At 69.3% G+C, this 84,386-nt stretch carries 73 protein-coding genes and 12 pseudogenes; 45 read left to right on the top strand and 40 right to left on the bottom strand.

The genetic code is table 11. The features are described 5' to 3' along the window. Positions 1–186: 186 nt before the first annotated feature. Positions 187–2,172, bottom strand: a complete 1,986-nt coding sequence (locus ACIQ6Y_RS37535) for an APC family permease (RefSeq protein WP_404046848.1) — start codon at positions 2,170–2,172, stop codon at positions 187–189. Positions 2,173–2,766: 594 nt separating this feature from the next. Between ACIQ6Y_RS37535 and ACIQ6Y_RS37530 the strand changes: the two are divergent. Then, positions 2,767–3,339: pseudogene (locus tag ACIQ6Y_RS37530) on the top strand (IS110 family transposase); the annotation flags it as partial. Between the two features lie 498 nt (positions 3,340–3,837). Continuing rightward, positions 3,838–4,098 (top strand): hypothetical protein, encoded by a 261-nt coding sequence (locus ACIQ6Y_RS37525; protein ID WP_404046846.1) that lies wholly within the window; start codon positions 3,838–3,840, stop codon positions 4,096–4,098. Between the two features lie 629 nt (positions 4,099–4,727). Here ACIQ6Y_RS37525 and ACIQ6Y_RS37520 read toward each other — a convergent pair. The 3 genes from ACIQ6Y_RS37520 to ACIQ6Y_RS37510 all read right to left on the bottom strand — a co-directional run bounded on the left by ACIQ6Y_RS37520 (position 4,728) and on the right by ACIQ6Y_RS37510 (position 6,343). Beyond that, positions 4,728–4,979: an acyl carrier protein gene (locus ACIQ6Y_RS37520; protein WP_404046843.1), complete on the bottom strand. Its 252-nt coding sequence runs from the start codon at positions 4,977–4,979 to the stop codon at positions 4,728–4,730. 229 nt (positions 4,980–5,208) lie between these two features. Further along, positions 5,209–5,481: a hypothetical protein gene (locus tag ACIQ6Y_RS37515; protein ID WP_404046841.1), complete on the bottom strand. Its 273-nt coding sequence runs from the start codon at positions 5,479–5,481 to the stop codon at positions 5,209–5,211. Next, positions 5,438–6,343, bottom strand: coding sequence for a LysR family transcriptional regulator (locus ACIQ6Y_RS37510; protein ID WP_404047010.1), 906 nt, complete (start codon positions 6,341–6,343; stop codon positions 5,438–5,440). The genes ACIQ6Y_RS37515 and ACIQ6Y_RS37510 overlap by 44 nt, the downstream gene beginning before the upstream one ends. 139 nt (positions 6,344–6,482) lie before the next feature. Here ACIQ6Y_RS37510 and ACIQ6Y_RS37505 point away from each other — a divergent pair, with 139 nt between their 5' ends. Together ACIQ6Y_RS37505 and ACIQ6Y_RS37500 are read left to right on the top strand one after the other, a co-directional pair. Beyond that, positions 6,483–7,301 carry an inositol monophosphatase family protein gene (locus ACIQ6Y_RS37505; protein WP_404046839.1) on the top strand — a complete coding sequence of 273 codons (819 nt, stop codon included), beginning with the start codon at positions 6,483–6,485 and terminating at the stop codon, positions 7,299–7,301. 41 nt (positions 7,302–7,342) lie between these two features. Next, positions 7,343–7,939, top strand: coding sequence for an NADPH-dependent F420 reductase (locus ACIQ6Y_RS37500; protein WP_404046837.1), 597 nt, complete (start codon positions 7,343–7,345; stop codon positions 7,937–7,939). Here the strand turns inward: ACIQ6Y_RS37500 and ACIQ6Y_RS37495 are convergent. Next, positions 7,908–8,354, bottom strand: coding sequence for a hypothetical protein (locus tag ACIQ6Y_RS37495; protein WP_404046835.1), 447 nt, complete (start codon positions 8,352–8,354; stop codon positions 7,908–7,910). The two genes, ACIQ6Y_RS37500 and ACIQ6Y_RS37495, sit on opposite strands and share 32 nt — an antisense overlap. Before the next feature lie 199 nt (positions 8,355–8,553). Here ACIQ6Y_RS37495 and ACIQ6Y_RS37490 point away from each other — a divergent pair, with 199 nt between their 5' ends. Next, entirely contained in the window at positions 8,554–9,501 is a 948-nt protein-coding gene (locus tag ACIQ6Y_RS37490; RefSeq protein ID WP_404046833.1) for a class I SAM-dependent methyltransferase, read from the top strand. A gap of 742 nt (positions 9,502–10,243) precedes the next feature. On the opposite strand, the gene ACIQ6Y_RS37485 is transcribed toward ACIQ6Y_RS37490, so the two are convergent. From ACIQ6Y_RS37485 to ACIQ6Y_RS37475, 3 genes are all read right to left on the bottom strand, one after another. Further along, a complete protein-coding gene (locus ACIQ6Y_RS37485) occupies positions 10,244–10,414 on the bottom strand; it encodes a lipopolysaccharide assembly protein LapA domain-containing protein (protein WP_404046830.1) in 171 nt (56 codons plus the stop codon). Positions 10,415–10,517: 103 nt separating this feature from the next. Then, positions 10,518–11,507 carry a YhjD/YihY/BrkB family envelope integrity protein gene (locus ACIQ6Y_RS37480; RefSeq protein ID WP_404046827.1) on the bottom strand — a complete coding sequence of 330 codons (990 nt, stop codon included), beginning with the start codon at positions 11,505–11,507 and terminating at the stop codon, positions 10,518–10,520. Continuing rightward, entirely contained in the window at positions 11,504–12,829 is a 1,326-nt protein-coding gene (locus tag ACIQ6Y_RS37475) for a DUF2254 family protein (protein WP_404046824.1), read from the bottom strand. Before ACIQ6Y_RS37475 ends, ACIQ6Y_RS37480 begins: the two co-directional genes overlap by 4 nt. 289 nt (positions 12,830–13,118) lie before the next feature. Here ACIQ6Y_RS37475 and ACIQ6Y_RS37470 point away from each other — a divergent pair, with 289 nt between their 5' ends. Next, positions 13,119–15,020, top strand: coding sequence for an alkyl/aryl-sulfatase (locus tag ACIQ6Y_RS37470; RefSeq protein ID WP_404046822.1), 1,902 nt, complete (start codon positions 13,119–13,121; stop codon positions 15,018–15,020). Between the two features lie 201 nt (positions 15,021–15,221). On the opposite strand, the gene ACIQ6Y_RS37465 is transcribed toward ACIQ6Y_RS37470, so the two are convergent. After that, positions 15,222–15,707 carry a DUF1269 domain-containing protein gene (locus ACIQ6Y_RS37465; RefSeq protein WP_404046819.1) on the bottom strand — a complete coding sequence of 162 codons (486 nt, stop codon included), beginning with the start codon at positions 15,705–15,707 and terminating at the stop codon, positions 15,222–15,224. Positions 15,708–16,038: 331 nt separating this feature from the next. On the opposite strand from ACIQ6Y_RS37465, the gene ACIQ6Y_RS37460 reads away from it, so the two are divergent. The 3 genes from ACIQ6Y_RS37460 (at position 16,039) to ACIQ6Y_RS37450 (ending at position 19,526) form a co-directional block, all read left to right on the top strand. Beyond that, a complete protein-coding gene (locus ACIQ6Y_RS37460; protein WP_404046816.1) occupies positions 16,039–17,025 on the top strand; it encodes a DUF389 domain-containing protein in 987 nt (328 codons plus the stop codon). 234 nt (positions 17,026–17,259) lie between these two features. Beyond that, on the top strand, positions 17,260–17,703 hold the full coding sequence (locus ACIQ6Y_RS37455) for a hypothetical protein (RefSeq protein ID WP_404046813.1): 444 nt from the start codon (positions 17,260–17,262) through the stop codon (positions 17,701–17,703). Beyond that, complete coding sequence (locus ACIQ6Y_RS37450; protein WP_404046811.1) at positions 17,703–19,526, top strand: glycoside hydrolase family 15 protein; 1,824 nt, start codon at positions 17,703–17,705, stop codon at positions 19,524–19,526. The genes ACIQ6Y_RS37455 and ACIQ6Y_RS37450 overlap by 1 nt, the downstream gene beginning before the upstream one ends. A 423-nt stretch (positions 19,527–19,949) precedes the next feature. On the opposite strand, the pseudogene ACIQ6Y_RS37445 reads toward ACIQ6Y_RS37450, so the two are convergent. From ACIQ6Y_RS37445 to ACIQ6Y_RS37435, 3 genes and pseudogenes are all read right to left on the bottom strand, one after another. Then, a pseudogene (locus ACIQ6Y_RS37445) lies at positions 19,950–20,485 on the bottom strand (tetratricopeptide repeat protein); the annotation flags it as partial. A gap of 134 nt (positions 20,486–20,619) precedes the next feature. After that, positions 20,620–21,162, bottom strand: a complete 543-nt coding sequence (locus tag ACIQ6Y_RS37440; RefSeq protein WP_404046808.1) for an NUDIX hydrolase — start codon at positions 21,160–21,162, stop codon at positions 20,620–20,622. 5 nt (positions 21,163–21,167) lie between these two features. After that, complete coding sequence (locus tag ACIQ6Y_RS37435) at positions 21,168–21,524, bottom strand: hypothetical protein (RefSeq protein ID WP_404046805.1); 357 nt, start codon at positions 21,522–21,524, stop codon at positions 21,168–21,170. 216 nt (positions 21,525–21,740) lie between these two features. On the opposite strand from ACIQ6Y_RS37435, the gene ACIQ6Y_RS37430 reads away from it, so the two are divergent. The 3 genes from ACIQ6Y_RS37430 (at position 21,741) to ACIQ6Y_RS37420 (ending at position 24,257) form a co-directional block, all read left to right on the top strand. Further along, positions 21,741–22,841 (top strand): helix-turn-helix domain-containing protein, encoded by a 1,101-nt coding sequence (locus ACIQ6Y_RS37430; protein ID WP_404046802.1) that lies wholly within the window; start codon positions 21,741–21,743, stop codon positions 22,839–22,841. Between the two features lie 83 nt (positions 22,842–22,924). Continuing rightward, a complete protein-coding gene (locus ACIQ6Y_RS37425; protein WP_404046799.1) occupies positions 22,925–23,521 on the top strand; it encodes a YdcF family protein in 597 nt (198 codons plus the stop codon). A 43-nt stretch (positions 23,522–23,564) separates the two neighbouring features. Next, positions 23,565–24,257 carry a WbqC family protein gene (locus ACIQ6Y_RS37420; RefSeq protein ID WP_404046797.1) on the top strand — a complete coding sequence of 231 codons (693 nt, stop codon included), beginning with the start codon at positions 23,565–23,567 and terminating at the stop codon, positions 24,255–24,257. A gap of 66 nt (positions 24,258–24,323) precedes the next feature. On the opposite strand, the gene ACIQ6Y_RS37415 is transcribed toward ACIQ6Y_RS37420, so the two are convergent. Genes ACIQ6Y_RS37415 through ACIQ6Y_RS37405 form a run of 3 tightly spaced genes read right to left on the bottom strand, consistent with a single transcriptional unit; the run spans position 24,324 to position 25,766 of the window. Further along, the gene (locus tag ACIQ6Y_RS37415; RefSeq protein WP_404046794.1) at positions 24,324–24,635 is read right to left on the bottom strand and encodes a cupin; all 312 of its coding nucleotides are present in this window, start codon (positions 24,633–24,635) and stop codon (positions 24,324–24,326) included. 53 nt (positions 24,636–24,688) lie between these two features. Then, positions 24,689–25,048, bottom strand: coding sequence for an ASCH domain-containing protein (locus ACIQ6Y_RS37410; RefSeq protein WP_404046792.1), 360 nt, complete (start codon positions 25,046–25,048; stop codon positions 24,689–24,691). Positions 25,049–25,079: 31 nt separating this feature from the next. Continuing rightward, positions 25,080–25,766: a hypothetical protein gene (locus tag ACIQ6Y_RS37405; RefSeq protein ID WP_404046789.1), complete on the bottom strand. Its 687-nt coding sequence runs from the start codon at positions 25,764–25,766 to the stop codon at positions 25,080–25,082. Between the two features lie 17 nt (positions 25,767–25,783). Here ACIQ6Y_RS37405 and ACIQ6Y_RS37400 point away from each other — a divergent pair. After that, positions 25,784–26,533, top strand: a pseudogene (locus tag ACIQ6Y_RS37400) (transposase family protein). A gap of 848 nt (positions 26,534–27,381) precedes the next feature. Here ACIQ6Y_RS37400 and ACIQ6Y_RS37395 read toward each other — a convergent pair. Both ACIQ6Y_RS37395 and ACIQ6Y_RS37390 read right to left on the bottom strand, forming a co-directional pair. Continuing rightward, on the bottom strand, positions 27,382–31,962 hold the full coding sequence (locus tag ACIQ6Y_RS37395; RefSeq protein ID WP_404046786.1) for a caspase family protein: 4,581 nt from the start codon (positions 31,960–31,962) through the stop codon (positions 27,382–27,384). A 44-nt stretch (positions 31,963–32,006) separates the two neighbouring features. After that, complete coding sequence (locus ACIQ6Y_RS37390) at positions 32,007–32,498, bottom strand: hypothetical protein (protein ID WP_404046784.1); 492 nt, start codon at positions 32,496–32,498, stop codon at positions 32,007–32,009. A gap of 994 nt (positions 32,499–33,492) precedes the next feature. Between ACIQ6Y_RS37390 and ACIQ6Y_RS37385 the strand changes: the two genes are divergently transcribed. Further along, positions 33,493–34,248 carry a class I SAM-dependent methyltransferase gene (locus ACIQ6Y_RS37385; protein WP_404047007.1) on the top strand — a complete coding sequence of 252 codons (756 nt, stop codon included), beginning with the start codon at positions 33,493–33,495 and terminating at the stop codon, positions 34,246–34,248. Positions 34,249–34,255: 7 nt separating this feature from the next. Here the strand turns inward: ACIQ6Y_RS37385 and ACIQ6Y_RS37380 are convergent. Next, a pseudogene (locus tag ACIQ6Y_RS37380) lies at positions 34,256–34,780 on the bottom strand (multiprotein-bridging factor 1 family protein); the annotation flags it as partial. A 349-nt stretch (positions 34,781–35,129) separates the two neighbouring features. Here ACIQ6Y_RS37380 and ACIQ6Y_RS37375 point away from each other — a divergent pair. The 7 genes and pseudogenes from ACIQ6Y_RS37375 (at position 35,130) to ACIQ6Y_RS37345 (ending at position 38,791) form a co-directional block, all read left to right on the top strand. Continuing rightward, a complete protein-coding gene (locus ACIQ6Y_RS37375; protein WP_404046781.1) occupies positions 35,130–35,483 on the top strand; it encodes a hypothetical protein in 354 nt (117 codons plus the stop codon). Positions 35,484–35,532: 49 nt separating this feature from the next. After that, positions 35,533–36,298: pseudogene (locus tag ACIQ6Y_RS37370) on the top strand (transposase). Between the two features lie 434 nt (positions 36,299–36,732). Next, a complete protein-coding gene (locus ACIQ6Y_RS37365) occupies positions 36,733–37,212 on the top strand; it encodes a hypothetical protein (RefSeq protein WP_404046778.1) in 480 nt (159 codons plus the stop codon). Next, positions 37,209–37,802: a hypothetical protein gene (locus ACIQ6Y_RS37360; RefSeq protein ID WP_404046775.1), complete on the top strand. Its 594-nt coding sequence runs from the start codon at positions 37,209–37,211 to the stop codon at positions 37,800–37,802. The genes ACIQ6Y_RS37365 and ACIQ6Y_RS37360 overlap by 4 nt, the downstream gene beginning before the upstream one ends. 112 nt (positions 37,803–37,914) lie before the next feature. After that, complete coding sequence (locus ACIQ6Y_RS37355; protein ID WP_404046772.1) at positions 37,915–38,040, top strand: hypothetical protein; 126 nt, start codon at positions 37,915–37,917, stop codon at positions 38,038–38,040. Continuing rightward, positions 38,040–38,585: a hypothetical protein gene (locus ACIQ6Y_RS37350; RefSeq protein ID WP_404046770.1), complete on the top strand. Its 546-nt coding sequence runs from the start codon at positions 38,040–38,042 to the stop codon at positions 38,583–38,585. The genes ACIQ6Y_RS37355 and ACIQ6Y_RS37350 overlap by 1 nt, the downstream gene beginning before the upstream one ends. Before the next feature lie 32 nt (positions 38,586–38,617). Next, positions 38,618–38,791 carry a hypothetical protein gene (locus ACIQ6Y_RS37345; RefSeq protein ID WP_404046767.1) on the top strand — a complete coding sequence of 58 codons (174 nt, stop codon included), beginning with the start codon at positions 38,618–38,620 and terminating at the stop codon, positions 38,789–38,791. Positions 38,792–39,279: 488 nt separating this feature from the next. On the opposite strand, the gene ACIQ6Y_RS37340 is transcribed toward ACIQ6Y_RS37345, so the two are convergent. The 4 genes from ACIQ6Y_RS37340 to ACIQ6Y_RS37325 form a co-directional block, all read right to left on the bottom strand. Then, on the bottom strand, positions 39,280–39,825 hold the full coding sequence (locus ACIQ6Y_RS37340) for an EF-hand domain-containing protein (protein ID WP_404046765.1): 546 nt from the start codon (positions 39,823–39,825) through the stop codon (positions 39,280–39,282). Between the two features lie 991 nt (positions 39,826–40,816). Then, positions 40,817–41,143, bottom strand: coding sequence for a phospholipase domain-containing protein (locus ACIQ6Y_RS37335; protein WP_404046763.1), 327 nt, complete (start codon positions 41,141–41,143; stop codon positions 40,817–40,819). Positions 41,144–41,153: 10 nt separating this feature from the next. Further along, positions 41,154–41,924, bottom strand: coding sequence for a phospholipase domain-containing protein (locus ACIQ6Y_RS37330; RefSeq protein WP_404046761.1), 771 nt, complete (start codon positions 41,922–41,924; stop codon positions 41,154–41,156). After that, complete coding sequence (locus ACIQ6Y_RS37325; protein WP_404046758.1) at positions 41,813–42,244, bottom strand: alkaline phosphatase family protein; 432 nt, start codon at positions 42,242–42,244, stop codon at positions 41,813–41,815. Before ACIQ6Y_RS37325 ends, ACIQ6Y_RS37330 begins: the two co-directional genes overlap by 112 nt. Before the next feature lie 165 nt (positions 42,245–42,409). On the opposite strand from ACIQ6Y_RS37325, the gene ACIQ6Y_RS37320 reads away from it, so the two are divergent. The 3 genes from ACIQ6Y_RS37320 to ACIQ6Y_RS37310 all read left to right on the top strand — a co-directional run bounded on the left by ACIQ6Y_RS37320 (position 42,410) and on the right by ACIQ6Y_RS37310 (position 45,164). Next, entirely contained in the window at positions 42,410–42,862 is a 453-nt protein-coding gene (locus ACIQ6Y_RS37320; protein ID WP_404046755.1) for an IclR family transcriptional regulator, read from the top strand. Positions 42,863–42,910: 48 nt separating this feature from the next. Then, entirely contained in the window at positions 42,911–43,240 is a 330-nt protein-coding gene (locus ACIQ6Y_RS37315) for a putative quinol monooxygenase (protein WP_404046753.1), read from the top strand. Positions 43,241–44,327: 1,087 nt separating this feature from the next. Then, entirely contained in the window at positions 44,328–45,164 is an 837-nt protein-coding gene (locus ACIQ6Y_RS37310; RefSeq protein WP_404046750.1) for a DUF2182 domain-containing protein, read from the top strand. A gap of 1 nt (position 45,165) precedes the next feature. Here ACIQ6Y_RS37310 and nrtS read toward each other — a convergent pair whose 3' ends face one another. The 3 genes from nrtS to ACIQ6Y_RS37295 all read right to left on the bottom strand — a co-directional run bounded on the left by nrtS (position 45,166) and on the right by ACIQ6Y_RS37295 (position 46,583). After that, positions 45,166–45,429: a nitrate/nitrite transporter NrtS gene (nrtS, locus tag ACIQ6Y_RS37305; protein WP_404046748.1), complete on the bottom strand. Its 264-nt coding sequence runs from the start codon at positions 45,427–45,429 to the stop codon at positions 45,166–45,168. Between the two features lie 12 nt (positions 45,430–45,441). After that, positions 45,442–46,017, bottom strand: coding sequence for a DUF1326 domain-containing protein (locus ACIQ6Y_RS37300; RefSeq protein ID WP_404046746.1), 576 nt, complete (start codon positions 46,015–46,017; stop codon positions 45,442–45,444). Between the two features lie 98 nt (positions 46,018–46,115). Continuing rightward, entirely contained in the window at positions 46,116–46,583 is a 468-nt protein-coding gene (locus ACIQ6Y_RS37295) for a tetratricopeptide repeat protein (RefSeq protein WP_404047004.1), read from the bottom strand. 130 nt (positions 46,584–46,713) lie between these two features. Between ACIQ6Y_RS37295 and ACIQ6Y_RS37290 the strand changes: the two genes are divergently transcribed. Continuing rightward, positions 46,714–46,902: a hypothetical protein gene (locus ACIQ6Y_RS37290; protein ID WP_404046744.1), complete on the top strand. Its 189-nt coding sequence runs from the start codon at positions 46,714–46,716 to the stop codon at positions 46,900–46,902. 9 nt (positions 46,903–46,911) lie between these two features. On the opposite strand, the gene ACIQ6Y_RS37285 is transcribed toward ACIQ6Y_RS37290, so the two are convergent. Both ACIQ6Y_RS37285 and ACIQ6Y_RS37280 read right to left on the bottom strand, forming a co-directional pair. Beyond that, positions 46,912–47,562 carry a transposase gene (locus ACIQ6Y_RS37285; RefSeq protein ID WP_404046741.1) on the bottom strand — a complete coding sequence of 217 codons (651 nt, stop codon included), beginning with the start codon at positions 47,560–47,562 and terminating at the stop codon, positions 46,912–46,914. Between the two features lie 146 nt (positions 47,563–47,708). Then, positions 47,709–48,146: pseudogene (locus tag ACIQ6Y_RS37280) on the bottom strand (alpha/beta hydrolase); the annotation flags it as partial. Positions 48,147–48,718: 572 nt separating this feature from the next. Between ACIQ6Y_RS37280 and ACIQ6Y_RS37275 the strand changes: the two are divergent. Beyond that, complete coding sequence (locus tag ACIQ6Y_RS37275; protein ID WP_404046739.1) at positions 48,719–49,621, top strand: tyrosine-protein phosphatase; 903 nt, start codon at positions 48,719–48,721, stop codon at positions 49,619–49,621. Here the strand turns inward: ACIQ6Y_RS37275 and ACIQ6Y_RS37270 are convergent. Beyond that, a pseudogene (locus tag ACIQ6Y_RS37270) lies at positions 49,584–50,426 on the bottom strand (IS5 family transposase); the annotation flags it as partial. The gene ACIQ6Y_RS37275 and the pseudogene ACIQ6Y_RS37270 sit on opposite strands and share 38 nt — an antisense overlap. On the opposite strand from ACIQ6Y_RS37270, the gene ACIQ6Y_RS37265 reads away from it, so the two are divergent. Further along, positions 50,333–51,103 (top strand): transposase, encoded by a 771-nt coding sequence (locus ACIQ6Y_RS37265; protein WP_404046736.1) that lies wholly within the window; start codon positions 50,333–50,335, stop codon positions 51,101–51,103. The pseudogene ACIQ6Y_RS37270 and the gene ACIQ6Y_RS37265 sit on opposite strands and share 94 nt — an antisense overlap. Positions 51,104–51,127: 24 nt before the next feature. On the opposite strand, the gene ACIQ6Y_RS37260 is transcribed toward ACIQ6Y_RS37265, so the two are convergent. Beyond that, the gene (locus ACIQ6Y_RS37260) at positions 51,128–51,943 is read right to left on the bottom strand and encodes a helix-turn-helix transcriptional regulator (protein WP_404046733.1); all 816 of its coding nucleotides are present in this window, start codon (positions 51,941–51,943) and stop codon (positions 51,128–51,130) included. A 240-nt stretch (positions 51,944–52,183) separates the two neighbouring features. Here ACIQ6Y_RS37260 and ACIQ6Y_RS37255 point away from each other — a divergent pair, with 240 nt between their 5' ends. Together ACIQ6Y_RS37255 and ACIQ6Y_RS37250 are read left to right on the top strand one after the other, a co-directional pair. After that, positions 52,184–52,729: a peptidoglycan-binding protein gene (locus ACIQ6Y_RS37255; protein WP_404046730.1), complete on the top strand. Its 546-nt coding sequence runs from the start codon at positions 52,184–52,186 to the stop codon at positions 52,727–52,729. Positions 52,730–53,111: 382 nt separating this feature from the next. After that, positions 53,112–53,638: pseudogene (locus ACIQ6Y_RS37250) on the top strand (IS5 family transposase); the annotation flags it as partial. A gap of 57 nt (positions 53,639–53,695) precedes the next feature. Here the strand turns inward: ACIQ6Y_RS37250 and ACIQ6Y_RS37245 are convergent. The 3 genes and pseudogenes from ACIQ6Y_RS37245 to ACIQ6Y_RS37235 form a co-directional block, all read right to left on the bottom strand. Next, a pseudogene (locus ACIQ6Y_RS37245) lies at positions 53,696–53,866 on the bottom strand (cellulose-binding protein); the annotation flags it as partial. Positions 53,867–54,035: 169 nt separating this feature from the next. After that, positions 54,036–54,487, bottom strand: a pseudogene (locus ACIQ6Y_RS37240) (DoxX family protein). 93 nt (positions 54,488–54,580) lie between these two features. Further along, positions 54,581–56,911 (bottom strand): family 49 glycosyl hydrolase, encoded by a 2,331-nt coding sequence (locus ACIQ6Y_RS37235; RefSeq protein WP_404046728.1) that lies wholly within the window; start codon positions 56,909–56,911, stop codon positions 54,581–54,583. Between the two features lie 754 nt (positions 56,912–57,665). On the opposite strand from ACIQ6Y_RS37235, the gene ACIQ6Y_RS37230 reads away from it, so the two are divergent. The 7 genes from ACIQ6Y_RS37230 to ACIQ6Y_RS37200 all read left to right on the top strand — a co-directional run bounded on the left by ACIQ6Y_RS37230 (position 57,666) and on the right by ACIQ6Y_RS37200 (position 64,503). After that, positions 57,666–58,619 carry an ROK family protein gene (locus ACIQ6Y_RS37230; protein WP_404046725.1) on the top strand — a complete coding sequence of 318 codons (954 nt, stop codon included), beginning with the start codon at positions 57,666–57,668 and terminating at the stop codon, positions 58,617–58,619. Positions 58,620–58,681: 62 nt separating this feature from the next. Continuing rightward, positions 58,682–58,825: a hypothetical protein gene (locus tag ACIQ6Y_RS37225; RefSeq protein WP_404046722.1), complete on the top strand. Its 144-nt coding sequence runs from the start codon at positions 58,682–58,684 to the stop codon at positions 58,823–58,825. 53 nt (positions 58,826–58,878) lie between these two features. Then, positions 58,879–60,615, top strand: coding sequence for an alpha-glucosidase (locus ACIQ6Y_RS37220; protein WP_404046719.1), 1,737 nt, complete (start codon positions 58,879–58,881; stop codon positions 60,613–60,615). A 42-nt stretch (positions 60,616–60,657) separates the two neighbouring features. Further along, the gene (locus ACIQ6Y_RS37215; protein WP_404046716.1) at positions 60,658–61,971 is read left to right on the top strand and encodes an ABC transporter substrate-binding protein; all 1,314 of its coding nucleotides are present in this window, start codon (positions 60,658–60,660) and stop codon (positions 61,969–61,971) included. 132 nt (positions 61,972–62,103) lie between these two features. Next, positions 62,104–62,997: a carbohydrate ABC transporter permease gene (locus ACIQ6Y_RS37210; protein WP_404046713.1), complete on the top strand. Its 894-nt coding sequence runs from the start codon at positions 62,104–62,106 to the stop codon at positions 62,995–62,997. Next, positions 62,994–63,929 carry a carbohydrate ABC transporter permease gene (locus ACIQ6Y_RS37205; protein ID WP_404046710.1) on the top strand — a complete coding sequence of 312 codons (936 nt, stop codon included), beginning with the start codon at positions 62,994–62,996 and terminating at the stop codon, positions 63,927–63,929. The genes ACIQ6Y_RS37210 and ACIQ6Y_RS37205 overlap by 4 nt, the downstream gene beginning before the upstream one ends. 205 nt (positions 63,930–64,134) lie before the next feature. After that, positions 64,135–64,503, top strand: coding sequence for an ATP-binding protein (locus ACIQ6Y_RS37200; RefSeq protein ID WP_404046707.1), 369 nt, complete (start codon positions 64,135–64,137; stop codon positions 64,501–64,503). Between the two features lie 222 nt (positions 64,504–64,725). On the opposite strand, the gene ACIQ6Y_RS37195 is transcribed toward ACIQ6Y_RS37200, so the two are convergent. Next, positions 64,726–66,366, bottom strand: coding sequence for a carboxylesterase/lipase family protein (locus tag ACIQ6Y_RS37195; protein ID WP_404046704.1), 1,641 nt, complete (start codon positions 66,364–66,366; stop codon positions 64,726–64,728). A gap of 100 nt (positions 66,367–66,466) precedes the next feature. Between ACIQ6Y_RS37195 and ACIQ6Y_RS37190 the strand changes: the two genes are divergently transcribed. Both ACIQ6Y_RS37190 and ACIQ6Y_RS37185 read left to right on the top strand, forming a co-directional pair. After that, positions 66,467–67,018: a PadR family transcriptional regulator gene (locus ACIQ6Y_RS37190; RefSeq protein WP_404046701.1), complete on the top strand. Its 552-nt coding sequence runs from the start codon at positions 66,467–66,469 to the stop codon at positions 67,016–67,018. 19 nt (positions 67,019–67,037) lie between these two features. Beyond that, entirely contained in the window at positions 67,038–67,598 is a 561-nt protein-coding gene (locus ACIQ6Y_RS37185) for a hypothetical protein (protein WP_404047001.1), read from the top strand. 45 nt (positions 67,599–67,643) lie between these two features. On the opposite strand, the gene ACIQ6Y_RS37180 is transcribed toward ACIQ6Y_RS37185, so the two are convergent. Next, positions 67,644–69,914, bottom strand: coding sequence for an MMPL family transporter (locus tag ACIQ6Y_RS37180; RefSeq protein WP_404046698.1), 2,271 nt, complete (start codon positions 69,912–69,914; stop codon positions 67,644–67,646). 175 nt (positions 69,915–70,089) lie between these two features. On the opposite strand from ACIQ6Y_RS37180, the gene ACIQ6Y_RS37175 reads away from it, so the two are divergent. Next, the gene (locus ACIQ6Y_RS37175) at positions 70,090–71,262 is read left to right on the top strand and encodes a sensor histidine kinase (protein ID WP_404046695.1); all 1,173 of its coding nucleotides are present in this window, start codon (positions 70,090–70,092) and stop codon (positions 71,260–71,262) included. Continuing rightward, complete coding sequence (locus ACIQ6Y_RS37170; RefSeq protein ID WP_404046692.1) at positions 71,237–71,899, top strand: response regulator; 663 nt, start codon at positions 71,237–71,239, stop codon at positions 71,897–71,899. Before ACIQ6Y_RS37175 ends, ACIQ6Y_RS37170 begins: the two co-directional genes overlap by 26 nt. Positions 71,900–72,960: 1,061 nt before the next feature. On the opposite strand, the gene ACIQ6Y_RS37165 is transcribed toward ACIQ6Y_RS37170, so the two are convergent. After that, complete coding sequence (locus ACIQ6Y_RS37165; protein WP_404046689.1) at positions 72,961–73,311, bottom strand: hypothetical protein; 351 nt, start codon at positions 73,309–73,311, stop codon at positions 72,961–72,963. A gap of 206 nt (positions 73,312–73,517) precedes the next feature. Here ACIQ6Y_RS37165 and ACIQ6Y_RS37160 point away from each other — a divergent pair, with 206 nt between their 5' ends. Further along, a complete protein-coding gene (locus ACIQ6Y_RS37160; RefSeq protein WP_404046686.1) occupies positions 73,518–74,336 on the top strand; it encodes a serine hydrolase in 819 nt (272 codons plus the stop codon). 159 nt (positions 74,337–74,495) lie between these two features. Here the strand turns inward: ACIQ6Y_RS37160 and ACIQ6Y_RS37155 are convergent, their stop codons facing one another. Continuing rightward, a complete protein-coding gene (locus tag ACIQ6Y_RS37155) occupies positions 74,496–74,639 on the bottom strand; it encodes a hypothetical protein (RefSeq protein WP_404046683.1) in 144 nt (47 codons plus the stop codon). Between the two features lie 233 nt (positions 74,640–74,872). On the opposite strand from ACIQ6Y_RS37155, the gene ACIQ6Y_RS37150 reads away from it, so the two are divergent. Together ACIQ6Y_RS37150 and ACIQ6Y_RS37145 are read left to right on the top strand one after the other, a co-directional pair. After that, positions 74,873–75,871 (top strand): hypothetical protein, encoded by a 999-nt coding sequence (locus tag ACIQ6Y_RS37150; RefSeq protein ID WP_404046680.1) that lies wholly within the window; start codon positions 74,873–74,875, stop codon positions 75,869–75,871. Positions 75,872–75,930: 59 nt separating this feature from the next. After that, positions 75,931–76,657: pseudogene (locus ACIQ6Y_RS37145) on the top strand (transposase). A 243-nt stretch (positions 76,658–76,900) separates the two neighbouring features. On the opposite strand, the gene ACIQ6Y_RS37140 reads toward ACIQ6Y_RS37145, so the two are convergent. After that, positions 76,901–77,557, bottom strand: coding sequence for a type 1 glutamine amidotransferase (locus tag ACIQ6Y_RS37140; RefSeq protein ID WP_404046998.1), 657 nt, complete (start codon positions 77,555–77,557; stop codon positions 76,901–76,903). A gap of 992 nt (positions 77,558–78,549) precedes the next feature. On the opposite strand from ACIQ6Y_RS37140, the gene ACIQ6Y_RS37135 reads away from it, so the two are divergent. Beyond that, entirely contained in the window at positions 78,550–78,966 is a 417-nt protein-coding gene (locus ACIQ6Y_RS37135) for a DUF6207 family protein (protein WP_404046995.1), read from the top strand. Between the two features lie 75 nt (positions 78,967–79,041). Here ACIQ6Y_RS37135 and ACIQ6Y_RS37130 read toward each other — a convergent pair. The 3 genes and pseudogenes from ACIQ6Y_RS37130 to ACIQ6Y_RS37120 all read right to left on the bottom strand — a co-directional run. Continuing rightward, positions 79,042–79,746: pseudogene (locus tag ACIQ6Y_RS37130) on the bottom strand (polyprenyl synthetase family protein); the annotation flags it as partial. Next, entirely contained in the window at positions 79,683–80,231 is a 549-nt protein-coding gene (locus ACIQ6Y_RS37125) for a squalene/phytoene synthase family protein (RefSeq protein WP_404046993.1), read from the bottom strand. The gene ACIQ6Y_RS37125 and the pseudogene ACIQ6Y_RS37130, both read right to left, overlap by 64 nt. Positions 80,232–81,261: 1,030 nt before the next feature. Then, positions 81,262–81,834, bottom strand: coding sequence for a hypothetical protein (locus ACIQ6Y_RS37120; RefSeq protein ID WP_404046677.1), 573 nt, complete (start codon positions 81,832–81,834; stop codon positions 81,262–81,264). Positions 81,835–82,070: 236 nt separating this feature from the next. Between ACIQ6Y_RS37120 and ACIQ6Y_RS37115 the strand changes: the two genes are divergently transcribed. Next, positions 82,071–84,296 (top strand): MMPL family transporter, encoded by a 2,226-nt coding sequence (locus ACIQ6Y_RS37115; RefSeq protein ID WP_404046674.1) that lies wholly within the window; start codon positions 82,071–82,073, stop codon positions 84,294–84,296. The last annotated feature ends 90 nt before the right edge of the window (positions 84,297–84,386 follow it).

The raw sequence follows: 84,386 nt of genomic DNA, 5'->3' as shown, positions 1-84,386 counted from the left end.
CCTGCCCTCTTTCTGGCCCTTCGTTTCGGTGTTGGGGGGGGGCGGGGGGGGGGCGGGGCCCCCCCCCACCCCCCCCCCCCCCCCCCCGCCGCCCCCGCCCCCCCCCCCCCCCCCCCCCCCCCCCCCCCCCGGGGGCGGGGGCCGCCGCCGTCGTACCGCACGCTCAAGCTCCTCATGATCGAAACGCTAGCCGACCTTGGCCGTGTCGCTGCGCGCGTCGTCATGCGACTGCCGTGGATGGACGCGGTCGCTGGAGTCCAGCTGCCAGGGCACGCTGGTGACCATCACCCCACGCTGGAACAGCAGCCGTGCCTTCAGCCGCAGCGCGGACTGGTTGTGCAACAGCTGTTCCCACCAGTGGCCGACCACGTACTCGGGGATGTAGACGGCGATCAGGTCCTGGGGATGCTCTTGGTGCAGGCGGGCGATGTACTCCAGCACCGAGCCGGTGATGTCGCGGTACGGGGAGGCCATCACGGTCAGCGGCACCGGAATCTGGCGCTCTTGCCACTCGGTGCGCAGCGCGTTGGCCTCCTCGTCGCTGATCTTGGCGGTGAGCGCGGTCAGCGTGTCGGGGCGGGTGGCGCGGGCATAGCCCAGGGCCCGCAAGGTGGGCTGGTGCAGTTGGGAGACCAGCACGACCGCGTGGATACGGCTGGGCAGCGTGATGCCGCCCGGCTGCGGGCGCAGCTCGCGGGCCACCCGGTCGTAGTGGCGGCGGATGCCGCGCATCATCGCGTACAGCACCGGCATGGCGATCACCACGAGGTAGGCGCCGTGGCTGAACTTGGTGACCAGGACCACGACCAGCACCAGCGCGGTCAGGCACGCGCCTACCGCATTGATTGCCCGCGAGCGGTGGATTCGCCGGCGCTGTCCCCGGTCCCGCAGGCTGGCCAGTTCACGGTTCCAGTGCCTGACCATGCCCACTTGGGAGAGGGTGAAGGAGGTGAAGACGCCCAGGATGTAGAGCTGGATCAGACGGGTCACCGACCCGTCGTACGCGTAGATCAGGGTTCCGGCGACCACGGCCAGGATGATGATGCCGTTGGAGAATGCCAGCCGGTCACCGCGGGTGTGCAGCTGGCGCGGCAGATAGCGGTGCTCGGCCAGGATTGCCGCCAGCAGCGGAAAGCCGTTGAAGGCGGTGTTGGCCGCGAGGATCAGGATCAGCGCTGTCGCGGCCTGGATGTAGAAGAACATCACCGTGTCCGTGCCCCCGAACACGGCTGCGGCGAGCTGGGCGATCACGGTGCGCTGGGTTCCGGTCGCACAGTTGCCGGGGAAACCGACCAGCTGGCAGGCATCCTCGACATAGCGGACATCCGCGATCATGGCCAGCGCCGTGATCCCGGCGAACATCGTGATCGACAGGCCGCCCATCACCGCCATCGTGGTGGCCGCGTTCCGTGCTTTGGGCGGCCTGAACGCCGGCACCCCATTGGAGATCGCCTCCGCTCCGGTCAGCGCCGTGCAGCCGGAGGAGAACGCGCGCAGCGCCAGCAGCACCAGCGCCATCCCGGTCAGCCCCAGATTTCCGGACGCGGCGTGCACCTGCCACCCAGCGCTCTCGGCCACCGGCGCATGACCGAACGCGGTCTGCAGCAGCCCGATGACGACCATCGCCAGCACACCCGCGATGAACAGATAGGTCGGAACCGCGAAAAGCCGCCCCGACTCGCGCACCCCGCGCAGGTTCATCGCGGTCAGCAGCGCCACAAAGCCCAGGTTCACGACAACCCGGTAGGGGCCCAGGTCCGGTACCGCGGAAATGATGTTGTCCACGCCGGCCGCCACCGACACGGCCACCGTCATCACGTAGTCCACCATCAGCGCCGACGCCACAACCAGCCCCGCCCATGGGCCCAGATTGCGCGAGGCGACCTCATACGAGCCACCGCCGGAGGGATAGGCCTGCACCACCTGCCGGTAGGACAGCACCACCACCGCCAGCAGCACCACCACCGCGGCCGCCACCCACGGCGCCAGATACAGATAAGTCAGCCCGCCCAGCGTCAGCACCAGCAGGATCTCCTGAGTCGCATACGCCACCGACGACAACGGGTCACTGGCAAAGACGGGCAGGGCGATCCGCTTGGGCAGCATCTGCTCACCCAGACGGTCACTACTCAGCGGGCGGCCCACGATCAGCCGCTTGAACGATATCGACACAACCAGCAGCCAACGCGCCCGTCCGGGCAGCACCCGAATCTTCGCGCCTTCTTAACGCCACCATCAGCGATCTTCACGCCGTCTTGGCGTGACCACCTGTCGACAGCACCCAACCGCGCGAGCAAAGAGACAGTCATTCACCGTCGGGCGCATCCTGGTCGCGCAGCGGGAGCAGTCCGCCGGGCAGGTAGAGCTCGGACAGGTCGCGCACGGTCCTGGGCACCGCGCACTGTGGCGCGGCGAATACCCCTACTCCGGGAAGGGGTCGCGCAGCGCGCCGGCGCGGTCAGACGGTGGAGGCGCGTGCGGTCGGCACCCGCGTGACGGCAGGATCGCAGCGTCGTTGGACGGTGTGATCCCCGAGCCGGGCCCCAGGGACGTCATGGCTGGTCCCTAAGAATGGTTGGCGGTCCGGGAGGACCGGGTGTGGCTGATGGCTGACTGCCGTTTATGGCTCCCGGGGAATGGCCGCCCGGTCCTCCGGGACGCTCCGACCACTGATTGAGAACTGCGGTCATCGCTGGTTAGGGGCCTGTCGGCGGAGTGTTCCTCGGACCATGGAGTGCTGGTTACGAGGGACACGGAGCGACGGGCTTGAGCACGTCTGACAAGCGGATATGGGTCGGCATTGATGCTGGCAAGGGGCACCACTGGGCAGTCGCGGTCAACGCCGACGGCGAGACACTGTTCTCGACGAAGGTGATCAACGACGAGGCCCAAATCCTCACCCTTATCGATACGGCCCGCGAACGAGCCGACGAAGTGCGGTGGGCGGTGGACATCTCCGGCCGGCCTCCACCCCTGCTCCTGGCCCTGCTGATCGCCCATGGTCAGCAGGTCGTCTATGTCCCCGGCCGGACGGTCAACCGCATGTCCGGCGCCTACCGCGGCGAGGGCAAGACCGACGCCAAGGACGCCCGGGTCATAGCCGACCAGGCCCGGATGCGCCGGGACTTCACCCCACTGAGCACGCCGCCCGAGCTGGTCTCCACCCTCCAGGTGCTGACCAACTACCGGGCCGACCTGATCGCCGACCGGGTGCGGTTGATCAACCAGCTCCGCGACCTGCTCGTGGGCATCTGCCCCGCCTTGGAGCGGGCCTTCGACTACTCCGCGGCCAAGGGCCCTCTCGTCATGCTGACCGAGTACCAAACCCCGGCCGCTCTCCTCGACTACGCCCGGCCCGGCGACATCGTCCACATCTCCGAGATGTTCCGCCTCGTACGCGGCACCGGGCACATCCTCGACGTGCTCGACGTCCTCCACCGCGACCAGGTCGCGCTGCGCATCCACGACGGCGCGTTCTCCGCGATGGACCTCACCGCCCGCCACCCGCGCACCGGGGAACTGCTCTGCTGTCCACCGTGAAGTTCGTGGTGCAGACCCTCGCCGCCGCCGGCGAACTCCAGCGCGACCTCACTTACGACGGACTGCGCGCTGCCGAGGCCAAGGGCGACAAGGGCGGACGACGCCCCGCTGTCCCGGCCGCCAAGACCGCCGACGTACGCGCCGCGTACCTGGAGGGCCGCTCTATCGCCGCCCTCGCCAGTGACTACAGCGTCAGCCGCGGCGCGATCCGCACGGCCGTCGCCGACCTCATGCCCAGCCACACCACCATCGAGCAGGAGGGAGGTCCTGGCCCCGAAGCTGCCAGTCACCCTCGACATGCCGGGCAAGGTCGCCGACTTCCTCCGCGCTGTCGACCTGGAACCCGCCGAGCGGGCCGCGCTCGACCAGGGCGTCACCGTGCGGCGCGGCCGGGGCTACACCCTGCGCGTCACCGCCGCCCCCGCCATCCACTGCCAGCTCTTTGCCCGCTGCCAGCCCCTCGACGGCACCCCGGACACCCCAGTGATCCCGGCACAGCGAAAGGCGCGCCGCGAGTACGAGAACCGGGTCCGCACTCTCGAACCGATCGGACCATGATCGTTCTCACCGATAACCGCTGTACCGATGTTCCCCGACGCCGGGGAACGCCGCCATGCCGAAGGAGCTCAAGGCGATGCTCGATGCTCGGCGGCGCCCAGAAGGCGGCCGGAGGTGTTCAGGACCCCCTGGGCAAGGCCACCAAGCCCTTCGGCGTGTGGGAAGCGGAGACGCCGGAGGTCATCATGCAGGGCGGCGGCGCCGTGGTCGTCCTCAAGTTTGCCGTTAACGCCATCGCAGGCATCTTCAGTGGCGGTGGCGGTGGAGGCCAGCAGCAGGCCCCGCAGCGAGCGCCAGTGGCCCCGGCTCTGAGCAGTCAGTACCCCACCTGTACTTCCACGTGGTCCCGCGCTCGTCGGACGACGCGTTCTCCACCTGGCCCACCCAGCGGTCCCGTCACCAGATCACCGATGACCCTGTCACGCAGCTCGCCAACACCATGGCTGCCACTCACGCCCGGTGACCTCACCCCAGAAGTTGAGCCAGAACCCGTTCTCGTTTAAACAAAGCCACGCGGCATAGGGTCAAACACCAGGCTCCCCGTACACCGCTCCCTCCCGCGTCAACGCGCTGGAGGGAGCAGCTTCGTCGTGCATGCGGATTTCCGGGCCGAGAGGTCAGGACAAGGCTTAGACCTGGAGGCCCTGGACGAAGCCGATGACGTCCTTGACGGTCTTCAGGTTGCGGAGCTCGTCATCCGGAACCTCGACACCGTACTTGTCCTTGGCGGTCACTGCGATCTCCACCATCGACAGCGAGTCGATGTCGAGATCGTCCACGAAGCGCTTCTCAGGCGTGACCTCGGCGGCAGGGATGCCGACGATCTCCTCAATGATCTCACCGAGTCCATACAAGATCTCTTGTTCGGTCACCGCTGCCATCGTCCACTTCCTCCATCTTTGGGTCGAATCAGTCGGAAGAATCACGACCCTAACTGCGAAGCATGGATCACGTATGTCATGCAAAGCAGCGTTTTGGGCCAGAACTCACCCTTCTCCACCCGGCCAGAGGGCGACCCGCTCGCGTTCACCGCGCAGGAAATCATGAGGTCCGTATCCGGGCGGTAATGCCTCGCGGGGGGATAGGCGTGTTGCGGGCCTGGCGGGCCGCTCAGGAGGCGTGGCGGAAGACGGTGGCCGGCCCGATGACGGCGGGGCCGTACTTGTCGCGGACGCGGTCCATCGCCTGCTGCGCGAGCAGCCTCGCTTCACGGGTGTCGTCGAAGCTGATCTGTCGGGCGGCCCGGCTCGCGTCGATGAGGTCGTCGCCGCGCAGGGTGAGGCCGGTGAGGCGTCCGCGTTGCAGGCCGGCGGCGGGTGAGCCGGCCGGACGGCGCCGACTACGACGCTCCGCACTTGGCCAGCGCGGTTCGCGCCAGCCCACGCAGCCAGGCGTGGGCGTGGTCGGTGTCGTAGCGCTGATGCCATGACAGGTATATCGGTGCCGACGGCAGTTCGAGCGGGAGGGGGAGCACGACCAGGCCGAGGTCGGCGACCGCTGACCTCGTGGTGGCCTCGGGGGCGCTGATCAGGAGATCGGAGCCGCGCGCGAACTCCAGCGCGGCCGCTTCCGTGGGCGCGGTCGCCACCACGCGGCGGGTGAGGCCGAGCCGCGCGAGGGCGTCGTCGATGGCATTGCTGAGGTTTCCACGTCGCGAGACGGTGACGTGCTCAGCGGCGGCGTACCGCTGTGCGGTGACGGTCCTGACGCGGGTGAGGGGGTGCCCCTGCCTTGCGACGATGACGAGGCGGGTCTCGCCCACGTTCTCGGCACGGATGTCCGGTGCGCTCGGGCGGTTGGCGTTCGCCTCCAGGTCGACCTCGCCGCGCCGCAACTCGGGTGTGTCAGTGCTCGATTCCGCGACGAAGCGCAGTCGCACGCCCGGCGCCTGCCCGCGCACGGCCGCGAGCAGCGCGGGGCCGCTCAAGGCGACCAGGGAATCGTGCCAGCGGAGTGTGAATGTGCGCTCCAACGTTGCCAGATCGATTTCACGGCTCGGTGCCAGCACCCCTTGGACCTGGTGCAACAGCTCATGCACCTGTTCCCGGACGGCGATCGCATACGGCGTCGGGGTCATCGTGCGGCCGGTGCGCACCAGGATCTGATCCCCGGTCGTGCGCCTGATCCGGCCCAGACTCCGGCTCATCGCGGGGGCGGTGACATGCAGGCGCGCCGCCGCCCCGGTCACGCTGCCCTCCTCCAGCAGCGCGTCGAGCGCGGTGAGCAGATTCAAATCCAATTGCATGTGAGTAAACCTAGCCGTGCCTGACATGCATTTGAAGTTAATTGCGGGGGTGCATACCGTTGAGGCGAAAGCGCAGGAAACAACGCGCAGTTCGGCCCTCGATCGGCCTCAGCACCCCTCCTCAGACGGGAACACCACCATGTCCGAAACGCTCCAGACCACTGACGTCGCCATCTCGGACGCCGACCTGCTCTCCCAGACCGCTATCGCCGTGCGTGAGGCGGGTTCGGCACTGCGCGAACGCTTCGGCGAGGTGGCCCGCTACCAGACCCGCGAAGAGCTGATGCACGCGCTCGCCGTCAATGACGACACGGCCCTCGACATCCTGCGCCCCCGCCTCACGCGACTGCGCCCGGACGCCGGCTGGGTGGAGGACGAACTGGACGGCGGGGCGCTGCCGCCCGGCGAATGGTGGGTCGTGGATCCGGCCGAGGGCAACGTCAACCACCTGCACGCCCTGCCGGAGTGGGCGGTGACCGCCACCCTCGTGCGTGAGAACCAGCCGGTGCTCACCGTGGTGCACCTGCCGTTGACCGGCGAGACCTACACCGCGCTGACCGGCGCGGGCGCCCTCCTCGACGGCCGGCCGCTGCACGTCTCCCAGACCGCGGACCTCGGCCTGAGCATCGTGGCCACCAGCCAGGCCCGGCCGGACGAGGACGAAAAGGTCGTGCGACGCGTCGGCTCCTCGATCACCGCGATGCTCTTCGACGCGCTCGTCGTCCGCGTCGCCGTGCCCGCGACCCTGCACCTGCTGAACGTGGCCGCCGGCCGCATCGACGCCTTCTGGCAGTTCGCCGGCGCCCGCGCGGACCTGCTTCCCGGAGCGCTGCTCGTCACCGAGGCCGGCGGACGGATCTCCGACGCCGAAGGTCGCCCCTGGACCCCACAGAGCCAGAGCTTCCTGGCTGCCGCGCCCGGCGTCCACGCCGAGGCCGTATCCACGCTCTCGCGCTGACCGCGCACCACAACCTCCACGCACGGAAGGACCAGATCATCATGACCACGATCGCAGTTCTCGGAAACGGCCGCGTCGGCGGCAACCTGGCCGCAGCCCTCGCCCGGGCAGGACACGAAGTGACCGTGGCGGACCGCACGCCGGGCGTCGCCGCCGACGCCGCCCGGACCGCCCGGATCGTCATCAACGCCACTCCGGGTGCCGGCTCGCTGGACCGGCTCGCCGCTCTGCGCGAAGAACTCCGGGACAAGATCCTCGTCGACGTCTCCAACGCCACCACCGACGGACCGGACGGACTGCCCGCCGATCTGATCTACCCCGGCTCGAGCCTCGCCGAACAACTCCAGGAAGCGCTCCCCGAAACGCGTGTCGTCAAGACACTCAACACCATGCTCTTCCCGGTGATGACCTCGCCGGCCACGCTCCCCCAGACTCCGACCGCGTTCCTCTCCGGCGAGGACCTGCAGGCCAAGCAGACCGTCCGCGAACTGCTCACCGACCTCGGCTGGCAAAAGGAATGGATCACCGACCTCGGCGGGGTCCAGACCGCCCGCGCCACAGAGGCCGCGATCCTGTTCGTACCGCACGTCATACGGTCCGCCGGATTCACACCCTTCGCGATCTCAATCGCCCGCTGACTGTCGAGCTGCGCTGGCTGGAGGTAGCCGGAGACGGCGCGTGGCATGGATGGTTTCGCACTGTGATCCAGGCACGCCTGCCCGGCAGATAGGGCTGCTCGCGCCCCTTGAGCACCACACCCTCGATACCGACCGCTCCCCAGGAAGGGTCCAGCCACTCCCGCGCCTGTTCCCGGTCCTCGGTGGCCGGGCACAAGGTGAACGGGGCAGCCAGAACGTCGTCGGCGAAGAGACTCTCCAGGACGGCCCGCCGTTCACGGTAGGGGCGGCGCATATGTTCCTGGCCCTCACTCTCCAGAACGTCGAAGGCGATCAGGTAGGCGGGGTGGTCGGCGGCCGCCTGCACGGCGCTGCGTCCGCGGCGGCGGGCCCGGTGCTGCAGCCGGCCGAAGTCGAGCCCGCCATCCCCCGGCACGACAAGTTGCGAACGGCGGCGACCAGGTCCTCGTGGTTCTCGAGGTCGATGTCCAAGGCGTATCCGACGGGCCCGCACAGCTCGTGGACGATGCGGCGGCGCTCAACTTCTGGCAGTCGGATCTTGTGGTCCGTGCGCGCGGCGAGCCGGTCGGCTTCGTAGCCCCAGCCGCGCCGCAGGCAGGCCGCCGACCATCAGCGTGTTCGTGCGCATCTCGCCGCATCACTTGGTCGTTGCTCTGCATGACGGCCTCGGGCGAGGTGGGCAACTGACTGAAGGGACTGCTGTGATGATGCGCCTGACTGATAGCCATTACCGGCAGCACGTCGTGCCCTACTACAAGGCGTGGGAGTCACGCTTTGGGTATGCGGCGCTGCTTGGCCGCACGCGTCACTTCGGCTGGTATGAGCCAGGCCACAATGCCTGGAAGTTCGCTGCAGCCATGCGGCGCATGGAGCTCGTCGTGGTGCGGAAGCTGGCCCTGCAGGCAGGGGCGTCGGTGCTTGATGCCGGGTGCGGGGCTGGCGACGTGGCACGCACGGTGGCACGAGCAGGCTCAGTGCACGTCACCGGGATCGACGGGATCGGATCGGATATTGCCCGTGCACGGCAGCGGTCGGCGCGGGCCGGTGAGCCGGGTAGGCGCACGCGTTTCCTGGCGGGCGACTATCACGCCCTGCCGTTCGCCGATGCCTCCTTCGACGGCGTCTACACGATGGAGTCCTTCGTCCATTCTCCCGAACCCGCTCAAGGGCTTGCCGAGTTCTTCCGCGTCCTGCGCCCCGGCGGGAGGCTGGTGATGTCGGAGTATTCGAGCACGCCACAGGACCAGTTGACGCCGCGGGCGCGGTCCGCATTGCTGCGGGTCTGTGCGCTGTCCGCCATGCCGGGCATGCTCACGATGACCCACGGACGCCTGGAAGAGCTTCTCCAGCAGGCCGGTTTCGTCGTCGAATCGGTCTATGACGCGACGGAGAAGATCCTGCCGATGTTGCGGTGCTTTTCAAGGCTGGGGCAACTGCCCTATGCGCTCGCGCGCGGGGTGGGCCGCGGCGACTATCTGGTCAACGCGATGGGAGGGGTGGAGATGTACCGGCACCAGGAGGCGTGGCGGTACGGCATGTGCGTGGCCGCCAAGCCCCGATGATGGGACCTGGGAGTCGGCGGTGGGGCGGCCGCTCCACCTGCAGGGCCCTGGCTCTCGGACAGATCGTCGCGGCCTGCCGTCCCCGCTAAGCCGAACCTGTTTGGTCTGCCTGCCCGGACGTCTCGCGGCACGCCGACCTCACGTTCCGGCATGTCGTGTTGCTGTGATGGTTATTGCCAGCACCAGGGCGGGCAGTCGCCGAACGTGCGGCTCTCGGCTGCGCATATTCCAGGCCCGGATCACAGCGAGCTGAGGCGGCGCGGGCGGATCGGTGACCGGTCGCCGCAACTGGATTCCTTCACAGCTCCGGGCAGAGCACGCTTTGACTGACTACCCGCGCAACCCGTGCTGATCACTGACATCGATCTGTGCTGCCGAGCCGGCTCCGTTACTGGTCTTCTGCGGGTGTGAGGGCGAAGACGCGGACGTGGCGGCGGCTGTGTCGGACGTAGTCGTCGAAGACGGGCATGACCTTGAGGATGCGGTGTCGGGCCTCGTCCTGCTGGCGGGGTGTGAGCAGGCGGGCGTGGACGGGGATGGATCTGCCCTTCCAGTCGATAACGGCATGTGGGTTGCGCAGCGATTGGAAGCGGGAGCGCACTGACCTGGGGGTTCGCAGGAAGAATTGTGCTGACCTGGGAAAACTACTCTCCGTAGTTCTCACGGGTCCACGCCGTTTCCCAGGCTCATGTGCCCTGGATGTGCCCTGGAGTCGACTGGGTCCGAGCTGATGGGGGACCGATCACTTGCTCCTGCTGCGCAGCAGAAGCGCTCCGCACAGACCGCCGAGCACGAACATGATGAGGAGCGCCAGATAGAGCGGCATGGTGACGACGGGGATCAGCAGGCGGATCCTGACCTCCCGCGTGTTCTCGGCGATGACGATGATCGCGAGAGCGGCCAGTACCAGCATGGTGATGCGGGACGAGGTCAGTCGTGGGGATCGACCCGTTCTCGTCTGCCTGTCAGTGCGGGTGCGGTCGGACGGGGCCCGGACGTCTTCTCCACTCATGACTTCAGGATGAGTGGGGATCGTGGGGGGTCTCTGTGTGGGCAGGGCCGTTGGAGTGACGCTCGGTCGGCCTCTCGTACTGCTTCCAGTACCGGCGCAGCGGCGGCTCCTCCGCGAGGACGGCGCCGATCGTCACCGCGAAGGTGATGGCAGCGCACACGACGATCAGCCAGGACAGCAGGGTGAGGACCAGACCGAGGGAGCCGTAGTCGCCGAGGGCGCGGTTGAGGGCCGTGGGGACGTAGAGCCGGGCGGTCAGAGCGAGGACACTGGTGGCCGCTGCGGCCAGCAGCGCGCCGGGCAGCAGCGGCAGCCAGGGGACGCGGCCGGCCAGCAGCAGGTGCTGCGTCCACAGCCAGACTCCCGTGCTGACGAGGAAGAGCAGGGGGCCGCCCAGCCACAGCCCGGCGCCGAAGCCCTCTCGCACGGGCCCCTGCAACAGCACGACCATCACCAGGGCGAGCAGCCAGACCACCCAGCGCCATGCCGCGATCCGGGCTCCGGCCTTCGGAAGCCGCCAGGCCCGCTCGCACACCCGGGTCATGGCGCGGCTGAAACTGGTCGCGGAGATGACGGCCACCACCAGCCCGATGGCGCCGGTGGTCTCGCGCAGGCTGTCGTTGGAGGACTTTCCGAGGACCTGGTTCAGTTCCAGGTCGGCCTGTCCGGTCAGGCCGAACATGACACGCAGAGACTCCCGTAGCTGGTCGCGGACGCCGTGCGGGGTGAACGCGGCGACCGCGAACAGCAGCGGGACAGCGGCCAGGAAGGCTTGCGCGGCGAGCCGGGTGCCCGCGTCCAGGAGGTTCGCCGACATCAGCCGGTTCATCAGTTCGCTCAGCACAGGGAAGCGCTCTTCGGTGCGGGCGCGCAGGTCGTTCAGCCGCGCCGCCCAGACAGCCCTGCGGCCGCTCACAGGTGTGCCGTTCGTCGTGCGGCCGTCCGCCGGTGCCCCGTCGTCGGTCGGGCTGTCGTGTCCTCGCAGTCCCGTCACGGCGTCATCCCGCCCAGCCCCTGACCGTCCGGTCGGGAGGCCACCCGGCTCAGCAGGGCGTCGGGCAACCCCGTAGAGGACAAGCGCTCCAAGGCCGCAAGGCGCTCAGCTACAGGTTCTTTGCGGTCCTCGGAGGCGGCCGTCACCAGCCGCTCGAGCAGGGCGCGCAGACGTCGCACGATCTGCGGTTCGCCGTATCCGTACAGGATCGTCTCGTCGAGGGCGAGGGAGACCAGGTCCGGCCAGTGCGGTGCGGGGCACGACACCCGTCGGCGGCCCTTCCGGTCGAGCAGCCAGGTGCTGCCGAGCGGCCGGTCCGCCAACCGGAGCAGGCCGTCCTCGATCTGGTCCAGCGCCTGGACCGCCGTGGTGGGGTCGTTGACCGCGGGGGACAGAGACCGCACCGCGATGTCGGCGAGGAGCCGGAAGCCGTACGCCGTGTCCTGCTCCACGGTGCGGCTCGGGCCGAACCGCACGCAGCGGAACACGCGCCGAGCCAATCCGGGACCGAGGGTGATCTCGGGCGCGCCCGGGATGGAGGCGCCGGATTCGGCGGCCTCGATCCGCGCGACCGTCGTGCCGAAGCCGACGAAGTCGCCGATCGCCACCAGAAGCCGGACGCGGACGCCGTACCGCGCAGCGAGCCGGGTCATACGCGGCTCGTCGACGGCGTAGACGACCGCAGGCCGGCCGTGATGCAGGAGCGGCAGCCCCGCGCCGCCGTCGAGTCCCTCAGGACGGGGCGCGCACGGCCTTGCTGCGGCCGGGTAGCTCTGGTCGATGACGGTGCGCAGCCGGTCGCCGACGGCCCGGGCCAAGCCGCCCCCGGTGACGGCGTGCCGCAGTGAGGCGAGTAGATACAGCACCGTCACGGCGTCGACCAGGACGAGACCGACCGCAACGGTCACGCTCATCCGGGGCACGCTCTCGCCGCGGACGTGGCTCAGCGTCACCAGCGCGTACAGGGCCGTGCCGATGAGCAGGCCGAAGAGCACCAGGTACCGGCTGAAGTGGCCGAGGGCCGCGACCAACCGCGGAGACATCGTCTGCACCGTCTGGACGACCAGCGTGATCGCCGTGACGACGAATCCGGCAAGAGTGATCATGCCGCCGGCGATTGCGGCGAGGGTGGCCTGGGCCGTGGAAGAGTCAAAGCTGAGCCCGGCGGCGGGCACGTGTCGTTCCCACAGCGGCAGCGCCCAGCCCAGCAGCGCGCCTCCTGCCACCAGCAGCAGCGCGACGCCGTGGCTTCGGGTCCGCCGGGCTCGCTGGCTGCCGCGGCTGTGTTGGGGCGACCGAGCCCGCACAGGGGGCGTGGTCATGGGCGGGGGTGGCCGGCCTGGAGGGAGTCCTGTGTACGCATTGCCCTCCTCGGTGCGGAAGAACTCGGGACTAACGAGTCTCCGACGCTCCGGGCGTAACAGCGAGTCGCTGTCCCCTGTCGGGGACGGCGCACGCACTCCCGCGCGCTCCCGACCCTCCCAGCGCTCACACCGCCATCCCTCGTACGGCGTACGTCTGGTCGTGGCGTAGCACCTCCCGGGTGAAGGTGGCACTGGCTGGCAGGCCACCCTGCCACGGGCTACCGCGTCGTCAGCGAGGGAGATCAGCATGCCTCAACCCCCCGAGGGAAGGCCCGCGGAGCACGGTATCGCGGCGGCGAACCAGGCGGTGCGGCAGCGGTTCGCCTTCGACGACGAGCAGGATCTGCGGGACGCGCGGCGCGGTTTCATGGGGACGGCGTCGGAAAGTGTCATCCGGGACGCCGAGGGGCGCTCGGTATGGGACCTGGAGGCGTACGGCTTCCTCGCCCAAGACTGCCCCGACACCGCCAACCCGAGCCTGTGGCGGCAGAGCCGGCTCTGCTCCGACCACGGCCTGTTCGAGGTGACCGACGGCATCTACCAGGTCCGCGGCTTCGACCTGTCGAATATGACCCTCGTCGAGGGCGAGCGCGGAGTCTTCGTGATCGACCCGCTGCTGTGCGCCGAGACCGCCGCCGCGGGCCTCGCCCTGTACCGGGCCCACCGCGGTGACCGTCCGGTGACCGGCGTGCTGTACACCCACAGTCACGCCGACCACTTCGGCGGCGTACGTGGCGTCATCGCCGACGAGGACGTCGAGCGCGGCATCCCGGTCCTCGCCCCGCAGGGTTTCCTTGAGCATGCCGTCAGCGAGAACGTCTACGCGGGTACGGCGATGAGCCGCCGCGCCGCCTACATGTATGGCGCCGCCCTCCCCAAGGGCGAGCGCGGCCAGATCGGCGCGGGGCTCGGGCAGACCGTCTCCACCGGCGCGGTCACCCTGATCCCGCCGACCGCCCACATCACCCGCACCGGGCAGACCGAGACGGTCGACGGTATCCGGATGGTCTTCCAGCTCACCCCCGGCACCGAGGCACCGGCCGAACTCAACCTCCACTTCCCCGACCGCCGGGCCCTGTGCATGGCGGAGAACGCCACCCACAACCTGCACAACCTGCTGACACTGCGGGGCGCCCAGGTCCGCGACCCCCGCGTGTGGGCCCGCTATCTCACTGAGGCAATCGACCTGTTCACGGACTCCACCGAGGTCGCGTTCGCCTCCCACCACTGGCCGGTATGGGGCCGCGACCGGGTCGTCGGTTTCCTGTCCGAACAGCGCGACCTGTACGCCTACCTGCACGACCAGACCCTGCGCATGCTCAACGAGGGCCTGACCGCCCTGGAGATCGCCGAGCGGATCGAGATGCCCCCGGCGCTGGAACGCGCCTGGCACACCCACGGCTACTACGGCTCCGTCAGCCACAACACCAAAGCCGTCTACCAGCGTTACCTCGGCTGGTTCGACGGCAACCCGGCCCACCTGTGGGAGCACCCTCCCGTCGAATCGGCCAAGCGGTACGTCGAGTTCATGGGTGACGCCGAGGAAGTCCTGCGCCGGGCCCGGCAGTCGTATGCCGACGGCGACTTCCGCTGGGTCGCCCAGGTCGTCAACCACGTCGTCTTCGCCGACCCGGACAACGCCGAGGCCCGCGCCCTGCAGGCCGACGCCCTCGAACAACTCGGATACGGCAGCGAGAACGGAACCTGGCGCAACTTCTACCTGATGGGCGCCCTGGAGCTGCGCCAGGGCCCGGTCGGCACGCCGACCCAGACGGTCTCCCCCGACCTGCTCGGCGCGCTGACCCTGGAGCAGCTCTTCGAAGCGCTCGCCATCCGAGTCGACGGGCCGCGCGCCTGGGACGCCGACATCACGGTGCGCTGGAACCTGACCGACGGCGAGCCCGTCACGCTGCGCCTGCGCAACGGTGTGTTGACCCACGTCACCGGCGACGGGCCCGCAGCGCCCGACCCGGACGTGGAGATCACCCTCAGCGAGGCCGACCTGAGGGCCGTGCTGCTCGGCACCACCGCCCCCGCCGACCTCGCGGCCCGGGACGACGTCAAGGTCACCGGCGACGCCGGCCGGCTCGCCGAACTGCTGGGCTACCTCGGCGCACCGGACCCGGACTTCGCCGTCGTCACCCCGTGATCCCGTCGGCGCGGTGCTGAGGAGGGGCCGTGTTCCATCAAGTTGTCCGGTGCGCGGCGCCGGTCGCGATGGACACGGCTCAAACCGGCAACCGGCGCCAGGTCCGTGCCCGAGGGGCGCGGCCCTGGCGCCGGCATGAGGGCGAAGGCGATCAGCGGAACGGGACCTGTGGCGCATCCGACCACCGACGCAGCCCCCGGTCTAATCCGCGAAGACCTCGCGCAGCTTCGACTCCTGCTCGCCATCCAGGTTCGACTGGATGAGCTGCGCGTGACCCCCCGGGAACGCTTCTTTGACGCGGTCGACGACGGCGTCCTGGGACAGCAGGAACAGCGCCGAAGTGCCCGGAGTTACCTTTGTCTTGACCGAGTCGATGAAGTCGTCGTCGATCCCGACGTCTGCCATCTTGCCGCCGAGCGCGCCCGCAGCGGCGCCGACGGCGGCACCGAAGAGCGGCATCAGGAAGATCAGTCCGAAGAGCATGCCCCAGAACATGCCCGACAGCGCGCCCGCGCCCGTCAGGTCGTGCAGCTGCCGGGTCTTCGGCTTCTTCGCGTCCTCCGGCCAGGAAGCGACCGCCGCGTCCAGGACCTTGATCAGCTCCTGCGTCTGAAGCTGGAGCAGGGTGCTTTCGGCGGCCTCCGCTCCCTCGGGCGTGTCGAACTTCCAGACGGTCAGGGTGGCCATGGGCGTCCTCCGATGACGTCGTAGCCGGTATGAGTGCCCTTCAGTAAACGCGCCGAGTGCATTCCGTGCATCTCGGTGACTTCAGCAATGAAAGTGATCGAACTTCGCAAACGGCCTACCCCTGCTCGCGCTCCGGCCTCCCTCGCGGTGCGCTGGGCATGCAGGCGCCGATTCGACGAGGAGGCGGCGGGTGGGTCGCCGACGCGGTCAAGGCCGTTTCTCGCTGCTGGTCTTCCCGGCGGCCAGGGCGGTGAGCAAACCCCGTCCTCGACGTCCGTCCGACGGGAGGAGAACGCAATGGCACGAGTCGACGCCGATGCGGCCCCGGCGGATGGCCGGCACTCTGTTCATCGAGCGGGGCCTGCGCAGCCCGAGCTCGACCCGGTTCTGGGGGCTGCTTGTGCTGGCCGCCGTCATCGCCAGCGCCGGTGTGGTCGGTGACTCCACGGCCACGGTGATCGGCGCGATGATCGTCGCCCCGCTGATGACGCCGATCCTCGGCTCCGCCCTGGCCCTCGTCCTGGCGCGGCGCCGCCAGGTCGTGCGGTGCGTCCTGCTGGTGCTGGGCGGCGCGCTGGCCGTGGTGGCGATCGGCATGCTGCTCGGCTGGATCGTCTCCCCGCCGGACGCCTTCGCCTCCAACAGCCAGGTGTCCTCGCGCATCAGCCCCCGCCTGGTCGATCTGCTCGCCGCACTGGCCACTGGCACCGTCGGAGCCTTCGCCCTGGTCCGGGCCGACATCTCCGACACGCTGCCCGGCGTCGCCATCGCCATCTCCCTGGTGCCACCCCTCGCCGTCACCGGAATGCTCCTCACAGTGCACCGCTACCACGACGCCGGGCAGTCGGCCCTGCTGTTCGCGACCAACGTGGCCGCGATCGTCGCCACCGGCACGATGGTCTTCCTCTGCTACGGCGTCCGGGCGGGCGCGGAGGAGGCCGGCATGAGCGTCGGGCGCTTCCGCGGAAGCACGCTGGCCGCGGTCGTGTGCGTGGTCCTGCTCGTCGCTGCTCCCCTCACCGCGGGCACCATCGGCGTCGCCCACGACCGATCGCTGGCCGCCGACGCCCGACCGGTGGCCGAGGACTGGGCGGCCACCGGCAAGTGGCAGATCGCCTCCGTCGAGGCCCGCAACGGCATCGTCGTGATCGGCGTCCTCGGCCTGCCGCCGCAACCCGCGCCGACGGCGCTGCGCGCCGCTCTGGACGCGCACGGCATGGGCGACGCCGACCTCGAACTCCATCTGGTCGGCGGTCGCACCCACTGGTGTCCCGCGGACACACGCACGTGCACCGTGAAGGAGAGCGGGCGCAGTTGAGGAAGCAGGGCTTTGCGTCGCGTCGATGCCGCCAGGGCCGCCAGGAGCCGTCTGCACGAGGCCATACAGCGTCGGCGACCTGCGGAAAGCAACGGAACCAGCCTGCCCGGACCGGTCCACCGCGTCACCCGATCGGTCTAGCGCCTGTAGCCGGATCGCTCCGCAGAACCGAGGGTCGAAACAGCCGAACGAGCGTCGCGGGCACCGTCCGCAGCACGAGAACGGAGCGCCACCATGACCGCACAGCCGCACTCGGGAGCCCCCTCCGGCAGCTACGGCCCCGCTCCGACCCGGAACAGCCCCTGGGCCACCGGCGGCGCCACCTTCGCGGGAGTGCTGTTGCTGCTGAACGGCATCCTGGCCATCTTCCAGGGCATATCCGCGATCGCCGAGGACGACGTCTACGCTCACATCGACGACTACGTCTACAAGATCAACCTCACCGGCTGGGGCTGGATCCTCCTGATCCTCGGCGTGATCGCCGCCCTCGCCGGCGTGGGCATCCTCTCCGGCGCCACCTGGGCCCGCGCGGTCGGCATCCTGCTCGCTTCCCTCAGCCTGCTGGCCCAGTTCCTCTTCCTGCCGTACGCGCCCGTGTGGTCCGTGATCACGATGGCCATCGACGTGTTCGTCATCTGGTCCCTCGCCACCTACCGGCCGGCGGCGGCGAGCCCCTGATGCGCCGATACCCGCCCATCGCCGACCACGGCATGGTCGGCGACCTCCAGACGGCCGCCCTCGTCTCCTCCGAGGGCGTCGTCGACTGGTTCTGCGCACCGCGCTTCGACTCACCGAGCCTCTTCGCCGCGCTCCTCGACCACGAGCGCGGCGGCCACTTCGCGATCACCGTGGACGGCGCGGACGTGACCACGCGCCAGTTGTACCTCGCCGACACTGCGGTCCTGATCACCCGGTTCCTCACCCCGGACGGGGTCGGCGAGGTGGTCGACTTCATGCCCGTGGACCGCCCGGAGACGGCCACGGACCGCCACCGGCTGGTGAGGGCGATGCGGGCGACGCGCGGCCGTATCCGCTTCTCGCTCACCTGCCGTCCCCGCTTCGACTACGCCCGCGCCGGCCATCGCCTGACCCTCCAGGACGGCACTGCCCGCTTCACCGGCCCGGGCATCGACGTCCACCTCCAGACCGCAGGTGCGGTGGTGCTGGAACGCGACCACGAGGACGTCCGGGCTGCCATCGATCTGGAACAGGGACAACTGGCGGCCGCTGTCCTGACGGTGTGCGCCGCGGGCGGCGAGCCGCCCCCACCGCCCACGCCGGACAGCGTCCGCGCCGAGTTCGAGGAGACCTGCGCCTTCTGGTACGGCTGGACCCGCCGCAGCCGCTACCGGGGCCGCTGGCAGGAGACGGTCAACCGGTCCGCGATCACGCTGAAGCTGCTGACCTACGCCCCGACGGGCGCGCCCGTTGCCGCCGCGACGACGGGACTGCCCGAGCAACTCGGCGGCGAACGCAACTGGGACTACCGCTACACCTGGGTCCGGGACGCCTCCCTCTCCCTGCACGCCCTGTTCGGGCTCGGCTTCGCCGAGGAGGCCCACGCTTTCCGCCGCTGGATCGGTGACCGCCTGCGCGAGCGCCACACGGTCACCGGTGAACCCCTCCAGATCATGTACCGCGTGGACGGCGACCCCCGCCTGACCGAGGAGACCCTCGACCATTTGGAGGGCTACCATGGCTCGGCCCCCATCCGCGTCGGCAACGGAGCCGCCGACCAGCTGCAGCTCGACATCTACGGCGAGGCGGTCCACGCCCTCACCCACACCGACGACCTGTCCCACCACATGGGCTACGACGGCTGGCGCGCCCTGCGCGACGTACTCGACTGGCTGGTGAAGAACTGGGACCGCCCCGACGAGGGCATCTGGGAGACCCGCGGCGGCCGGCAGGACTTCACCTACAGCCGCCTGATGTGCTGGACAGCCTTCGACCGAGGCATCCGCGTCGCCCGCGACCTGGCCCGCCCTGCCGACCTGACCGCCTGGACCCAGGCCCGCGACACCATCCTCGCCCAGGTGATGGAGCGCGGCTGGAGCGAGCGGCGCAAAGCGTTCGTCCAGCACTACGGCAGCGACGTCCTGGACGCCTCGCTGCTGTTGATGCCGGCGGTCGGCTTCGTCACCCCGCGCGATCCCCGCTGGCTGTCCACGCTCGACGCCATGGACACCGAACTGGTCTCCGACAGCCTGGTTTACCGCTACGACCCGGCCGCCTCGCCCGACGGACTGCGCGGCGGCGAGGGCACCTTCTCCCTGTGCAGCTTCCTGTACGTCGACGCCCTCGCCCGCGCCGGCCGCCTCGACCAGGCTCGTTACGCCTTCGACAAGATGCTCACCTACGCCAACCACGTCGGCCTATTTGCGGAGGAGATCGGCCCCACGGGAGAACAGTTGGGCAACTTCCCTCAGGCTTTCACCCACCTTGCTCTGATCACTGCTGCCCTCGCTCTGGACGAGGAGCTGGGCCGGGCAGAACGGTGATCCGGAACGCTGCAGGAGCCAGCTGCACGTGATCAGTGCGGGACCGTAAAACGATATTCAGAGCTTGAGCCGGCTGACCGTGACGCGCTGGCCTTTCAGCAGGGGCAGGTTGCGCACGTGAAACGCGTGCGCTCCTGTGACACTGGCCATCTCGCCCAGGATGTGCGGCATCGCGGAGAGGTAGGCCGCTGTGGAGGTCACGATGTACAGCAACCCCTCCGCGTCCGGTTGACGGTGGCCGATCCAGTGAAGGCCAGTCTCGATGAGCGCATCCCGCTCATTGCGATTCGAGAGCTGGTTACGGTCCTGGGTCATGATCGCGTCGAAGCCACGGTCGCTGACGGCGTGTATCAGCTCCGTGTCCATCAGCCCGGACAGCCCCTCGTCGTGGGCAGTGCGAAATTCGTGGCCAAAGAAAACGGCGCTCCAGGCGGCGACTGCCTCATCGGCGCGGGCCTGGGCGGCGAGGCTGTCGCCGAGGTCGGCGTAGGTGAGGGCGTGGACGCGCTTGTACTTCACGGGGTCCCAGCGGATGAGCGCGTCACGGTGCTGTTGCTCGGTTCCAACGTGATCGGCGAGGTCGGTGAGCGTGCGAGCCGTGTGGCTGGCGACGGTGCCGGCGGCCGGTCCGCTGACGGGGGAGAAGCTGGGCTGGGGGCCGTCGTCGCGGAGCAGAGCGTCTTCGGCTGCCAGCAGGGCGCGGGCCGCGGCGGGTTTCTCATTGACTGCGGCGAAGGCGCGAGCGCGGGTGATGTGGAGCAGGGCCTCGGTCGCCCGTCTACGCGGCCGAGTCCACGGCTGAGGGCACCTTCGACCAGGTCGACGCAGTGGTGGGGCTGTTTGAGGCTGAGGGCCTGGTGTGCGAGGGCGCGCACCATCCAGGCGGCGTGACCGTGCGGATCGGCTTCGCAGGCGAGCTGGTAGCCGACCTGGTAGTAGCGCTGGGCGGCGCTTATCTGTAGCTGTCAAGTCTTTACCCTGGCAGAGCGCCAGAAGGACTTAAGGGATGTTAGGCACGTTCCCGTCCGAGATTGGTGGGCGGCTGCCCCCGCTCATGTTGAGGATCGCAGTTGTGGAGGCAGCCAGTTGTGGCTCAGTGGAGTACTTGGACAACGCGCTGCTTGAGGCGCTCGTCGCTGATGGTGTCGATGTCGCGCCAGGCGGCGTCGGAGACCTCTTCGGTCTGGAGTTCGCCGATGTCGGCGGTGGTGCGGAAGAGGAAGGGGAAGTCGAAGTGCTGGTGGGCGGGCTCGTCCTTGGCGGGGTTGGCGTCGATGGGGTGGATGTCGATGTGGAGCGGGATCTCGCCGTGCGGGGTCACGACGTGGGGCGGGATGCCGGTCTCCTCGGCGAGTTCGCGGCCCGCGGCCTGCAGGAGCGTGTTGTCCGAGGGCTCCAGATGACCACCAGGCAGCAGCCACTTCTGGGTTGCGTTGTGGAGAATGTGCAGGATGCGGCCGTCGGGGCCGACGAGGATCGCGCCGGCGGTGACGTGGCCGGGGAGGGTTTTGCGGCTGGTGAGGTCGTCGCCGTCGTCCAGGAGGCCGAGGACGACGCCGAGCTCGCGCTTGTCCTCGGGGTGCTCGTCGAGGTAGGTGGCGATGGTGGTGCGGATGTGGTCTGCCGTGATGGTCATGGTGATCACCTGTTGACGCGGGTGGTGCCGGGGTGGCGGCGGCGGACGGGGCCGCTGCGGGAGACGGAGTGGTGGGCGGTGCGGGGCTTGCGGACCAGCAGCAGCCGCGAGCCGGCCGCCTCGATCCGTCGCCCGCGTTCAGCGGCTATGGCCTTCGGCCCCAGATGCGACATGGCCGGGGCGATCACGCCATAGACGTCCGGCAGCGCGAGCACGTCCAGCAGTCCGGTGAACGCCGCCGAGGCTGGCCCGGCGGAGACGTCGCGGTCGGTGAAGACGCCGGACAGTTGCAGCTCATGGCTGCGGCAGTACTGGGCGAGCGAGGCAACCAGTGCGTCCTGCCGCGCTTGGGAGACCCGCACCAGCCGCAGGAAGCCGTAAACAACCGGGCCGCTGACCGGGCGATGCTCTGTGAGGGGTCCATGCTCAGGACCGTCCAAAAGGCTAGACAAGTGGTGACGTCTTGAGCGTGGCGTCCGGCCAACTCGCGGCCAATCACGGGCCGTTCTACTTCCGTTCCACTTCCGTCCCGCCGCCTGCACGGATCTGCTTCGATGACCGGTGGAAGGGAGTGACGCGTGGCGACCGTGCACCACTGGACCGGCACGGAGGCCAAGGCCCTGCGGCTCGCGCTGCGATTGAGCGTGCGGGCCTTCGCCCAGCAACTCGGCCTGGCCGTCGCGACCGTGTCCAAGTGGGAGTCCAAGCTCGCCGACACCCAACCCAGACCCGACACCCAGGCCATCCTCGACACCGCCCTCGGCCGTGCGGACGCCGCCGTCCACCTGCGGTTCGAAACGCTCCTGTCCGAGATGACCAGCCCGCTGACCACTGCCCGGCGGCGTGTCACCGCCTCCGGCCCCCGGGCCTGGGAGTACGAATCCTGGGCCGACGACCTCGACCGCGTCGTAGTCGCCCTGTCCCGGCAGAACTTCGCCTTCGCCGACAGCCTCCTCACCCGGTGGCTCGGCCGGTTCAAGACCCCCGAGCTGGACGAGAAGAGCCTGTATCTCTTCGCCCGCTCCACCGCCCTGCTCGGCGACCTGAGGCGCGACCAGGGCGTCGTCCTGGGCCCGCTGTCCGCCCAGCGCTCCTATGCCGGTGCCCGCGCGGTCTTCACCCAGCTCGACATCCCCCGCCGCGTCGCCCAGCTCGACCTGTCCCTGGCCGTGATCACCGAGATGTCCGGGAAGCTGGAGACCGCCGCCCGCAACTACGAAACCCTCGCCGTCGACGACCGGCTCTCCCGCCGCGACCGGGCCAGGGCCCGGTTGTGGGTGGGGACTGCGCTGAGCAAGGACGGCCAGCACGACTATGCGACCCGCGTCATGCAGGCCGCGACCCGCGACTTCGAAGACCTCACCGAACCGGACGACTGGTCGGTGGCCCACCAGAAACTCGCCCTCGCCCGCCGCGGCGCCGGCGACCTCACTCAGGCCCTGCACTTCATCGACATCGCCCGCATCAGTGGGACGACCGAATCACCGATGCAACGCGTGCGCCTGGACACCGCTCATGGCCACATCCTGCTCTCCGACACGGCGACCCGGGATGATGGACACCTCGTCCTCGACCAAGCCGCCCAGGTGGCCGCGCAGTTCGGACTCGTGCACCAACTGCGCAGTATTGAGGGCATCAAGGCCATGAGCGAGGGGCCGACCGGCCCCCGGCAACGGTGACCAGGGAGAACGCGTGAGCAACGACCATCAGGACCACCGAGGACCAGTGGGGCCAGGCCAAGCTGATCTGGGACTACCACCAGATGAGCCACGAGCTGCGGCCCGTCGACGTGGCGATCGGACTGGGCAGCCACGACCTCGGCGTCGCCGCCCATGCCGCCGAGCTGTATCGCTCCGGGCTCTTCCCGACCCTGGTGTTCACCGGCGGCAACAGCCCCACCACCGCCAAGGTCTTCCCCCGGGGTGAGGCCGTCCACTTCCGCGAGCACGCCATCGACCTCGGCGTCCCCGCCGAGGCGATCCTACTGGAGCCGAACGCGGCGAACACCGGGCAGAACATCGCCCTCTCGCGTGAGGTCCTAGCCGCCGTCGGCATCCACCCCAAGACGGTGCTGCTGGTCTCTAAGCCCTATATGGAAAGGCGGTCGTTCGCGACCGCCCGCAAGCTGTGGCCCGAAGTCAAGATCATGTGTGCGTCGGAGCCGCTGGAGTTCGACGACTACCTGAAGTCCATCGGCGACGAGAAGCTCGTCCTGGACATGCTCGTCGGCGACCTCCAGCGGGTCATCGAGTATCCGAAGCTCGGATTCGCCATCGAGCAACAGGTCCCGGAGGACGTGCATGCCGCGTACGAATCCCTCATCCGCGACGGCTTCACCAGCCGCCTCATCGCCTCATGACCTGCCTGCCCCTGGCGGGCTGTGCGCGATCCACCAGCCCAACGTGTTCCCGAGGCTGACGACGCTGGCCAAGCTGTTCGCGGCGGACTACTGGATCGTCCTGGAGGACGTGCAGTTCACCCGCCGCGACTACCAGCACCGAGCCCGCCTCGCCGACCTCGACGACCCGGCCCGTCAGCAGTGGCTCACCCTTCCCACCCACCTCCCCGGCGGGCGGTCCACCCTCATCCGGGACGCCGTGATCGACGACCCCGCCCTGGCCCGCCGCCGGACCGCGGGGATGCTGCGGCAGCACTATGGCGCCAGCCCCCACTGGCCCGCCCTCGCGAAGGCCCTGGACCCCGTGCTGGACGCCTTCACCACCGGACGGACCGCGGCCGTCGCCCAGATGTCCGCCCGCGTCCTGCTGGACCTGATCGGCTGGCGGGGCCAGATCCTCACCAGCAGCCGCCTGACCGCCCGGCCGGGCCGATCCGTCCGGCTCGCCGACCTGGCCGCCGCGACCGGCGCCCGCACCTATCTGTGTGGGACCGGCGGCATGACCTATCTCGATCCGGATCCGTTCGCTGGCCCAGAACGTCACCGTGGCCCCGTTCCGGCCGCCGGCCACTGGCATCTGGTCCTCCGGTCGCCGCCTCAGTGCCCTGTGGGCCGTGGCAGCACTCGGCCCGGACGCCATGGCCGCCCGCCTCCGGACTCTCGCCGCCGACCAATGCCACGGACGAGGCAGGGGTAGGCGCGGATGTGAGCGGCGGCCGGTGTCAGCGTCTTTGTGGATGAGGGCCGGATGTGATGGCCTGGCTTAAGCTTCGCTCCGCTTCTCCAGGCGGCTGCCGCGTGGAAGGGTGACGGACATGATGTCGCTGGGGGCGTCCAGTGCGATGCGGTGCCATCGCCCGCGCGGGACGATGGCCGCCGTTCCAGCCGCCAGCTTGATCTCCTCCTCCTTCTCGCCCGGTTGCTGGGGGCGGAAGTAGAGACGTATCCCGCCGCTGAGGCAGGACACGACTTCGTCCGCGGCGGAGTGGACTTCCCAGTGGTCGGCGTGGACGTCGGCGTCGGTCTCCACATGGAAGGTCATCAGCTGCCAGCCGTCCCGCTCGGGGTCGAACACGGGTTGTGCGGCGCAGCCGACCAACGGGCGCCCACAGGGGCCGAGGACGGGCTTTACGCGCCGAGCAGTTCGATCTCGATCGCGAGCGCGCCGAGTGCTTCCTTCTCGGGCGGGTAGATGTCGCGGATGTTGGCGAGCTGCTGCTCCCGGGTGCTGGTGGGGTTGACGTTCTGCGGGCCTTCGCCGTCGAGCAGCGTCTCGAAGTCGTCGTAGGCGGTGACCCGTTTCACGAGGACGTCGCAGGTCTCTTCGGTGCCCTTGATGCGGAACCGGATCGTGTCTCCCGCTGCCATGTCGGCGAGGTGCGGGTACCTCACCCGGACCTCGATGGTCTTGCGGCCGGCGGCGACGACGTCGAAGTACTGGCGGTACAGGTTGAGCTCGTGCGTGCGGGCGGTGGTCGTGTCTGTCATGGGGCTGGCACGCTCCTCGTCGGTTGGGACATCAGCCGGCCGAGTTCTCCGGCCGTGCACGAGCGGAAGAAGTGCGGAAGAAGTGCCTCAGGGAGGACAGCAGCACGTCGGCCATGGCGAGCAGGCGGTCGGCGTATTCGGACAACGAGCCCGGCCACATCCTGGTATCGAGCATCCACGGTGCCGACCCGTGGGGCAACGATGCCTTGCCGTCCCGGATCAGCAACTTGGACAGCTTGGCGCCGGTGTCGGTGACGACCTGCGGGCAGAACAGCCGGGTCGGCAGCCGCCCGGCGGTGAGGCCGATCGCGGTCAGAGCGTTGTCGACGAGAGTAGAACCGAAGACCCAGTCCCCGCCCTTGACCATGACGGACAGCCGTTCGCGGTCCGTGCCGGCGGCGAGTTCCCTGACGAGGTTCCGGTAGAGCGTTGCGAGGTCGACGTATCCGCCGCTGTGCGGGGAGATGACGACTTCGTAGGGCCCGTGGCGGAGGCAGACGGCGTGCACGACGGCGTGGTCGTCGCCGAGCAGGATGCGGGTGCGCTCGGCGTGCTTCTCGGCCCAGCCGCAGCCCGGGGCCGGGCAGGGTACGCGGACGTGCGGGGTGCCGTGGGCCGGGTCCAGCCACCAGCGGGCGGCGTCGATGCGTGACGGTCCACGAACCTCAACGAGCGAGGCCCCCGGGCTGTTGATCGAGATGTCTGACGTCTCAACCACGCTGCTCAGGGGCCTCGTTGGTCATCTATCCTGCCGCACTCGACCTGCCCCATGCGCTCGTGGAGTGGGTCACCATGCTCGTTGTCACCCGTGAGGGCGACCGCCGCTGCAAGCTCCGCCCGTCCCAGCGCGCGATGGTGGCACTGGTGTACCTGCGCGAACACACCACCCTGGCGAAGATTGCTGCCGGGTTCGGGATCAGCGAGTCCACCGCCCACGCCTACACCAGCGCGGTCGTCGACCTGCTTGCCGAACGTGCGCCGGGTCTGCTGAAGGTCCTGCGCGACGCCGACCCCGATTTCGTCCTGCTGGACGGCACGCTCGCCGAGTGCGACCGGTCGGCGACGGACGGGCAGACTACTCGGCCAAGCACCGCCGGCACGGGGTGAACGTACAGGTGGTCACCGATCCGGGCGGCCGGCTGCTGTGGCTCCCACCCGCACTGCCGGGCCGGGCTCACGACCTGACCGCTGTCCGCACCCACCGGATCATCCGCATCCGCGAGCGCCAGGGCGTTCCCATCCTGGCCAATCTCGCCTACCAGGGCGGCGGCCCCTGGGTGACCACGGGCATCAAACGCAGGCCCCCTGCAGGAACTCACCCCCACCGAGAAGACCCTCAACCGGGCCCTGGCCGCGGCACGGGCACCGGTCGAACGCGGCGTCGCACACCTGAAGTCCTGGCGCATCTTCCGCAGATCCCGATGCAGCCCCAACCGCATGACATCAATCACCAAAGCCGTCCTCACCCTGGAGCGGCTCCGCTGAACAGGCTCACTGATGGCCCCTAATCAGTCCCCGTTCAGGTGTTTTGCGCGGATTGAACGTCCGGACCGGCCTTGTGCTCCCCGCGCATGCGGGGATGGTCCCACGGGCGACAGGACCGTCGACCACAGCCACATGGGTGCTCCCAGCGCGTGCGGGGATGGTCCCCGGGTGCATTGTGGCGACTGGCGCAGGGAGGGGGGTCCCCGCGCGTGCAGGAATGGTCCCACGCCGGCCGTGAAGCGGAGCATCGACCAGGCTAGAGATACACCAGCCGCGTCGGCATTGCCTGATGTTCTCGGAGCGAGAAGCAGGGCACCCGTCACCACGGCCACGGCGCCCAGAGAGATCAACAGACCAGTGCCGCCAGTCACGGTGCTGCCGGGCAGACGCAAGGACAACCACGGTGGCCGCGCCCAGACCGATCACCACAACCACCCAGCCTGCCCAAGTACTGAGCGATGCCTCAGCGGAGAGCGGTTTGAACATGGCATAGAGCGGAAGCATCACTGCCACGCTGGACATCAGGAGAAGACCGAGCGAGCCGACGATCAATCTGTAGGGCTTCCGCCACGCCTCCTGGTGTTCCGACAACTACGTCTTCGGCAACCTCGACGTCCTCACTCACACGACGCAGGACGGAAGCGAGGGCTCGCCGCGCGAGTGCGCACCCACAAAGACGCGGCGATCTGCATGCAGCCCGGCCCACGAAGGATCAGGGGCCGGGCTGCCATTCGCGGTCGAGGATGGCGTGCGCGACGGAGCCCCTCCATGCCCCCGTCTTCAGCACGTGTTCACGGATGACGCCCACCTGGCCTGACGGGGCCACCGGCCAGGGGGCGCGTAGGTGATCACTCTCCTTCGGTGCAGGAGAGGCGGTGCTCCAGGTGCGGGAACAGCGCATTCCAGCGGTCCTTCGGCAGATTGACCGGCTGTGAGCGGCACATGGCCTCGTAGAGGCGGTCGGTGTCGTAGTCGAGGATGTATGTGTGCCTCTCGTTCGACAGGCCCGGCGCGTCCGTCACGGTGGTGACGGCCAGCCAGCTCTCGCCCGCGGGCAGCCGGACGGACTCCGCACCCTGCAGAGTGGCGAACTCGGGGGTGGCCCAGCGGCCGTCGCCGCCCAGGGACCAGATGCGGTAGGGGTTGCCGGTGATGGCGTGGCGGCCGTCGGCGGTGAGGTCGAGGGACGTGATGGCGCGGTCCAGGCGTACCGTCTCGTCCTTCTTCCTCGGCTCGCCCGGATCCGACACGTCCCAGAACTCGATCGTGCCGTCGGCGACCGCGGTCGCGAGCTGGTCCTTCCCGGCGGGGAAGTAGCTCCCGGGAGCGGCGGGGACGCGCGCCCCCTCGACCGCACGCGCCGGCTGGGAGAGGTCGTACAGCCGGATCGTGTCGCCGCTCTCCTCGGTGATCAGCAGCTTCGAGTCGTCGTCGTACATCGCGCCCTCGCCCAGCGCTGCGTCCTCGATCTTGTCGCCCTTGCGGGGGCGGCCTGGGTCGGAGACGTCCCAGAGCCGCAGGTGCCATTCGCCCTCGACGGTCACGACGGTGTGCGGGCCCGCGAACCACAGGGTTCCCGTATCGAGGAGCCCGCCCTTCGCCTGCGTGGGAATGTCGGCCCGGCGCACGGGCTTGGCGGGGTCGCCGATGTCCCACAGGGCGATGGCCCGCTCCTCCCGCGAGCCCACGGCCAGCAGCCGGCCGTCGGGGCTGACGGTGATGTGCGAGACGTCGGCGGTGTACCGGATGCTCGTGCTTCTGCGCGGCGGGCCCTGGGTGCCGAACCGCCAGAGCTGGAGGGTGTGGTCGAGCCCTCCCGCCCAGTGGTGGGCCAGCAGGACCGGGTCGCCGGCCCGGCCGGTCAGGAACCAGTTGGCCTCCCAGTCCTTTGGGAGGGTGTAGCGCGGCTTCGGCGAGCCGTGCTCGCCGATGGTCCAGATCCGGGTGGTCTGGGAGTAGTCCGCCTCCTCCGTCTTGGTGATGAGCAGCCTGCCGTCGGCGCTGACGGGGCCCGTGCCCGCCACCTCCTGCAGGGGCAGATAGCCGGGGAGTGCGGGCGCCCAGGCGTGCTCGGTCCACAACCGGATCTCGCCGCCCACCTCGCCGGCTGCCAGATAGCGGCTGTCGGGGCTGTAGGCGACCGTCTGGACCGGCTGCCCCGCGGACAGCACACCGAGATCCGGCTCGGCCTGCGCCAGTTCGGCCGGCTCAGCCGTCGCCCTGAGCCGCCGCACACCGTCGTCGCGGTCGGCCCCGGCGAGGAATCTGCCGTCCGGACTGAAGGCGAGCTGCGGCATGCCGTCGTAGCTGCCCCAGCCGCCCAGGCCGTCCTCGGCGGACACCCGCTGCAGTTGCCTCCCGTCCACCACACGCCACCAGGCCGTCTCCCCGCCGCCGCCGTTCGAGACGACCAGGTCGCGGCGCGGGTGGGCGGCGACGGACATGACCGAGGCAGCCCGCTCGGTGTCGCGCAGGACGGGCCGGCCCGGGTCGGACAGGTCCCACAGCCGCACCTGGGCGGGGTGACCGCCCTCGCCCGGCCCGTTGCCGTTGCCGTTGCCGGTGATCAGGTGGTGTCCGTCCCGGGTGAACGCCAGCGAGATCAGCTCCGCGTCGGCCAGCGTGCGCCGCGCGCGCAGGGCGGGGCGCGCCGGGTCGGAGACGTCCCACAGCCGCAGCCGCCCCTTGTCGCCGCCGGACGCCAGGGTCCGGCCGTCCGCGCTGAACGCCACGCTGAACGTCGCCTCGCTCCCCTCGACCGGGAGGCGCGCCAGCCGCTCGGGATGGTCGGGGTCGGCGGTGTTCCACAGGGTCAGTTCTTTACCCGTCTGCGCGGCCAGCAGCGGCTTGGCGGGGTGGTGGGCGAGGGCGGGCCGGCCCTTGAGACGGAAACGGCCCGCCTCGGCCGGCCGCTCGGGGTCGGTCAGGTCCCACAGTTGCACCCGGCCGTCCCGGTGGCTCGCGGCCAGCGCTTTGCCGTCCGCGCGGTAGGCGAGGTTCAGGACGGGCTCGCGGTGCGGCTTTTCGGGGGTGAGGTGGACCGGGGTCAGGGTGATCGCCGACGCGTACAGGCTGGAGCGGGTCTCCGGGGTCTCGGCCGTGCGGTACGCGGCCAGGCTGAGGCGCAGCGCCGTGCCCGGGTCGCGGTCGCGGATGCGGTCGGCGCGACCGGCCAGCTCTCGGGCGATCAGGGCCCGCTCCCGGCTCGCCGCCCGCCCGTTCTCGTGGAAGGCCCAGCCCGCCAGGGAGGCCGCCACCAGGGTCAGCGCCGACAGCACGGAGACCCACGTCCGGACGGCCCGGCGCCGGCGCCGCTCGGAGCGCTCGCTCGCGGTGACGAAGTCGCGCGCCACCTGCCGTACGGGCGCCGCCCCGGCCGTCCGGCCGGCGGTCAGCTCGCGTGCCTCGCTCAGGTCGAAGCCCCGCCACAGACCGCTGGGCCCTCGTCCGCCCTCGTCCCAGCCCTCCGCCGCGGCCGTCAGCCGCCGCAGCCGCAGCAGATCACCGCGGGCCTCCTCGATCCAGCCGGTCAGCCGCTGCCAGGCATACAGCAGCGAGTCGTGGCCGAGCTGCGCCCCGCCGTCCTCGTCCACCACGACCAGATGGGCGTCGGCCAGGAGCCGCAGCAGGTCCCGAGCGCCGGTCAGTTCCTGGCGCGGCACCCGGCGGCGCACCAGCCGGCCCTCGCCGTCGGCCACCTGCACCATGGCGAGCATCAGGGTGCGCAGCCGCCCGCGGCCGTCGTCGTCGAGGCCGTCGTGGATCCGGTCGGCGGCGCGCGCCACCGCGTCGCGGATGCCGCCCGCCTCCTGGTACGCGGCGTAGGTGAGCGTCGTCCCGCGCCGCCGCAGCCAGATCTCCTGGAGGACGTACGCCAGATACGGCAGGGCCGCCGCGTCGCCGGTGCGTCCGCCGCGTCGTTCCTCGTTCACCTCGCGCATCAGGATGCGCGGGACGCCCGCCTCCCACCGCAGGCCCGCGTAGCGGGCGGGCTCGACGACGGCCGCCTCGATCTCGGCGTCGTTCAGGGCGGGCACGACGAAGTGGTCGCGTTCGGCGAACGGGGCGAGGTGCGGGTCGCCGAGGACGTCGCCGTGGTAGTCGGCGCGCAGCGCCAGCACGACGCGCGGCCCGTCGGCCGCGGTGAGCGCGGCGGCGAACCGGGCGCGCTCCGCCTCGTCGGCGCCGTGCGTGAAGTACTGCTCCAACTGGTCGACGACCAGCACGCCGGGCACCGGTCCGCGCCGCACCCCGGGCTCGGCCGGTGTGAAACGTCCCTGCTCCAAATCGCCTACGACGTCGGCGACCGGGCGGTCCACGGCCCGCGCCCACGCCTCGGCGAGCCGCCGGAACGGTCGCGCGCCCGGTGCGGGCACCAGGCACACCGGCCCCAGTCCGGCGCGCTGGGCCGCGACGCTCAGCCCGGCCCGCAGCAGCGACGACTTGCCCACGCCGGAGTTGCCGAGGAGGACCAGCGGTTCCCCCGGCCGGGTCGCGGCGACCCGAGCCAGCAGCCGCTCGGTCAGCTCCTCGCGGCCGAAGAAGAGGTGGTGCTGTTCGGGCAGGAACGGGCGCAGGCCCGGGTACGGGCACACGGCGTCCGCGTCGTCATCCGGCGCCGACGGGCCATCCGGTGCGGGCTGCGCGGGATAGCGGCGGTTGACGGTGAGGACCAGCTCGGCCATGCGGGCGGTGCCGCCGCCGTAGGGGCGGGCCCCCTCGCCCTGGAGCCGCTGGTCGAGCAGGCGGTAGACCCCGCCCAGCGTCATCAGGCGAGCGGCGCCCGCGTCGCCGTCCCGCAGCAACTTCAGCAGATGCCCCGTGAACAAGGTGTACTCGGCGCCCTCGGGGGCGTAGGCGAGGGTGTTGCGCTGGGCGGAGCCGAGCAGATAGCTGCCCTGGGGGCGGGACGCGCCGAACGGGTCCGGGGCGGGGGCGCGGTCGGGTTCCCGGGCGTTCCCGGCGAAGCAGCAGTCGAGGATCAGCACCGGGTCGGCGGCGGCGTCGCTGAGATAGCGCTCGATCTCCGCGTAGGGCACCGAGTGGGCGGTGTCCGTGAGGGACTTCGTCGCCGCCGTCGCCAGATACAGCCGCCCGCCGGGCCCGCGCAGACCGTGGCCGACGAAGCAGAAGACGACGATGCCGCTCTCGGGCCGCTCCTCGGTGGGCGCCGCCCGGTCGGCGGCCTCCGCCAGCGCCTCCAGCACGTCGCTCGGCGACGCGGGGTTCGTCAGCACGCGGACCCGGTCGCTCATGCCGCAGTGGGTGCGCAACGTCTCGGCCAGCGCCTCGGCGGACGGCACGGCCGCGGAAAGGTCACGCAGCCGGTCTCCCGGGTAGCGGCCCGTGCCGACCACGACCGCGTGACAGCCGGGCCCCGTCAGGTCCGGCCCTCCTGCGGACGGCGGTGTCCCTGCCCCTGACGGCATGGGCCCTTCCCCTGACGGCGTTGTCCCTCGCCCTAACGGCATGGTCAGCGTGCCCCCTCGGCCCGGCGGGAGCCGTCTTCGTCGGCCGGGTACTCTCCGGCCGGATCCTCTCCGGTCGGGTGGTCTTCGGTCGGTGCCCGCTCGTCCGTCTCCCGGGCCGAGGGCTCCCTCAGGGCCTCCGCCACCCGCTGGGCCAGCTCGCTGGTGCCCTCCGCGGTCAGCGGCCGGACCTTCTCGGAGGCGACCACCATCTGGGTGCCGTCCGGCCGGTTGATGGTGACGGTCACATTGCTCCGCCGGTTCTGCAGCCAGACGACCAGAGCGGCGCCCGCCGCCGCGGTGGGCCCGCCGGGGGCGAGCAGCAGGGTCAGCAGCTCGCTCCACACGCCGCCCATCGCTCCCGCGGGCGCGCTGTCCGCGAGGTCGCGCCGCACCACGCCGCGCAGTTCGGGATCCTGGCGCAGCCAGTCGTACAACTCGTCCGTGGCCCCGGCGTGGTCGCCGCTCGCCGCCTGTACATCGAGTGTGAAACGCACCCCCCGCTCCTCCCCCGGCAGCCGCGGCCGTACCGCTCGCACCGCTCCCGCCGCTCATGCGTCCCTAGGTCGCAGTATCCCCAACGCCCCTTACCCACTGGGCAGTTCTCCGCACATCACAGTCACAGCACGGAGATACCGAGAGGGCGTCCTCCGGCAGACAGACGGCAGGAGCGCTGGCTGCCGGGGTCGACGGGGCCGGTGCCGACGGCGCGGAGGGCGGCGCCAGCCGGCGGCCCTGCCCGGCCCTTGGCTCTCCCCCACCCGGCCCGCCTCGGCCGACCGCCGCTTCGGATCGCCGCCGCCTCGGACGACCGTCACACGCCCGGGCCCCTCCTCCCCCACCAGTACACCTTTCGACCAGTCGAGGCCCGGCTGCTGCCGGCCTCACCCTGAGACCGCGCTCATCTACGAGCTGGGTGCCCAGCTCCGCGGCCTGCCCATGCCCATCGTGGACTGGGAGGACTGATTGTGTCGGTTGGAAGCGGCAGCGCGTGATGTGAGTTCGGGGAACGCTTGAGGCTGTTCGGCTGCAGAAATGTCGGCGAGTTTCAGCAACACCAGGGCTCATCAGGGGGACCCGCTCGCGATATTCGAGTGAACGCGCGAGATAGGTGTACATCGAATTGCTGCGAAACCAGCGAAACGCGCTGGAGCGGGCTCCGGGCACGAGCGCCAAGATGAGAGAGGAGGAGATCCGGAATCTTCTTCTCATCGGACTGAACAGCCACTTCGAGGGCCAAGCTGCCGGCGAGGTCTTCAACAACACCGGCAAGACGGACATCCTCATCCGCGTACTGGACACGCTGGTATCAAGTTCGGACGTATTGATAATTCCGAAGGGCCGAACACGGCGAATGACCAAGCGGATCAGCTCGCGCTATCCGCGGCATGGGCGGGCGGGTTGTCCTTGCGAAAACCATTGGTGCCCGGCTTGCTCCTCTGATGGACTGACGTCCCGCCGCGAGTCTGCTGTGTGACGGAGGTAGTGGTTGTGACGGAATATGACGTGCTTGCCGAGGTGTACGAATGGCTCATCTCGGATGCAAAGTTGCCTCCCGCCGAGTTCGCTGCGTCGTTCGATGACGTCCTCAGTCTCCTGCCGTCGAACGCTCACGTCCTCGACTGTTCGTGCGGAACCGGACAGTTGGCGGTTGGCCTCGCCGGTCGTGACATGCAGGTTGTCGCAACTGACGCCAGCGAGGCGATGGTTCGCCGGACTGCAGAGCTGTCTGAGGAGTTCGGGGCCTGCGTCCGGGCCGTACGGGCGAACTGGGAAGAGTTGCCCGATCATTTCGAGGACGACACGTTCGACATGGTGTTCTGCGTTGGCAACTCGCTTCACCATGCTGCGGGCGCGACAGGCAGGGGTGCTGCTCTCGAGTCGATGTCACGGCTTCTTCGCCCCGGCGGGCGCTTGGTGCTCACATCCCGCACCTGGGAACTCGTGAGGGCCAGAGGTTCCCGGCTGGAGATCAGGGACCGACTCGTCCGCCGGAACGGTCGCGATGCCGTCGTGGTCTACCGCTGGGAGATTGCGCCGCATTGGGAGGATGAGCACCACATCGAGATTGCGATCGCCCAAGTTGATGCGACTGGGCTGGTTCTTGTCCGCTCGGAACTGCTGTCCTGCTGGCCCTACCGGTACGAGGAACTCGAAGTCGAGCTGCACCGGGTCGGACTCCGGACGGAACTGAGCACGTTCGATCTTGAGGCCGAGAACTACATGGTGGTCGCGAGCAAGGTATAGACACCGGGTCGAAGAACTGGATGCGCCCGGCTAGGAGATACGTCTCCGCGAGGGCCGCGGCGACGCGCTGCCGTGTCTGTCCCGCCGTCTCGGACAGCAGTGCACAGCCGAGGGTTGCATGGGACAGAGCAGCGGGGTGCAGGGTGGCCGGCGCGACGGACCAGTACAGCCGCCGATGTGACCGGGTGACCGCCTCGTAGTCGGCAGCGACCGATGCCGGCTGCGTGGTGACAGCTTTCGTGGGGACGGCGGCCAGGCCGACGGCCGCTGCGGTCGCGGCGAGCACGGTTCGCCGCCTGTGGTCGGGCGCACTCCCATGTGGCGGGGCGAAGCCGAGGCTTTCCAACTCCTGGCCGAGGAGACGCGTGAGAGCCTGCGCCACCTCGGGATGCGGCCAGGGGGGCGTTTCCGACTCCCAGCGGCGGACCTGCCGAACGCCCACATTGAGCGCCTCGGCAAGAGCCTGTTGCGAGTGGTAACCAGCCGCCATGCGGGCGGCCTTGAGACGAGCGTTGCCTGTCGGCCGTGCCATCGCTGCACCTCCGCGTCGAGCACTGCGGAAAGTGTCGCGCAAAGCCCTCATCCTGACTAAAGGGTGTTGCAGAACCGGATCAGCGCTCGTTTCCCGCCATGATCTAGTCCGTCACACGAGTCGTTCTGTCCAGTTTCATGGCGACTGGCGACGCTCGTTGATCTCCCGTGCCAGGCATTGCGCGATCTTCACAGCCTGTTCTGCAACACCCTTTAAGGCTTGTCCCGCAACCGCTGGTCAGCGGCAGGCTGCGCTCCGAAACTCTGTGGCCGGTGCGCTCGTGGTGCCGGTATCGTCCGGTGTCCCATGAGCCGCACCGGTGGCCAACCAAGTGCAGAGAGCGATCCCGATGACCAGCCAGCGATTGACGACGACCCTGTGGCGACCCACCGGTCCCCAGGAGCTGGACCTGGTCCGGGAGCTGGACTGGCGCGCCTGGCCGCCCCGCTTGCCCGAGCAGCCGATCTTCTATCCGGTCCTCAACGAGGACTACGCGGTCAGGATCGCGAAGGACTGGAACGTCAAGCACAGTGGCGTCGGGTTCGTGACTCGCTTCGAGGTCGAGTCGGAGTTCCTGAGCCGGTACCCCGTCCAACAGGTGGGGGGACAGACGATCCTTGAGTTGTGGGTGCCCGCCGAGGAGCTGGACGAGTTCAACTCCCACATCGTTGGCAAGATCCAGGTGGTACACGAGTTCCGTTAGCCTCTGGGCGTCGACGTGAGGCAGAGCTGCCCGGTGCAATGATCTCGACGTGGCTGGAGTGATCACGGCGTCGGAGCCGTCCTGGATAGCCCCGTTCACCGGGCTGAGCCCGCGCGACTTCCGCAAGCTGATCGCCATGCTTCGCCGCGAAGGCGCAGACGCTGTGCGCCCGGGCCGGCCGTGGAGCCTCCCGCTGGAGGACCGGGTGCTGCTCGTCGCGGCCTACTGGCGGACAAACCTGACGCTGCGACAGCTCGCACTGCTCTTGGGGTGTCCAAGTCAGCGGCCGACCGGATCATCGACCACGTCGGCCCGCTGCTGGCCCTCAAGCCTCGACGACGGTTCGGCAAGGGCACCGTGTTGATCGTCGACGGCACCCTAGTCCCACCCGCGACCATACCGTCGCCGAGCAGTCGAAGAACTATCGGTACTCGACCAACCACCAAGTCGTGATCGACGCGCACACCCGCCTGATCGTGGCAGTCGGTCGACCCGTGCCGGGCAACCGGAACGACTGCAAGGCCTGGGAGGAGTCCGGCGCGAAGGCCGCCGTCGGCAAGACGACCACGATTGCCGACGGCGGCTACCCGGGCACGGGCCTGGTCATCGCGCACCGCCGGCCGCCTGGCGGCGAGCTCACCGAGTGGCAGGCTGAACACAACCGTGGGCACAAGCAGGTCCGCGCCCGTGTCGAGCATGTCTTCGCCCGGATGAAGACCTGGAAGATCCTGCATGACTGCCGCCTCAAGGGCGACGGTGTTCACCACGCCATGCTCGGTATCGCCCGTCTGCATAACCTTCTCCAAGCCGCATAGGGAACTCGCCACAGGCGGAAGGCCGCCCTGCATCGGCTTCCTCGGAGATCAATTGCGGGACAGGCCTTAGGCATCACTCTGGAAGGCCAATGAAAGTCCGCTTTAGGGCCACCAAGAGTCCTGTCAAAGCCCTCGGAACGATGCACAGACAGGGCCAATCTGTGAGCACCTGATCACACCTGGTTTGCGAGGAGACCCGCATGCTGGCCACCACGCCGGTACCGCCTGCCGCGGCCCCTGCGCGATGCAGGCCGGGAGGGAGCCAACCACATCACCGCTCAACCATGCGGTAGGAGCTGTCCCCGATCGCCCACTTCGCCGGCAACACATGACTGAACGCAGGAAACCAGGGAGTCCCCCGTGAACCCGCCAACGCAGCAGTGCACCGCCCAGGCGCCCCCGCGGACGCCCGCCACGAACGTCAGCAACACCCTGTGAGCGCCACAGTCGTTCTTTTAGCTCTTCAGGACGAGCCGGAGGAGATGCCGCGGTACCAGTGGGGCACCAAGCTGCTGGCGAACGCGGCCGCCGGGCCCGACGCCCGCCTCCGTGTACGCCCCCGCCTCACGATGGCCCGCTGGGCGGGTGACGTGGATGCCGCCGGACAGGTCAGCGACAAGCTCGTGCACAACGCAGCCCATCACGGCAAATCGTTCAGCGACGGCTGCATCGACCTCCGGCTGACGGTGCATACGGAGACGGAAGTGCTCCGCATCGAGGCCGACGACGCCGACCCTGCCTTCGCCGACTTCGACATGGCCACCTCCACGCCCCCGCATGGCAGCGGCCTGTGGTGGGTTCAGCACTACGGCGCCCACCTGTCGTGGGACGTGAAGCGGGACGAGGACGGGCGCGTGGTGGGCAAGACGGTCACCGCGATCCTGCACCCGACAGGCGAAGGCGACCAGGCGTGAGCCTCACCGAGCAGTTACACCGCTGCCACGTCACCCCCGACCGGCTGCTGCCGGCCCCGGCCCCGGTCGGCTTCACACTCACCACCGCCAGCGTCGACCCACAGCACGTCGCCCCCGACATGGCCGACCTCGCCGCCCGCGTCCGCAGCCTCATGGCGCTCCAGCAGCAGGACGTGCTCCAGCTCCCCCTCGGCGGGCACCTGTTCGACGTCGTCGTCACCGCAAGCGGCTCGCAAGCCCACGCCGCCGTCGCGGTCATGGACGGCATCCAGCACACCGGCGGCGAGCAGCCCGACACATGCGGACCCGTGATCGAGCCCCCGCATCGCTCGGGGCTCATCTGGCTCGTGCCGCCCGGCACCAGCGAGCAGTGGGCACCGCACCGCCACGCCCTGTGTCTGGGCCGTCCGAACCACATGGCGCTGCCTGCGGTGACGACGACCGAGCCGCCCGGCCCGTACTGGCTGCGCCCCTTCCGCGGTGACCGGCTCGTCCCGCCCACCGCGCTGCGCCAGCTCCTCGACCAGTTCCAGCCTGGCCCCGCACGGCACGAGACGCTCCTTGCATCTGTGCTCGGCACGATCGCCTGAACTCCGCGTGCGCTGCCGCCCCACCACTCCCCGGGCATGGCGCCGTAGGCGGTCACGACATTTCGCCGCCTGGCTTCTCTCGCCGGCCGGCCTGATCTCCCAGGGAATCAACGTGTTCACAGCTCTCAGACCCATGCACCACGCCCGCCGTCCGCTGCGCGCCGCCTCGTATGTGCTCGCGCTGCCCGGCACCGGAGGAAGAGCAGGCCTCGAGACGATCGCCGAGGGGGCGGCGTGATGCGCGTCGACGCCATGCTGTTCGGCGCGGACCGCGGGAAGCGGGCGGCTGCGGAGAGCTGGCTGCTGGATGCGGCGCCGTATCAGCCGACGACCGAGGCGGAGTGGGCGAGCGCGCACGGTGTGGCGCTGCTGACCGCCGGGGTCCGGTGCGATGCGGTACGCGTGCCGTACAACGTCCTCCACCCTGGCTTCGACGGTGGTACGACCCCCGACGCCCTGCGCCACCTGCTGGCCGGGCTCGGGATCGTCGGCCCCGTGTTCTGCGATCCGTACCGCCCGTTCGCGTACTTCCTGGTGCCGCCTGGTACAGATCGGGTCTGGGGGCGGGACTTGGCTGCTGCGGGCATGGAATGCCTGGGGGGAACACAGCCGTACGTCCGTCACGTGGGTGTGCCCCACCTGGGCAGGGTCTCGCCGCCCGGCGCCTACTGGCTGCATCCCCTAGACGGGGGCAGCCTCTGGTACGTCGACGCAGGCCGCCTGCATGCGGTGCTCCAAGCGCGTGTGAAGGACGCGGAGAAGCAGGGCGAGGCACCCGAGTGAGGCTCCCCCGCTTAGATCCGACGGGCTCGGCCGTGACCCGCTTGCTCGCAGCCGGCCACATCGCCGCCTGGACGCTCGTCGGCGTGACCGTCCACCACGACGTCACAGACTCCGGGACGTCCGCGGCCGCGCCCGACACCCCGCTACACCAACCTGACCCGCCCTGGCAGGCGAAGGCAGAAGGCACCGTGTTCCTCGACGGGTGACAACCGCGGGACGCCGACGAGCACGGCACAAGCCCTCGGCCGGGGTGGTGCCGGCTCCGCCCGCAGGACGCTGTCCGCGCCCTAGGCGCGGGAAGCCCGCTCGGCTGCAGCCCGTACCCCTCTCCCCCTTCTTCGTATCCAGACGCCCAAGGACCATCGCATGCAGAACGCGCCGCGAACCACGCAACGGACACCGGGCTGGCCGCCCCCGCGCGTACGGGTGCTGGGAGAGGCGAGAGTGCGACTGGCGAAGAAGCTGAAGGTCAAATACGACGCGGGTACGAGCCGCCGCAGGTACGGCAGGAGGCGGCGTAGACAGCGCTGGCGGGCCCGGCGCGCGCACGCACCCGCGCCACGGGAGCGCTGTCCGCGCCGGGCGGCGGGGAGAGCGGGGGGTCCGGGGGCCGGCGAAGGCTCCCGGCAGCCACGGTGCGGCGCTTCCCTTCACGCGGAGCATGGTCCCGGCGCGCATGGTGGGCCCGTGGGGCTCAGCTCCAGAGCATGTGCACGGAGAGCTCGCCCGCGTAGTAGGAACGGACTGTGTTAACCACATCGTCGGCGGTGAGCACACCGTCGCCGTCGGTGTCGAACTGGCCGAAGAGATCCTTCGCGTCGTTCTTGTCGAAGTCGATGGCTGGCCAGTAGGAGAACTCCATGAAGGTCAGCTGGCTTCCGTTGCCCGCCCAGTCCACGGCGTGGGTGACGACCTCAAGAATTGACTTGGCGGCCTTGTCGAAGCCCTTGTCGTCGCCGTTGAGGATGTAGTCATCGACGACGCGGTAAAAAGCGTCAAAGCTCAGCTGGCCGGTGTGGTCGTCGATCCCGGCCTTGCCAGCGAGGAAGCTCCAGATTCCTAGGTAAGCGGTGGTGAGGTCGCGCTCGTACGACGAACCGGGCTCCGCGGCGAACGTCTGCACGAGACGCTTGGACCTGGCCTCCCAGTCGTCTCGGGTGACACGGCCGTCGCCGTCCATGTCCCAGAGCTCGAAGTCGTTTGCGATCCGGTGCGCATGCGGCTGCCTGTGCTCGGTCATTGCGGAGATCTCCGTTCGTCCGGCTGACGGGGCCGCCGCCGGTTTCTAACGGGTGGTGCCACCTGCCGCCGGCGTCCGGGCGACGTCGACTCCCACCTCCACCACCAGCTCCGGCTCCGGCTCCGGCTCCGGCTCCGGCTGGAGGAGCCTGACGTGCAGCTTCTCCCCTGAGCCCCAGCCGGCGGAACAAAGGAGGTCGATGTTTCGGTGCCCCTCGGTACAGCCTGTCGGCTGCCAGCTGAGGCGGCCGGATACGTCTCAAGGTACGGGTGCGGTGTCAACGTGGCGTCATCCCGCCGGCATCGAGAGGTGTGGGGGCGCAGCACGACCGTACGGACATTGGTCGGCACTGCCCTCGCAGCATCACGTCGATGGTGAAACCGCCCGTGAGCGACCGGAGCGCCCACGGCCCCCGGTGTTACGCATCAACGGTGAGAGCGCAGGCACCTGCTCGCCGACTCCAGCGCCAGCCGCCGGCCTTCTGCGCGGCGGCCTGTTCCTCTGCCTCCCGGCGCAGGCGCCCCTGCTCCTGGCGCTCGCGTTCGTCGGCTTCGGCCTGCGCCTCGGCTGCGACGGCCCGGTCCTGGCAGTCCTCGCACAGGTGCGGGTGCGACTGGCGCTTGCTCCAGTCCCGGGTGGAGCCGATCGCCTCCCACCTGGCGTCGGTGAACTTCTGCCCGCAGTCCGCGCAGGCCGGCCGCCGCGCCTCCCGCTGAGCGGCTTCGGGGCGGCCGGTGCCGTGGTTGGGCCCATGGTCGGATCTGTGGTCAGGGTGTCGCCGGAGTAGTAGGAGCGGCAGCTGACGCCGGGCCCCGGCGGCCGCGGCCCACTGCAGCGCAGCACGGCGGTGTGGACCTTGTCGTACGGAGCTGTGTGCAGAGGAACAGGGTGCGGGCGCGACCCGAGCGCGGGGTCAGCGGCGGGCTGTCAGGCAGACATCCGTTTGGCAGCCTCGTCCCGGCAGGGCGCTGACGGTGGCGCAGCGATGCGGTCAGCGGACCGCTTGGTCATCTGTCCGGGCGGGCCCGGGGACGTGAGGTGTGGCCATGTCAGCGTGTCCGGGGGCGGCGGCGCTGCCGAAGGCGGGGTCGCTGGTGCTGTGTCGGCCGGTCTCGACATGGCCGCACAAGCGGTGGCGGAAGCCCGGCATGTCCTGGCTGGTGAGGGTGAGGTCGTACCAGTGGTGCTGGTCGGCGCAAGGCGCGGGGAGGGTGAGGGACCGGCCGGCGGGTACCCGCCGATGGATCGTGCGGTCCTGGTAGGCATCGGTGACGGCGACGTGCACGGTGTCGTTGCCGTGGTTGAAGAACTCGAGCACAAGGCCGTGTTCACCATTGCGGGCTGTGATCTGCAAGGCGGGCTGCTGTGCCGGTACGGTGAACTGGCGGCCAGAAGCCGTTGGGACCGTGGACGGTCATGTCGTTGCCGTCGTCCGTCCGCCAGCTGTCGGTGAGCTGGGTATGTTCGGCCAGGGTGTAGGTCCAAGGCCCGTAGGTGCCGCTGTGGGAGGCGACGTGGAACACCGCTCCGGTGTCGCCGTCGTTGAGGAAGTCGATGTGGAACCGGCCGTCTTCCACTCGGGCGTCGGCGGCCAGGTCGTAGGGCAGCGGACGCGCCCGGCGCAGTCCCTTTTCCTGCTGCGGCAGCTGTTGGCCGTCGGGCAGCGGGTACTCGACCGACTCTTCCTCGCAGCGAGGGGGCCGGTAGCCGTGAGTGCTGGGCAGGGGCGGCATGTCGTTGTTGCGCTGGGCGAAGTCGAAGGCTGAGGTCAAGTCGCCGCACACCGTGCGCCGCCAAGCGGTGATCTGCTCCTCCCGCACGCCGAAGCGTCGCTCGATGAAACGGATCAGCGAAGTGTGGTCGAAGATCTCAGAGCATACCCAGCCGCCACGGCTCCACGGTGGGACGACGAAGGTGGGCACGCGCGGTCCGAGCCCATAGGGGCCAGGCTCGCCCTTGGGCCCGTGGTAGTGCTCCTCGGCGACACTTACCGTGGACTTGCCCTGCCGGGCGTTCTCCGGGGGGGTAGGGCGGTGGGGACGTGGTCGAAGAACCCGCCGTTCTCGTCGTAGGTGATGATCAGTGCCGTTTTGCTCCACACCCGGGGATCCGCGGTGAGGGCGTTGATGACGCCGGCGACGTACCAGGCTCCGTAGTTGGCCGGGTAGAAGGGGTGCTCGTTGAAGATCTCCGGAGCGGCGATCCAGGAAACGTGAGGCAGCGTGCCCTGTTTCACGTCCCTGGGCAGGATCGAGAACAGGCCGTCGATGTCGGGCATGCCGTTCTCTTCCCGCGCGACGATCCGCGTGCCGGTGCGCGCCTTGTCATACAGAGGGCTGCCGGGCCTGGCCTGCTGATAGTTCTTGAAGTGAAGCAGCGAGTTGTCGCCGTAGTTGCCGATACAGGCATTGCCCTCCACCCAGCCCCACGCGTGCTGGGGCCGCTCACAGCGCGCGGATATCTGAGCCGGGGGCCGGAAGGGTACGCGCCTGGGCCGCGGGTCCCCTCCCTGCACCGGTCTTTCCAGCGACACCTGGGCGCCGGGACCGCGCTTGCCGCCCTGCTGCCGCCCGTGCGGAGGACCGTGGGCGCCGAGGTGTACTTCTCCGTATACCGAGGCGGGTGCATCACTGTCATCGACACCACCACGCCGCTGACCGACATCCAGCACCCTTTCCCCACCGGCCTCGAGGCGCGGGCCCACGCCACCGCCCACGGCAAGGCCCTGCTCGCCTCGCTCTCTCGGACCGAACGGAGGCGTTATTTTGCCGGCCACGGGATGGCGCGCCTCACAGAGCGGACGATCACCGACGAGGAACGCTTCGAGGCAGAGCTCGCGAGCGTCCGGGACCGGGGTGTCGCGGTCTCGGTCGGCGAGGCGGACCCCGCTTTCACCTGTCTCGCCGTGCCGCTGCCCCGTCGTCCGGACCACGCCTTGTCCGTGTCCCTCCCCCTCACTGACTTCCGGCGCCGCCGGGACGAGATCGGTTCCCTCCTCAAGCAGGCCGCGGCGGCGTTTCCGACAGCGTCGAGATGAGCCCGCCCACGGCTGGCCGCTGGATGCCATACGCCGCATGGTGGAGCCATGATTTTCATCGCCGTACGCTTCACGGTCCGCCCTGAGCACACCGCCGAGTGGCTGTCCCTCGTGGGCCCCTTCACCGAGGCGACCCGTGCCGAACCGGGCAACCTCTTCTTCGACTGGTCTCGCAGTGTCGACGACCCGAACAAGTTCACGCTTCTGGAGGCGTTCGCAGACGACGACGCCGCAGCCGCCCACGTACAGTCCGACCACTTCACTGCCGGGCTGGCCACCATGGCCACCGCCATCGCGGAGACACCCGAGATCATCAATGTCACCATTCCCGACCAGCACGGCTGGGGCCCCATGGCAGAGCTCGCGCCGCAGATGTAGGCGGCTCCTGGCCACGGTGAGGCGCGGCAGCCGAGCTCGCATGTCGGTGGTCCGATGACCCTGGTCGCTGATCAAGCCCTTACTGCCCGGACAGGCACCGAAGCAGGTGAAGGGCCGGCCGCCGGGGCCGGCCGGCAGCCATCCTGCGAGGTTCAGTTCGTCCCGCACAGCGCCTGTCGGCCGGAACGAGGCAGGCGTGCAGGACCAGCTGCACGCCACCCTGATGAGGGAGCTGCGGTCGAGCACCGCCGCCTTCTGCGCCAGCACGGGGCACGGCACGCGATCGCTGAACGAGGACAGCCACACGGCAACGGCCTGGGCGCCTTCCGCCCGGTTGACATCCGCAATGCGTTCCTTGTACTCGCTCGCCGTCTCCCTGATCACCCACCGCCGCGTCCAGTCGCTCTGTCAGTGGCCTTGAGGGCGCGTGTACGACCGCCTCGTCCCGCCCGGCGCCGCGCCAACGCGGGCGTCGCAGCACTCTGGGTCCTGGTCGGCCGCCGCGGGACGGAAACAGGCGTGGACGACGCTGCCGGGACCGGCAGCGTCGTCTCGGTGTAGACGTAGGTCTCCGCGTCCCCGCGGCGGAGCGTGCTTCGCGGGTCGGACCACCCGCTGTGACGTCCGCGCGGTCGCCGATCCCCCACCCCACATCGTCGGTGAGCACGTCCTTGTCAGTGCGGTGCGCTTCGCTGCCCGCCATGGAGCTCACGCAAGCAACCGCCAGCGGCCTCCTGGCATAACTGGGCCGGGAGATGGCTAGATGTACCTGCCCAGCGACCTGGAACCGCAGGATCTGACCGACCTGCTCAGCAGCAGGCACGGCGCCCCGCGCACGGCACGCGTACGGCGCGGGACGCCGAGGGGGTCAAGCGGCCGGTGTTGGCGGTCGCTCACAGCGAGCTTGGTCGTTGCTGCGGACGAGGACATCGACTGGATGCAGCGGCTCATATGGATCACAGGCCGGGCGGGCCCATGGGGTGGACGGACAACCGCTCCGTCCATGCGCGAGCCCCGCCGCGCTGTGCAGGGTCGCGCCGCAGTGGAATGCGTGCTGTCCTGGAACCATCCGCAGGAGGACACGCCGATGCGCCACAGCCGGACTTCCGCCTTCGCTTCCGCCGGGTCGCCCACGCCGACCGGAGAGGGCGGAGGCTTGCTGCCGGCTCGGGATCTCGCGGCCGCCTGGCTCCTGGTCGTCCTGATCGCGGTGCCTGCCTGGGCGCTGACGATCGGGCAGGCCCGGGACATGGGGGTCGAGCCCGGCACGATGGGGATGGCGCTGCCCCTGTTCCTGCTGCTGTGGGTGACGATGATGGCAGCCATGATGCTGCCGTCCATGGCGCCGGTGGCCATCACGTGGGTGCGAGGGATCGGCCGGCAGTCCTCCGGCTGGACGCGAACCGCGCGCACCGTCGAGTTCGTGGGCGGGTATCTGCTGGTGTGGACCGCCTTCGGACTGCTCGCCTACGCGGCCCTGGCCCTCACCGGCAACCTGGTGGACGACCATCCGACCGCCGGACGCTGGATCGGCTCGGCGGCGTTCCTGCTCGCAGGCCTGTATCAGCTCGGCCCCCTCAAGTACGTCTGTCTGCGGCACTGCCGCGACCCCATGAGCCACCTGGTGCGCTACGCCGGGTTCCGGCAGCCGGCCCGCGACCTTCGGGTGGGCGTCCATCACGGCGCCTACTGCGTCGGCTGCTGCGCGGGACTGATGGTCGTCCTGATTCCTCTCGGCGTGATGAACGTGGCGGCGATGGCCGGACTGGCCGTGGTGATCTTCGTGGAGAAGCTGTGGTCCCGTGGCCCCTTGCTCGGCCGGATCGTGGGCGTCGCGTTTCTCGTGCTGGCCGTCCTCGCGCCGTTCCAGGACTGGCTGCTGCCCGGGCTGCAGGGGTCGATGCCGTCGATGGGCGGCATGTGACTCACCTGGGCTCCGAGGACCGTGCTGTCCGCCAGGTGGCCCGCCGACAGCCGAAGAAGCCCGCGCTGGACACGCAGAACGGCACCAGGTAGTTGAACAGCACCCGCCACCAGGTCGCGGCCGTGGCGTCGCCGGACGCGATCACCGCGCCCTGGTTGACCAGTGAGAGCAGAGTGCCCACCAGGAGGGCGATCGGTACGCACCTCCACAACGAGGCCGCCGAGAACACCGTCGCCAGGAGTCGTGGTGCCCCGTCGGCGCTCATCCGTGTACTCGCTCAGACGCGCCCGTGGGCGGCCTCTTCGGTCTCCTCGCTGCTGAAGACATAGTCGGCGGTCTCGCCGTACGACGCCTCGTAGCTCAGCCCGAAGGCATTGGAGCGGCCAGTGGTGGTGCCGACTTCGAATTCGGGCGCGAACCCGAACATGGCGTTCTTGATCTTTGTCGAGCTGCCGTCGGGCCCGGTGAGCGGCTGGTAGGAGAGTTCCGTCCTGCCCTCGACCGTGAGGCCGGGACTGTCTCCGCCCGTGAGGGACACGCTCGCCCGCTCCATGCCCAGGTACTCGCCGTAGAACTGGGACAGCTGGCCGAACGGTCCGCCTTCCCGCCCGGACAGGATGCGCTCCAGGGCCGCAGCCTGTTCGTCGCTGGCAGTGCTGTCCACGACGAGCCCGACCTTCCAGTTTCCGGAGGACAGATTGGAGGGGAAGTGGTTGTAGAAGGCGAAGTCCACGTCGGACAGGTCCAGGTCGTCCAGATTCCCGTTCGCCACATGGAAGACGGCGGTGCCGAGGCACTCGGTCCCACCCTTGGCGTCCCGCGGCCGGCCGTCGTACGGACAGCTGCACAACACCGCGCAAGAGCAACCGGCCACATAAGTGCCGGATATCGTCCATGACATGAGGGCTCCCCTTTTCCGATGGTGATGGCGGCGAGCGTCGTCCTGTACTTTCACGCTAGACCTGTCAAATCGGCATGTAAACGGCGTTTCGTGACAGAGGTCCGGGCGCGCCGGATCGAGCCGGGGACCTCCCCACCCCGTCGCCCGAGATACCCCACGGGGGTAAAGCGCCGGGGTCTGCACCCTGTGGCGAAGGGGTAGGAAACTGTGGAGCGATCGGCCACACGTTGTCCATCGCCGGGGGGCGATGACCTGCTCCCCAAGGGCGATCGCTTCCCCCGTACGACCCGCCTTCCAGTGCAACGGACCAGGTTGGCGCGGGTCGTCAAGGTGCCGGGATGGTCCTCGCCCAACAGCGCCTCGCAGTCGGTGACGACTTGCTCTGCAAGGCTGATCGCCTCCCCGGTTCGCCCTGCCTCCAGGTAGCAGTCGGCCAGGTTGCCGCGGGCCGTCAAGGTGTCACGGTGGTCGGGACCCAATATCCGCTCGGCGTCGGTGACGGCCTGCTCCCCAAGGATGATCGCTTCCCCGGTACGACCCGCCTGCGAGTACGCGCGCCCCGCGTACAGAACGGCATCGAGGGCGGCGATGGCCGGGGACCGCTGCGGGTCGCCCTCCTGCCGGAACGTCGGTAGCGAGGACGAGCAGATGGATCAGGACGACGCGGTCAAGGTCATGGAGGGTGTTGCCCACGTGGTCAGCACGCTGCCGGGTGATCAGCGGCGGGAGCTTCTCGAGCTGGTCGGGGAGATGTCGGCCGCCGAGAACAACCCGGCTCGCCGCGAGTTCCTGGAGGAGTTCCCGGAGGGCTTCGGGCTGATCGACGATGCGTCCTGAGCAGCCTTTTCAGGAGTAGAGCAGGACGCGCTTGCGGAGGAGTCCGAAGCCGGCACGGCCGAACATCTGGCGCTTCAGCATCTTGATCCGGTTGACATGCCCCTCGATGACTCCGGAGTTCCACTGCTGTGAGAGTCCGGCGGTGACGGCGTCGAGGTCGCGCTCCAGGTGCCGGGCGAATTGCTGGAGACTGGGCAGGTCGGCGTTGGTCGCGGCCTCGATCCATGCCGGCAGTTGATGGCCTTGTAACTGAGTGAGCATATGGGCGAAGGAGCGCACGTGCCCGGCAAGTGTGTCCAGTTCAGGGCAGTTGGCCAGTACGGCCTTGAGCTGGACCCGGTCGCTCTCGGCCAAGGCGTCGGGGTGGGTGAGGATCCAGCGGGTGACGGCGCGGGCGGATGGCGGCCGGGGGCCGACCGGCTGGGGCTTGCCCCGTAGATTCCGGCTCACGTAGGCGCGAACATTGCCGTAGCCGTCCGGATAACCCTGTGCCTTGATCTCCTCCCACAGTTTCCAGGCGTTGGTGCAGCCCTCCTGCCATCGCTGGTCGAGGAAGAGCTTGAAAGCGTCGAGCTTGGTGGGGCGGCTTTGCCACTGGCCGGTGAACAGCTGCTCCGGCTGGGTGGCGCGGGAAAATCGAAGGACGCTGTTGAGGCCCATGCCGAGCTGCCGGGCGATGGACCGCTTGCTGTGGCCGGCGGCCAGGAGCGCGTGGACGGTGGCGTGCTTGGCGCGAGTCCGCTCGGCGAATCGGTGCCCTGCCGGCCACGGCGACGATGCGGGTGGCTTCGACGCCTGCTGTGGTTCCCTCCCGAGTACCCGACCGGCCCGCCGATTTCCGGCAGCGAGAGAAGGGCGTCCAGGGCGGCCTGCCATTCCGGGACCGCCTTGTCGACCAGGGGGAGGACGAGGGCGTCGATGATCTCGTCGATGACCGGCTCGCCGGCCTCCATAGCCCGGCGTAGGTCCGTGCGGGCCTGCTCGACGGCGGCCCAACGGGGCCGCTCACCGCTGCCGGGGAGCTCGATGGTGGCCGTGGCAAAGCCCTCCGCCGCGGCGTGCTTCGCCCGGGCCGTCAGCCGGGGGTACATCTTGCGCAGCCCGAGGGGAGGGTGGCCGAGCAGGATCAGCGGGACCGGTGCGGACGCGGACTCTGGTGACCACAGGATGCCGGGGATCTCGCCGAGGGTGAATTCGCGCTCGAGAACGCCGCCATCGAGGCGCCGTTCAGAAGTGACGTGCATGGTCGTGCCTTTCGGGAGGGCTCAGAAACGGCGCTCCCGGACGACCTGTCGCCCGACCGTGAACCCGGAGGAGAGCACCCATGTGAATACGCTCACGGGTACCACCTCCTCGTTCTCTCGCACGGCCTCCGGCAAGGTAGCAATGCTCGCCGTGGTCCACCAAAGGTTTTCGCGGAGGCTCCGTGGCCGGATGCCACGGAACCGCTCACCCAAAGGCCAAGGCCGTGCAGTTCGAAACTTGCCGCTACTCCCCCACCTGGCTGGCCGGCGAAGGGCCGACGATCCAAAACCGGCGCGGCGACCCATCAACTGAAGTTCACCGCCCGGAAATCAGCGCGGTCGTCCTCGCTCGTCCCCTCGCCCGGCAGCGGGCTGCTTGGGGGCACTCTTTCCCTTGCACGGGTGGACGCGGCAGGCCGAGGAGAGACCTCCCCGCCGTTCCTGAGGCAGCCTCCGGGCGGAAGCCCCGGCCCGCGCCACCACGCAGGTGGCAGCACGACGCTTCTCATCTCACGCCCCCCGCCCTACCGTTCGCGTCCCGCGCTCAATTCCACCCTCGCAGGGAGGTCCCGATGCTCAGCCGACGCGGATTCCTCACCGCCTCTGCCGCCACGCTCACCACACCTCTTCTCACCGGCCACGCTTTCGCCGTCGCCACCGGCTCCCGCCTGCTCGACATACCAGGCCTGGTCAACGCCCGCGACATCGGGGGCTACTACGGCCCGGCCGGAACCATCCGCTACGGAACCGTGTACCGCACCGACGGCCTCCACGCCCTCCAGCAGCCCGGCGTCGACGCTCTCGCCGGTCTCGGCCTGGCCGCCGTCATCGATCTGCGCACCGGCACGGAACGCACCCAGGACGGCCTGGACAGGCTGCCTCCGGGGCCGGTCACGCACCACTGCCCGATCAGCGAGGGCAGTTGGTACGCGGAAGTCAGGCAGGCGATCTTCACACGCGACTACGCCAGGCAAGAGGCGCTGCTGGGCAACGGCCGCGCCATCCAGCTGATGACCGACATGTACCGGGGATACGTCACCAGCAGCGGCAACCGTGCCTCCCTCGCCCAGGCGTTCACCGTCTTCGGCAAAACCTCCGGCCCGGTGCTCGCGCACTGCACCGCGGGCAAGGACCGCACCGGCGTCACCATGGCCGCCATCCTGCGCCTCTGCGGCGTGTCCACCGCCACGGTCATGAACGACTACCTGCTGTCCAACGACCTGCGCGCCACCGCCGACACCCACACCCGCGAGTACCTCAAGACCCAGGGCTACATGATCGATTCCGACCTGCTGATCCCGATCCAGCGGGTCGAGACCGACTACCTGGACGCGTTCTGGCAGCAGGCCACCGCCTCGTACGGCTCGTTCGGCAAGTTCCTCACCACGGGCCTGGCCCTTCCTCCCAGCACATTGGCCGCCATCGTCGACCGTCTCATTAGCTGTGGCGCCAGTTGGGGGTGGCTTCGTGGGTGAGGCGGCGGGTCATGAGGTTGATGGCGGCGAGTTGGATCATGGCGGCTGATCGGTGGGGGTGGGTTTCGTAGTCGCGGGCCAGGCGGCGGTGGTGCATGAGCCAGCCGAGGGTGCGTTCGACGACCCAGCGGCGGGGCTGGACGTGGAAGCCGCGGGTTGTGGGGTCGCGTTGGACGATCTCGAGGTCGATGCCGAGGTGGGCGGCGTGTTCGACGGCTTTGGTCTTGTAGCCGTTGTCGGCCCAGGCTTTGGTGATGGTGGGGTGGCGTTCGCGGACCTTCGTCAGGAGGTGGGTGCCGGCGGCGGAGTCGTGGACGCTGGCGGCGGTGACGGCGACGGCCAGAAGGAGGCCGAGGGCGTCGGTGACGATGTGTCGCTTGCGCCCGATGATCTTCTTGGCTGGGTCGGTGCCTTGGCTGGTCAGGTGGACGGTGGCGGAGGTTTTGATGCTCTGGCTGTCGATCAGGCAGGCACTGGGCTCGCTCGGACGGCCTTCGGCCTGGCGGACTTTGCCGCGTAAGAGGCCGGTGAGCTGGTCGAAGACGCCGTCGGCTTCCCAGTGGGCGTAGTAGCCGTAGACCGTCTGGTGTGGTGGGAAGTCGTGGGGCAGGTAGCGCCAGGGGATGCCGGTGCGGTCGACGTAGAGGATGGCGTTCATCAGAGCGCGCAGGTCGTGGGGGGCGGATGCCGTTGCGGGTGCGTTGACTGGGCATGGGTGGGGTGATCTCAACGGATGATCCGAAGTGGATCGAGCCGTTCTCCGGGTTGTCCGAGGTGCAGTTCGCCAGGCTGGTGGCGCCGGTTCGGCGGCGTGGCGGTGATGTCCAGCGGGGCCGTCCCTGGCGGCTGTCGCTGGAGGACCGGGTGCTGCTGGTGGCGACGTACTGGCGCACGAACCTCACGTTGCGGCAGGTGGCGCCGTTGTTCGGGGTCTCGAAGTCTGCGCCGACCGCATTCTCGATCACCTTGCACCCCTGCTTGCCATCTCGCCGGCCCGCCGGCCGCGCAAGGACACTGTCTACATCGTCGACGGCACCCTGGTGCCCCCCCCCCCACGACCGCACCATCGCCGCCTCCAGCAAGAACCACCGGTACTCGACGAACCTACACGTCGTCATCGACGCCAACAGCCGTCTGGTCGTGGCGATCGGCCTGCCGCTGCCCGGCAGCCGCAACGACTGCCGGGCGTTCACCGAGTCCGGCATCGACCGGGCCTGCAGCGGCGCACCCACCATCGCCGACGGCGGCTACCAAGGCACCGGCTTGCTCATCACGCACCGCAAACGACGCGGTCAGACGCACCTCAGCACACAGCAGGAGGCGGAGAACGCAGTCCATCGCAAGGCCCGGGCCCGAGTGGAACACGCGCTGTCCCGGCTCAAGAACTGGAAAATCCTGCGGGACTGCCGACTCAAGGGCGACGGCGTTCATCAGGCCATGCTCGGCATCACCCGACTGCACAACATGGCTCTCACCGGATAACTCAGACCCCATACGGGACAACCTCTAGGGGCGGTGCGGAGAGAGTTCGGCGCGCAGGGTGGAGGGGGGATGGCCCGTGTGGCGTTTGATGGTGCGGGTGAGGTGGGCGTGGTCGGCGAAGCCGAGGTCGGCTGCCAGCCGGCCGAGGTCGTCGGCGCCGCGGGCGAGGAGGTCAAGGGCCCGGCGGACGCGGAGTTCGTTGCGGTGGGCGCTGACGGGCCGCCCGGTGACGTTGCGGAAGACCCGGCTGAGGTGGGCGGGTGACGTCGCCAGCGCGCGGGCGAGTTCCTCCAGGCTCGTCGCGGGCCGTGCGGCAAGGAGTTCTAGGGCGTCGGCCGCCAGGGCCCGGTGCCGGACCCAGGTCCGCGGGGGCGGCAGGTGCGGCGGGAGGAAGTGCCTGGGCAGGGCGTCGAGGAGCATGAGCAGGCCTTCGGCCGCCTCGGACGAATCGATGCCGCCTCTGGCGAGGGCGAGCAGTCTGCGGTGCCGGTACTCGAGCGCGGCGTCAGGGCGCAGCACCCAATCCCGGGCGGACGCCAGGCGGCCGAGGTGCTCGTCGTATGCCCCCGGTGTCAGAGTGATCCACGAGTTCTCGACGTCCGCACTGCCGGCGAACCGCTCCTCGGTGCCCTGGCGACTGACGTACCCGGCCGTCGCGTCCAGGTACTCCTCGACGCCGTCCGCGCTACGGCGCCGCCAACCGCTGCGGTAGAGGCACAGGGCGTCGGTTTCTTCGAGGAAGCTGGGCGACCACTGGCCGACCTGCCAGGCCCATGGCTGGTGCACGTCCTTCATGGTGACGCCGTCGATCTGCGCGACCAGTGTGCTGCGTAACGGCATGCCCGCCTCCCGGCGCGTCGGTGACGGCCTATTTGTACCGTCCCGCGGCCGCTCGGGGCAGAGGGCAGGGCGAAGCGAGCAAGGATGTTCAAGCGGCCGCGCCAGGGGCGTGGCGATGATGGCCGTGGCCGGGGGTCACCAGGCCCCCAGCCGCAGTCAGAGGAGTGCTCCGCCGGGCCGGTCAACCGCCCGGACGGACCCGCTTCCGTCCACCATCCGTTCGTGAAAGGGGACCAATCCATGGCAATGAAGTCATGGGCAGGGGCGCTCGCCGCTGTCATGTGCGCGCTCGGCGCGGCCCTAGTGACCGCTTCGCCCGCGACGGCGTCGACCGTGCACTGCACGGGCTACTCCACACGCACCCTCCAGTCAGGCGAACTCAGCCCCAACTCCGCTCCCTACGTGCCCACCACCGTGACCGGAGGAAGCACCGCCTGCCGCCTCGACTACGGCGACGGCATCACGGAGTACGTCAGCGGCAGCGGCAACAACTGGGGCGTGGTCGGCCTGCAGCGCAACCTCAACCGCTGCTACCAGGAGCACTTCGCCGACTTCCGGTACCTGCAGGACAAGTACGGCTTCGCGCCGCTGCTGGAGGACGGGAAGTTCGGGCCGAACACCAAGAACGCCATGATGAAGGTGCAGGCCTACCTCCACGACTACGTCGGGGTCACCTCCGTGCCAGTCAACGGCGTGTACGACGACCCGACGCGGGTCAACCTGCTGTTCTGGAACGGCGGCACCGTGAACGGGGAGCACTGGCTGTCCTGCGACTTCCTCGCCTGACCGGGCGGACCGCCGCCGGGGGTGCCCGGCGGCGGTCTCTGGCCGGACTTGCCGTAGGTCATCCGTGATGTGGTCGCCGACGGCCGACTGCGGCTTCAGAACTTCATGTCGGCCAGTGTGCCGGAAGGTATGAACTGCCACAGCAGGATCAGCCCCCACGGCGTTCAGCGGGGTGCCGACCACCAGCAGAGCGCTGATGTCGCGCATGCCAGGTCGCCCCGCCTGGCATGCAGTCGGGTGGTCCAGCCCCGATAGGCGGCGACCTTTTGATGGCTCTGACAAAAGCGGGTTGATCATGTGACTGTTGGCTTGATCGCTCATTGATGTGGTCATGGGGAAGCGTCAGTCGCGGCCGTGGATCGTGTCCGACGACCTGTGATCGCTGATCGAGCCGTTGCTGTCCCAGCCACCGCCGAAGCTGGTGGAAGGGCGGCCTCGTGTGCCGGACCGGCAGGCCTTGTGCGGGATCTTGTTCGTCCTGCACACCGGCATCCAGTGGGAGTACTTGCCCCAGGAGCTCGGCTTCGGCTCGGGCATGACCTGCTGGCGCCGCCTGGCGGCCTGGAACGAGGCCGGCGTCTGGGACCAGCGCCACCAGCTGCTGCTGAACAAGCTGCGATTGAAGAATCAGCTGGACTGGTCGCGGGCGCTGTTCGACTCCTCCCACGTCCGGGCCGCACGCCGGGGCCCAAAAGCGGCCCCAGCCCGGTCGACCGCGCACGGCCGGGCAGCAAACACCACGTCCTCACCGACGGCCAGGGCATCCCGCCCGCGGTGTCACTGACCGGCGGAAACCGAAACGACATCACCCAACTCCTGCCCCTGCTGGACAAGATCCCGGCAGTGGCGGGAGTCGTCGGCCGACCCCGCAGACGGCCCGACATGCTCTTCGCCGTCCGCGGCTACGACCACGCTGCAGATCTGGCCGTCGGGGATGACCTGCTGGTAGTTGTCCCCGGTGTTGTTGGCGTAGACGGCCTTCCACGCGACGATCGCGTTGGGGTTCTCGTGGTAGGTGCGGTAGCACATGGGGTCCAGCGCCTCGTTCGGCTCGCTGTAGCCCCACCGCTGCAGGCAGCCGTAGTTGCGGGTCTGGGGGGCGATCACGGTGCCGTGCGCGGATGCGGTCGGCGCCATCGGGAGCAGGCACAGCAGGCTGGTGGCCAGGATGCCGACGCCGAGCGCGGTGCGGCGTGTCGGTGTTGCCGTTGTGCGGTTCATGGTGCTGTTCCTCCGGTTGTTCGGGGGATCGCGAGCCCGGAGGCTTCCCCGGGCCCAGGATTACGTGCACATGACAGCTTTCGGCTCAGGTGTCGCGGGTGCTGACGGCCTCCTTCCTCGGGGCGCTTCGTCCGCTCGCCCGGTGGGCGAGCGGCGTCGTCGCGGCCCAGCGGCCGGGGCCGAGGGCGGCGATGAGCAGGAAGGCCCAGCAGAACAGGGCTGCCTTCTCGCCGCCGTTCTCCAACGGCCACAGGCGCCGTCGCTCTGGTGGTGGACGAAGTAGGCGTAGGCCATGGACCCCGAGCACAGCAGGGCGGCCGGCCGGGTGAACGCTCCGAGGAGCACCAGCGTGCCGCCGCCAAGCTGGATCACCGCCGCCCACCATCCGGGCCACTGGCCGACGCTGGGGACAGAGCCGCCTTGGGGACCGCCGAGGACGTCGAACAGGGTCGCTGCTCCGTGGCAGGCGAACAGCAGCCCGGTCACGATGCGGAACAGACCCAGGACCGCAGCTTCATGACGTGCGGAGATCTCCACGGTAGTGCTCCCTTCGAGGGGGCTGGAAAGTGGGATGTCCTGCGGTAGGTGGCCGTCGGCGGTGCGGGTGTGCCGACGGCCACCGGTCCAAAGTCAGCTGGTCAGGGTCCACTTCTGGCTGGCCCAGCCGCCGCAGTCCCACAGGTGCAGGCGGGCGCCGTCGGCGGTGCTTTGCCCCTCGATGTCCAGGCAGCGGCCGGACTTGAGGTTCTTCAGGGTGCCGTCGGCCTGGGAGGCCCACTTCTGGCTGTCCCAGGTGCCGCAGTCCCACAGATGGGCCTTGGTGCCGTTGGCCGTGGCGCCGCCCTCGACGTCGAGGCACTTGCCGCCGGACTTCAGCTGCTGCCCCTCCAGCGCCCAGGTCATCGAGGGCACATCTGCACAGGTCCACTGCTGGACCGCTGTTCCGTTGGCGGTGCCGGCTGCCGCACGGTCGACGCACTTGGAGGTCGCCCCGTTGACGATCTTCCCGCCTGTGACGGGGCCGGGTCCGGGGTCGGTGCTGCCGCCCGGGCCCCAGGCGTTCCAGTTGTCCCAGTTCTCGGCGTCGAAGCCGAGCCGGCCGAGCTTGTCGGCGGCCCAGTTCGTGCCGGACTTGCTGATGACGGTGCCGCCGACGGTGTAGTTCTCCAGCTTCAGCCCGCGGCCGTCACGCGTCTCGTTGCCGAGAGTCACCTTCTGCCCGGCGGAGTTGGTGTACCGCTTGAGCAGACTGATCTGGGAGGAGGGGTCGAGCTGGCTCCAGGAGTCGATCTTGAGGTTCTTGACGTGGATGTTCTCGGTGCTGGAGAGAGCGAAGACGCGGATCGCGCAGTTCGTCATGCCCTCGACCGTGATGTTCTCGAAGGTCATGTTCCTCACCCACGCGCCCGGGTCGGCCTTCGTGGTCGAGCCCATGTCCTCCCAGTGCGATGAGGAGTTGAGGATGCAGGTGTTGTACTTGACGTCCTTCCAGTACATCCGGTTGTGGATGACGTGGGTGTTGTTCACGCGAACGTTGTCGATGTGGCGCGGGGTCCAGCCCCACTGGATGACGGGCCCGTTCTCGTTCTTCCAGATCACGGTGTTCTCGATGTTCACGTCGCTGTGGTACAGCTTCAGCACGTCGTCGTTGGCGTGGAAGAACGTGTTCTTCATGGTGCTGCCGCGGTACAGCTCGATGCCGTCGGTCTGCCAGTACCACGAGCCGGTCTGCTTGTAGTTGTCGACGCGCATGCTGAACGTGTCCTCGTCGCCGTAGACCACGAACGAGTGGTACGGCGGCTCGTTGACGGTGACACCCTGCAGGTCGAGGTGCTGCTGCCGGCCCTGCGCGGAGGCGAATTGCAGCATCTTCACGCAGGAGGAGTGGCAGTTCGACGCGCCCGAGAGGTGGTCGTAGTTGTTGTTGGTGTCGGCCTCGTAGACGTACTGCTCACCGGAGAGGACTCCGTAGCCGGTGACCTTGTACAGGCCCTGGCTGTCGTCGGGGAAGCGGATCGCGCCCTTCACGTACGCGCCGGGGGCGAGATAGACCCACTTGACCTGCTTGGGCAGCAGCGCGTGGTACTTCGAGGTCATGTAGTAGGTGCCGGGGCGGAAATACACGATCTCCTCGCTGATCGTGTTCAGGTTGGTGACCTGGCCCTGCGGCGGGTAGTAGATGCTGCCCGAGGACGCGGTCGGGACCAGCCGGTCCGCCTCCGCGCCGGACAGCACCGGCTCCGCGAAGATCATCATGGAGTTGCGGGGCTCGGTGTGGACGGCCCGGTTGCCGCCCCCGCCCTGCGTGGTGAGCTTGCCCGCGTCCGTGGCGGGGCCGGACATGTCGTTGTACGCCGTGTACAGCTGCGGGTCGAACTCCACCGAGAACCGGTGACCGGCCGGGCTGTAGGGCACCTTGACGCGGACGGTGTCGCCGTCGACGAGTTCCTTGGCGAAGTTCAGGCTGCTGGGCTTGATCTTCACCTGGTCGGCCGAGGAGATCGTCTGCCCCGTCTTCAGTGAGACGTCCACCCACACATCGGCGGCGTACTGGAACGACGACCAGCTCATCGTCAGTCCGGCAGACGAAGAGAACTCGGCGCCGTCCTCCTTGGTGTAGCCGATCTTGCCCTTACCGCTGCGCGGGATGCTCATGTACGCGAACGAGTCGAACCGCGCCGCCGGGGCCGCGGCCGTGGCGACCTGCACGTCGTAGAACGACGAACGGCGCACCTTGTCGTTCGCCACCGGGCTCGTGGTGTTGTACTCGTAGTTGTCGTGCCACCACGTCTTGAGCTGCGCACTGTCGGCGGTGGTGACGGCCGCGGCCTCGGCTGCAGATGCCGCCTGCGGCGGGAGCGGCCGCGCGCCCGCCGTACTGGCGGGCATCACGGCGCCGGCCAGGGCGAGCGCCAGGCCGGCGGCGAGCGCCGCCAGCCTGCTCAGTCTTGCTGCGGGCATGACGAAGTACCTCTTCTCTTAGCTGGGAAAACAGCGCTCTCGTTGCGCTGGCCTGCCGTGCCGCCGCTGCCCGCGACGGGGCAGGCGCAGCGGTGCAAGGAGCAGGGTGCCTTCCGGCGCCTGCAGTGCTGGTGGCGCCGCGGTGAGGCCGCTCGCCGGTTGAGCGGGCTGCGCGGCCGACGGGTGATCGAACTCCCTTCAGGCCGGTCCGGGGGTGCGTCAGGGGCGTTCGGGGTCGTCCGGGGCCGGGACGGGGATGTGTCTTCCGGCGTCACCCGGGCCGGGCCTGGGACGCCCTCGGGATGCGGGGCAGGAAGGCCGAGCGAGCCGCTGCGCAGCCGGAGCCGTACGGATCCGGCAGTCGTTCTGCGGTCGCGAGACAACGTCGCGCCATTTCTTCGCGGTGTCAATGAAATGAACGCGATTACCTCCCGCGATCAGTTCGCAGGGCCTCCAGGTACAGGGCAAACGGCATTAAATGCCTCATCAGCGGTCGCAGGGCAGCGTGCGTCACGGTTGCGTAACGCGGGTTTTTCTTTCTTGACGCATAAAAACGTGGGGTTCAGACTCCTGTCATACGCAGTCGGCTCGCCCCCGGACGGCCGGCACACGACGCGGGAGGCCACTGTGACACTCGCGGTACTCGCTCTACCGGCTTCGGTCCGCTCTGGCCGCTTCTGGGGCGGCCTGGTCCCGGACGCCGGGCCCTGCTGACGACTTCTGCCGATCCATCGCTGCTTCGGAGGCATGTGTGATGACCCCGTCCAAGATCCGTTTCTCGGAGCTTGTCGGTGAGCGGACCCGCGCGGAGATCTTCGCGACGGTCCTCACCGCGGGGCCCATCTCGCGCACGCAGCTGGCCCAGCGGCTCGGACTGGTGCCGTCCAGCGTGACGCGTATGCTGCCTCCGCTGCTGGAGCACGACTACCTCCGCGAGTCCGACACCGCCCCCCAGGGGCGGGGCCGACCGCAGAAGATGCTCCAGGTCAACCCGGACAAGCACATCGTGGTCGGCGCGAAGATCGGCCCCGCCCAGGTGTCCGCGGTGGTCACCGACATGGCCGCGGGTGTCCTGGCCCGCGCCGAGGAACCGATCGCCGACCGCAGCCCTGAGACCGCCCTGTCCGCCGTCGCCGACCTGACCCGGCGGCTCCTCGCGGAGGCGCCCGAGGCGGCGGACAGGGTCCTCGGGCTCGGGGTGGGGGTGAGCGGCCACGTCGACTCCGCCACCGGAATCTGCCGCTACTCCGCCCTCCTCGACTGGAACAAGGTCGACGTGGCAGGCCCTCTGCGGGAGGCCACGGGTCTGCCGGTCGTCGTCAACAACGACGTCAACACTTTGGTCGTGGCCGAGCGTTGGTTCGGCCAGGGCCGCGATGTGGACTCCTTCGCCGTCGTGACGGTCGGCCCCGGCATCGGCTGCGGACTGCTCCTCGACGGCGCCCTCTTCTCCGGAGCGACGGGCCTGGCCGGGGAACTCGGCCACCTGCCCCTCGACCCTGCGGGCCCGATGTGCAGCTGCGGGCGCCGTGGCTGTCTGGAGGCCCTCGCCGGGGACCGGGCGGTCCTGCGCCATCTGACGGACAGCGGAGTCGAGTGCACCGGTATAACCGAGGCGATAGAGCTGGCCCGTTCCGGCGCCGGCTCGGCACAGACCGTCAGCCGCTCCGCGTTCGCAGAGGCCTGGCGGGCCTGTGCAACCTGCTGAACCTGCAGAAGATCATCATCGCCGGGGAGGGTGCGGTCGCCCACGACCTGTTCGGCCCCGCCATGACTCAGGCGATGCAGGCCCACGCCTTCTCCACCGCCGCCCAGGACTGCGACATCCGCGTCGACCCGGTTCACCATGATCTGTGGGCCAGGGGCGCGGCCTGCCTGGTGATCCAGGATGCGGTCGGCGCGGCCCTGTCCTGACCCGGCACCCCTCCAACAACACCCAGTACCCGAGACACACGATGAGGTTTGACGTGCCCGAAAACGTGGCCGGTCCCGCCGACTCCTGGTGGAGCAACGCGGTGGTCTACCAGGTCTATCCGCGCTCCTTCGCCGACTCGAACGCGGACGGCATCGGTGACCTGCAAGGCATCATCGAGCGCCTGGACTACCTTGCCGAGCTCGGGGTCGACGTGCTGTGGCTGTCGCCGGTCTACCCCTCGCCGCACGACGACAACGGCTACGACATCAGCGACTACCAGGACATCGACCCGCTGTTCGGCACGCTCGCCGACTTCGACCGGCTGCTGGCGGCGGTCCATGAGCGCGGCATGAAGCTGGTGATGGACCTGGTGGTCAATCACACCAGCGATGAGCATTCCTGGTTCACCGCCTCCCGTGACGGCGGGCCGGACGGCGACAAACGCGACTGGTACATCTGGCGCCCGCCCCGCGCGGGCATGGAGCCCGGCACACCGGGTGCCGAGCCGAACAACTGGGGCTCCTTCTTCTCCGGGCCGGCCTGGACGTACGACGAGACCAGCGGCGAGTACTACCTGCACCTGTTCTCCCGCAAGCAGCCCGACCTGAACTGGGAGAACCCCGAGGTGCGCAGGGCCGTGCACGCGGTGATGCGCTGGTGGCTGGAGCGGGGCGTCGACGGCTTCCGTATGGACGTCATCAACCTCATCTCCAAGACCCCGGGCCTGCCCGACGGGCGCGTCCCCGAGGGCGGCCGCCACGGCGACGGCAGCCCCTTCTACGTCTGCGGTCCCCGCATCCACGAGTACCTCGCCGAGATGCACCGCGAGGTGTTCGCCGGCCACCCGCGCAAGCTGCTGACGGTCGGTGAGATGCCCGGCGTCACCATCGACGAGGCAAAGCTGTTCACCGACCCGGCCCGCCGTGAGCTGGACATGGTCTTCCAGTTCGAACACGTCGGCCTCGACCAGGGCCCCGGCGGCAAGTTCGACACCCGCCGGCTGAAGCTCACCGACCTCAAGGCCAGCCTGGGCCGCTGGCAGACCGGCCTGGGGGAAACCGGGTGGAACAGCCTGTACTTCAGCAACCACGACCAGCCGCGCGTCGTCTCCCGCTTCGGCGACGACTCCCCCGCCTACCGCGACCGCTCCGCCAAGCTGCTGGCCACCGTGCTGCACCTGCACCGCGGCACGCCGTACGTCTACCAGGGCGAGGAACTCGCCATGGCCAACGCCCCGTTCGCGACGATCGACGACTTCCGCGACATCGAGTCCCTCAACCACTACCGCGACCAGGTCGCCCTCGGTGTCGACGAGGAGCAGATCCTGGCCGGGCTGCGGGCCCGTGGCCGTGACAACGCTCGTACGCCGATGCAATGGGACGCCACCGAGCACGCCGGTTTCACCGCCGGCACGCCGTGGATCGCGGTCAACCCCGACCACGTACGCGTCAACGCCAAGGCCCAACTCGCCGATCCGGACTCGGTGTTCCACCACTACCGGCGCCTGATCGAGCTGCGGCACACCGAACCCGCCGTCACTCACGGTGACTTCCACATGCTTCACCCCGACCACGAGCAGCTCTACGCCTTCACCCGCCACGACGCCGCCTCCGGCACCGAGCTGCTCGTGCTGGCCAACTTCGGACCGGCCGACCTCGCTGTCGACCTGCCCGACGGCTGGGAGGACAGCGACACGCTCATCGCCAACCTTCCCGCACCCTCACCTCTCACGACCCGCTGCACCCTGCGCCCGTGGGAAGCCCGCGTCCACCGCCGCGCCACCGCCTGAAGCCCGCCCCTTGTCGCAACGACGCACACCGAGGAACCAGTTATGAACAACCCCCGCACCCGCACCGCCCGCAGAAGGTCTGTCCTCCTCGCGGCCTCCACTCTCGCTCTGCTGGCCCCGCTGACCGCCTGCGGCGGCTCCGGCGCCGGCGCGGGCGACGGCAAGACGCTGCGTCTGTGGCACTACGAAGAGCAGGACGGCGCGCTGAGCCAGGCCTGGGACGCGGCGATCGCCGAGTTCAAGAAGACTCACCCCGACGTCAAGGTCGTCTTCGAACGCAAGACGTTCGAGCAGATCCAGCAGAACGCCGGCATGATCCTCAACTCCGACAAGGCGCCCGACGTCATGGAGTACAACAAGGGCAACGCCACCACCGGCCTGCTCGCCAAGCAGGGCCTGCTCACCGACCTCACCCCGCTGGTGAAGGAACACGGCTGGGACACGGCGATCAGCGAGCGCGCCTCCGTCACCGCCCGCTACGACGCCAAGGGCGAGATGGGCGGCGACAAGTGGTACGGCATACCGAACTACGGCGAGTTCGTCCTGGCGTACTACAACGACGACCTGTTCAAGAAGTACGACGTCGACAAGCCCACCGACTTCAAGAGCTTCGAGGCCGCGCTGGCGAAGTTCAAGGCCGCCGACATCACCCCGCTCGCCAACGCGGGCAACGACCACCCCGCCGGCCACTGGCTCTACCTGCTCGCCCTGTCCAAGGCCACCGACGCCTGGGTCGACGACTACCAGCTCTACAAGGGCAAGGTCGACTTCCACGGCCCCGAGATGACCTACGCGGTGAACAAGTACCAGGAGTGGCTCGACAAGGGCTACTTCGAGAAGAAGGACGTCGGTCTCAAGGGCAGCGACATGACCGAGCAGTTCGTATCCCAGAAGCGGCCCATCATGGTCGGCGGCAACTGGTGGTTCGGCGGCCTGAGCAACGACATCAAGAACTTCTCCTGGTCCACCGCCCCCTACCCGGGCAGCGAGAAGACCCTCGGCTCCGGCGGCAACCACTGGGTCATCCCCACCAAGGCGAAGAACAAGAAGCTCGCCGAGGACTTCATCGCCATCACCATGTCCGACAAGATCCAAAAGCTCATCGGCGACAAGGGCAACGTTCCCCTCACCGCCAAGCCCGACACCATCACCAATGCCAAGGCCAAGGGGCTCATCACCGCCTTCAACACCTACCAGTCCGACAACGGACTGGCGTTCTACCCCGACTGGCCGGTCGTCGGCTACTACGACACGTGGCTGGCCTCCACCCAGAACCTGATGAACGGCGGCAAGCCCGACACCGTCCTCGACGAACTCGAAGCCCCGTACGACAAGTACATCTCCACCCGGTCCTGACCAGCCGCAGCCGCACAGCGCTCCGGCCGTACCCGCTTCAGGCAGCGGGGCTCTCTCCTCCCGATGCCGCGCCGTTCAGGGGACGGCGCCCCGGCCCGACCGGGCCGCCGTCCCGCCCACCTAGGAGCAACCGTGAAAACCACACGTCACCGGCGGTCCACGGGCTACGCCGTCTTCCTCGCCCCAGGCCTGCTGCTCGCTCTGCTCTTCCTCGTCGTCCCGCTGGTGATGACCTTCTACTACAGCCTCACCACCTGGCAGGGCATCGGCACCCCCGTCTTCACCGGCCTGGACAACTACACCCGCCTCTTCCAGGACGCCGACTTCTGGGCCTCGTTCCGCAACATCGCCTTCGTCATCATCGGCATCGCGATCGTGCCCACCCTGCTCGGCCTGTTCCTCGCCGCCCTGCTCTTCGACTACATCGGCAAGAAGCACGGAGACGGCGTCGTCAGCGTCTTCCGCTCCGGCCTCTACCTGCCCCAGGTCATCCCCGTCGCCGTCACCGGCCTGATGTGGGGCTGGATCCTCGCCCCCGAAGGCGCCGTCAACAGCATCCTCGACACCCTCGGCCTGTCCTCACTGCAGCAGAACTGGCTCGGCGACCCCGACCTCGCCCTGTGGATCGTCCTCGGCGTCCTGGTCTGGATGCAGCTCGGCTACCCCCTGGTGCTGTTCCTGTCCGGCCTGCAGCGCATCGACCCCGAACTGTACGAAGCAGCCGCCCTGGACGGGGCGAACTGGTGGCAGCGCTTCACCCGCATCACCGTCCCCATCCTGCGGCCCGAGGTCTACGTCGTCCTGGTCACCACCACCATCGCCGGCCTGAAGGTCTTCGCGCAGATCTTCGTCCTCACCGGCGGCGGACCCGGCAACTCCACCCTCGTCCCCGCCTACTTCGCCTACCAGAACTTCTTCGAACGCGCCGACGTCGGCTACGGCTCCGCGATCTCCAGCACCATCACCCTCCTCGTGCTGCTCATCGCCGGAACCATGCTCACCCGCCAGGCCCGCGAGGACGGATGACCATGATCACCTACGCCAACGACGACACCAGCAGCAGGCCAGACGTACGCAAGGGCGCCCCCGCCGGACACGCCGCCCCCAAGCCGCATCGAAAGAAGAAAAAGCCCGGCGGCCGCGGCACCGGCTCCTACGCCGTGATCGCCGCCGTCACCGTCTTCGTCCTCGCCTTCCTCGCCCCCTTCGCCATCATCCTCGTCAACTCCTTCAAAACCAGCTCCGACTACCGTGCCAACGGCTCCTTGTCCTGGCCCGAACAGTGGAACTGGGGCATCCTCGGCGAGGTCTGGGAACGCGTCGACTTCACCCAGAAGCTGGTCAACAGCATCCAGATCAGCCTCGGCGTCGTCGTCATCGCCGTCGTCCTGGCCCTCTTCAACGCCTACGCGATCGGCATCGGCCGCATCCGCTGGCGCACCGCCTTCCTCGTCTTCTTCCTCGGCGTGAACGTCCTGCCTCAGGAGGGCCTGGTCTACCCCATCTACTACCTCTTCAAAGAGGCCGGCCTCTACGACGGCAAACTCGGCTACACCATCCTGGTGGGCATCACCTACAGCGCCTTCGGCACCTACCTGCTCTCCTCCGTCTTCAGCAGCTTCCCCCGCGAACTCATCGAGGCCGCCTCCCTCGACGGCGCCGGCCGCTGGACCATCCTGTGGCGGATCGTGCTGCCGATGAGCTGGCCCACCCTGTCGGTGATGTGCGTGTTCTTCTTCGTCTGGAGCTGGAACGAGTTCCTCTACCCCCTCGTCCTGCTCATCTCCAACGACCAGCAGACCGTCCCCCTCGGCCTGTCCGTCATGCAGGGGCAGTACACCAGCGACCCCACCGCACTCAGCGCCGCCGCCCTCCTCGGCGTCATCCCGATGATCGTCTTCTTCCTCGTCTTCCAGCGCACCCTCACCCGCGGCCTCACCGCCGGCGCCGTGAAGTAGCCCCCGGCGGGCCTATGCCACCCCGGATCCGGACCTTCAGCCGCCCCGCAACCGGATCCGGGGTACAACCGCCAACCTGAGCCAGGCCGACGACGCCTGGACCCCGCCCCCGTCGGCAGAACTCCGACGGGAAGAGACGATCGGAGAGGAATACCCACCACTTCACACCGTTCCTCTACCGCTCATCCTCGATGCGAGGCTCCCCATGAAGACGACCGCCGACCGAATCACCTCCCCGCGGCAGCACCCGAGCGCCCAGGCCAGCCACCTGACCCTCGTGCCCCAGCCCCTGGTCGAGGACGCAGTGGTCGTCATCTCCGAACTCGTGACCAACGCCTACCTGCACACCCCAAACGGCCCGGTCGGCCTGCACCTGACGACACGCGGCCATCAGCTCGTCATCTCCGTCCGCGACACCTGCCCCACCTCAGCCATCCCCTCCGCGGCCGACCCGGAGCAGGACCACGGCCGCGGCCTGAGCATCGTCCGAGCCCTCGCCGAAGCCTTCGGATGGAGCCACACGCACACCGGCAAGACAGCATGGGCCCGCCTGAGCCTCCGGCCGGGCTGCTGACACCCAGGACGCTGGGGTATCCAGTCCTGGATTTTCCCGACCCTGGTTGTGATCTGGTGTTGTTCAGGGCAGGCAGACCGGTGATGAAGTACGTGGCCGTACCGGAGCCTTGGCTATTCGGGTGCACTGGTCGCCGGCCATCACTCCGCGCCGTAGTCACCCCGACCGCCCCTTGGTGCCGACGGCGGCAAACAGCCATGATCTCGACGCGGCATGGGCCCCCTAGCTGGACGCCTCCGGGCCCCACAGGTCGCAGTGGTGCTCACCGGGCAGTTCGGCCGTGGCGGCGTTGCCACCGGCGCTGCTTGTACGCAAGCGAAGTACGCGGCCGGGCTGGGAACCCTGTTCCGGCATGGTGGGCTGGCCAGCGGCGCTGGGGGCGTCGCCGTGGATGAAGGAGCCCCAGTACGCGGTCATCTGCCGGGACAGCACGCGCTGTTCGGCGTTGAACACCGCGCTGCGGCCGTAGGGCTTGAAGAGGTAGTTCAGCTCGGCGGCGTGGGTGGCACCGAAGTCGAAGTCGGTGTTCTGCGGGAGGGAGGCGAAGAGCGGTGATGTGCGGTCGGCGAACTCGTAGCCGTAGACGCGTCCGCGTTCGGCGAGCAGCGGGTTGACCCGCAGCGCCGGGCAGGCGAAGAGGCGGTCTCCGAAGGCGGCGGCGTAGGCGTAGGCGGGCCGCTCGTAGGCGCTGAGCCGGTAGCGGGCCAGGGCGCGGGTGCCGGCCTCCTTCCCGAAGGTGTCGATGAGGGCCTGCGGGTAGGCGTCAGCGGTCAGGGTGTTGCCCCAGCGGTCGAAGGAGTCGTACGCGAAGACCAGTCCCTCCTTGCTGTTGGCGCCGTTCATGACGGGTACCCGTACGGCCTCTTCGGTGGCGAAGGCTTCGGCGGGTTGGCGCGGGAGCCCGGCGCCGCCGACGGTGTAACCCCAGCTGCCGGTGCCCTGCTGGGCATCCAGGATCTGTTCGATGGGCTTGGAGCGCAGGCAGGCGGCCGCGGTGCCCGGATCGGTGCACCCCACCTTGGCGGCGAAGGCCAGTCCGGCTTCGACGGCCTGCTTGCGCGGGGTGCCGGCGCAGTCGCCGTAGGCGCCGCTCTGGATGATGGCGGCCCGGTACAGGCCCCGGCTGGACGGCGAGGCCAGCTGAGTGCACACGGCACGGCCGCCGGCCGACTCACCGGCGAGGGTCACCTGGCGGGGATCACCCCCGAAGCTGCGAATGTTGCGCTGGACCCAGCGCAGGGCCAGCTGCTGGTCGAGGAGGGCGAAGTTGCCCGAGGTGTCCGGCAGGGTGAGGAAACCCATGGCGCCGAGGCGGTAGTTGAGGGTGACGACCACCGTGTTGGTACGGCGGGCGAACTCATCGGGGACGATGTCATGACCGGCGCCGCCTACGTTGCCGCCGCCGTGTACCCAGACCATGACGGGCAGCCTGCCCCGGTCTGTGTGCCGCTGCCCGCCGGGCGGGGTGTAGACGTTGACTGTCAGGCAGGCCTCAGTGGTGTGGCGTTCCTCGAAACCGGGTGCCCAGTACGTGTTCTGCGCGCAGTAGTCGCCGTACTGGGTGGCATTCCGTACGCCGCGCCAGGCTCGCGCGGGCAGCGGCGCCTTCCAGCGCCGCTCGCCGGTGGGCGGCTGGGCGTAGGGGATGCCCAGGAACTGCCGGCCATCGGCGGTGGCCTGGCCGCGGATCCAGCCGTTGGCGGTGTGCACCATCGGCGACCGGTCCGCCGGCCGATCCGTCGCGGCCTGGGACGGCGCCGGGGTCAGCCAGGTGGCTGTGAGCGCCAGCATCAGCGCCAGCGCGCTCTGACCTGTGCGTGCTGCTCTTCGTGCGCGCAGCGGGGGTCTCAAGGTCAGTGGCATAGGGTCTCCTCCGGGCCGTGACGTGGCGTCGCGTGGCCCGAGGATAGGTGCATAGTGCCATAGGTGACTAGTGCCATACCCGGGAGGTCGGTGAGGGGAAATGAAGCTCGAGCACGTTCTGCTCGGATTCGTGGCCATGCGTCCCTGTACCGGCTACGACCTGAAGCGATGGCTGGCCAGCGAGATGGGCCGCATGACCGGCCTGCCCGGCCAGCAGAGCCAGATCTACCGGACCCTGAACCGGATGCGCGCCGACGGCTGGATCGACTACACCCTGGAGCGCAACGAGGGGCGCCCGGACGCCAAGGTCTACCGGCCGACGGAAGCGGGCCAACACGAGCTGCGTCGACGGCTTGCGGAGCCGTACGTCCCTTCGCCGGACCCGACCGACCCCGAGTTCCTGATGCGCTACCTCTTCACCGTCTTCCTCACCAAGGAAGAGCAGATCGCTCTCGTCCGCACGGAACTGGACGCACGCCGCGCCCAGTACGAGCGCTTCCTCGACCGGGACATCCGCGAGGAGCCCTGGCTGCCGGGCATCAACCGCACCCGCATCGTGCGCCTCCTGGACCACGTCCATGACGGCAAAGGGCGCGCCCTTTTGTCCCACATCGGCTGGCTGGAAGAAATCCTCACCGAATTGACGACATGACTCACCAGTCCCTTACGCCATTCGCACCCAGGGCCTGATCATCTTCCTGAACGGCGCATCCAGCTCCGGGAAGCCCAGCATCAGGAGGGAATTACTCGCGATCCTCGATGACCTGCACTTCCGCCTCACGGCAGACGCCTTCCACGCCATGCGGGCCCGCCGCAACGACCTCACCCCGCGACCAGCTGCGGACCATGCTCCGGCGCACCTGGCGGGGGTTCCACCGCGCGGTCGCGGGGAGGGCCTCGGGCGGCAACAACCTCTTCATGGACCATGTACTGAGCGAGGACTGGCGGCTAGGACGTCTCTTTCCGATCACCAAAGTGATCCGTCGTTTGGATCAGCCCGGCGTCGCGGGGTCTGGCACGCGCTCCCCCACTGCCTCAAGGGCGTGGGGGGACCCCCAGCCGCGTTGTCGTCACTCGCCGACTCCCCCACTCTCGGCTTCGCTCGAGCGGGGGGAACCCCCATCGCGTCGACTCCCTCCTCCGCCTTGCAGCTGCACGCACCAGACCCCGCTCGACCCCGCCAGGACGCGCAGCCCCTTTTCAGCCGGCCTGATCCAGACGACAGGCCCTAGGTGACGCGCTGAGGTGCCGGAGGCCAAGGGCGGGCAGGAGTTGAGTCAACGGTCAACCAGCCGTGCTCGCGGGGCTTCACCCGTGGATTCCGCGTCGGTGTCGTCGGTGCCGACCGGGCCGCGGGGAAGCATCCGGTCCAGCCACTTCGGCAGCCACCAGTTGGTCCGGCCGAGGAGTGTCATGGTCGCCGGGACCAGCACCATGCGTACGACCGTGGCGTCGATGAAGATCGCGGTGGCCAGGCCGAGCCCGAACATTTTGGTGGAGGGGTCGTCGGCGACGGCGAAGGACAGGAAGACCGCCACCATGATGAGGGCGGCCGAGGTGATGATCCGGGCGGTGCGTGAGACGCCCTCGACGATCGCCGTGCCGTTGTCGCCGGTGCGCAGGTACTCCTCGCGGACGCGGGAGAGGAGGAACACCTCGTAGTCCATCGACAGGCCGAACAGGATGGCGAAGAGGAACATCGGGATGAACGACACGATCGGAACCGTGGCTTCCAGCCCGATGAGTGCGCCTCCCCAGCCCCACTGGAAGACCGCGACCATGATGCCGTAGGCCGCGCCGATGCTCAGCAGATTCAGCAGTACCGCCTTGAGCGGTACGAGTATCGAGCGGAAGACCAGCATCAGCAGCAGGAACGACATCGCCAGCACGGCGGCGACGAACACCGGCAGGCGTTGGCTGGTGCGTCGGCCCACATCGGACAGGCTCGCGGCGGCGCCGCCGACGTGGGCCCTGGCCGGGCCGTGCCCGATCGCCGTGGGCAGCACGTCGGTGCGCAGCCGGGCGATGGTGTCGGCCGTGGCCTTGTCCTGAGGGCTGGTGGTCGGGAACACCACGAGGGTCGCGATGCCGGTGGCCCGATCGATGTGCGTCGGCGCGACGGATGCGATGCCCGGATCCGCCGCGACCGCCCCGACGAGTCGGTCCAGCACTCCCGGATCACCGGTGGGGTCCGCGGCGATGACGAGGGGACCGTTGGTGCCCGGGCCGAACCCCTCGGCGACGAGGTCGTACGCGCGGCGCTCGGTCCGACTCTGAGGCAGTGAGCCGTCGTCGGGCAGGCCGACGCGCAGGCCGAACACGGGCAGCGTCGCGGTCAGCAGCAGCCCCGCCGCGCCGACCGCGTACGGCACCGGGTGCCGGCTGACGTGCCCGATCCAGCGACGCCACCCGGCGGCGTGGGCGGCGCCCGCCGCCGGGTCCCGCCGCCGTGCGAGTCGGCCCAGCTTTCCAGTCTGCAGAACCCGGCCGATCCGGCCGGCCCGGGCCAGGCGCGGGCCCGCCGCGCCGAGGAAGGCCGGCAGCAGCGTCACAGACGCGAGCACCATCGTCAGGACGACGATCGAGACGGCAACCCCGCCCACCGTCATGAACGGCACGTTCGCGACCGCCATGCCGAGGATCGACACGACGACAGTGCCCCCGGCGAAGACCACCGGCCGCCCCGCCGTTGCCACCGCTCGTCCGGCCGCCTCGTGCGGATCGAGCCCGCACGCGAGGTACTCCCGGTGCCTGGCGAGCACGAACAGCGCGTAGTCGATGCCCACTCCGAGCCCGACCATGCTGCCCAGGACCGGTGCGAAGGTGGGGACCTCTGTCACCCCCGCCAGTACCGTCATCGTGGCGACTCCGACGGTCAGCCCGAAGACCGCCATGCCGATCGGCAGCGCGGCGGCGACGAGCGAACCGAACGCCAGGAACAGGATCGCGGCCGCGGCGAGCAGGCCGATCAGCTCGCTCACGCCGCCGTCCGGGTCGGAGAAGACGTAGAAGAGGTTCCCGCCCATCTCGATGCGCAGCGGCAGTTCGGCGCGCAGCCGGTCGCCGAGATCGACGAGGGCGTCGAGGTCTTCGGCCGACAGCCGGCTCTGGTCGGGGTACTGCACCCGGACGACCGCGATCCGCCCGTCGGCCGAAACGAGGCCGCCGCGCACGGCGGTGTCCCCGCCCGCGTCGAGCGCCCCTGCCGGGTCGCTCGTGCCGAGCACGTGCGGCAGCCGCTTCACCTCGGCCCGCAGCCGCGTGAGGGCGGTGCGCGCGCCGTCGTCGTCGAAGAACGTCGCACCGTCGCCGAGGGGGGTGACGACCACTTGGGCGGTCATCCCCTCCTGGCCGGTGCCTGCCCGCTCGATCAGTTCCGCGGCCCGCTGGGAGTCCAGTCCCGGAGCGGTCATCGAATCCGCGGTCCGCCCGCCGAAGGCGACGGCGGTGAGGACGGCGAGCGTGGCGGCGATCAGCCATGCCGCGATCACCCGCCAAGGATGGCGGGCGGCGCTTGCGCCCAGGCGCAACAGGGCTTTCGAGAGCATCGGGTCCTCCAACCACCTCGTCGGCCGTCCTTGTACGGCCGACGATGCCGAGGCTCGTCGCCACGGCGCTCCACGGCATCGGCCCGCGGGCCGCGGATCCGTCGGCCCCGGGGAGGAGTGACGACCCGTCCTTTCGGCCGATGCGCGGGACGCCACGGTCCCTAGGCTGAGAACCGTGCTCCGAGACGACCTGCGAACCCTGTGGACCGAACCCCGGCCGCCCGACGCGCCCGCCCGGGTGTGGCGGGACTGGGCGCTGCTCGCCGCGGGCCTTGCCGGTGTGGCGCTGGAGGCCACCCTGCGCGAGGACGTCGTGTGGCGGCCGGTGGCGGTGGTGCTCGCCGTATGGCTGTGCCTGCTGCCCCTGTGGCGCCGGACCCGCCCGCTGGCGATGGTGACGCTGGCGTTCGGCTCGGTGATCCTGCTTCCGGCGGCCTCGCTCGTCGGCGCACCGCGCGAGCCCGTCGGCCTGTACACCGGCGCGGTCGTGCTCGTGCTCGTGTACGCGCTGCCCCGGTGGGGATCGGGACGCGAGACCGTGCTGGGCGGCGCGGTGATCCTCGCGGCCGGCGCGCTGTGTTCCGTCACGGACGAGACCCCGGTCTTCGAGAACGTCGTGGGCCTCGCCTTCCTGCTGCTGCCCGGCGTGATCGGGGCCGCCGTGCGGTTCCGGGTGACCGCTCGCGAGCGGCAGTTGGAGCAGGTGCGCTCCCGCGAGCGCGAGCAGCTCGCCCGGGAACTGCACGACACGGTGGCCCACCACGTGTCGGCCATGGTGATCATCGCCCAGGCGGGCCGGGTGCTCGCGGGCACCGACCCGTCCGCCGCCGTCGAGGCGCTGGAGGGGGTCGAGGAGGAAGGGGCGCGCACGCTGGAGGAAATGCGCGCCATGGTCGCCGCGCTGCGCGACCGCGGGGTCGGCGCCGAGCTGGCGCCCCCTGCCGGAGTCGCGGATCTGGAGCGCCTGGTGCGCACCCCGGGTGGTCGCCTCAGGGTCGACCTGGGGCTCGACGGCGAACTGGACGCGCTGCCCCCGGCCGTGGACGCGGCCGTTTACCGGATCGTGCAGGAGTCGGTGACCAACGCGCTGCGCCATGCGGTCGACGCGACCGAGCTCGTCGTTCGGGTCGCCGCGGAACGGCACACGGTACGGGTGAGCGTGCACGACAACGGCCGGCGCACCGGCCGGGGTCGCGACGGATACGGACTTACCGGACTGCGCGAGCGCGCGACCCTGCTCGGCGGCACACTACGAGCCGGCCCGGGTACCGACCGGGGCTGGCATGTCGAAGCCGAACTGCCGAGCGCGAGGAGCGAGAGCGGTGTCCATTCGGGTCCTCGTCGCTGACGACCAGACGATCATCCGCACCGGGTTGCGGATCATGCTGAACGCCCAGCCCGGCATCGAGGTGGTCGGCGAGGCCGCCGACGGGCGGGAAGCGGTACGTCTGGCCCGCGAACTACGCCCCGACGTCTGCCTGTTCGACATCCGCATGCCCGTGCTCGACGGGCTCGAGGCCACCCGGCTGGTCGCCGGCCCGGGCGTCGCCGACCCGCTGGCCGTGGTCGTCATCACCACGTTCGACCTCGACGAGTACGTCTACGGCTCACTGCGTGCCGGCGCCCGCGGATTCCTCCTCAAGGACACGGGACCGGACCTTCTGGCGCAGGCCGTACGCTCGGCGTCCGACGGTGAGGCGCTCATCGCGCCCAGCGTCACCGTCCGTCTGCTCCAGGCATTCGCGGACCTGCCCGCCGGCCGGCCCGTGGACCAGCCGGTGTCCCCCGTCACCGCCCGCGAGGAGCAGGTGCTCCTCGCCGTCGCTCGCGGGCTGACCAACACCGAGATCGCCGACGGGCTGAACATCAGCCTCAGCACGGTGAAGACGCATCTGGCCAGCCTGATGGCCAAACTCGGCGCCCGCAACCGGGTCGAGATCGCGATGTGGGCCTACGAAACGCGTCGTATCCTCCCCGGAACCTGAGCCGGGTGCCGGGCCATGTCCCATGAGTCCCCGCACGGACATCAATGCACCGGTCGGCTCACGTCGGCTCCACTGCCTCACCCGCGCCAGAGCGTGACGTACCAGGAGGCCGGAACCGGGACGGTGAGACACCCGATACGACAAGACTCCCGACAGCTACCTCGCCAGTATCCACCTGCACGCCTCGACGATCTGGATCAAAGACCTCACCAGGACCACCGGTGATCACGACTCGATACGCGTCCTTAGGGTCCGTCTTCAAAGATCGTCGGTTGGTGGATCACGGTCGGGTGATACGTAGCCATGAACTCGGCGATCGTGAGTGGGAGTTATTCGTTCCGCTGACGGAGCCCAGCCGATGCAATGTCAGGGAGCACAGCCTCCCTGACCGACTTGTAGAGGCCGACTCGCCGACGTCCCTGCCATCGCCCACGCAAGCGCGGACAACCGGTGTGCGGCCGTCAGGCGCTACCACCGCCTTCAGCGTCCGTGGCTGGTTCTCCAGGCGGCGGTCGACGACGGTAGCGTTACCGCAATAGAAGTCCTCCTTCGGCCCAGAACCCCGGCACTGAGCACAGACCTCCTGAACGAAACCGTGTGAGAACGCCTGCCAGCGGAGGGCATCCTCTGCGCGTCAGCCTCCACATCCTTGAAGTAGAAGCGCAGTCGCCGCCCCGTGACAGCGAGTTCGACTACCTGATCATCTCCGGTACCCGAAGGCGCAGGACGATGGCGCTGTTCGTCGAGGGCCGTTCGCGCGCGCCTGGAAGCGATCTCATGACGGCGCGTGCCCTGCCCGGATCCAGCAGTCAACGTCTCATGACGGGCAGACCGGCGGCCCGGTTGCCGCATCGGGTGGGCGCGCCGAGTTCCACTGCTCGGGGCAGACGGTGCTGTCGTCGAGACGGAGAATTGCAGGGGGCGATGGCGGCAACCCGACCACCCGCGCACAAGTCCTGCCTACCCCGGAAACGAGCATCGGCTTGAGCAGTGCCAACTCCCGGCGCAGCGACGCCGAGGCGCACGGCGGCTCCGCCGAGGCGCGGTGCCGCGGCCAGGCATCAGACGGGTTCCCCCTCTTCTCGCAGGCAGTTGTAACCGATGACGTCGTCGCGATTGCTGGTTTCCGCGCGCTCGCACTCCCAGTAGTCGTTGTAGTACTCGGAGAAGACCCACACGCCCTCGGACGGGTCACCGGGCGACGCGTAGCAGTTGTACCCGTAGACCGTGGTGGGCTCGTCCGGCCCCGGCTGCGGCGCGTCCGGGTCCGGACCCACGCCGCCTTCACACTCGTAGTCCGTCTCGGCGGCCATGGCCACCGGAACGGCGCTCAGCATCGCACCGCCGCTCAGCAACCCGATGACGGCGGCGGCCGCGCAGGCTCGGCGCAGACGTGTCCTCACTGATCGCATGGGCAAGTCCTTCCCTGGAGAGAGTGGTCCTTCTGTCGGACCACAGCCGATGGTGAGAGCTGCAGTGGCCTTCCCTGTGGCGGTGCAAGCCGTAATCACCCAGGGGAGTCAAACGGAAGTGCGCCCCGCGCACTCAAAGGGCGCGTACTGCGAGTGACGGACTGGCGGGCTAGCAGTTGATCACTCCTCCGCGCGGTTGGACGGACATGGAGCGGCTCTGCGTGCGGGCGGTTTCCGCCGCTGACGGATCGGGTATCCCCCTGCCCGTGCTGTCGCTCCACGTAGCAACCGAGGGCGGACCGCCCTGTGTCAGTCGCGAAGCGGACCTGCCTCACTACGCGGCCAGCACGATGAAGGTGGCGATCCTCGCGGCGCTGCACCGCAGTGGCCTGGACCTCGACGAGTCCGTCCCGCTGGTCAACTCCTTCGCCTCAGCGGTACCTGGCGCGCCCCGTTACTCGCTCACCGAGGACTGGGACACCGATCACGCCTGCTGGAGCCGGCTCGGCCGGCAGGTACGCCTTGGGTGGCTCGCGAGGCAGATGATCGCCCACTCGTCCAACCTCGCCGCGAACACCCTCCTCGAACGCGTAGGCACCGCGGCCGTCAACGACGTCTGGCGGCTGGCCGGCGCCCGGCACAGCATCGTCGGCCGCGGCTTCCAGGACATCGCCGCCCAAAAGGCCGGAATCACCAACCTGGTCACCGCCGAAGATCTCGTCACACTGCTGTGGCGGCTCCCCCGCCCCCTGCTGGACGAGCTCGCCCACAACGTCCACCGCGTCGACCTGGCCGCAGGGCTCCCCCACGGCACTGCCGTCGTCTTCAAAAACGGCTGGATCCCTGGTGTCCGCCACAGCGCGGCCATCGTCCGACCCCCTGACGCGGACCCCTACGCCATCGCCGTCTGCTACACCGGCCCCCTCGCCACCGGCCACGCCGTCCACGACCCGGCCGCCCGCATACTGGCACGCATCTCCGCCCGCATCTGGGCACTCCGGCACACCTTCGAACAGCGCCCCTGACCGGCGCAGCCGGTCGTCACCCGGCCAAAGGGCACGGTCGAGGCAGTAGCAGTCGAGCTGTCTGCTCAAGGCGAACGGAAGAACGGCTCCGGCTCACGGCTGAACGGCCGACATACCGAGTGCGTGCGACCAACGCCAGCAGGACGACGAAGCACAGACCTATGCCGAGCAGCGCAGCGGAAGGCGGCGGCCGGCCCGATGAGGCAGCACCGTACGTGTCGCGAACGCGGTGCCGAAGCGGTCGGAGACGAACGGCGCGAACGCGACGGCGAGCGCCCCCGACGTCCACCCGCGCTTCGTCACAACCGGCCGCCCCCGCTTATTCCCGCCGTCGGCCGGGGAAGATCACGCCTGATTCCGCTTCGCAAACGGCAGGAAGCACCATGGCAATGCTCCCGACCCCACCGGCTCCCCCGACGCTCCCGGCGCGGCACTCCGACGCTTACCAGCCACCGCCGATCTACGCTCCCTACCCCTGCCCCGTCGACCCACGTCTCGGCCCCGCGAGCCGACGCGCCAAGGAGTGGGGGCGCCGCATGGGGATGCTGGACGGCACGGTGTGGGACGAGGCTCAGGTCGACGCGATGGAGTACGCGCGATTCGGCGGCATGTCGCACCCCGAGGTGACGGATGAACAGCTCGACCAGGCAAGCCAGTGGCATCTAATGGCCTACTACGTCACCGACTACTTCGACGTCCACTACCGCACCCGCCGCGACCTGCCCGGCGCGCAGCGGTTCGCCTCCCGACTGGCCTTGTTCATGCCGCTCGAAACGCCCGGGTCACCGGCCGGCACCCCTCCGCCGGCCAATCCCGCCGAACGGGGCCTGGCCGACCTGTGGCGCAGGATCGCCCCCGCCATGCCCCGAGAACTGCGCGTCCGGCTGCGCCGCAACATGAGCGAGTACTGCGACCGTTACCCGCAGGAGCTGTGGAACGCGGTCCACAGCCGGGTCCCCGACCTCGGTGAATACAGCGCGCAGCGCGTCGGCACGTTCGGCTTCAAGTGGACCGAGGACCTACTGCGCCACTGGGTGGGCCCCGACCTCCCACCTGAGGACATCTTCGACACCTGGCAGCTGCGCGAGGTATCGGACATCTTCGCCGAGGCCGTGGCCTTCCAGTGCGACACCCTGGTCTACGCCGGCGAGGCACACACCATCGCCGCGTTCAACAACGGCGTCACCGTCGTCCAGCGTTTCCTCGGCCCCGACGGCCATAGCGACCCTCAACGGGCCGGTGAACTCCTCAACAACCTGGCCACCGCGCGGCTGCGCCGCTTCGAGAGCCTCGCCTCCCGCGAGATCCCGGCGATGCTGGAACACCACAACGTGAACGCGCCACAGCGCCAGGCCCTCACCACGCTCCTGCGGTGGATGAGGTACATCATCGGCGCCGCCCACGAATGGCTCAGACGACGCCAACTCGAAGGCACCGGCCTCCGCCTCCCCACCCAACCCCGAAAGGCCCCCACCACCCTCCCCACCGGCCCGACCGGCATCGGCACCTCATCCCTCAGAGGGCACCTGATCTAGGTAGTTGGTGCTCTGGGATGTTTGTGTGACCGGTGGCGTTGGTGGTCGTTGCACCGTGTGTGAGTGATCGCCGTCCGTACCGCAGTGATGTGTCCGATGCCCGCTGGGCTCTGATCGAGCCGGTCTTCACCGCCTGGCGGGCGAGGCGAACCGGGCCGGGCACAGCGGCCCGCGTGCATGATCTGCGAGAGATCGTCAACGCGATCCTCTACGTCAACCGCACCGGCATCCCGTGGGAGTACCTCCCCCATGACTTCCCGCCGTACAAGACCGCCTACGACTACTACGCGAAGTGGGAAGCCGACGGCACCACCCAGCAGGTCCACGACCTGTTACGCGACAAGGCCCGCCGAGCCCACGGCCGCAGCCCCAAGCCAACCGCAGCCGTGGTCGACGCGCAGAGCGTGAAGACCTCGGCGAACGTGGCCGAGACCAGCCAAGGCATCGACGCCGGCAAGAAGATCAAAGGACGCAAACAAGGTCTGGGCCGATGGCGGATACCAGAGCAGCATCTTCAACCACGGTGCCGGCTACGGCATCGACGTCGAGGTCGTGCAGCGGAGCCGGGCGAAGGGGTTCGAGCCGCTTCGCAAGCGCTGGGTGATCGAGCGAACCTTCGGATGGCTGATGCACCACCGCCGGCTGGCACGGGACTACGAGGCCCTGCCCCAGAGATCCCGGGCAATGATCCACTGGGCGATGGCTGACAAAATGTCCCGCGAACTGACGGGAGAATCCGCCCCATCCTGGCGAATCGAAACGGACATGACCGCCACAACAGCCTGAACGTTGATCAGATGCTCTCTCAGACTGGCGTAACAAATCGCCATCCCCGCCGAGCCAAGCACCGCAAGGGGACGGCTTGTCAGCTCTGCGAGGAACTCGTGGTGTGCGGAGCGATTCCGTGCACGCCGCCGACGACCTGTATCCGACCTGAACCGGGTCCGCAGCCGAGCCCCAACCCGACGGCGCCCCGTTGTCTGGGGCAGCGTGGACGACTGCCTGCTCACCGCCGAACAGCGAGGCGCGCTATGGACCCGCGCTGATGACGTGCAGGGCGAAGCGGTGGGTGAAGGCGTTCCAGGCGGCTGTCGATGCCGGTTCGTCAGTCAACGCCCGTGCGTACAGTTCGTCCGGGTCGACGCCCTGCTCGCGCAGCCGTTGCCGGTCCCAGCAGCGGATCCGCTCGGCTGTCGCCTCCGGATGGAACTGCACACCCCACGCGGCATCCCCCACGCGGAAGGCCTGGTGCCGGCAGCGCTCGCTCTCCGCGAGCCATACCGCGCCCGGCGGGAGTTCGGTCACGGCGTCGACGTGGTGCTCGATGGCGGATGTCACTGCCGGCAGGCCGCCGAAGAGAGGGTCGTCGTGGGCGGCGGCGCGCAGCCGGATCGGCGTGCTTCCGAACTCCGGTTCACCGTGCCGGGCCCGCACCGTACCACCGGCCACATGAGCGAGCAGCTGACCGCCCAGGCATACACCCAGCATCGGGTTGCCGTCCTGGAGTGCCTGGCCGATGAGGCGGCGCACGCCAGGCAGCCAGGGCGCCCGCTCGTCCTCCCAGGGCAAAAAGCCGCCACCGAGGACGACCAGGGCCCGCGGTCCCAGCCGTACGGGCAGCGGTTCGCCGGCGTAGGCCCGTACGACGTCCAGGCGCACCCCCGCTTCCCGCAGCCAGACGCCCATCCGCCCCGGACCCCCCAACCGCGTGTTCTGCACCACGAGCACGGCCTGGTCGCCGACCCCTTCGGTACGGTGCGGAGCGGAAACCACTCTTGAGCCTCCAGGCGAGGTCAGTCCAGTGCCACGAAATCGGTGTACGTAGCGTTCTACAGGTTCTCCACACCGTCGTACAGCAGGAGGATTCGTTCCAGCTGAAGTGCCTCGAATGCGCCCGAGTACTGCAACGGTGCTTGCCGTGACTGATGGCCGCAGGGCGAGACGAACAGCGGCCCGGTCTTGTTCCCGCCGCGCACCGAGCTCCTGTCGCGTGCACGCCACGTCCGGGCACACGCCCCGCAGCGCCCAGCCTGGCGGCGTACCTGCGCCTCGTGCCGCGCCGGTACGGCTGACCGCTCGCCCTGCGGCACTTGGTGGCTGGGAAGTGATCACTGAGTCGGGTGGTCACCTGCTGTCTCCCCACTACTGCGGAGCGCGCCGCCCCCCGCTGGAGCGGCCAGAGACGGTAGATCATGAAAGCGGTCGACCCATGACCGCTGCGGCGCAGGACATCGACCGCCCGGCGGACAGCCACACCGACCCAACTCGCCATCAATCGCACTCTCGCCCAAGCGCGGGCACCCGCTCGAACCGCTCCCAGCGGCCGAGTACGCGTGTGGCCCCGCAGACGCGCGTCGAGGAAGCCGCCGCCCCGCCCTGTCCGGCGGTCACGCCCGCCCTCCCCCGTTTCTCTTCCCAGATCCAGGAGGGCGCAGGACGCGTACAAGGGATGTTAGCGACCCGATCACCTGCGCACAGGCCGCTACCTGCCCTGTCGAGAGCCTCGGCCGAAGGGTGCGGGTCATCCGGCGCAACCCCGAACCATCCTGCGGACGCAGCGGCCAGCGCAACGCCAGGCGTAACGCAGCCGGGCGCGCGCGGCGCCGCCGACACACAAATACCCGCCTCGGACGGGTGAACACCGGCCGGCCGCGGAACCGCCGTGCCCCCAGCACGTCATGGCGGGCATGAGGCAGATCAGTGACACGCATGTGGCCACGGCGGGCCTGGCCGTGGTGGAAGCCGCCGCCCCCGACGAGCAGACCGCCCTCGCCATTCATGACCTCCTCGCCGCCCACTGCGCCCTCGCGCCCGCCAACCGCACCTACCGAGAACCCGGCGAACCCGGCATCCGGCTGCGCTGCTACCCCGACCTGAACCAGACAGCCGACGGGCAGCACTCCGCGAGCCTGCCGCATCCGCTCACTGTGACTGGCAGACCGGTGTGTCACGTACTTGCTGCTCAGGGCGTGTCGCCAGCCCAATCGAAATGCGTCAGCTCGCCGGGACGTGGGTCGTACACGGCCCGGCCGCCGACGCCGAACTGCCCAGCTCGGTGGGCAGCGCGACGCCGGTATCGACCTCGCCGGGCATGACATCGGTGATGTCGAGCAGCAGGCCGTCCCGGGCCGCCGATCAGTTCGGCGCAGGATGTCGTTGATCTGCTGATGTGCGGTGGCCGGGTCCGTGGCAGCCTCGTGGAAGGCGTCCCTCAGCATCCGGCGGTCGCTCTCTTTGGCGGACTCGCGGGCCAGGAGTACGGGCAGGGTGGGCTGCCGGTCGGCGACATCGCTGAGCGCACTGGCAGTCGTGGTGGTGTAGGGCAGGAGGTCGTCGCGGATCTGGAAGGCCGTGCCCAACGCCTCGCCAAAGAGGCACAACGCCTCGATGTGGCCTTCGGCGGCTCCGGCGAGGATCGCTCCGCCCTGGCTGGCGGAGCTGGTCAGGGCCGCGGTCTTACCCGCGATGATCTCCCACGCCCGCGATTGCGGGTAGTTCAGGTCCTCACGGGCCAGGACCTCCCGCCGCCCCGCTCTGACCGCGCGCCCGATCGCCTCGATCGTGAACCGGGTCGCCCGCGCCACTCGCTCGACCGGCACGCCGGCGTCGGACTGGGCGAGCATCGCGGCATATCCGGTGACGGCCAGGTTGTCTCCGGACAGCAGCGCCTCGCAGACACCGAAGTGCTTCATGGTGGAGGCCCGGCCGCGGCGAGTGGGAGCCCAGTCGATGATGTCGTCGTGGATCAAAGAGGCGACGTGTACGTACTCCAGGCCGGCGGCGAACGGGGTGAGTAGCTCGCTGCCGCCACCTACGGCGGCGGCTGACCACATGCACAGTTTCGGCCGCAGCAGCTTGCCGGAAGGGAAGAGCATGTCCAGGCAGGCAACCTCCAGCACGTCCTGGCCGCTGCCGACCCGGCGGCGTAGTTCGGTTTCCACCAGCCTCGGGATGGTCTCCTCGTCCAAAGCGGTGGCCGGGAGGACGGTGCCCGGTGTGACATCGGTTGACACTCGTGCTCTCTTTCCATGGACGGTGAGGGGGATTGACTGTGGGTCAGCAGGGCACAACCAGCCGCCGCGCGGCCAGGCTCACTTCGACGATCGCTCCCTGCGGCGGCAGGGACTTGCGCAACCTCGAACGCGATGAGCTCGCTGATGGCGCGGGTCCATCGCCTGGCGAGCAGGTCCGCACGGTCGACACCGAAGCGGTCGAGGTCCTCCAGCGGCAGACGCAGCTGGCCATCGGCCAGGTCCTCAGCCAGGTCAACCAGGTTGTCGCCCAGCTGGAGCACTTCGCCCCACTCGTTCGCCAACGGGTCGAAATCGGCGCCCAGCGGTGTCGACGTCGCAAAGAACAGACGCAGCGGGCCGCCCGTAGTACTGCGAGCAGACTGCCGGAACTCCTCGAACGTGGCGAACCCGGTGAACGACGCAGCCCACCGAACCGCTCCAAGCGCATCTCCACCGGTCCACTGTCCGCTCGCCTATCAGCCTTGAGGAGCATCCATCCGAGCGCGGGAAGATGCACACGCACAGGGAGCGGCGAACACGTCACGCAGATCACGCCGTGGACTTCACTCAGGGCGGAGCCCTGGCGCGCACAGGCGCTGTAACCGCCGCAGTACAGGATCAGTGATCCCTGCCGCGTCCAGCCATCGCCGAATCCACACCGTTACCCCTCCTCCGCTTCCCGCGTTTCGTGAGGTTCTCCAGGGCCTCCGCCGCTGCCGACGCCGGCCGGTGCCGCCACCTGCTCCAGCCGTCAAGTACACCCTGGTCGGCGTGCCGGCAGTCCCGGGTGCCGTAACGCTCTTGGGCACCACACGGCACCGGAAGATGAAGTCCGCTTCGTCAACAACGATCCTCGCCGGCCGGGGACCGGTCATTGCCCCGGAAGGGTGGCGAGGCGGGCGTGCAGCAGCACGGATGGGAGCTGGAACAGTCGGACCGGGTGGTGTACCACCGGTGCGCAACCCTGGCGCAGCCTTCGACGGCGTGCTCCAACTCGTACGTCAGGCGGCCCTGTTGTCGGAGGGAAGACGGAAGTGGTCCATCGTGCCACTGGCAGGGGCGTTGCCCTTCCCCGGCACTGAACTCGCGGGCGGGGCCACCGCGCCATGTCGCCGGCAGAACCGCATTACTTGTCGATCTTCACCGTGGTCTCACGGCGGCCGGTAGTGAGCATGATGGAGTAGCCGAGGGAGACCTCCCCTCGGCTCTCATGAAACCGTGCGTCATCGCTCGGTGAAAGCAGTGCCGGCCACATCGTCGGCCTGTCGGACGCCCGGCCGCCTCCCGCAGGTGGGGGTCTTCGGGCTGAACTCCCCGGATTCCCTGGGGTGCTCAGTCGCACCAAGGCACTGCGGGGACATCGGACGCCCGGCGGCGTCAGCTGGCTCGTGCCCAGAAGGCACCGGACAGTGAGCCGATGCCGCGGGTGGAGCACTTGAGCATGCGCGGCATGCCGACCGGGCCGGCCGTAATGGTCCGGCCCGCCAGGGTGCCCGACCGGACGACGATGGTCGGCAGCGCGGCTCCGGGCGCCCAGCTGCGCGGTCCGCGCGAGTCGAGCACGGAGGTGCCCGTCGGCCTGCCCGTGCGGTCTCCGCTGCTGTACCAGGTGACCCTGCCTCCTCCCGAGACGTCGCGCGCGGTGGTGCAGCTCGCCTTGCCGGACAGGTTGAAGGTGACGACGCCTGAACGGATGCCGCGGACCGACCCGTTGGGGGAAACACAGCGGTCGAGCAGCAGCTTCCCGCGTACCGTGGTGGACTTCTCGCGTGAGCTCAGAGCTGGCTGGATGGTGACGGGGGCGCCGGGAGCGGTGTGTCCGTCGCAGGCGAGTACGGTGCCGGCGCGGACGGCATGCGGCGCGGCTGCTTGGGCGGCGGGGTGCGGGGAGAGCACCGAGGCGCCCACTGCGAGCACCGCGGCAGCGGCGAGGACAATCCGGTTCCGCATTCCATGAGCGGCCACCGTGCTCGTTCGAATGGTATTCACATTTCCCCAATCTGGGCCGTGTGTACGCGCCTGGACTGGCGCTTGGATTTCACTGTCCTTTCTGCCCTAGAGTTTTAGGAAATCGTGGGATCTACGCTGGCCCCCTGCCGGTGGTCCACTCGTTTGGGGCGGAGCTCTGTCCGCGGTACGCCCCGGTCAGGGGGACGGAATTCCGAAAGAGGGGCGTGCCCGATTCAATGCCGCACGACAGCAAGAACTTCGATGCTCTGGCCAGGACATCCGCAAGTGACCGTCTGGCTATAGGATTCGCGGTACGCGTGGTGCGTGTTCGGCGGGTGGTCATCGCCGGATGGGTCGCCGCGGTCGCACTGGCGGCCTTGTTTCTTCCAGGGCTGTCGAGCTCTTTGTCCGTGCCGCCCTTGCTGGCTCCCGGCTCGGATTCCGAGCGCGCCGCCCACATTCTCTCCCGGGCGTTTCCGGAGCTGGGTACGGAGCAGGCGGTCGTCGTGTTCCATTCCCGTACGGTCCCGGTGGAAAGCCCGACCTATCAGCGCACTGTGCAACGGGTCGTGGCGGCACTGGCGGCGACGCGAGGCGTGAAGGACATCACCGACCTGCCGGCGGTCTCCACCGATGCCGCTTCCCCGCGCACCACCTATCGGATGGTGGCCCTCTCCGGAACCCAGGGCGAGCGTCAGGCGCACAGTGCCGCGCAGCAGCAGGCCGCGTCGCGGGCCGCCGAGGAAGCCTCCAACGGCGACGTGGAGGCGAATGTGCTGGGGCTGACGGCCGCCGTCAGCCAGATGCAGGACGCGATCACACCGTCTCTCAGGCTTGCCGAGGCTCTCGCCCTGGGTGCCGGCCTGATCGCTCTGATCCTCGTGCTGCGCAGGCCCCTGCAGGCGCTGCTACCGCTCACGGTGGCCGGCGGGGCGGTCGCGGTGACGCTCGCGGGTCTGTCGCTGGTGCCGGGCGGCCAGTCCGCGGACCTGCTGACCGTGGCCGTGACGTCCGCGGTGGGCCTGGGTATCGGCCTCGACTATGCCTTGCTGCTGGTGATGCGCACACGTGAGGCGTTCGCCGCGGGCGCGAGCGGCACCGAAGCGGTGGAGCGGGCCGTCGCGACAGCGGGAAAGACCCTTGCCTACTCGGCGGTGACAGTGATCGCCGGTGCAGCCAGCCTGCTGGTGGTGGGCATCCCTCTGGTCCGCAACTGCGCGCTCGGAGTCATCACGGTCACCGCGGCCACGCTCCTGGCCGCCCTCACGCTGGTACCCGCGTTGGCGGCGCAATGGCCCGAGCGCCTGATCGCCGGCGCGGGCGCCGGCGCCGACGCCACGCCGGGCGGCGAAATGTGGGAGCGCTGGGCGCGGCACCTCATGCGTCATCCGTGGCGCTACACCCTGGCCGCGGTCTGCTGCCTCGGCCTTGCAGCCGTGCCGGCGGCGGGGCTGCGAACCGGTTTCGAGTTCGACCGGCAGGCGCTCGCCACCACTCCGGCGGGCGTCGCCCTCGACCAACTGGAACGCACCCGCCAGCCGGGGGCCGCAGCGACGCTCATGGTGGTGCTGCCGCATCCCGGCCAGTCCACCCTTCCCGGCCTCGGTGTCCTGATGGGTGCCCTTGCGGACGATCCCGGCGTCGCGGCGAGTGTGCCCATCGGCAACGGGCGCGACACCACGAGCATTCTGGTCCTCCCCCGCAGCACACTCGACTCGCCGAGCACCGAGGCTCTCGTCGACCGACTGCGTACGGACATCCTGCCGACCTCGCTGCCACCGGATCAGCAAGCGGTGGTCGGCGGAGCGCCGGTCGTCATGCTCGACCAACGTGCCGCTGTGGACGGCAACATCGTTCCCATCACCGTGTGTCTGCTCGGCGGCGCCCTGGTCTTTCTGCTGGTCGCGTTCCGCAGCCTGATCCTTCCGGTCAAGGCCGTCCTCGCCAACATCGTGGTGGCGGCGGCCTCCTTCGGCCTGCTGCACCTGGCGACTCCGTGGCTCAGCGACGGCCCACCCGTGGTGAACCACTATGTGCCGCTGCTCACCTTCGTGTTGCTGTTCGCCCTGTCGCTGGACTACGAGCTGTTCCTCGTCCGCCGCATGCGCGAGCACTATCTGCAGTGCGGTGACAACACGGCAGCGGTCGCCCGCGGCCTGGCCCGCACCGCCACCCCGATCTCCCTGGCCGCCGTGATCATGGTCCTCACCTTCCTCTCCTTCCTCGTCATCGACAGCGCACAGATGCGGCAGTTCTGCCTCGCCCTCGCCATCGCCATCACCCTGGACGCCACCGTGGTGCGCCTGTTGCTCATGCCGGCGCTGATGCAGCTGCTCGGTCGTTACAACTGGTGGCTGCCGTCTCCGCGCCGCCGTTCGCATCCACAGCTGCCGGCTCAGAGCAGCTCACCCCACCAGCACGGCGACCTGTCCGAGTCGCAAGACGTGCGCCAGAAGACCTAGGGCCTGTCGTTTGGATCATGCCGGCGTCGCGGGGTCTGGCACGCACATCTGCCGCGTTGTCGTCACTCGCCGACGCTCCGCGTCGACTCC

Origin of the sequence: Streptomyces sp. NPDC096205 (assembly GCF_044763135.1) — a bacterium.
Taxonomy (GTDB): domain Bacteria; phylum Actinomycetota; class Actinomycetes; order Streptomycetales; family Streptomycetaceae; genus Streptomyces.
The sequence above is the reverse complement of the archived record's forward strand: the minus strand, read 5'-3'. Positions and strand labels throughout refer to the sequence as shown.

What these genes read in the sequence shown, in the direction of transcription:
- ACIQ6Y_RS37525 (WP_404046846.1), top strand. Translation starts at nt 3,838, where the DNA reads ATGCCGGGCAAGGTCGCCGACTTCCTCCGCGCTGTCGACCTGGAACCC.
- ACIQ6Y_RS37520 (WP_404046843.1), bottom strand. Translation starts at nt 4,979, where the DNA reads ATGGCAGCGGTGACCGAACAAGAGATCTTGTATGGACTCGGTGAGATC.
- ACIQ6Y_RS37510 (WP_404047010.1), bottom strand. Translation starts at nt 6,343, where the DNA reads ATGCAATTGGATTTGAATCTGCTCACCGCGCTCGACGCGCTGCTGGAG.
- ACIQ6Y_RS37505 (WP_404046839.1), top strand. Translation starts at nt 6,483, where the DNA reads ATGTCCGAAACGCTCCAGACCACTGACGTCGCCATCTCGGACGCCGAC.
- ACIQ6Y_RS37500 (WP_404046837.1), top strand. Translation starts at nt 7,343, where the DNA reads ATGACCACGATCGCAGTTCTCGGAAACGGCCGCGTCGGCGGCAACCTG.
- ACIQ6Y_RS37485 (WP_404046830.1), bottom strand. Translation starts at nt 10,414, where the DNA reads ATGCTGGTACTGGCCGCTCTCGCGATCATCGTCATCGCCGAGAACACG.
- ACIQ6Y_RS37475 (WP_404046824.1), bottom strand. Translation starts at nt 12,829, where the DNA reads ATGACCACGCCCCCTGTGCGGGCTCGGTCGCCCCAACACAGCCGCGGC.
- ACIQ6Y_RS37470 (WP_404046822.1), top strand. Translation starts at nt 13,119, where the DNA reads ATGCCTCAACCCCCCGAGGGAAGGCCCGCGGAGCACGGTATCGCGGCG.
- ACIQ6Y_RS37465 (WP_404046819.1), bottom strand. Translation starts at nt 15,707, where the DNA reads ATGGCCACCCTGACCGTCTGGAAGTTCGACACGCCCGAGGGAGCGGAG.
- ACIQ6Y_RS37460 (WP_404046816.1), top strand. Translation starts at nt 16,039, where the DNA reads ATGGCCGGCACTCTGTTCATCGAGCGGGGCCTGCGCAGCCCGAGCTCG.
- ACIQ6Y_RS37455 (WP_404046813.1), top strand. Translation starts at nt 17,260, where the DNA reads ATGACCGCACAGCCGCACTCGGGAGCCCCCTCCGGCAGCTACGGCCCC.
- ACIQ6Y_RS37450 (WP_404046811.1), top strand. Translation starts at nt 17,703, where the DNA reads ATGCGCCGATACCCGCCCATCGCCGACCACGGCATGGTCGGCGACCTC.
- ACIQ6Y_RS37440 (WP_404046808.1), bottom strand. Translation starts at nt 21,162, where the DNA reads ATGACCATCACGGCAGACCACATCCGCACCACCATCGCCACCTACCTC.
- ACIQ6Y_RS37425 (WP_404046799.1), top strand. Translation starts at nt 22,925, where the DNA reads ATGAGCCACGAGCTGCGGCCCGTCGACGTGGCGATCGGACTGGGCAGC.
- ACIQ6Y_RS37410 (WP_404046792.1), bottom strand. Translation starts at nt 25,048, where the DNA reads ATGACAGACACGACCACCGCCCGCACGCACGAGCTCAACCTGTACCGC.
- ACIQ6Y_RS37395 (WP_404046786.1), bottom strand. Translation starts at nt 31,962, where the DNA reads ATGCCGTCAGGGGCAGGGACACCGCCGTCCGCAGGAGGGCCGGACCTG.
- ACIQ6Y_RS37375 (WP_404046781.1), top strand. Translation starts at nt 35,130, where the DNA reads ATGACCAGCCAGCGATTGACGACGACCCTGTGGCGACCCACCGGTCCC.
- ACIQ6Y_RS37350 (WP_404046770.1), top strand. Translation starts at nt 38,040, where the DNA reads ATGCGCGTCGACGCCATGCTGTTCGGCGCGGACCGCGGGAAGCGGGCG.
- ACIQ6Y_RS37340 (WP_404046765.1), bottom strand. Translation starts at nt 39,825, where the DNA reads ATGACCGAGCACAGGCAGCCGCATGCGCACCGGATCGCAAACGACTTC.
- ACIQ6Y_RS37315 (WP_404046753.1), top strand. Translation starts at nt 42,911, where the DNA reads ATGATTTTCATCGCCGTACGCTTCACGGTCCGCCCTGAGCACACCGCC.
- ACIQ6Y_RS37310 (WP_404046750.1), top strand. Translation starts at nt 44,328, where the DNA reads ATGCGCCACAGCCGGACTTCCGCCTTCGCTTCCGCCGGGTCGCCCACG.
- nrtS (WP_404046748.1), bottom strand. Translation starts at nt 45,429, where the DNA reads ATGAGCGCCGACGGGGCACCACGACTCCTGGCGACGGTGTTCTCGGCG.
- ACIQ6Y_RS37290 (WP_404046744.1), top strand. Translation starts at nt 46,714, where the DNA reads ATGGATCAGGACGACGCGGTCAAGGTCATGGAGGGTGTTGCCCACGTG.
- ACIQ6Y_RS37285 (WP_404046741.1), bottom strand. Translation starts at nt 47,562, where the DNA reads ATGGGCCTCAACAGCGTCCTTCGATTTTCCCGCGCCACCCAGCCGGAG.
- ACIQ6Y_RS37275 (WP_404046739.1), top strand. Translation starts at nt 48,719, where the DNA reads ATGCTCAGCCGACGCGGATTCCTCACCGCCTCTGCCGCCACGCTCACC.
- ACIQ6Y_RS37265 (WP_404046736.1), top strand. Translation starts at nt 50,333, where the DNA reads ATGGGTGGGGTGATCTCAACGGATGATCCGAAGTGGATCGAGCCGTTC.
- ACIQ6Y_RS37260 (WP_404046733.1), bottom strand. Translation starts at nt 51,943, where the DNA reads ATGCCGTTACGCAGCACACTGGTCGCGCAGATCGACGGCGTCACCATG.
- ACIQ6Y_RS37255 (WP_404046730.1), top strand. Translation starts at nt 52,184, where the DNA reads ATGGCAATGAAGTCATGGGCAGGGGCGCTCGCCGCTGTCATGTGCGCG.
- ACIQ6Y_RS37235 (WP_404046728.1), bottom strand. Translation starts at nt 56,911, where the DNA reads ATGCCCGCAGCAAGACTGAGCAGGCTGGCGGCGCTCGCCGCCGGCCTG.
- ACIQ6Y_RS37230 (WP_404046725.1), top strand. Translation starts at nt 57,666, where the DNA reads ATGACCCCGTCCAAGATCCGTTTCTCGGAGCTTGTCGGTGAGCGGACC.
- ACIQ6Y_RS37225 (WP_404046722.1), top strand. Translation starts at nt 58,682, where the DNA reads ATGACTCAGGCGATGCAGGCCCACGCCTTCTCCACCGCCGCCCAGGAC.
- ACIQ6Y_RS37215 (WP_404046716.1), top strand. Translation starts at nt 60,658, where the DNA reads ATGAACAACCCCCGCACCCGCACCGCCCGCAGAAGGTCTGTCCTCCTC.
- ACIQ6Y_RS37205 (WP_404046710.1), top strand. Translation starts at nt 62,994, where the DNA reads ATGACCATGATCACCTACGCCAACGACGACACCAGCAGCAGGCCAGAC.
- ACIQ6Y_RS37200 (WP_404046707.1), top strand. Translation starts at nt 64,135, where the DNA reads ATGAAGACGACCGCCGACCGAATCACCTCCCCGCGGCAGCACCCGAGC.
- ACIQ6Y_RS37195 (WP_404046704.1), bottom strand. Translation starts at nt 66,366, where the DNA reads ATGCCACTGACCTTGAGACCCCCGCTGCGCGCACGAAGAGCAGCACGC.
- ACIQ6Y_RS37190 (WP_404046701.1), top strand. Translation starts at nt 66,467, where the DNA reads ATGAAGCTCGAGCACGTTCTGCTCGGATTCGTGGCCATGCGTCCCTGT.
- ACIQ6Y_RS37180 (WP_404046698.1), bottom strand. Translation starts at nt 69,914, where the DNA reads ATGCTCTCGAAAGCCCTGTTGCGCCTGGGCGCAAGCGCCGCCCGCCAT.
- ACIQ6Y_RS37165 (WP_404046689.1), bottom strand. Translation starts at nt 73,311, where the DNA reads ATGCGATCAGTGAGGACACGTCTGCGCCGAGCCTGCGCGGCCGCCGCC.
- ACIQ6Y_RS37160 (WP_404046686.1), top strand. Translation starts at nt 73,518, where the DNA reads ATGGAGCGGCTCTGCGTGCGGGCGGTTTCCGCCGCTGACGGATCGGGT.
- ACIQ6Y_RS37150 (WP_404046680.1), top strand. Translation starts at nt 74,873, where the DNA reads ATGGGGATGCTGGACGGCACGGTGTGGGACGAGGCTCAGGTCGACGCG.
- ACIQ6Y_RS37140 (WP_404046998.1), bottom strand. Translation starts at nt 77,557, where the DNA reads ATGGGCGTCTGGCTGCGGGAAGCGGGGGTGCGCCTGGACGTCGTACGG.
- ACIQ6Y_RS37135 (WP_404046995.1), top strand. Translation starts at nt 78,550, where the DNA reads ATGGCGGGCATGAGGCAGATCAGTGACACGCATGTGGCCACGGCGGGC.
- ACIQ6Y_RS37120 (WP_404046677.1), bottom strand. Translation starts at nt 81,834, where the DNA reads ATGCGGAACCGGATTGTCCTCGCCGCTGCCGCGGTGCTCGCAGTGGGC.
- ACIQ6Y_RS37115 (WP_404046674.1), top strand. Translation starts at nt 82,071, where the DNA reads ATGCCGCACGACAGCAAGAACTTCGATGCTCTGGCCAGGACATCCGCA.